Below are 110,956 nucleotides of genomic sequence, written 5' to 3'. Positions count from 1 at the left end.
GCCAGCGCCTCGCCTTCCACTTCCTCGGCCACGATCAGCAGCGGCTTGCCGGCCTTGGCGACGGCTTCCAGCACCGGCAGCAGCTCGCGGACGTTGGAGACCTTCTTGTCGTGGATCAGGATGTACGGATCGTCCAGCTCGACCTGCTGGCTCTGCTGGTTGTTGATGAAGTACGGCGACAGGTAGCCGCGATCGAACTGCATGCCTTCGACCACGTCCAGCTCGTTCTCCAGGCCCGAGCCTTCCTCGACCGTGATCACGCCTTCCTTGCCGACCTTCTTCATCGCGGTGGCGATGATGTCGCCGATGTTGGTGTCGGAGTTCGCCGAGATGGTACCGACCTGGGCGATTTCCTTGTCGTTCGCGGTGGGGTTGGAGAGCTTCTTCAGCTCGCCGACGGCGGCGATGACCGCCTTGTCGATGCCGCGCTTCAGATCCATCGGGTTCATGCCGGCGGCGACCGCCTTGAGGCCTTCCTGGATGAACGCCTGCGCCAGCACGGTGGCGGTGGTGGTGCCGTCACCGGCGACGTCGGAGGTCTTGGAGGCGGCTTCCTTGACGATCTGCGCGCCGAGGTTCTCGTACTTGTCGGCCAGCTCGATCTCCTTGGCGACGGACACGCCGTCCTTGGTGATCGTGGGGGCGCCGAAGCTCTTCTCGAGCACGACGTTGCGGCCCTTCGGGCCGAGCGTGACCTTGACGGCATTGGCGAGCGTGTTCACGCCCTTGAGGATGCGCGAGCGGGCGTCTTCGCCGAAGCGGACTTCTTTAGCGGCCATAAATTTTTCCTTGAAAAATTTTGAAATAAGTAAAGGGGTTTTGCAGCGGATCACCGAACCGTACGGTGTGCGCGCTTCAACGCGCTCGACCCGGCCCGGCCAAAGGCGTCAGCCCTCGATCACCGCCACGATGTCGTCTTCCTTCAGGAAGACCAGCTCTTCGCCGTCGATCTTGATTTCCTGCCCAGCGTACTTGCCGAACAGCACCACGTCGCCGGCCTTCAGCGACATCGGGCGCACCTTGCCGTCGCTCATGATCAGGCCGGTGCCGGCAGCGACGACCTTGCCGCGGGTCGGCTTCTCGGTGGCGCTGTCGGGGATGACGATGCCGCCGGCGGAGACGCGCTCTTCTTCGAGACGCTTGACGATGACGCGGTCGTGCAACGGACGCAGTGTGCTCATGGATGACTCCAGCTGTTACAAGTGGTTGATGGGCAAGTCTTTCAAGATCCGGGCCTGCGATCTTGTTAGCACTCGGAGTGAATGAGTGCCAATTTTACGTGTCTGCGACGCCGCTGCAAGAGCTGCGTGACCCGGGATGGATAAGCTAATTGGGCGGGCGGCTGCGACTTTCAAGAGTGATCGGCGAAATCGACCTGCAACCGGGGTAGGCTTGACGGATGACCCGGCCTGCAGCGCCCAACGCCGTCCTGCTCTGCTATTGCGCCTGCCCCGACACGGCCAGCGCGCAGGCGATCGCCGGAGCGTTGGTGGACGAACGGCTGGCCGCCTGCGTGAACCGCCTGCCCGGGGTCGTCTCGACCTATCGCTGGCAGGGCCGCGTGGCCACCGAGGGCGAGGAGCTGCTGCTGATCAAGACCACCGCCGCGCGCTTCGACGCGCTGAAGGCGCGGCTGCTCGAACTGCACCCGTACGAGTTGCCCGAGCTGGTCGCGGTGCCGGTGCAGCGCGGCCACGCGGCCTATCTGGACTGGGTGCGCGCTGCGACCGGCGAGGCGCCGCAAGACTGCTGACAGCCCTTGTCAGTGGCGCCTGAGCACACTGGATGTCCCCGCCCTGCCGCCCCTCGAGATGAAGAAGATCGACTATGCCGTGCTGCTCTCGCTAGGCGCCCTGTGGGGCGGCTCGTTCCTGTTCATGCGGATGGGCGCCGGCGCCTTCGGCGCGCTGCCGCTGGCCGGATTGCGCGCGATCGGCGCGGCGCTGTGCTTCCTGCCGCTGCTGGCCTCGCGCACGCGGCTCGCCGAATGGCGCGCACACTGGAGGCCGATCGCGGTGGTCGGGCTGACCAATTCGGCGCTGCCGTTCGTGCTGTTCACCTTCGCCACGCGCAGCCTGCCGGCGGGCCTGGCCTCGATCATCGACGGCATGACGCCGATGTTCGCCGCCCTGATCGGCTGGCTGTGGCTGGGCCAGCGACTGGATGCCTGGCGCAGCGCCGGGCTGGCGATCGGCTTCGCCGGCGTGGTCTGGCTGGCCGAGGGCAGCCTCGCACTGGGGCCGGGCGCGGGCATGGCGTTGCTCGCCTGCGTCGCCGCCACCATGCTGTACGGCTACGCCGTGCACTACACGCACCTGCGGCTGGCCGGGGTGACGCCGCTGGTGGTGACGGTCGGCAGCCACATGGTCGCCGCACTCCTGCTGCTGCCGACGACGCTGCTGGCGTGGCCGGCGCAGGCCCCACCGCTGCAGGCATGGCTGGCGGCCGCAGGGCTGGCCGTGCTGTGCACCGCGCTGGCCTACGTGCTGTTCTTCTGGGTGCTGGCGCGGGTCGGCGCGACGCGGATCATGGTGATCCCCTACCTGATCCCGGCGTTCGGCGTGCTGTGGGGCGCCCTGCTGCTCCACGAGCCGGTGAGCGCCCGCATGCTTGGCGGCTGCGCGGTGATCCTGCTGGGTACCGCGCTCACCACCGGGCTGGTCCGTGGGCGCCGCGCCGCGCCGCCATTGGCCGCCGGGGAGGCATAAGGCCGCAACAAACGGCGTCCCCTTGCGCATGCTCCATAATGTCTTTCCCACCGTAGTACCACTTGAACCCGGAACCACGATGCCTTCGATCACCGGCCGTCTGGCCGCCCGCCTTCCCGCCCTGGCCGTGCTGCTGCTCGGCCTGCTGTGGGCCGTGCCCGCGCCGGCGCAGGACACGGAAAACCTGCTGCCGGTGACCGAGGCGTACAAGCTCAGCGCCGACGCCGCCACACCCGGCGTGCTGAAGCTGCACTGGACCATCGCGCCGGACTACTACCTCTACCGCGGCCGCATGAAGTTCAAGGGCGGCGACGGCGTCACCCTCGGCGAGGCGCAGCTGCCGGACGGCGAGAAGCACCACGACGAATACCTCGGCGACGTGGAGACCTATCACCACGGCGTCGACGCCAGCATCCCGTACACCGTCGCCGCCGGCACCACGCGGCTCACGCTGAGCGTGCAGTACCAGGGCTGCCACGAGGTCGACCCGAAGATCTGCTACCCGCCGCATACCGAGCACCTCGACCTGCCGCTACCCACCGCTGCCGGCGCTGCGGCCACGCCAGCTGCCGGCAGCGCATTGGGCGCAGCACTCGACCGGCTCGGCAGCAATGCGGGCGCAGCCATGACCGGCGCGCCGCTGCCGGCCGAGCAGGCGTTCCGCTTCGAGGCGCTGGCGCAAGGTCCCAAACAGCTGTTGCTGCGCTGGACGATGCCGAAGGGCTACTACCTGTACCGCGACCAGACCACGCTGAAGCTCGCCGACGCCGCTGGCCTCGCGCTGAAGCCCGCCTGGCCGGCCGGCACTGCGCATCATGACGAACACTACGGCGACGTCACCGTGTACTTCGACCAGGTCGAGCTGCCGGTGACGCTGGAAGGCGACCTGGCCGGCCGCAAGCAGCTCGCGCTGCAGGCGAGCTTCCAGGGCTGCCAGGACGGCGGCCTGTGCTATCCGCTGATGACGCGCGCAGTGCAGATCGACCTGAACGGCGGTGCGCCGGCCACCGCGGTGGCGGTGCCAGAACGCCCGCCAGGCGATCTTGCCGACGGCCCGCTGCGGGTCAGCCTGCTCGCCGCACTGCTGTTGGCGCTCGGCGGCGGCCTGGTGCTGAACCTGATGCCGTGCGTGCTGCCGGTGCTGTCGATCAAGGCGGTCAGCGTACTGGAGAGCGGCGGGAACCGCGCCACCGCCCGCCGCCACGCATTGTTCTACACCGCCGGCGTGCTGTGCAGCTTTGCCGCGCTGGGGCTGGGCATCCTCGCCCTGCGCGCGGCCGGCCACGCGCTGGGCTGGGGCTCGCAGCTGCAGCAGCCGCTGCTGGTCGGCGCGTTGGCCTGCGTGATGCTGGCGGTGGGCCTGTCGATGTCCGGCGTGGTGCAGTTCGGCGCCTCGCTGGGCAACACCGGCGCGGTGCTGGCGTCGCGCTCCGGCCCGGCCGGCGACTTCTTCACCGGCGTGCTGGCGGTGGTGGTGGCCAGCCCGTGCACCGCGCCGTTCATGGGCAGCGCGCTGGCGTATGCGTTCGCCGCGCCGATGCTGTCGGCGCTGCTGGTGTTCCTGATGCTGGGCGTCGGGCTGGCGCTGCCGTTCCTGGCGGTCGGCTTCGTGCCCGCATTGGCGCGCCTGCTGCCGAAGCCCGGCCGCTGGATGGAAACGCTGAAGCAGGTGCTGGCCTTCCCGATGTACCTCACCGCCGCCTGGCTGGTGTGGGTGCTGGCCAACCAGCGCGGCGCCGATGCGGTCGGCCTGGTGTTGGTGGCGATGGTGCTGCTGGCGATGACGCTGTGGTGGTTCGAGCGCAGCCGCTCGCGCGGCGCGGCCAGCAAGATCGCCGTGGCGGTGCTGGCAGTCGCCACCCTGGTGCCGATGTACCTGCTCGCCCACGTGCCGCCGCCGTCGAGCACGGCCACGGCGGAGGACGGCGTAGTCGCCTACAGCCCGCAGAAACTCGCCGAATTGCGCGCAGCCGGCACCCCGGTCTTCGTCGACATGACCGCCGACTGGTGCGTCACCTGCAAGGCGAACGAGCACGCGGTACTGGGCACGCAGGCGTTCCGCGACCTGCTCCAGCGCACCGGCGCGGTCTACATGAAGGGCGACTGGACCGACGTCAACCCGACCATCAGCGCGTTCCTGCAGCAATACCACTCGCCCGGCGTGCCGCTGTACGTGGTGTTCCCGAAAGACGGCGGCCCCGGCAGGCGACTCTCCACCGTGCTGACCCGCTCGCTGGTCGAGCGGGCGCTGACCGAAGCGGCGCACTGATGCTCGGTCGCGGCAACTGGCTGATCCTCGGCCTGGCCATGCTGCTCGCCGCACTGGGCGGCTACCTGCAACACCGCCAGCGGCCTGCCGGGACGCCGCCGACTCTGCTCGGCCAGCCGTTGCCGCCGCTGGTGCTGCCCGACCTCGACGGCAAACCGCATCGGCTGGACGATTACCGCGGGCACCGCCTGCTGCTCAATTTCTGGGCCAGCTGGTGCGCACCCTGCCTGCGCGAGATGCCGGCGCTGGCCGAGGCCCAGGCCAAGTTCGGCGAACAGGAGGCGATCGTGATTGGAATCGCGATGGATGAGCCGGCGCACGTTCGCGCCTTTTTGGCCGCACATGTGGTGGATTACCCGATCTTGATCGGCGACATGGGCCCGCCAAGCACGTCGCTGAAACTCGGCAATACGCAGCAGGTGCTGCCATATAGCGTATTGATCGACACCGATGGGCGCATCTTGGCCACGCATGCCGGCCCGCTGTCGGCGGCGCAGCTGGCGCACTGGCTGGCACCGGCATCCACCGGGCGTTGACATACGCTCACGGATGGAAACCCGGCGCTTCTCCGCCAAACATCGTCGATCTGCAGCGAACTGGACAAGATTCCCGACTGCGCGCACACTGCGCCGGGTTCCGGGAGCTCCGGACGCTGGCCGGACGATGCCGTGGCGAAAATCCTGGTCCTGCACGGACCCAACCTCAACCTGCTGGGTGCACGCGAGCCGCACATCTACGGCCGCGAGACACTGGCCGAGATCAACCAGCAGCTGGCCGAGCGTGCGCGCGCGGCCGGGCACGAGCTGGCCTGGTTCCAGTCCAACGCCGAGCACGAGCTGGTCGGGCGCATCCATCAGGGCCGCGACGACGGCACCGCGATCGTCCTGTGCAATGCCGGTGCGTTCACCCACACCAGCATCGCCTTGCGCGACGCGTTCGCCGCGGCGGCGATGCCGTTCATCGAGCTGCACCTGTCGAATGTGTTCGCCCGCGAGCCGTTTCGCCACCACTCCTACCTGTCCGACATCGCACTCGGTGTGATTTGCGGCTTCGGCGGCGACAGCTACCGGCTGGCACTGGACGCGGCGTTGCAGCGGCTGCAGGCAAGCCCCGCCCCCTGACCGAACCCGGCCGCACGGCCCACCCCATTCACTCCCGGCCACCGCAGCGGTGGCCTGACTGACCAAAGGCTGATCCGATGGATTTGCGCAAAATCAAGAAGCTGATCGACTTGCTCGAGGAATCCAACCTCGCCGAACTGGAAATCAAGGAGGGTGAGGAGGTCGTGCGCCTGTCGCGCGTGCCGAAGAATGCCGCGCCAGTCGCCGCCGCACCGACCGTCGCGCCGATCGCGGTGGCCGCCGCCCCGGTCGCCGCTGCCGCGGCAGCAGCCGAGGCTCCGCCGGCGAACGCGCTGCCCGCCGGCCACGTGGTGAAGGCGCCGATGGTCGGCACCTTCTACGCCTCGGCCACCCCCGGCACGCCGGCCTTCGTCAAGGTCGGCCAGCAGGTCAAGGCCGGCGAGACGCTGGGCATCATCGAGGCGATGAAGATGTTCAACCAGATCGAGGCCGACGTGGCCGGCACCGTGCAGGCGATCCTGGTCGAGAACGGCCAGCCGGTGGAATTCGACGAACCCATGTTCGTGATTGCCTGAGGCCGCCCGGATGCTCGAGAAGGTCGTCATCGCCAACCGCGGCGAAATCGCGCTGCGCGTATTGCGCGCCTGCCACAGTCTGGGCATCAAGACCGTGGCGGTGCACTCCACCGTGGACCGCAACCTGAAGCACGTCGGCCTCGCCGACGAATCGATCTGCATCGGCCCCGGGCCGTCGGTCGACAGCTACCTCAACATCCCGCGGATCATCGCGGCGGCCGAGATCACCGACGCCCAGGCGATCCACCCTGGCTACGGCTTCCTGTCCGAGCGCGCCGACTTCGCCGAACAGGTGGAGCAGTCCGGCTTCGTCTTCATCGGCCCGACCGCCGAGGTGATCCGCCTGATGGGCGACAAGGTCGAGGCGATCCGCGCGATGAAGGCGGCCGGCGTGCCGTGCGTACCCGGCTCCGGCGGCCCGCTCGGCGAGGACGTCGACGCCAACATCAAGATCGCCCGCGAGATCGGCTACCCGGTGATCATCAAGGCCGCCGGCGGCGGCGGCGGCCGCGGCATGCGCGTGGTGCGCACCGAGGCCCATCTGGGCAATTCCATCGTGATGACCAAGCAGGAGGCCAAGGCGGCCTTCGGCAACGACCAGGTGTACATGGAGAAATTCCTGGAGAATCCGCGCCACGTGGAGGTCCAGGTACTGGCCGACGGCCAGGGCAACGCGATCCACCTGGGCGAGCGCGACTGCTCGATGCAGCGCCGTCACCAGAAGGTGGTGGAAGAAGCGCCGGCGCCGGGCATCACGCCCGAGCAGCGCGCGGCGATCGGCAAGGTCTGCGTCGACGCCTGCCTGCGCATCGGCTACCGCGGCGCCGGCACCTTCGAGTTCCTGTTCGAGAACGGCCGCTTCTACTTCATCGAGATGAACACCCGCATCCAGGTCGAGCACCCGGTGACCGAGTTCATCACCGGCGTGGATCTGGTGCGCGAGCAGCTCTTGATCGCCGGCGGCGAGAAGCTGTCGATCCGCCAGGAGGACATCAAGATCACCGGCCACGCGATCGAGTGCCGCATCAACGCCGAGGATCCGGACACGTTCCTGCCCAGCCCCGGCACGGTGAAGCGCTTCGAGGCGCCCGGCGGCCCCGGCGTGCGGGTGGACACGCATCTCTACGACGGCTACCGCATCCCGCCGAACTACGACTCGATGATCGGCAAGCTGATCGTGCACGGCCCCGACCGCGACACCGCGATCGCGCGCATGCGCCTGGCACTGGCCGAGACGGTGATCGAGGGCGTCAAGTGCAACATCCCGCTGCAGCAGCGGATCATGGCCGACGTCGGCTTCCAGCACGGCGGGCAGAACATCCACTACCTCGAAAAGCGGATGGCCGAGCAGAAAGAGAAAGCCGCCGCCGGCACCTGACCTCTCTGTGGGAGCGCACCCTTTGCGCGATGCTCTTCCATCGCGCACAGAGTGCGCTCCCACGGCCTATCGAATACGCCTCATGCCATTCCTCGAACTCTCCCTGGTCGTTCGCACCGAACAGCAGCCCCGCGCGGAAGAAGCGCTGGACGACCTCGGCGCGCTGTCGATCACGCTGCGCGACGCCGACGCGGAGACGCCGGACGAGCAAGCGATCTTCGAGCCCGGCGTGGGCGAACTGCCGCTGTGGCCGACGATCACGCTGAACGCGCTGTTCGACGAACACGCCGACCGGCGCGGCCTCGCCGCCGCGCTGGGCGAACTGCTGCCGTGGCTCGAACCCGACCAGCTGAACTTCGCCGAGCTCGCCGACCAGGACTGGGAGCGCGCGTGGATGGACCAGTTCAAGCCGATGCCGTTCGGTCGGCGGCTGTGGATCTATCCGTGGAACATCGAGCCACCCATCGATGACGAGCGCGTCGTCGTGCGGCTCGACCCGGGCCTGGCTTTCGGCAGCGGCACCCACCCGACCACCGCGCTGTGCCTGGAATGGCTGGACGGCCTGGACCTCGCCGGCAAGACCCTCACCGACTACGGCTGCGGCTCCGGCATCCTGGCGATCGCCGCGCTGAAGCTCGGCGCGGCCAGTGCGGTCGGCGTCGACAACGACCCGCAGGCGCTCATCGCCTCACGCGACAACGCCGAGCGCAACGGCGTGGCCGAGCGCCTCGCGCTGTTCCTGCCAGAGGATCACGTGGTCGAGGCCGCGGACGTGTTCATCGCCAACATCCTCGCCGGCCCGCTCGGCACATTGGCGCCCCGCTTTGCTGCCGCCGCGAAGCCCGGCGCACCGTTCGCCATCTCCGGCATCCTCGCCGGCCAGCAGGACGAACTGCTGGCGCGCTATGCCGAGTGGTTCGACGAACTGCACGTGGACACGCGCGGGGACTGGGTGCGCATCAGCGGTCGGCGCCGCGGCTGAGCGCGCGCGCCGGCTCCCGCTGCCGGGGTCGCGGCGACTTCAGGCAGGCCCTGAAGCCGCCGCGACCACCCTGCTAAGCTTGCCGCGTATCGATCCGCAACGGCCCGCATGTATACCCAGTGTCCCGAATGCCTGTCCGTGTTTTCGCTCGACGCGCAGACGCTGGCGCAGGCGCACGGCCACGTCGTGTGCGGGCACTGCGAAGCCGGCTTCGACAGTCTCGCCACACTCGCCGAGCAGCTCCCGCCGGAGCCCTTTGTCGAGCTGCCGCTCAACCAGCCCGCGCTGCAGCCGCCACGGCTCGACCTGGTGGTCTATCGCCCGCGCCCCGGCCCGCCGGCAGTCGTCGCCGACGAGATGGTCGTGGCCGCCGCACCGCGGCCGCCCGTCGGGGATTTTTCGCAACTGGTCTTCGCCCCGCGTTTCGCCCGCGAGCCGCGCACGCACCAGCACGAACGGGCGGCCCGACGCAACCGGCGGCAGCCGCGCTCGTCCGGCGAGCGACACTGGCCGTGGATCACGGCATGCCTGTTGCTCACCCTGCTGCTGGCCGTCCAGCTGGCCTGGGCCGAGCGCGACGAACTGATCCGCCAGCCGCTCGTGAACCACTGGCTGCGCGGCAGCTGTGCCATGCTCGGCTGCGAACTGCCGCTGGTCGCCGCGCCGCAGCAGTTGCGCCTGCTGGCCAGCAACGTGCAGGCCCATCCCAGCGTCGCCGGTGCGCTGATGATCAGCGCCAGCGTGCGCAACGACGCCGGCTTCGCCCAGCCCTGGCCGGTGCTGGCGATCACCTTGTCGAATGCCCAGGGCCAGCGCATCGCGATGCGCCGGTTGCAGCCGGCGGAGTACCTGGACGACGCCGCGGTCCTGCGCCACGGCCTGGCGCCCGGCGGCAGCGCCGTGCTGCTGCTGGAGGTGGAAGATCCGGGCGACAACGCGGTGGCGTTCGAGATCGGTTTCGAATAATGGCGCCTGCGGTACTTAAAATTGTCGGCTCGCGCGGGTAGACTCGACCCCTCGCGCCGACATGTCCGACGGCATGCGATAGACGCCGCGACGCGCAAGACCAGCCATAACCATGAGCAGCGACCGATGCAGTCGCCGCTTCGCACGTGAGGGAAAATGTCCGTGAATGCCGTAAGACTGCCTGCTGCCGAGGCCGCGAAACAGGCCTCGTTGCAGGGCACGGGTTCGCCTGGCGCCAGCCTTCAGGGGCAGAGTGCGCTGAGCGAATGCGTCACCCGCATGGTGCGCCGCTACCTTGCCGACATCGGCGACACCGAATGCGCCGAAGGACTGCACGCGCTGGTGCTGCACGAAGTCGAAGTGCCGCTGCTGCGCGAGGTGCTGGCGTTCCACGACGGCAACCAGAGCCGCGCCGCCGGCGCGCTCGGCATCAACCGCGCCACCTTGCGCAAGAAGCTGGCTGCGCACGGCCTGTTGTAACCCGCCCGAAGCCGCCCATCATCCGGACGGCTATAATGAGCGGCTTTCCCCTCCTGGTAACCCGCTCATGTCCGCCCCCCAGCTCGTCCCGGTTCGTCGCGCCCTGCTCAGTGTCTCCGACAAGACCGGGCTGATCGAGCTGGGCCGACGCCTCGCCGCGAAGGGCATCGAGCTGCTTTCCACCGGCGGCAGCGCGAAGGCGTTGCGCGAAGCCGGCATCGCGGTCACCGAGGTCAGCGACCTCACCGGTTTTCCCGAGATCATGGACGGCCGCGTGAAGACGCTGCACCCGAAGGTGCATGGCGGCCTGCTCGGCCGCCGCGGCACCGACGACCAGGTGATGGCCGGACTCGGCATCGTGCCGATCGACCTGCTGGTGCTGAACCTGTACCCGTTCGAGGCGACCGTGGCCAAGCCCGATTGCACGCTGGAGCAGGCGATCGAGAACATCGACATCGGTGGCCCGGCGATGCTGCGCTCGGCGGCGAAGAACTGGAACGACGTGGGCGTGCTGACCTCGCCGGATCAGTACGAGAACGCCCTGGCCGAGATCGAAAGCCAGGGCGGCCTCACCCGCGCCACCCGCTTCAAGCTGGCGGTGGCCGCATTCAACAACGTGTCCAGCTACGACGGCGCGATCAGCGACTACCTGTCCGGGTTGGAACTCAACGATGCGCAGGACGCCATCGCCGGCCATGCCGCGTTCCCCGGCCAGGTCAACGGCCGCTTCGTGAAGCTGCTGGACCTGCGCTACGGCGAGAACCCGCACCAGCAGGCCGCGTTCTATCGCGACCTGTATCCGGCGCCGGGCACGCTGGCCACCTTCCGTCAGCTGCAGGGCAAGGAGCTGTCGTTCAACAACATCGCCGATGCCGATGCGGCATGGGAGTGCGTGCGCAGCTTCGTCAAGCCGGCCTGCGTGATCGTCAAGCACGCCAACCCCTGCGGCGTGGCGGTGAGCATGGACGGCATCGGCAAGGCGTATGAGCTCGCCTTCCAGACCGATCCCACCTCCGCCTTCGGCGGCATCATCGCGTTCAACCGCGAGGTGGACGGTGCCACCGCGAAAGCGATCGTCGAGCGCCAGTTCGTCGAGGTGGTGCTGGCGCCGGCCTACGCGGACGACGCGCTGAAGGCGTTCCACAAGAAGGGCAACGTGCGCGTGCTGGCGATCCCGCTGCCGGCCGACGGCGACCTGCGCACCGCCCACCCCGGCATGCACTCCAAGCGCGTGGGTTCGGGCCTGCTGCTGCAGAGCGCCGACACCGGCATGATCGCCGCGGCGGACCTGAAGGTCGTCACCCGCAAGGCGCCCACCGAGGCGCAGATCCACGACCTGATCTTCGCCTGGAAGGTGGCCAAATTCGTCAAGTCCAACGCGATCGTCTACGCGAAGGATCGCCAGACCATCGGCATCGGCGCCGGCCAGATGAGCCGCGTCTACAGCGCGAAGATCGCCGGCATCAAGGCCGCCGACGAGAAGCTCGACGTGCGCGGCTCGGTGATGGCCAGCGACGCGTTCTTCCCGTTCCGCGACGGCATCGACGCCGCCGCCGCGGCGGGCATCAGCGCGGTGATCCAGCCCGGCGGCTCGATGCGCGACGCCGAGGTGATCGCCGCCGCTGACGAGCACGGCATGGCGATGGTGTTCACCGGCATGCGCCACTTCCGCCACTGATATCGCGCGCCCCCAATGCAGGAGCCCGCCCGCGGGCGATGCCGTTGCTTTTGCGGATCCCGGCTTTCAGGGCATCGCCCACGAGCGGACTCCTACACGCCCCGTAGAAGTCGTGCGTGCCAGCATCGGATCCAGTCCGGGGAAACGGCCATGCGCTACGAGCTCTACTACTGGACCGGCATCCAGGGCCGCGGCGAGTTCGTGCGGCTGGCGCTGGAAGACGCCGGCGCCAGCTACGTCGATGTGGCCCGCGAGGAGGGCGACGACGCCATCGTGCGCTACCTCGACGGCGTGCACGAGGGTGCGCTGCCGTTCGCGCCGCCGTTCCTCAAGGCCGGCCGCCTGCTGATCGCGCAGACCGCAAACATCCTGCAGTATCTTGGCCCGCCGCTCGGCCTGGTGCCGGAAAGCGAGAGTCGGCGGCTGTACGCCCACCAGCTGCAGCTGACCATCGCCGACCTGGTCGCCGAGGTGCACGACTCGCATCACCCGATCGCCAGCAGCCTGTACTACGAGGACCAGCGCGTCGAGGCGCGCCGTCGCGCGGCTGACCTGCGCGAAACACGGCTGCCGAAATACCTGGACTATTTCGAGCAGGTGCTGGAACGCGGCGGCGGCGAGCATGCCCTGCATGGGCACTCCTACGTCGACCTTTCGCTGTTCCAGCTGATCAGCGGGCTGGAATATGCGTACCCGCGCGCCATGCAACGCCTCGCGCACAAGCTGCCGCTGCTGCAGGCGTTGAAACAGCGGGTGGCCGGGCGGCCACGCCTGGCGGCCTACCTGGCGTCGCCGCGACGGGTGCCGTTCAACGAAAACGGCATCTTCCGCCACTATCCGGAACTGGACGACCCGGCGTAGACGGGGCCGGGGTCGCGCGGCGACGGCTCAGTGGCCGCCGTCGGCCGGAGGCGTCCCGCTCGAACCCTCCGCCGGCGGCCGGCTCTTGCCCCACTCCAGCACCTTGTACATCACCGGCCCTACCGGCTTCATGCCGTGCTCGTCGACCAGCCGGCCCTGCGGATCGACCATGTAGGTCTGCGCGATGCCGCTCTTGGGGGTGATCACCACCATGTAGACGCGGCCGTTGCGGCGGTATTCCTGGATGCTGTTGTCGCCTTCCTGGCGGATCCGTACTTCCGGCGGCGCCTGGTCCCGGCCAGCCTGCACGCTGCCTTCGTCGTGCATCGCCGGCAGCGTCTGCGGCTTCAGGTTCAGCGACTGGGCGGACGGCGACGTCGCCGCACGGGTCGCGCGATGTCCGGCCGCCGGCTTGGCGGGTGGTCGCGCCGGCGACTCCACGGTCCGCACGCCCGGGTCGTCGATCCCGGGCGGCGGCGGCACGCTCGCCGATGGGGCGGACTGCGCCAGTGCGCTCGACGTGAACAGGACGCTGGCGGCAACCAGCAAGGCAGCGGTTTTCATGGCGGCAACCTCGTTCGGGGAACGCAGCATAACAGCGCCCTCGCCGGCCGTTCGTGAAGCGCGGCGTTTCGCCGTGCATGCGAGAATGCCGCATGCCCAAACTCATCCTGATCGACGGCTCCTCCTACCTGTACCGCGCGTTCCACGCGCTGCCGCCGCTTTCCAACGCCCGCGGCGAGGCCACCGGTGCGCTGTTCGGCGTGGTCAACATGCTGCGCGCCACGCTGAAGGCGAAGCCGGACTACCTGGCCTTCGTCAGCGATGCCCCGGGCCCCACCTTCCGCGACGCGCTGTACGCCCAGTACAAGGCGAACCGCCCGCCGATGCCGGACGACCTGCGCTCCCAGGTCGAGCCGATGCTGGCGATCGTGGCCGCGCTGGGTTTCCCGATCCTGCGCGTGGGGGGGGTCGAAGCCGACGACGTGATCGGCACGCTGGCCCTGCAGGCACAGGCGCAGGGCATCGAAGTGGAGGTTTCCACCAGCGACAAGGACATGGCCCAGCTGGTCGGTTCGCACGTCACCTTGGTCAACACCATGAGCAACACGGTGCTGGACAGCGCCGGCGTGATGGAAAAATTCGGCGTGATGCCGGCGCAGATCATCGACTTCCTCGCACTCACCGGCGACGCCATCGACAACATCCCCGGCGTGCCCAAGTGCGGCCCGAAGACCGCCGCCAGGTGGCTGGGCGAATACGGCTCGCTGGACGGCGTAATCGCACATGCCGACCGCATCGGCGGCAAGATCGGCGAAAGCCTGCGCGCCACGCTGCCGCAGCTGCCGCTGTCGCGCCAGCTGGCGACGATCAAGACCGACGTGCCGCTGGAGTTCGGCCCCACCGACCTGGCCCGGCGCGAGGCCGACGTCGAACAGCTGCGCGAGCTGTACACCCGCTACGAGTTCAAGGCGGCACTGAAGGAGCTGGATTCCGCGGCGGAACCAGCAGGAGCGCACCCTGTGCACGACGCTCTTCGCGCCGAACAGCATCAGAGCCATCGCGTACAGGGTGCGCTCCTGCAGACGGAATTTTCCGGCCCCGGCGAATACGAGCTGGTCACCACGCAGGCACGGTTCGACGCCTGGCTGGAAGAATTGCGCGGCGCCGAGCTGATCGCGTTCGACACCGAGACCACCAGCCTCGATGCGATGCGCGCGGACATCGTGGGCCTGAGCTTCGCGGTGGAGCCGGGCCGGGCCTGCTACCTCCCGCTCGGCCACGACTATCCCGGCGTGCCGCCGCAGCTCGACCGCGACGACGTGCTGCGCGCGCTCAAACCGATCTTCGAGGACGCCACGCGGCCCAAGCTGGGTCAGCACGCGAAGTACGACATCAACATCCTGTCGCACTACGGCATCGCGGTGCAGGGGCTGAAGCACGACTCGATGCTGGAATCCTACGTGTGGAACGCCACCGCCACGCGCCACGACATGGACTCGCTGGCGAAGAAGTACCTCGGCTACGACACGGTGAAGTACGAGGACGTCGCCGGCAAGGGCGCCCGGCAGATCTCGTTCTCGCAGGTGGACCTGGACACCGCCTGCCGCTACGCCGCCGAGGACGCCGACGTCACCCTGCGCCTGCACCACGCGCTGTGGCCGAAGCTGGAGAGCGTGCCCGCGCTGCGCCGCGTGTACGAGGAGATCGAGATCCCGCTGGTGCCGGTGCTGGCCGAGATGGAACGCCGCGGCGTGCTGATCGACGGCGACGAGCTGCGCCGGCAGAGCCAGCAGCTGGGCAGGCGCATGCTGGAACTGCAGCAGCAGTCGTATGCGCTGGCCGGGCGCGAGTTCAACCTCGATTCGCCCAAGCAGCTGCAGGCGGTGCTGTTCGACGAACTGCACCTCGAAGCGAAACTGAAGACGCCGACCGGCCAGCCGTCCACCAACGAGGAAGCGCTGGAAGCGATCGCCGACACCCACGAACTGCCGCGGCTGATCCTCGACTACCGCGGCCTGGCCAAGCTGCGCAGCACGTACACCGACAAGCTCTCCGCCATCGTCAACCCGCGCACCGGCCGCGTACACACCAGCTACCACCAGGGTTCGGTGGCCACCGGGCGGATTTCTTCGTCCGATCCGAACCTGCAGAACATCCCGGTGCGCACCGAGGAAGGTCGGCGCATCCGCCAGGCCTTCATCGCGCCGCCGGGATGGCGGGTGATGGCGGCGGATTACTCACAGATCGAGTTGCGCATCATGGCCCACCTGTCCGGCGACGAGGGCCTGCTCAAGGCCTTCCGCGAGGGCGGCGACGTGCACCGCGCCACCGCCGCCGAGGTGTTCGGCCTGAAACCGGAAGAGGTCAGCGCCAACCAGCGCCGCGCCGCCAAGGCGATCAACTTCGGCCTGATGTACGGCATGAGCGCATTCGGCCTGGCGCGCCAGCTCGGCGTGGACCGCGCCGAGGCCGGCGACTACATGGCGCGCTACTTCGCCCGTTACCCCGGCGTGCACGCGTTCATGGAAGCGACCCGTGAACGCGCCCACCACGACGGCTACGTGGAGACCATCTTCGGCCGCCGGCTGTACCTGGAGAACCTCAACGCGCGCAACCAGGCACTGCGCCAGGGCGCCGAACGCGCCGCGGTGAACGCGCCGATGCAGGGCAGCGCCGCCGACATCATCAAGCGCGCGATGATCGCCGTGGCGGCGTGGCTGAAAGACCGCGACGATGCCCACATGCTGATGCAGGTGCACGACGAACTGGTGTTCGAGGTGCGCGCCGACGCGGTCGACACGGTGCGCACGGCGGTGGTCGCGCGAATGTCCGGCGCGGCGGAACTGGCGGTGCCGCTGCTGGTCGACGTGGGCGTGGGTGCGAACTGGGACGAGGCGCATTGAGATCGTCGGCCGACGGTCGCCTTCTTACGCAACAACGACTTGGCCGTTAAGGTTTCATGAGCATGAACCGCTCATGAATTTCTTCGGAAACCCTGCAACTTTTTCGGCAAATCACGCACTAACTTCACGGATGCACGCAACGGCATCCGCGGCGAGTCCACCTCCCTGGGCCGCCACAGGCGCGAACCTCTCCCCTGGGTCTTCGCGCCTGCCCCCGCCCCGGAGGCTCCCCCTAGCCTCCGGGGCTTTTTTTGCCCGCGATCCGTGCGGCTTGTACATCCCATGCACGGCGGCACCGGGCATACTCGCCCCACATCCATCACGGGGAACACCATGCGCGCAGGCCTGATCATTGTTGGCATCATCCTCGTCGCCGCCGGCATCTGGGTGGTGGCGGGCCATGCCTCCTACCAGGATACCGACACCCTGCTGCAGGTCGGCTCGGCCAGGATCACCGCCACCCACGAGAAGGGCGTACCGCAATGGATCGGCATTGCCGGCATCGTGGTCGGCGCGCTGCTGGCGGTCGGCGGCTTCCTGCAGAAGCGCTGAGCCGCACCGCTGCCACCCCGAAAACCGCCGCCGCCGCGGCGGTTTTTGTTGGCGCCCACTACAATGGGCGCGATGGATGTCTCGTACCTGATCGACCCGCTCAACGCCGCCCAACGCGAAGCCGTCTGCGCCCCGCCCGGCCATTACCTGGTACTGGCCGGCGCCGGCTCCGGCAAGACCCGCGTGCTCACCCACCGCATCGGCTGGCTGACCCAGGCCGAGCGGGTACCGCCGTGGGCGATCCTCGCCGTCACCTTCACCAACAAGGCCGCCGGCGAGATGCGTGCGCGGCTGGAGGCGCTGATTCCCGGCGGTACCCAAGGCCTCACCGTCGGCACCTTCCACGGCATCGCGCACCGGCTGCTGCGGCGACACTGGCGCGAGGCCGGCTTGCCGGAGGCGTTCCAGATCCTCGACGCCGACGACCAGCTGCGACTGGTCAAGCGCGTGATCGCCGGACTGGGCCTGGACGACGCGAAGTATCCGCCGCGCCAGGCCTGCTGGCAGATCAACCAGTGGAAGGACGAGGGCAAGCGGCCGGACGGCATCGAGCACCGCGACCATCCGGTCACGCACACTTTCGTGCGCATCTACCAGGCCTACGAGGACGCCTGCCGCCGCGCCGGCCTGGTCGACTTCGGCGAGCTGCTGCTGCGCGCGCACGAGCTGTGGCTGAAGCATCCGGCCGTGCTGGAGCATTACCAGCAGCGCTGGCGGCACCTGCTGATCGACGAATTCCAGGACACCAACACGCTGCAGTACGCGTGGATCCGCGTGCTCGCCGGCGCCACCGGGAAAGTCTTCGCGGTCGGCGACGACGACCAGTCGATCTACGGCTGGCGCGGCGCCAAGGTCGAGAACATGGCGCAGTTCCTGCGCGACTTCCCCGGCGCGCACACGATCAAGCTGGAACAGAACTACCGCTCCACCTCGACCATCCTGAAGGCCGCCAACAGCGTGATCCAGCGCAACGGCAGCCGCCTCGGCAAGCAGTTGTGGACGGCCGGCGACGACGGCGAACGCATCGCGCTGTACGCCGCCTACAACGAGCAGGACGAGGCGCGCTTCGTGGTGGAGCGCATCCGCGAGTACATCGACGAGCAGGGCCAGGCGAAGGACTGCGCGATCCTGTACCGCTCGAATGCGCAGTCGCGCAATTTCGAGGAACAGCTGGCCCAGCGCAACATCAAGTATCGCGTCTACGGCGGCCAGCGCTTCTTCGAGCGCGCCGAAGTCAAGGACGCGCTGGCCTACCTGCGGCTCACCGCCAATCGCCACGACGACACCGCGTTCGAGCGCGCGGTGAACACGCCGCCGCGCGGCATCGGCGAGCGCACGCTGGACGTGCTGCGCCGCCGCGCCCGCGGCGAGAACACCTCGCTGTGGGAAGCTGCACTCGGCGAACTGGCCGGCGGCAGCGAGCTGGCCGGCCGCGCGAAGAACGCGGTGAAGGCGTTCCTCGGCATGATCGACGCCATGGCCCATGCTTTCCAGCCGTCCACGCCCAATGGCGAAAAGGACGCGCTCACCCTGGCCGAACAGATCGACCACGCGATCACCCACACCGGCCTGCGCGATTTCTATGAGAAAGATTCGCGCGGCAACGCCGAGTCGCGGGTGGAGAACCTGGACGAGCTGATCAACGTGGCCAGCCGCTTCGAGCGCACCGCCGAGGACATCGACGCGGGGCTCGGCGAACTCTCCGCGTTCCTGTCGCATGCCACCCTGGAAGCGGGCGAGAACCAGGGCGAGGCGTGGGACGACTGCGTGCAGCTGATGACGCTGCACTCGGCCAAGGGGCTGGAATTTCCGGTGGTGTTCCTGGTCGGCATGGAGGAAGGCCTGTTCCCCAGCCAGCGCTCGGTCGACGACGAAGGCCGGCTGGAAGAGGAACGCCGGCTCGCCTACGTCGGCATCACCCGCGCCCGCGAGAAACTCATCGTCACCCACGCCGAATCGCGCCGCATGCACGGCACCGAGATGCTGGCGCGGCCATCGCGCTTCCTCGGCGAAATGCCCGCCGAGCTGATCGACGAGGTGCGCCCGCGCGTGCACGTCACCCGCCCGCTGTACACCGGCCGGCCGCACGAGGTCGCGCCGTCGCTGGAGGAAGCGCTGCCGGTGAAACTCGGCCAGCGCGTCAGCCACCCCAGCTTCGGCGAAGGCGTGGTGATCAGCGCCGAAGGCAGCGGCGCGCACACGCGGCTGCAGGTGAACTTCGAAGGCGCCGGCAGCAAGTGGCTGGTGGCCGCCTACGCGAACCTCACGCCGCTGTAGCCGTCAGCCGCGCTTCGCCGCGAGCTGCTGCAGCACCCGCACGACCGCATCGGCCACCGCTTGCGGCCGGTCCAGCTCGATGTCGTGCGAGGTATCGGCCACCTTGCGCAGTTCACCGCGGGTCGAACTCGCCACGATGCGCTGCTGGGTCGCATCGCGCGCTGCCTCCAGCGACTTGCGCATGCCCGCCGGCGCGTCGGCATAGGTGCCCGCGGCCTGCAGCACCACCAGCGGGATGTCGCCGTGCGATTCGCTCGCCGGCACCGGCGGCGCGAACACCGACACGTTCTGCGCCAGCTCCGAACGCAGGGTGTGCCAGAACGCCGGCTGCAGCTTGTGCGCGTGATTGGCCGCCGCCACGGCGGGGCTTTCCCATGGCGCCGGCGCGCCGATGCACGGCGCCAGCGCCGGTACCGGTTTGGCCAGGGCGCCCCGCTCGGCGCCCTGCTCGCAGCTGGCGATGAACGCATCGCGCTGCCGGTTCAGCGTCGCATCATCCTTCAGCCACGGCGCCGGCATGAAACGGCCCAGGTCCTGCGCGGGCGGATCGACCAGCACCATGCCGGCGACCTCGCCGGCATACTCGCTGGCGTAGCGGCGCACGATGTTGCTGCCCAGCGAATGCCCCACCAGCACCAGCGGCGCCTGCAGGCCTACCGCGCGGATCAGCGCGTGCAGGTCGGCCACGTCGGCGTCGAGACCGCGCGGCAGCGGGCCAGCGTCGCTGAAACCGTAACCCGCGCGGTCGTAGGAACACACCCGCGCGTGCGCCGCCAGCAGCGGCTGTACGCGGAACCAGCTCTGCGAGTCGGCATGCGAGCCGGACTCCAGCAATACCGTCACCGGCCCGCTGCCGCTGCAGCGCAGGTCGAGATGGCGTTTCTGGCCGATGGCGACACGCTGGCCCGGCCTGGCGTAGTTGTCTGGCGTGGTCGGCGGCGCGGACGACTCGGCCATGGCGGAAGTAGCTATCAACAGGCCGGCCAGGAAGACCGTGCCCAGGCGTCCGATCCGTACGTGTTCCATGCGCTGCTCCGGTGGAGGTCGGGCATGGGACCGGCATGGCGGATGGAAGTTCGCGGTCCTTACGGCGGCAGTGCTGCCTGCGGCCCGCGACGGTTCGAGCTCCCGACAGCCGAGCAAGGGTCGGCATCCCTCATGGGAATCACGCGAAACCAAGCATCTCGCTTACTCACGCATCCGCGGCACCCCATGCTCGTCGCGCTCCTCCAACGCGATGGCAGTGGTGTCGATCACGCCACTGGCCTGGCCTGACGGTGGGCGCACGGTTTCACCGCGCATCATGGCAAACGCGTTGCGATAGCAGCGCTGCGACTGTTCGGCATCGCCTTGTCCGGCCGAGGCGTCGCCGAGTGTTTCCCACGCACCGGCACTCGGCGCCAGGGCGAGCGAGCGCTGCAGGTACTGCCGCGCCTTGCCCCACAGCTTCAGCCGCACGCACATGCGGCCGAGCGTGAGCAGCAGGGTGGCGTCGTTCGGGTGCGCGTCGAGCCAGCCTTCGGCACGGCGCAGGCGCGCCTCGACGTCGTCGCCGGCCAGGGTGCCGTAGGTTTCGATCAAGAGCGGCGACCATTCCCGGCGCAGCGCGGATTCCACTTCGTCCATCGCCGGCAGGGTCAGGCCGAACGTGGCGGCGCGACGGGCGTAGGCGTCGATCACCGCGGGCACGCGGCGCTGCGTCTTCGGCAGTTGCGACCACAAGGTGTTGAGGCCGGCGCCATCCGCAGCGGCGTTGAGGGTGGCAACCAGCACCTGCACTTCCAGCGCGGCATAGGCGCGGTTGCCCAGCGCACCGCTCTTCTGCAGGGGCGCCAGGCCCTCGCGCGCGCGCCGGACATCGCCGCTCGCCAGCGCCGCCTGCACCAACTCGCGCCAGCCGCCCGGGGTCAGCGTGCCCTTGTCCGATTCAGGCGCGAGCAGCGCCAACGCCTCGGCCGGCCGGCCCTCGCGGCGCAGCACGCGGGCACGCAGCACGCGGGCCGCCTGCGGTGCGGATTGCGCGGCCTGGTTCAAGGCTTCCAGCGCGCGGCCATGCTCGCCGCGGCGCGCGGCGGCCTCGGCCGCGGCCAGCAGGGCCGGGCCGCGCAGGCTGTCCAGCCGCGCGGCGCGGTTGAGGTCGCGCTCGGCGTCGCCATGGCGGCCTTCCATCAGGGCGATCAGGCCGGCGCCCAGACGCTGCTGGCTCAGCCGCCGATGCCGCCGCGAGAACGCGCCGAACGGCCAGCGTGCCAGTCGCCACAATACCGTGATCAACGCCCACGCCAGCAGCAGGATGACCAGCGCCGCGACCACCGTGGTCTCCACCCGCCAGCCGCGCAGGCGCAGCAGCACGTAGCCCGGATCCTCGGCCACCCAGTGCCAGCCGAACGCGGCCAGCGCGGCGGCGACGACCAGCAGGCCGATGGCGTACCACAGCCTCATGGCCGGGCTCCGCCGCTCGGCGCGGAGCCGCCCGGGGCGGGACTGAGCGCGTGCACCGCGCGCAGGTTGCGCAGTTCGCCCAGCGCGGCGCCCAGTTGCACCGGCGCGTTCGCCGGCAACTGGCTGGCGAGCTGCCGCAAGGCCTCACGTGCCTGCTGCACCGCTGGCGCGTGGCCGTCGAACTGGCTGGCCAGCGCGGCATCGACGCGCTGCAACGCGGCCGCATAGCCCTTGGCGTCATGAGCCAGCAACGCGGCCTGCGCCTGCGCCAGGTCGAGCGCGGCCAGTTCGCGCGCGAAGCGCGCATCGGCGACCGCCAGCGGCGCGCCGTCGTCGCGCTGCACGCTGACCACGCCGGTGAGCGCGCGGCGGATGCGCGACCAGGCGTCGGTGGCCTCGGTCGCGCCGCTGTCGAGCGGCTTCAGCGGCAGCGTGGCGAGTGCCCCGCGCAGCGCCACCAGCTGCTGCAGCGCACCGGCCTGGCTGGCCGGCTGGCTCTTCACCAGCGCCTCGCGCTCGGCGTTGACGCTCTGGCGCAGGCTGCTGAACGCGCCGTCGTTGACCGCGGCCAGGGTCTGATCGGCCAGCGCATACGCCGCGGCGGCACCCTGCGCGTCATGGAACAGCGTGTAGCGTTCGCCGGCCATGCGCAGCAGCGATTCGGCCTCGCCCAGCAGCATGCCGTCGCGGCCGCTCAGGCTCTTCTCGGCGAGCTTGGCCACCGCGTCCTCGAGATGACGCGTGCGCTCGGCCTGGCCGAGCAGCTCCTCGCGCAGCGAACGGTTGACCTGGGCCGCGTCGTCCAGCCGCTGGTTCAGGCTGCCGCGCTGGTCATCCAGCGCGGTCAGCGCGGTTTCCAGCGTGGCCACGCGCTGCTGCAGGCTGGCGACGTTCCGCTGCTCGGCGGCACCGCCTTGCGCCTGCTGCCACTGGCGCCAGCCGACGTAGCCGGCGGCTGCCACCGCGACCAGCGCCAGCAGCACCGCCAGCGCCACGCTGCCGCCGCCGCGACGCGGCGCGGGTCGCGCCGGAGCCGCACGGGAGGCGCGCATGGGTGGATCGACCGGCAGCGCGCCGGTGGCGGCGGGATCGGGACGGGCGCCCTCGGGCGCGGCGGACGCGTTCGGCTGGTCGACGTTGCTCATGCGCGCATGCTAGCAGCGAGTACCGGCGCGTTCGTAGCACGCCGGCGTGAACGGCTCAGCCCGCGCGGGCCGCCGCGTCGAGCAGATCGGCGGAAAGCGCCGAGGCAGCCGGCACGATGCGGGCGAAGCCGGCCGCGCGCGCCGCCGTCGCCAGCCGCTCGCTGCTGGCCACCGCGATCGCCGCGCACAGCCGCGTCCACGCCGCCGCCGGCAGCGACTGCTGCAGGTTGTGCAGCGCCTCGGCGCTGGACAGCAGCACCCGCGCCGAACTCGGCAACCGCAGCAACGCCTCGACATGACGCCGGTCCAGCCGCGGCGGCAGCCGCCGGTAGACATGCACTTCCTGCAATTGCGCGCCGCGTGCGGCGAGCTGTTCGCGCAGCACGCCGCGGCCGCCGGGCGCGCCGATCAGCGCCACCCGGCGACCGTGCAGTTCGCGCAATCCGGGATGGTCGAGCAGGCCCTCGCTGTCCTGCCGCGGCGGCGCCATCGGCGCGGCGATGCCGTGCCGGCGCAAGGCCCGCGCGGTGCCCTGGCCCACCGCCAGCACCGCGGCCTTGGTCCGCAGCGGCAACAAGGCGGCGGCGTGGCGCACCGCGGCCGGACTGGTGAAGACGATCAGCTCCGCCGCCAGCGCCACGCGCAGGCCATGGCGCGCGGCCACGGTATCCGCCACGCTGCGCAGGCTCAGGCCCGGCAGCAGCAGCGGCGCGCCGCCGAGCGCGCGCACCCGGCGCGCCAGCGCCGACGCGGTGCCGACCGGGCGGGTGATCACCACGGTGCGGCCGCGCAGGTTCGGCTGGTCTCGGGAGGGTTGTCGCTGCATCTGCGCATCGCGTCCGGCCACTGTCATGGCCCCAGTGTAGCGGCGGCCCTACACTGTCTGGCTTTCCTTTCCCAGGAACCGCCGACCACGTGAGCACCACCGACGACGCCACGCTGCACGCGCAGCAGCTGATCCGCTTCATCCGCGACGAAATCCCGCTGGCCCGGGCGATGGACCTGCAACTGGCCGATTGCAGCGACGGCCGCCTGAGTCTGCGCGCGCCCCTGGCGCCGAACGTCAACGACAAGGGCTGCGCGTTCGGCGGCAGCCTGGTCAGCCTGATGACGCTGAGCGGCTGGGCGCTGGTGGAGCTGGCGCTGCGCCGGCGCAGCCTCGACTGCGACGTGTTCGTCGCCGAGTCGAGCGTGCGCTACCTGGTTCCGCTGTGGCAGGACTTCCGCAGCGAGGCACGACTGGCGGCCGAGGCCGACTGGGCCACGTTCTTCAGCACACTCGAGGCTCGCGGCAAGGCGCGCATCGGCGTCGATTGCGTGGTCCCCGACCAGCACGGCGCGCCGGCCTGCACCCTGAGCGCGCGCTTCGTCGCCAAGCGCCGCGGCTGAAGTGGCGCGCGCCCGCTTGAGGCAGAATGGGCAGGTATCCATCGGGGAGGAGTCATCCATGCGCCGCATCCTGAGCATTCTCGTCGTGCTGTCCGTGCTGCTGCTGGCCGGCTGCGCCACCAAGGCCCGCAGCGACGCGTTGACCACCACGCTGAAGGCCTACGGCAGCACGCTGCGCTGGGGCGATTTCCAGAGCGCGGCGCAATTCATCGATCCGGCGGTGCGCGCCGCCCACCCGTTGACCCCGCTGCAGCTGGCGCGCTACCGGCAGGTGCGGGTGAGCGAGTACGACGACGGCGCCGGCCCGGTGCCGAGCGGCGACTTCGACGTGCAGCAGACCGTGCTGATCAACCTGGTCAATGTCCACACCCAGTCCGAGCGCAGCGTGGTCGATCACCAGAGCTGGCACTACGACGAGAAGGCCAAGCACTGGTGGCTGACCAGCGGCCTGCCGGACATCACCCAGGACTGAGCCGCGCACACCGCGACATATCCGTATAATCGCCGGTTTACCCGAACTGGTGCGGCCAAGGCACCTGTGGACTGACGATGAACGATTTCCTGCACAAGCTGCCCGAATTTGTCGGCAACCATGCCGCCTTGTCGGCCCTGTTCGTGATCCTGCTGCTGGCGCTGATCGTGATCCAGGTGAGCACGCTGTTCAGCAAGATCAAGGAGCTCAGCCCGGCCGGGCTGACCCTGCTGATCAACCGCGAGAACCCGCTGCTGATCGACCTGTCGGCGATCGCCGAGTTCGAGAAGATGCACGTGCCCGGCGCCCGCCACGTGGCGACGAGCCAGTTCGACCCCGAACACAAGGACCTGGCCAAGGCGAAGGAACTGCCGGTGGTGGTGATGGACAAGGACGGCCGCGGCCATTCGCTGAAGGCGTCGCAGCGCCTGGTCAAGGCCGGCTTCGGCAAGGTCTACACGCTGGGCGGCGGCGTGCTGGCCTGGCACGCGGCGCAATTGCCGGTGGCCAAGGGCAACAAGTAGGCACGCACCCGCTCTTAATCAGTAATCGTGGATGCCGGCGCGCCCGGCGATGATCGCCGCCAGCACGTCCGGCGCGTACTCGAACGAGTCGTAGTACAGCCGCTCCTCCGGCAGCCCGGCGGCGAGGAACCCGGGATGCGCGGCGTCGATCATCGCCGGCGGGCCGCTCATGTAGAGGTCGTGGCCGGCGAGGTCGGGCTGGTCCGCCAGCACCGCCTCGTGCACCAGCCCCGTGCGCAGGCCTTCGGCCAGTGCGGGGTGGGAGACCACCGCATGGAACGCCAGGTTCGGCACCTCGCGCGTCCATTGCTCGGCCAGTGCGCGCAGGTACAGGTCGGCCGCGCTGCGCGCGCCCCAGTACAGCCGCATCGGCCGGCGTGTGCCCAGCGCGATGAAGTGCTCGACGATCGCCTTGACCGGGGCGAAGCCGGTGCCGCCGGCCATGAAGATCATCGGCCGCTCGGAATCCTCGCGCGGCACGAAGGTGCCCAACGGCCCCTCCACGCGCAGGCGGTCGCCGACCCCGAGCACGTCGTTGACCCACGAGGTGAAGCCGCCACCGGCGACGTGGCGCACGTGCAGTTCGATCGAACCGTCCCGCTGCGGGCCGTTGGCGATCGAGAACGGCCGGCGCCGCCCGTCCTCCAGCAGCACGTCCAGGTACTGCCCCGGCAGTCGCCGCAGTCGGCGTTCGCCGCGATCCGGCTGCAGGCGCAGGCCGATCACGTCCGCCGCCAGCCGCCACTTGTCGGCCACCACCACGCCGAGCTGGCGCCGCGCGATGTCCTCCACCGAGGCCACCTCACGCGCCTCCAGCAGCAGGTCGCCGCACGGCACCGCCTGGCACGGCAGCACCGCGTGATGCGCCAGCGCGCCGGCATCCAGCGCCAGCGGCGGATTGCGCGGATACTCGCAGCGCCCTTCCAGCAGGGTCGCCTTGCAGCTGCCGCAGACGCCGGCGCGACAGGAATACGGCAATGCCACGCCCGCGCGCTGCGCCGCTTCCAGCACGGTCTCGCCGATGGCCACGGGGAACTGGCGGCCGGAGGATTTCAGGGTAACGATGGGCACCGGGTGCATTGTCGCGGCGAACGCGGCAGACAACAATGCGGACCCGCTTTACGGGAATCAACGATGAGCCTCTGGAAACAACCCACCGACCTGGCCCGCCTCAACGGCTGGAGCGCCAACACGCTGATGGAGGCGCTGGGCATCCGCATCACCGCGGTCGGCGACGACTGGCTGCAAGGCTGCATGCCGGTGGACGCGCGCACCCACCAGCCCTACGGCCTGCTGCACGGCGGCGCCTCGGTGGCACTGGCCGAGACCCTGGGCAGCACCGCAGCGATGCTCACGCTGGACCCGGCGAAGGAACTGGCGGTGGGCCTGGACATCAACGCCAACCATGTGCGCGGCGTGCGCGAGGGCAGCGTCACCGGCACCGCGAAGGCGCTGCACATCGGCCGCACCACCCAGGTGTGGGAGATCCGCATCGAGAGCGAGCAGGGCGCGCTGGTGTGCATCGCGCGCCTGACCATGGCGGTGATCCCGGCGCGCGGCATGGGCGTGCGTTGAACGCCGCGCCGTACGCCAGCCTCACCCCCGACCTGGTGCTCGACGCGGTGAGCGCCTGCGGGCTGTGGCCGGACGGCCGGCTGCTGGCGCTGAACAGCTACGAGAACCGGGTGTGGCAGGTGGGTCTGGAACGTGATGGATTGGAGCCGGCCACCCCGGTGATCGCGAAGTTCTACCGGCCCGGCCGCTGGAGCGACGCGGCGATCGTCGAGGAGCACGCGTTCACCCAGGAACTGGCCGACGCCGAGCTGCCGGTGGTGGCGCCGCTCGCCTTCGATGGCCGCACCCTGCTGCACCACGGCGGCTTCCGCTACGCGTTGACGCCGCGTCGCGGCGGCCGCGCGCCGGAGCTGGAAGCGATTGATCAACTGCAGTGGCTGGGCCGGCTGATCGCGCGCCTGCACCTGATCGGCGCGCGTGCGCCGTTCGTCCATCGCGGCAGGCTCGACCGCGACACGATGGTGCAGCAGCCGATGCTTGCGGTGCTCGCCTCGTCGCTGTTGCCGACCGCGCTGCAGACGAACTACCGCGCCGCCGCGACGCGGCTGGACGAAGCGATCGCTGCCCGGCTGGAAGCGCTCGGCCCGCTGCGCCAGCTGCGCCTGCACGGCGACTGCCATCCGGGCAACGTGCTGTGGACCGACGCCGGCCCGCACTTCGTCGATTTCGATGATGCGCGCAGCGGCCCCGCCGTGCAGGATCTGTGGATGCTCGCCAACGACGAGCGCGCGCTGGACGCCGTGCTCGAGGGCTACCGGCAGTTCCGCGATTTCGACGACGGCGAGCTGGCGCTGATCCCGGCACTGCGCGCGATGCGCCAGCTGCACTACGCCGGCTGGATCGCCGCGCGCTGGCACGACCCGGCCTTCCCCGCCGCGTTCCCGTTCGCCGCCGAACCGCGCTGGTGGGAACAGCACGTCGCCGACCTGCACGAACTGGCCGACGCGCTGGCCTGAAGACCCGCCGCGGCAGGCGGCCGCAAGAACTTTCTTCCGCGCACGCAAGCAGGCATGCTTGGCCGGATACCCTCGACCGAGCATTCCATGAAGCGATCCAAGACCGCCGCCCTGCTGCTGATGAGCACGGCCCCGCTGCTGCTGACCGCCTGCGACCGCAACCAGTCGCGCGAAGGCCTGTACACCTCGGTCGAGGCCTGCGTGGCGCAGACCAACGACAGCAACACCTGCCAGCAGGCATTCGCCAAGGCGCAGCAGGACGCGGTGGCCACCGCGCCGCGCTTCGCCAACCGCGAGGCATGCGAAGCCAGCTACGGCAAGGAAAAGTGCGCCGAACGCAATGACGGCGCCAGCCATTCGTTCTTCGGCCCGCTGATGACCGGCTTCTTCCTGTCGCAGATGATGCGCAACGGCGTGGCCGCGAACGGCTTCAACAGCGCACCGGCGTTCCGCGACAGCAACGGCGGCTGGCAGCGCCCGGCCACCGGCACCGGCGGCGTCTACCGCGGCGGCGCCGGTACCGCGATGGTGCCGGTCAACGCCACACCGAACCGCGCGGTCACGGTCAGCCGTTCCGGCTTCGGCACGTCCGGCAGCAGCCGCAGTTTCGGCGGCTGATGCGCCGCGTCGCCACGGCCGCGCGCCCCGACTGGCGCGCCAAGGCCGCCGAGTGCGGCTTCGGCTTCCACACCATCGACGATGCACCGTACTGGGACGAATCGGCGTACTACGCGTTCACCCTGCGCGAGATCGAGGATGACCTCGAAGCGCCCAGCGAAGAGCTGCACGCGATGGCGCTGGACCTGGTGGATCGCATCGTCGGCAGCGAACGGCACATGCAGCAGCTGGCGATCCCCGAGCCGTACCGCGACTGGATCGCGCAGAGCTGGCGCCGGCGCGACCCGCACCTGTACGGCCGCCTGGATTTCGCCTACGACGGCAGCGGCCCGGCCAAACTCTACGAGCTGAACTACGACACGCCGACCTCGCTGTTCGAGGCCGCGTTCTTCCAGTGGCAGTGGCTGGAGGACCAGCTCGCACGCGGCCAGCTTCCGGCCGGCAGCGACCAGTTCAACTCGATCCAGGAGTCGCTGGTGGAGGCGTTCGGCACGATCGCGCGGCGCATCACGCGGCCGTTCCACTTCGCCGCCGTGCGCGACTCGGCCGAGGACCAGGGCACCGTGGCCTACCTGCGCGACTGCGCGCTGCAGGCCGGCATCGACGGCGCCCTGCTGGCGATCGAGGACATCGGCCTCTCCGAGGACGGTCGCTTCACCGACCTCGACGACCACGTGATCGGCTGCCTGTTCAAGCTGTACCCGCTGGAAGACCTGTTCCGCGAATCGTTCGGCAGTTACCTGCCGCGTGCCGGGTTGCAGCTGATCGAGCCGCCGTGGAAGGCGCTGCTGAGCAACAAGGGCATCCTGCCGCTGCTGTGGGAAGCGCACCCGGGCCACCCGAACCTGCTGCCGGCCGAGTTCGACACCGGCGGCGAGCTGCCGCGCGGCTGGGTGCGCAAGCCGCTGCACTCGCGCGAGGGCGCCAACATCGCGATGCATCTGGCCGACGGCCGCGAGCTTGCCACCGGCGGCCCTTACGGCGGCCCGTGCATCCGCCAGGCCTGCCATCCGCTGAGCGCCTTCGACGGCCACCATCCGCTGGTCGGCAGCTGGCTGGTCGGCGAGCGCGCCTGCGGCATCGGCCTGCGCGAGGACAGCACGCTGGTGACCCAGGACAGCGCCCGCTTCGTGCCGCACGCGATCGTGGAGGAAGCGCGCGGCGTGCTGATCGCCTGAGCGCCCACGTGCCCACGGCCCCCGGCGCGGGGTATCCGGAGAGTTCGGACAGGCTCTAAGCTTGCGTCTTTGTTCCGCACAAGGCCCCGCATGCGCACCCTCCTGTTCCGCCTGATCGGCGTCCTCGAAATCGCCGGCGGCTTCTACGGCGTGGCGGCGATGCTGCGCCATCTGCTGCCATTCGGCGCGCACGACAGCCTGGTCGCGCTGCTCGGCCTGGCGCTGTACGGTTTCGTGCTGGCCGCCGGCATCCAGCTGGTCGCCGGCAGCGAGCACGGCGTGCGCCTGTCGCGCTGGGCACAGCTGCTGCAGCTGCCGTTGATCGCGCTGCCGGTGTTCAGCTACGGCCTGCACTGTGGCGCCTTCGTCAACGTGTTCGCCACGCTGCAGGCCGCGCCGCGGCTGGGCCTGGACTGGTACTTCGGCAGCCAGGGCTTCGTGCTCGCGGTCGCCGGCCCGTCGGTGTCGCGCCTGGGCATCAACCTGCTCGCGCTGCTCTCCTGGCTGGTCCTGCGCCTGCGCTGACGCTATCTGCTCGCTCCCCTGCGACTGAAGGAAGTCCCTTTGGGGCAACGCAGGAGAGGGGCGGGGCGGGGGGCTCCTGATCTTCCCCGCCGGCCCGAGCCGCCCTTCCCGCCCCCTGCCTCGCGGGAGAGGCGCAGGGCAGCAGCTATCATGTGCGGATGAATACGCCTGCCGCGCTGCCCATCGTCCGCCTGAAATCCGATCGCAGTCCCGGTCATCCGTGGGTGTGGTCGGCACAAGTGCACAAGCCGGAGGCGAAGCTGCCGCCGGGCAGCGTGGTCGAGGTGCAGGACGCCAAGGGCCGCTTCGTCGGCCGCGCGTTCTGGAACGGCCACGCGCGCATCGCGCTGCGCCTGCTCGACACGCATCCGGACGCCGGCATCGATGCCGACTGGATCGCCGCGCGGATCGCCCGCGCCGTGCAGCTGCGCCGCGACTGGCTGCAGCTCGACGCCGTCAGCGATGCCTGGCGCGTGGTGCACAGCGAGGGCGATGGGCTGTCCGGCCTGATCGTCGACCGCTACGCCGGCATCCTGGTGATCGAATACTTCGCCGCCGGCATGTGGCGTTTCCGCGAGGCGATCCACGCCGCCCTGCTGACGCACTTCCCCGGCGCGCAGCTGTACTGGTTCGCCGAGTCGCACGTGCAGAAGCAGGAGTCGTTCGACTGCCGCAGCCCCGACGTGCCCGCGTCGTTCGAGGTGCACGAGCACGGCCTGCGCTTCCACGCCGCGCCGGGCTCCGGCCACAAGACCGGCTTCTTTGCCGACCAGCGCGACAACCGCAAGCGCTTCGCCGAACTGGCGAAGGGCCGCCGCGTGCTCGACCTGTGCTGCAACGCCGGCGGCTTTGCCGTGCACGCGATGGCGGCCGGCGCGCGCGAAGCGGTCGGCGTGGATCTGGATGCGGGCATCCTCGAAGTCGCCCGTGCCAACGCCGCCGCCAACGGCGTCGAGGTCAGCTTCGAGCAGTCCGACATCTTCGACTGGGTGCGCGCGGCGGTGGCGCGCGGCGAGCGCTACGACGCGGTGATCCTCGACCCGGCCAAGCTCACCCGCGACCGCAGCAAGGTGATGGACGCGCTGAAGAAGTACTTCGCGATGAACCGCATGGCGCTGGACATCATCCCGCCCGGCGGCCTGCTGCTGACCTGCTCGTGCACCGGCCTGGTCGGCGAAGGCGAATTCCTGGAGATGCTGCGCCGGGTGGCGCTCAACGCCGGCCGCGAAATCCAGGCGCTGGAAGTGCGCGGTGCCGGCGCCGACCACCCGTTCCGCACCGACGTGCCGGAAGGGCGTTACCTGAAGGCGGTGTTCTGCCGGGTGGATTGAATCCGCACCGCGACAGATATCCCGACAGTTTCATCGAGGGATCAGATACACGCCAGACCATGCGGATCCGCACACTTCTCATCACGGTTGCAGCATGCATACCTCTTTACTTCGGTGCGGGGGCAAGTTTGTTGCGGTTCGGGCTTGAGCCATTGGTGCTGCAACACGTTGATCCCTCAGCGCATCCGAATGCACCACAGTTCCTGCGCATCAGCGATGACGACGGCAATGCCATGTTGGTCCGACGCTACGGAGCTGCAAGGGTGGGTTGCGTCGTTTTCTTTCCCGGCCAGCACGGCATCATTCCCGCATACGAGCAGAATCTTTTCCCTGCATTTTCTGCCCAAGGCATCGGCGTTCTGGCCGTCGCCTATCCGGGGCAGAATGGTGCTCCCGGCAAACCTCATCTGTCCGAGATTCTGGAACTCGCCACTCGGGTAACTGCTTATGCCAAAGCCACTTGCCCGCATCACCGAGTCGTGGTCTATGGCCGCTCCCTGGGTTCCATGGTCGCCGCTTACGCCGCCGGAAAGTCTCATCCCACCGGGCTCATCCTTGAGAGCGCGGCACCCTCGTTCTCATCGGCGATACGCCTCAGGCTAAACGCACGGTGGTATCTGGCGCCCCTGGCTCGGTTGCCGGTATCAAAGCTCGTTGCACATGACTATTCGCTCGCTGAGGCACTATCGAGCATGCACGATGTGCCGGCCGTCGTATTCCAGGGCACAGCGGATAGCGAGACTCCGCTCTCGACTTTGCGAGCTGCGGGCGTGCCCGGCAACCTGCGACTTGTCGTGGTTCCAGGCGGGGCGCACTCAACCACAGGCCTTCTGGCACGGGATCGGATCGTACAAACGGCCTTAGCCATGTTTCAGGCAGAACACACCTGACACAATCAAGTGGATGCGCCTGCGGCACACCGCATGTTTCAGGTGGTGCGCGGCAGGCGCCCGCGCAGCGACGCCGCGTCGAACGGTCCGGATTGCGCGATCAACTCGCGCGCGGCATCCACCTGGTCCCATACGTTCCACAACAGCACGCCGCGCACGCGGCCGGCTTCGAGGTAATACACCACGCCCTCGCGATTCGGCTCGCGCCAGTCCTCGACCACCTCCAGTCGCGTATCCAGCAGGCCGACTGCTTCATAGCCGAGATCGAACAGGTCGGAATAGAAGAACGGCAGCGTGGTGTACGCCTCCTCGACACCGGCCATCGCGCGGCCGGCGAGCCGGCCCATGCTGACCGCCGCATCTTCATGCTCGACGCGAAGACGTCGATCCAGCGCCGCGCTGCGGAAATTCGCCACGTCGCCGGCGGCCCAGATGTCCGCATCGCTGCTGCGCAGGTGGCCGTCGACCACGATGCCGTTGTCGACGGTGAGGCCGGCCTGTTCGGCCAGCGCGGTGTCGGGCGTCACGCCGAGGCCGGCCACCACCGCTTCCACCCGCAACACCTCGCCGTCGGACAGTTCCAGTTCCACGCCGCCGTCGGTCTTGCTGCCGCCGATCACCTTGATGCCACTGCGCACATCCACGCCGTGGCTGCGGTAGTAGTCGTCGAGGTAGCTGCTCAGCCCGTCCGGATAACGCCCGGCACCGATCGCCGGGCCGGGAAACAGCATCGTCACCTTGCAACCCACGCTGCTCAACGACGCCGCCAGCTCGCTGCCGATGAAGCCGCCGCCGACCACGGCAATGTAGGCACCGGGCTTGGCATAGCGGCGCAGCGCCTGGTAATCGTCCAGCGTGCGGAAATGGATCACCCGCTCGCCGCCATCGAACGGCAGCCGCCGCGGGGTCGCGCCGGTGGCCAGCAACAGGCGGCGGTAACGGTAGCTGTCGCCGTAGTCATCGCGCGCGATGCGCGCCACCCGGTCCAGCGACTCGATGCGGCGGCCCAGGTGCAAGGTCGCGCCGCCTTGCGCGGTGGCTAGGTCGATGTCGGCCACCGACTTGTCGCCCTTCCACAGCGCCTTGGACAGCGGCGGCCGCTGATACGGCGGCGGTGCCTCGGCGCCGACGACGCCGACGTTCGCCGTGGCATCGACCTCGCGGATCGCCTTGGCAGCCGCATCGGCGGCCATGCCGCCGCCGATGATCAGGTAATCGTGAACATGTTCCATGACGCTCTCCCAGGCCGACGTATCGGCCCATGATGCACCGCTCTGGCAGCGGCAGCGTGAAATCCGGACGCAGCCGATGAGACGGCTCGACGTACACTGGATGCATCGACCCGGGAAAACGTTCCATGCCGCTCAACGTACACTGAGCTGAATCACTGTCGGGAACACGCCATAGCCATGCCCCTGAGCATCTTTTCTTTACCAGCTACGTCAGCCTTCGTCACCGGCCTGGCGGTCGGTATGGGCATCGTCTATCTGGTGCTCCGGACTCGATTTGCAAAAACCGAAGATGCGTTGCGGCGGGAAAAGGAAGCATTATCGGCACAACTTACACGAGTCGAGGTTGACGCCCATCGCGTCCCAGTGCTGGAGCAGCAGTTACGTGAAGCCAACGACGATCTCGCCACAAGGCGGGAAACAATCGCAGGCCTTGCAAGCCGGATAGAGGCCAGCGAAAAACAACATGCGAGCACACAGGCGCGGCTCGAAGCGCTAAACCGAAGCTACGAGGAGCTTGGCGTCAAGAGATCAACATTGGCTGAGAGCCATGCACGATTGGAACAACAGATCGAGTCAGCCAAGCAACGCGAGATCGAAACGGGCAAATTGCTGAGCGACACTAAGGAAGCCATGGCCAAGGAATTCAAGCTGCTGGCCGGCACGCTGCTGGAGGAAAAGGGCGCGAAACTTGGTGAACAACAAAAGGAAACATTGGCGTCGCTGCTTACACCCTTCAGCGAAACGCTCAAGGACTTCAAGTCGAAAGTAGAGCAATCACGGGAAGCTGATCTGACCGCACGTGAGGGCTTGATTGCACAGATTCGCCACCTGACCGAACTCAACCAGGACATCGGCACCAAGGCGCAGTCATTGACAGACGCCCTGCGTGGCGAAAGCAAAACCCGGGGCATCTGGGGCGAACAAGTCTTGCTGAAGTTGCTCGAACTCGCCGGGCTGCGCGAAGGTGTTAACTTCCGCGCGCAGGCTAGTCACCGCGAGGAAGGTTCCAACGCAAGGCTGGTTCCTGACGTGGTACTGGATCTGCCACAAGATCGCGCCATCATCATCGACTCCAAGGTGTCATTGGTGGCCTATGAGCGCTATGGAGCGGCCCAGGACGACGATGCACGCACGCGGGCGCTGAAGGATCATTGCGATTCCATCAAGCGACACATCAAGGACCTATCGGACAAGAACTACCCCAAGCTCTACAACCTCAAGAGCGTGGATTTCACGCTGTTGTTTGTCCCCATCGAGAGCGCTCTCATGCTTGCCAGCGAAGCCGAGTCGGAGCTGGCCCAATACGCGCTGGAACGCCACATCGCGCTTGTTTCTCCCAATACGCTTTTTACGGTATTGCGTACGGTCGAGTACATCTGGCGCCTGGAAAAAACCACGCAAAACATGGAGAAAATCGTCAAGCGCGGCACGCTGATGTACGACGCCGCAAGGAAGTTTGGCGAACATATTGTGGTCATCAACGACAGCTTGGCCAAGGCCACCGCGGCGGCTCAGGATGCAGAAAAGGCGCTGAACGATCCCAGCCGTGGTTTGGTTCGCCAAGCAGAAAATCTGCGGGCGCTAGGCATCAAGCCCAAGAAAGGCATGCCCGGAAGGCTGTCTGTTGGTGGCGCAAGCGATAGCTTCACTGATCCTTCTGACCCACAGGCTCTCATGGTACCGACGCCGGATGACGATGAAAATGCACTCGGAATCGACAGCGACGACGAATAGCCCGTAGGGGCGCACTTCCAGATCAAGTCCAGGGGTACGCTCTTACAAAGGAAACCACTGCCACGCAGACGCGATATGACGCGGACGCTAAACTGGCCAGTCCGCACACCCCGAGGTATCCACATGAGCGAGCAGCGCAACCCGAACGACGTCAGCCAGGAACAGGCCGAAGAGGCCGTGCGCACGCTGCTGCGCTGGGCCGGCGAAGACCCGGCGCGCGAAGGTCTGCTGGATACGCCCAAGCGGGTGGTCAAGGCCTATCGCGACTGGTTCGCCGGCTACGACTCCGATCCGGGCGACTACCTGCGCCGCACCTTCAAGGAGGTGAACGGCTACGACGAGATGGTGGTGCTGCGCGACATCGAGTTCGAGAGCCACTGCGAGCACCACATGGCGCCGATCATCGGCCGCGCCCACGTCGGCTACCTGCCGACCAACCGCGTGGTCGGCATCAGCAAGCTGGCCCGCGTGGTGGACGGCTTCGCGCGCCGCTTCCAGGTGCAGGAGAAGCTCACCGCGCAGATCGCCCAGTGCATCCAGGAAACCCTGCAGCCGGCCGGCGTGGCGGTGGTGATCGACGCCAGCCACGAATGCATGACCACCCGCGGCGTGCACAAGCGCGGCGTGTCGATGGTGACCAGCCAGATGCTCGGCACCTTCCGCGACGATGCGCGCACCCGCGCGGAGTTCCTGCAGTTCATCGGCATCCACGGCGGCCACCGCTGAACGTGCGGCTGGCTGCTGCCGCGGCGCTGCTGCTGGCATCGATGGCGGCGCTGGCCCAGGACACCCGGGCGGCTTATCTGCAGATGTTCGACCGCGACGGCGATGGCCGGGTCAGCGAAGCCGAGTACCTGGCGTACATGGGCCGCGGCTTCCAGGCGATGGACCGCAACGGCGACGGCATGCTCGAAACCGCCGAATTGCCGGGTGGCCGCGGCCCGCCGATCACGCTCATGGAATACCAGGACAACCTGCGCCGGCAGTTCCACAAGCTCGACCGCAAACGCGACGGCTTCCTCGACGCCCGCGAACTGACCGCGCCGCCACGTTGACACCCCTGGAAAAGACACAGGAGCGCACCCTGTACGCGATGCGCTTCATCACGTGACGGAAAGCATCGCGCACAGGGTGCGCTCCTGCACAGGCCTCTGGCCGGGGGACAAGCTGCGCGTCAGGCGGAAATCGCCAGCTTCTCCGAGCGGTACAGCTGCGCAGTCGCCAGCACCGCGAGGAGTGCCGCCGCCAGCGTGCCGGCGAAGCACAGGCCGAGTTGCGCGGCGCTGACGCCGTCGCCGCGAAGCAGCTGCATGATGCCGAGGTTCTGGCCCAAGAGCGGCACCGCGTACATCCACGCCTGTGCCTTGATCGGCATGAACGACAGCAGCAGGCTGGGAATGATCGGCACCAGCATCAGCAGCGAGATATAGGTCTGCGCCTCGCGGTAGCTCTTGGCGAACGCCGCCACCATCGACTGCAGCGCGGCCAGCAGCAGCACCAGCGGCAGCATCAGCAGCAGCACGCAGGTCGCGAAATGCAGCCCGAGATCCAGCTCCATGCCGATCTTGCCGGCCGGAATGAACTGCCCCACCACGGCGAACGCGAGCAGGGTGATCAGCAGGCTGGCGACGGAGAACGCACAGATCGCCGCCAGCTTGCCGCACAGGATCTTCCAGCGCGCCACCGGGTTGGCGAACAGCGGCTCCAGCGATTGCCGCTCGCGCTCGCCGGCGGTCAGGTCGATCGCCAGGTACATGCCGCCCATGAAGATGGTGATGACGAAAAAGTACGGCAGCATCGCGAACATCAGCACCGCGCGCGACTGCGGCGTGGCCTGGTCGCGCCGGGCCACCTGCAGCGGCCAGGCCGTGCCCGGCGACATGCCGCGCGCGACCAGCCGCATCGCGCCCTGCTGGCGCGCGTAGCTTTCGACCAGCTGGCTGACCCGCTCCACCGAGCTGTTCGCCTCGCGCTGCGAGGAGTCGTAGAACAGCTCCACCTGCACCGGCTCGCCGCGGCGCCAGGCCTTGCCGTAGTCGGCGCCGATGCGCAGCACCACGTCGGCGTCCTGCTGGCGCACGGCCCGGGCGGGGTCGGCCACCGGCGCGCCCGGCACCACGCCGCCGGCCTTCAGCGCGTCGAGCAGGTTCGGCGCGTACTCGGCGCCGATCACCGGCACCGACAGTGGCTTCTCGGCCTTGTCCAGTTCGCGGTTCAGGGTGAGGTTGATCAGCATCACGAACAGCAGCGGCCCCAGCAGCGGGCCGGTGAGGAACGCGCTCATCAGGGTGCGGCGGTCGCGCAGGTTCTCGGTCACTTCCTTCAGGAACACGCTGAGGAAGGCGCCGCCGCGCCGGGCTTTCGACGGGTTCGTACTCATGCCGCCAGTCCCTCTTCGCTGCCGATGATTTTCACGAAGGCGTCCTCCAGGTTGGATTCGCCGGTCTGCGCGCGCAGCGCGTCCGGCGATTCGTCGGCCACCACGCGGCCGTGCGCGATCACCACGATGCGGTCGCACAGCGCGGCGACCTCCTGCATGATGTGGCTGGAGAACAGCACGCAGCGGCCCTCGTCCTTCAACCGCCGCATGAACTGGCGCAACGCGCGGGTGGCCATCACGTCGAGGCCGTTGGTCGGCTCGTCGAGGATCACGTTGCGCGGATCGTGCACCAGCGCGCGGGCGATCGCGGTCTTCACCCGCTGGCCCTGCGAGAAGCCCTCGGTGCGCCGGTCGGCGATGTCGTCCATCTCCAGCGCCTTCACCAGCGCCTCGCGCCGGCTCGCCAGCAGCTCCTCCGGCAGGCCGTGCAGGCGGCCGAAGTAGTCGATGTTCTCGCGTGCGCTGAGCCGCTTGTACAGGCCGCGCGCATCCGGCAGCACGCCGAGCCGACGGCGCACGCCCAGCGGATCGACGGCCGCGTCGATGCCGTCCACCAGCACCTGGCCGCGGTCGGGCGTCATCAGCGTATAGAGCATGCGCAGCGTGGTGGTCTTGCCGGCGCCGTTGGGGCCGAGCAGGCCGGTGATCTCGCCGTCGCGGGCGCTGAAGCTGACGCCGTCGACGGCTTTCACCGTGCCGAACGCCTTGTGCAAATCCCTTACCTCGATCATGGCCGCTCCTTAAGGGGTTGAACCGTTGAAGTCGATGAAGATCGGCGTGGGCTGCAGCCGGTCCAGGCAGCTCGCGTCCAGCGTCCTGGGGTCGAGCTTCTCGACGAAACGCTGGATCAGCTGCGGCGTGCAGCCGGCCGCCATCACGTTGTGCGCCTGGCCCTTGAGCGTCAGCACGCGCGCGTTCGGCAGGCCTTTCGCCACCGCCTCGGCGTAGCGCGGCGGGGTCACCGGATCGTACTGGCCAGCCAGCAGCAGCACCGGCTTGTCGGTCTTCAGCGGCGCATGGAAATCGGCCGGCCGCGTACCCTTGGGCCACACCGAGCAGACCGCCTTCAGCGCATCGACCATGCGCGTGCCCAGGATGGTCTGCGCATCCTGCGGGCGCGTCGTCAGCAGGTCGGCATCCTCGCTGCAGATGACCGAGTACTGCATGCCGCTGCCCATCAGTTCGGACAGCTCGCCGGACAGCAGCTTGGCCTGGCCCAGCAGCGGGCCGACGTCGCCGCGGGCGGCCGCGTCGATCGACAGCGGCAGCAAGGCGGCGGTGGCCGGCGTATAGGCGAACATGCGCACGACGCTGGCCAGCGAGTCCTCGTCCAGCATCCGCTTCACCGTCTGGTAGCTCTGCGGGTCGCGAAAGCTGACCTGGTGCGGGTTGGCGCGCAGCGCATCACGCAACTGGTACAAGGTCTGGTCCGGGTCGCCGAACTGCTTCTTGCAGGCCGGCTCGGCGGTGCAGCGGGCGAACTGCGCCTTCAGTGCGTCGTCCAGGTTGCGCGCGAAATCCTCGCCCAGCGCCAGCGCGTTCGGCACCGCGCTGTCCAGCACCACGCTGCGCACCGCGTCCGGGAAGCGCCTGAGGTACTGCTGCGCCATCCGCGTGCCGTACGACACGCCGAGCAGGTCGAGCGGCGGCGCGCCGAGCGCCTGGCGCACGTCCTCCAGGTCCTGCGCGGCGACCGTGGTGGTGTAGTAGCGCGGATCGGCGTGACCGGCCAGCTGCTTCAGGCACTCGGCGGCGGCGGCGCGCAGCTTGCCGGCGTCGAACGTGCTGTCGTCGGCGGGCGTCGCCGCCTCCGCGGACGCCTTGCAGTCCAGCGCATTCGAGCCGCCGGTGCCGCGCTGGTCCAGCAGCAGCACGTGGCGATGCGCCAGCAGCGGCTTGAGCACCGACGCCACCAGGCCGGCCGAGTCGGTCGCCGCCTGGCCGGGGCCGCCGGCGAGGAAGGCCAGCATGTCCGGGCTGGCCACCTGCGCGCGCGAGCGCAGCACCGCCAGCTTCAGCCTGATCGTGCGGCTGTGCGGATCGGCGCGGTTCTCCGGCACCGGAAATTCGGCGCACCACGCCGCCGTGCTGAGCCCGCTGTTCGGCTGCGCCAGTTCGCATGCCGCCAGGGTGACGGCACCCAGTTGCCAGGTGGCCGGCCTGGCCGGCGTCACCTTCACGGCGACAGCCGGCGAAGCCGCGCTCGCGGCTGCCGGCGGCCCCTGATCCTTGTTCTGTTCGCGATGCCGAGCGCTCTGGCTGGCCATGAAGATCGCCACCGCGATGGCGACCGCCGCACCGATGCGTGCTCCGGGTTTCATGCTCACCTGCTGCTCCCTGGGTCAAAAATCGATTCAATCGGACGTCCAAACAATTTCGCGATCCTGAACGCCAGCGGCAGGCTGGGGTCGTACTTGCCGGTTTCGATCGCGTTGACGGTCTGCCGCGACACATCCAGTTGCTCGGCCAGATCGGCCTGCGACCAGCCGTGCTCGCCGCGCAGTTCGCGCATGCGGTTATTCATGGCGGCGGTAGCCCCAGACGACCAGCAGCATGGCGAGGCCGAACGTCACGAACAGGCACGGCATCGCCCGGATCGCCACTGCCCCGCCGCGCACCTGCGAACCGACATCCGCCAACAGCAGCAAGCCCGACAACACGATCAACACCACGCAGGCCAGCATCGCCGGGAGGAATTCGCACAGGTAGCGTTTATGGACGGTACGCATGGCGGGCTCCCGTGGTGGCGGCGAGCAAGGACTCAGGCGTCACGGGGCGGCGCGCCAGCGGCGCGGCGGCGGCGCCAATGGAGGATGCCCTGCACCAGCACGACCAGCACCGCCGCTGCCGCCATGCCCACGAACATCCCGGTGTCGAAGGCGTCCTGACGGCGCCAGGCAAGCCACCCCAGCACGGCAACCAGGCCGGCGACCAGCAACAGGCGCCAGCGCAGCGCCATGCCGGCATCGTCGCCGGCGCAGGTCGGTTCGTTGCCGTAGTGGCGCACCACCCACCATCGCGCCACTTGATAGCCGACCACCATGAGCGGAAATACCCAGAGCAGGATCGAGCCATCCAGCGGCACGACGCCCGCCGCCGCCAGGAAGCCGCCGACCAGGCTGGCCACGCCCACGACGGCCGTGGATGCCCCCAGCGCGATCAGGTGCGTGCGCTGCTCCAGCTCGTCGCCGTGCCGCACCCGCTGCGCCATCTGCCAGATCACGTAGGACACCGGCAGCGTCGGCAGCAGTGCCAGCACGACCCGCAGCGGCAGGCTGGCGGTGCCGCGAACGAGCGGCCACGCCAGCAGCAGCACCACGACATACAGCACCATCGCCAGCGCCACCCGGCGCCGGTAACGCCCTTCGGTAAAACGCGCCATGTCGCCGTCCTCACCAGTGATTCCAGATGACCGCCGGCACCCCTGCGCGCCTGGCGATCCGCCGCCGCCATGTCAAGCGAGCTTGACAATTGCAGGTTAGACAACCTTCCCGGCAAATGTCAAGGACGCTTTACAAGACGGCCCCAGCCGGTGCGCAAACGGTCGCGAAATGTGAAAACGGGATGATGACTGCGTATCGAATAAGTGACATAGTTCGCAGTTTGAAGTGCCGATTTTTGTCAGGGAAGACTGACAAAACATGCGAAACCCTTGCCCAGCCTCAAATCCCGCCTTCCCGCGAGCGGCCTGGTGTCTGACGTAACCGTTTACATGCTGATATTGGCATGCCGCTTGCTTATGGCCCTGCGCCAGTTCCTCAAATCCACCCGGAGAGAATCGTCATGATGTTCAAGAAAACCCTGCTTGCCGCCGCCGTATTCGCTCTGGGCGGTTTTGTCTTCCCCGCCGGTGCCGCCACCAATCCGGCCACCAGCACCTTCCAGGTCAAGCTGAAGATCAACAAGGCCTGCACCGTTTCCACGGGCGCCGCGCTGGACTTCGGCAGCACCGACGCCAACTCGACCGGCGACCTCACCACGTCCGCCAGCAATATCAACGTCACCTGCTCGAAGAAGACCGCCTACAGCGTCGACCTGACGCCGACTTCCAACAGCGCTGACGGCACAGGTTCCATGAAGGGCGGCATCGTTGGCAACACCGACACCATCGCCTACGCGCTGTATCAGGACAGCGGCGACACCACCGCCTGGGGCAACGGCGCCAACACGCTGAGCGCCACCAACGGCCTCGTCGTCGGCAACGGCACGGCGCAGAACTACACCGTTTACGGCAAGGTGCTGGGCACCAACCTGAACGTCCAGCCCGATACCTACACCGACACCGTCACTGTCAGCGTGGCTTACTGAGTCGATGATCAATCGCCCGCTGTGCAGGCTGCTGCTGTGCGCCGGCCTGGCCTTGGTCGGTGCCGGCGCGTGGGCCAGTGGCCTGCAGGTTGCGCCGGTTTCGCTGACCTTGCAGCCCGCGCAGCATGCCGACGGACTGTGGCTCAGCAATACCGGCACCGACCAGATACACGCGCAGGTGCGCGTGTATCGCTGGACACAGGTCAATGGTACGGACCAGCTGGCGCCCTCGCAGGAGCTGGTGATCAGTCCACCGATGCTTGGTATTCAGCCGGGCGGCCGGCAGCTGATCCGGGTGATCCGGATCGGTGCGCCGCCCTCCGGCAACGGCGCCGTGGAAGCTGCCTATCGTCTGGCCATCGATGAACTGCCGGTGCACACACCGGGCAAGCGCGGCTTGCAGTTCGTATTGCATTATTCGGTGCCGGTGTTCGTCGAGCCCCAGGGCGAGGCGGCCGCAACGGTCAACTTGCGCTGGCAGCTGCAGCGTGATGGCGACCGCATGACACTGGTGGTGTCCAACACCGGCACCGGCCACGCGCAGCTGGCCGAACTCATCTACGTAAGTGACAAGGGCAAGCGCACGACCATCGCCGGCGGCCTGCTGGGCTATGTCCTTCCCGGCGCCACCATGCGCTGGCCGCTCAAGCAGCCGGCTTCGCTCTTCGCTGAAAACGGCACGTTGGAGGCAGCGATCAATGGCGCGCAGGCCACGCAAACGCTCCCGCTGGCCGATCGCGCTCGCTGAGTCGCTACTGCTGCCCTGCCTGCTGGCCATCGCCACGCGCGCGACGGCGGCAGACGCGGCCCGCAGCAGCCCCGACAGCGTGGACGGCTCGGCCCTGGCGGCCGATCCGGTAGGTGCGATGGCCACCATCGACGCCACCGATCTGTACCTCGACCTGATCATCAACGGCACCGAGCGGGGGCTGGTGCATCTCGGCTACCGCGACGGCACGCTGTGGGCCACGCGGGCGACGCTGCAGCAGCTGGGTTTCATGCTGCCGACGGACAGCCCCGATCCCGTCCGCCTGGACAGCTTGCCGGGCGTACAGGTGCGCTACGACGCTGAACAGCAGTCCGCGACCTTGACCGTGCCGCTAAAGCTGTTGCATCTGTCCACCAGCGTGCTCAACGCACAGAGCGCCTCGGTTCCCCACGCCAACGCCTCGCCCGGCGCGCTGCTCAACTACGACATCTACGCCACGCGCGACACCCAGGGAGGTGCCAGCGCGAGCGCGTACACGGAACTGCGTGTGTTCGGCGGCGCCGGCACGCTGAGCAGCACCGGGCTTTCGCAGACCAGCCGTACCAGTGGCGACTGGCATGGCCGCTCGGTTCGCCTGGATACGACCTGGAGCATGTCGTTCCCCGAACGGATGCTCACCATGGATGTGGGCGACACGCTGACCGGCGCCACCGCGTGGTCGCGTCCGACTCGCATCGGCGGCGTGCAGTTCGGCACCAACTTCGCGCTGCAGCCCTATCGCGTCACCGCGCCGCTGCCGCAATTCCTCGGCCAGGCCACGCTGCCCTCGCAGGTGGAGCTCTACGTCAACGGCATGAAGCAGTACAGCGGCCAGGTGCCGGTCGGCCCGTTCCAGCTCAACGCGGTACCGGGCATCAGCGGCGCCGGCAATGCCCAGCTGGTGTTGACTGACGCGCTGGGCCGCGTCTCCACGGTGGACTTCTCGCTGTACAACACCCAGCAGCTGCTGCAGAAAGGGCTGACCGACTGGTCGGTCGGGTTTGGCTTCGTGCGCGAGGATTACGGCCTGCGGTCGTTCTCGTACAGCCGCGACCCGATGGCCAGCGGCAGCTGGCGCCTCGGCCTCACCGACCAGTTCACCGCCAGCGCCCACGCCGAGGTCACGCAAGGCTTGGCCAACGCCGGCGTCGGCGGCGATTGGCTGCTCGGCCATGCAGGCATCGTGTCCGGCTCGATGGCACGCAGCCAGCATGACGGGCTCGACGGCTCGCAGCTGAGTCTCGGCTATCAGTGGATCAACAGCCGCTTCAACTTCGGCGTGCAGGGCACCCGCAGCAGCAGCGGCTACCGCGACGTGGCCGCGCTGTACGGCAGTCCGTCGCCGCGGTTGAGCGCCAGCGCGCAGGCCGGCATGAGCACCGATGGTTTCGGCAACTTCGGCGTCAGCTATGTGCACCTGCGCTACCTGGAACAGACCAGCCGCTACGCCAGCGGCTATTGGTACAAGTCGCTCGGTCGCAGCGCTTCGATCAGCCTGAACCTCAACCAGAACCTGGACGTGTCGCGCGACCGCAGCGTCTTCCTGAGCTTCAGCCTGACCTTCGATGCGCGGACCTACATGAGCGCCGGCGTGCAGCGTCAAGGCAATCGCAACCTGTTCGATGCCAGCATTTCCCGCTCGCTGCCCACCGACGGCGGGTTCGGCTGGCGCACACAAACGCAACAGGGCGACGGCAGCCATGGCGGCCTGGCCGAACTGGATTACCTGGGCCGCTACGGTCAGGCGCAGGCCGGTCTCGTGAACTTCGGCGGGAGCAGCAGCGCCTACGCCGGCGCCAGCGGCGCGCTGGTGCTGATGGACGGCCACGCGTTCGCTGCGCGCAGCATCTACAACGGCTTCGCGCTGGTCTCCACCGATGGCATCCCCGACGTGCCAGTGAAGCTGGAGAACAATCTGGTCGGCCATACCGACCGGCATGGCCTGCTGCTGGTGACACCGCTCAATGCGTACCAGAACAACAAGCTCAGCATCGACCCGATGCAGTTGCCGGCCGACGTGCGCATCGGCCACGTGGACACCAACGCCACGCCCGTCGACCGCGCCGGCACCCTGGTGAGCTTCGGCATCACCCCGGTGCGCGCTGCCTCGGTGCTGCTGCGCGACGACGCGGGCAAGCCGCTGCCGCTGGGCAGCCAGGTGCGCCTGCGCGGCCAGGCCGGCGACCCGGCGCTGGTCGGCTTCGATGGCGCGGTATACCTGGACACGCTGGACAAGCACAACGTGCTGGAGGTCAGCTTGCCCGAAGGCGGCACCTGCAACACCGGATTCGACTATCGCAGGCAGGGTGACGGCATCCCGCAGATCGGGCCGCTTACCTGCACCAAGAAGGGGGCGCCATGAACCGTCGCATCCATATCTGCCTGTGGCTGGGCGTGCTGTTCGTCGCCTGCCAGTGGCTGGCTCCCGCCAGCATGGCGCCATTGCGCACCGCACAGGCCAGCGTGCCCGGCATCACTTGCGCGGCGATCACGACCAGCATCAATTTCGGCAACGCCGACCCGACCGCCGGACTTACCTACTATTGGAACTTCAACAGCGACGTCAACCTGAATACCACGGGTTTCCTGACCTACTACTGCACGAACGCCTCATCGGCTCCGCAAAACATCGACGTGTGCATAAGCATCGGCAATCCCGGGGGTTCCAGTCAGCGATCCATGAGCGGACCGAAAAACGGCTCGCTCGATTATCAGCTCTACAAAGATGCCGGCAATACCCAAGCCTGGGGCAGCAAGTACAACACGCCAGGCAAATGGGGCACGCCTTACATCGGCACCGTGGCAGTGCCTGCCAATGGCACATCAGCTCCCATCACGCTACCGATCTACGCCGCCATCGACAGTAGCCAAGGCATCAGCTGGACAACGAACAAGACCGGCCCATACAGCGCCACTTACGGCAACGGCGACGTAGCCTTCGACACGGGACCGGCGAACACTGGCTGCAACAACGCTTCGGGTGGAGGCACCATCAGCGGTTTTCAGGTATTGGCCAACCTGGTTCCGACTTGCCAAGTCGCCACCAATCCCCTGGATTTCGGCGGACTCGACGGTGACCCCAGCAATGCAACCGCCACCACCACGCTTACGGTCAGTTGCGTGAGCGAGACCGGCTATCGCGTCGGCCTGGACAATGGCAAGAATTGGGATGGCACCACCCGGCGCATGCGCGGTGGCCCCACGCACAGCGACTACGTTCCGTACCAGCTGTACCGCGGAAACTGCAGTACGGAGTGGGGTAATACCGACGGCACCGATACGCAAACCGGCACCCAGCCGTCGCAGATGTTTACCGTGTGCGGCAAGATTCCGCCCGGTCAAGGCTCTGCGACGCCTGGCGACTATTTCGACGCCGTCACGGTGTACGTTTACTACTGACGGATACTCGGCAAATCTCATTCGCGCTCGTCAATAGACCACGCGTACCACCGCCGTATCCTCGTAATCGCCCAACGGGACCTTCTGCCCAGCGGGCACCGAGCCCGAAACGGCCAGGTGAATTGCCGTGGGGCCAAGCCCCTTGACATGGATCGCCTCGCCAGCCGGCCAGAGGTTGCCGTTGGCGCGCAGTTCGTAAGCCATGCGGACGCCGGACTGGCTGCGCATGGTGCGGTCGCCCTCGAGATAGACGGCTGCGGGCGTACCCCGCGCACACGTCACATCAATGGAGCCAGGCGATGCCGTGCCTGTGGCCGCACCGCCAGTGGTGTAAGGCGCCAGGGTCAGCGGCTGGGTTTGCACGCTGCACGAGGCCACCACGGTCACCGAGATCCGGAAACTGGCCGTAGCTTGACCAGCGACGGAAGGAAACGAGACCAGGGCGATGACTGCCATAAAAGCGGAAAGCAGCATCGGGACGAGCGCCGACCCGCCGGCCTGTCCTCCGCGACCGAATGCGCGATGGATGGCTTCCCGGCAAAGGCGACGCCCCGCCCACAAACCGACTGACCATTTCATTCCGTTCACCTCTCCAGGTGCCCCGGCCATGACGGGGTTCCTTGAGTGGCTTTCGGCGCGCTCCGCCCGAGCTTTACCGGCTTGAGCCCGCCGACGCCGGAAAACGTGACGGGCGTCACGTTAATGGCGGGTCGGGGCCGAACTACGCCGCAGCCACCTGTCGAGCCGTCGATTTACCCCTACCCGCGTGAGCTGCGCGTGAGATGACGCGCGCGGGAAACACCGTCATCGGCCCGCCCCTCATGGCGTGAGGCGTGGCCAGATGTCATATCGGCGCGGAAGCGGCCAGCTTTATCAGCGCGAGGAAACGTACTTCTCGCGGCGGATCTGCGGCACCGGCAGGCCGAACTCCTTCAACGTGTTGAAGGCGGCGTCGACCATGTTCGGGTTGCCGCACAGGTAGGCGATGTCGCGCTCGGCATGCGGGGCCAGTTCGGTCAGCACGTTCTGCACGTAGCCGTAGCGATCGGTGGGGCGGGGCAGCGCGCGGGCCTCGCGGCTGAGGCAGGCATGGAAGGCGAAGCCGGGGTGGGTGCCGGCGAACGCCTCGAACTCCTCGCCGTAGAGCAGCTCGCCCTCGTTGCGCGCGCCGTACAGCAGCACCACGTCGCGGCCGCCCTGCGCCAGCAGCTTCTCGATCTGCGGCAGCATGGCGCGGTAGGGGGTGACGCCGGTGCCGGTGGCCAGCAGCAGGTAGCGCGGGTGGGTGTCGGCCTCCTGCAGGCAGAAGCGGCCGTAAGGGCCGCTGGCATCGATCACCCCGCCGACCGGCAGCTCGCCGAGCAGCTTGGTGGCGGCGCCGCCGTCGACGTAGCTCACCGCGATCTCGATGCGCCCGACGGTCACGGACGCGCCCGGCGAGCTGCCGTCGCCGGTGGTGGCGATCGAATAGCTGCGCTTGGTTGCCGTGCCGTCGTCGTAGTGGAAATGCACCTGCAGGAACTGCCCGGGCTGGAACACCAATGGCTGGCCGTCGACGCGCTCGAACACCATGTGGCGCACCGCGGGCGCGAGCATGCGGCTGTCGACGAGACGGAGCTGGAAGTGGTCGGCCATGGGGCGGGTTCCGGAAACGGTGTGTGCCGTCCGGCAGGGCCGGACGACGGGACGTAGCCCGCTATAATAAGGGCTAACCCCCTCGGTGCAGCCCATGTCCCCGCAGTCTCAAGATAAGGCCCCGGCGCTTGTCGTCGACAACCTGCGCAAGACCTACGGCAACGGCGTCGAGGCGCTGAAGGGCATCAGCCTGACCGTGCAGCCCGGCGACTTTTTCGCCCTGCTCGGCCCCAACGGCGCCGGCAAGTCCACCCTGATCGGCATCCTGTCCTCGCTGGTGAACTCCACTTCCGGCGACGCGCGGGTATTCGGCATCTCGGTGAACCGGCAGCGCAGCGAGGCGATGCGGCTGATCGGACTGGTGCCGCAGGAGATCAACTTCAACCAGTTCGAGAAGCCGTTCGACATCTGCGTGAACGAGGCGGGCTTCTACGGCATCCCGCGCAAGATCGCCGCCGAGCGCGCGGAGAAATACCTGAAGGAGCTGCGCCTGTGGGACAAGGCGCAGATGCAGGCACGCACGCTGTCCGGCGGCATGAAGCGGCGGCTGATGATCGCCCGCGCGATGATGAACGAGCCCAGGCTGCTGATCCTCGACGAGCCCACCGCTGGCGTCGACATCGAGATCCGCCGCTCGATGTGGCAGTTCGTCAGCGCCATCAACGCGGCCGGCACCACGGTGATCCTGACCACGCATTACCTGGAGGAGGCCGAGTCGTTGTGCCGCAACATCGCGATCATCGACCACGGCACGATCATCGAGAACACCAGCATGAAGCGCCTGCTGGCGACGCTGGACGTGGAAACCTTCGTGCTGGACGTGACCACCATCCCGGCCGAGCTGCCGAGCATTCCCAACGTCACCCTGCGCCGCCGCGACGACCACACGCTGGAGGCCGAGATGGCCCGCTCGCACGACCTCAATTCGCTGTTCGCGACGCTGTCCGCGCACGGCATCGCAGTGACCTCGATGCGCAACAAGACCAACCGGCTGGAGGAGCTGTTCGTGCGGCTGGTGGAGAACGGCCGGCACGAACCGGGCCGGGAGCGCGCCGCATGAGCCGCAACGCCGCCGCCAACCTGGTCGCCCTCAACACTCTCGTGCGCCGCGAGATCGTGCGCATCATGCGCATCTGGACGCAGACGCTGATCCCGCCGGCGATCACCATGACGCTGTACTTCGTGATCTTCGGCAAGCTGATCGGCAGCCGCATCGGCAGCATCCAGGGCGGTTTCAGCTACATGCAGTACATCGTGCCGGGACTGGTGATGATGAGCATCATCACCAACAGCTACGGCAACATCTCCAGCTCGTTCTTCGGCGCCAAGTTCAGCCGCGCGGTGGAAGAAATGCTGGTGTCGCCGATGCCGAACTGGGTGATCCTCACCGGCTACGTGGCCGGCGCGGTGGTGCGCGGCCTGGTGGTCGGCGTGCTGGTGCTGGTCATCGCGCTGTTCTTCACCGACCTGCACGTGATGCACCCGCTGATCACGTTCGCCTCGGTACTGCTGGGCGCCACCATCTTTTCGCTGGCCGGCTTCGTCAACGCGGTGTACGCGAAGAAGTTCGACGACATCGCGCTGGTGCCTACCTTCATCCTCACTCCGCTGACCTACCTCGGCGGCGTGTTCTATTCCGTCACGATGCTGGGCGAGCCGTGGCAGGCGATCTCGCGCGCCAACCCGATCCTGTACATGGTCAACGCGTTCCGCTACGGCGTGCTCGGCATCAGCGACGTGCACGTGGGCTGGGCCTTCGTGGTGATGCTCGGCTTCGTGGCGGCGCTTACCGTGTTCGCGCTGCAGCTGCTCAAGCGCGGCGTGGGGCTGCGCTCCTGAAAAAGCTGCAGGGGCGCACCCTGTGCGCGACGCTCTTGCATGACGTGACGAAGAGCCATCGCGCACAGGGTGCACCCCTGCATCGAAGGTGGAAATGCGCGTCAACAAATACATCAGCGAAACCGGCCTGTGCTCGCGCCGCGAGGCGGACGAGCTGCTGCTGGCCGGGCGCGTCAGCATCAACGGCGCGGTAGTCACCACCGGTGCCAAGGCGCTGGACGGCGACGAGGTGCGCGTGGACGGCGAGATCGTCAAGGCGCGCATGCTGGCCGCCACGCCGGCGGCGAAGAAGGCCGTCTACATCGCGCTGAACAAACCGGTCGGGATCACCTGCACCACCGATCCGGGCGTGTCCGGCAACATCGTGGACTTCGTCGACCACCCGCAGCGGATCTTCCCGGTCGGCCGGCTCGACAAGGATTCCGAAGGGCTGATCCTGCTGACCAGCAACGGCGACATCGTCAACGAGATCCTGCGCGCGGAAAACCACCACGAGAAGGAATACCTGGTCGGCGTGAACAAGGCGGTCACCGACGAATTCCTGGCCGGCATGGCCAAGGGCGTGCGCATCCACGGCCAGATGACCCGACCCTGCCGCACCCGCCGCATCGCCAGGTTCGGCTTCTCGATCGTGCTGACCCAGGGCCTGAACCGGCAGATCCGCCTGATGGCTGCCGCGTTCGGCTACCGGGTCACGCAATTGCGCCGCGTGCGCATCGTCAACGTGAAGCTCGGCCACCTCAAGGTCGGCCAGTGGCGCAACCTCACCGAGGCCGAGTTGAAGGGGCTGTTGCCCGGGCGCACTCAATGGTGATTCTCGCCTCCCCCTGCTTGCAGGGGGAGGCTGGGAGGGGGTGAGGCTCTTGCTGCAAATCACCCCACCCCAACCCTCCCCTGCAAGCAGGGGAGGGAGTGGCACCGGCAAGCCTCAGGCGGCGGGCAGGCTCTGCAAATCCCAGCGCGGCCGCACTTGCACGGTCTCGTCCTGACGCTGGCCGCTGGCCAGGCGGATCGCGCCGGCCAGCGCGATCATCGCGCCGTTGTCGGTGCAGAAGTCCAGCCGCGGGAAATACACCCGGAAACCATCCTTTTCGCCGGCTTTGGCCAGCTCGCTGCGCAGGTGGCGGTTCGCACCCACGCCGCCGGCAATCACCAGCCGCTGCGTGCCGGTGGCCTCCAGCGCGCGACGGCACTTGATGACCAGCGTGTCGACGATCGCCTCCTCGAATGCGCGGGCGACGTCGGCGCGGGTCTGCTCGCCTTGATCCGACTTCTGCCAGGCCAGCAGCACCTGGGTCTTCAGGCCGGAGAAGCTGAAATCCAGCCCCGGCCGGTCGGTCATCGGGCGGGAGAAGCGGAACGCGCCGGCCATGCCCTGCGCGGCCAGCTTCGCCAGCGCCGGGCCGCCGGGGTAGGGCAGACCCATCAGCTTGGCGGTCTTGTCGAACGCCTCGCCGGCGGCGTCGTCCAGGGTGTCGCCCAGGATCGTGTAGCGGCCGATCGCCTTGACCTCGACCAGCATCGAGTGACCGCCGGAAACCAGCAGGGCCACGAACGGCGGCTCCGGCGGATCGGCCTCCAGCAGCGGCGCCAGCAGGTGGCCTTCCATGTGGTGCACCCCGATCGCCGGCACGCCCAGCGCCCAGGCCAGCGCGCGCCCGACCGAGGCCCCCACCAGCAGGGCGCCGACCAGGCCGGGGCCGGCGGTGTAGGCCACCCCGCCCAGGTCGCGCACGCCCAAGCCGGCCTGGGCCAGCGCCTCGCGGATCAGCGGCAGCAGCTTGCGCACGTGGTCGCGGCTGGCCAGTTCCGGCACCACCCCGCCGTAGTCGGCGTGCAGCTTGATCTGGCTGTACAGGGTGTGCGCCAGCAGGCCGCGGCCCGGCGCGTCCGGCTCCCAGCGCAGCAGCGCCACCCCGGTCTCGTCGCAGGAGGTCTCGATGCCCAGCACGGGCTTTGAAAGTTCGTCAGTTTCCACGGTATACTTCGCGGCTCGCCCTGTTCAACAGTCCCGTCATCGGGGCAGATTACCACTCGGAGTTTCCATGCCCAACGTAAAAGTTCGCGAGAACGAGCCGTTCGAGATCGCACTGCGTCGTTTCAAGCGTACCTGCGAGAAGGCCGGCGTGCTGGCTGAAACGCGCAAGCGCGAGTTCTACGAAAAGCCGACCCAGGAGCGCAAGCGCAAGCGTGCCGCCGCGGTGAAGCGCCACCTGCGCCGGCTGTCGCGCGACGTCTCGCGCAAGGTCCGCCTGTACTGAGTTTCCGCTCGCCGTTCATCGGCGGGCCGCCCGCGTCTTCACGCGGCGCATGCAGGAAACACGGTCGGCGCGGGTTCTCGCAGCCGCCGCAAGCACTCCGGATTCGACCTCGGCCGGTGTTGTCCCCAGGACAACGCCGGCTTTGTCGTTTCCGTAGAATGACCCACCCGATCCCGAGGCTCCCGCCATGACGCTCAAGCAGCAGATCACCGAAGACATGAAGACCGCCATGCGCGGCGGCGACAAGCAGCGGCTGGGCGTGATCCGGCTGATGCTGGCGGCGATCAAGCAGCGCGAAGTGGACGAGCGCATCGAGCTGGACGACGCGCAGCTGCTCGGCGTGCTGGAGAAGATGCTGAAGCAGCGCAAGGACTCGGTCAGCCAGTACGCCGCCGCCGGCCGCGAGGACCTGGCCGACGTGGAACGCGCCGAGATGACGGTGATCGAGGGCTATCTGCCGGCCAAGCTCGGCGACGCCGAGATCGATGCCCTGATCAGCGCCGCGATCGCCGACACCGGCGCCAGCTCGCCGCGCGACATGGGCAAGGTGGTGGCCGCGGTGAAGGAAAAGGCCGCCGGCCGCGCCGACATGGGCGTGGTCTCGGGCAAGATCAAGGCGCGCCTGGCCGGCTGAGCGTGCCGGCCACCAGCAGCAACCCCAGCAGCACCAGCACGCCGGCGACCACCGCCAGCGCGATGCAATGGCGACGCCGGCGCAACCGCTGCCAGTTCGCCACGTCGAGGAAATAGCGGCCCTCGCCCGGGCAACGCAGCACCGCAAGGACGACCAGCCGGTGCCAGGCCATGCCCGGTTTCAGTTCCAGCTGCTGCGCCGTGCAGGCGGTTGCCGCGGTAGTGGCGGCGGCCCGCTCGAACGCGCGCACAATCGCGCGCTGCCTCAGCATCATCACCGTACTGATCACCATGATTCGTCACTCCCGGCGCCGGCCTGGAAGCTTGCCGCGCCGCGCCCGCACTGGCAAGGCGCCATGCATCGCGTTCACGCCCGTCCCGCTACAACAGCCTGACTCGCGGCTCCCGCCGCACGGGCGATCGTCGCTGCAGGAGAAACGCATGCTGAAGTGGGCCATCATCTTCGCCATCATTTCGCTGGTCACCGGCTGGCTCGGTTTCGGCGGTGTCGCCGGCGTGACCGCCACCATCGCCAAGGTGCTGTTCGCGTGCTTCGTGATCCTGTTCCTGCTGGCCGTGCTGGCGCTGATCGGCGTGATCAGCCTGTTCTAGGCTTGCTCGCCGCCCTGCCTGCGACATTTCGCCTCAGCCCAGCGCAATCCGCCCGAGCCTCCCCGGCGGCGACCGACTAGACTAGGCGGTCTATGCGCGGCCTGATTCCCGACAGCTTCATCGACGAACTGCTTGCCCGCGTCGACATCGTCGACGTGATCGAGCGGCGCGTGCCGCTGAAGAAGGCCGGGCGCGAGTGGACCGCGTGCTGCCCGTTCCACAACGAGCGTACGCCGTCGTTCTATGTCAGCCCGGCCAAGCAGTTCTTCCACTGCTTCGGCTGCGGTGCACACGGCAGCGCGGTGAAGTTCCTGATGGACTACGAGCGGCTGGAGTTTCCGGACGCGGTGGAGGAACTGGCGCAGACGGTGGGCCTGACCGTGCCGCGCGAGGGCGGCCGCGAGGCGGCGCCGCGCGAGGACAAGACCGACCTTTACGCGCTGCTCGACGCCGCCGCGGCCTGGTACGAGGGCGAGCTGCCGCGCAATGCCGACGCCCAGGCGTACTGCAGGAAGCGCGGGCTGGACGCGGAGACGATCCGGCGCTTCCGCCTCGGCTGGGCGCCGGCCGGCTACGACGGTGTGATCAAGGCGCTGGGCAACACGCCGCGGCGGATGGAGCTGCTGAACGAGGCCGGCATGGTCGCCTCGAGCGAGCGCGGCAGCAAGTACGACCGTTTCCGCGAACGGCTGATGTTTCCGATCCTCGATCGCCGCGGCCGCGTCATCGCGTTCGGCGGGCGGATTATCGAACGGTCCGGCGAGGGATCGCCGGCGCCTGATGCTCGCACGCAGGACGCGCGCAAAAGCGACGGCCCCAAGTACCTCAACTCGCCGGAAACCCCGCTGTTCCACAAGGGCCGCGAGCTGTTCGCGCTGTGGCAGGTGAAGCAGGCCAACCCGACGCTGGCTCGCATCGTGGTGGTCGAGGGCTATATGGACGTGATCGCACTGCACCAGGCCGGGCTGCCGATTGCGGTAGCCACGCTGGGCACGGCGACCACGCCCGAGCACACCGAGGTGCTGTTCCGCGCCGCGCCGGACGTGGTGTTCTGCTTCGATGGCGACCGCGCCGGCCGCGCGGCGGCGTGGAAGGCACTGGAATCCGCGCTGCCGCGGCTGCGCGACGGCCGCCAGGCGTACTTCCTGTTCCTGCCCGACGGCGAGGATCCGGATTCGCTGGTGCGCAAGGAAGGCAAGGCCGGCTTCGAGCAACGCATCAGGGACGCGATGCCGCTGTCGGACTATTTCTTCAATGAACTGTCGCACGACGTCGACATGGCCAGCCTCGACGGCCGCGCCCGGCTGGCCGAGCGCGCGCGCCCGCTGATCGCGAAACTGCCCGACGGCGCGTTCCGCGACCTGATGGCGCAGGAGCTGGAGAAGCGCAGCGGTGCCCGCGCGGTGCTGCAGGCCGACCCCGCCGCCCACCGCGCCATGCAGCGACCCACGGCAGTGCAGCGCAGCCTGGTGCGCAGCGCGATCTCGCTGCTGCTGGCGCAGCCGGGCATGGCCGACCAGGTGGAGAAGCCCTACCGCTTCCTGCGCCTGGACAAGCCCGGCGTGGAACTGCTGGCCGAACTGCTCGACCTCGCACGCGCGCGTCCCGGCATCAACTCCGCGATGCTGGTGGAGCACTTCGCCGAGCGGCCGGAATACCCTTCGCTGCAGAAGCTGATGGCGGCGCTGGCGGTGGGCGAGCTGGAGGCGCAGCGCAGCGAATTCTTCGATGCGCTGGCGCGGATGGAAGACCAGGCCATCACCCAGCGCCGCGATGCACTCACCGCGAAGAGCCGCGAGGCGGCGCTGGACCCCTCCGAGAAGACGGAGTTGCGCGAGCTGCTGGCTGCCCGCGTGCGGCCGCCGGTGGCCTCGGCCTGACCGCGATGATGTGCCGCCTGCCCGCCCGCCCTGCACCGGCCGCCGGATTCCATCCGGCTGCGGGATCCTGCCGGGCTGCGGCCGGGCAGGATCCGCACCAAGCGCAAGGACACTGATGGATCTGCTGCAGCAACTGGTGACGATCTTCGCCGAGAACGGCTACGTGGCCGTGTTCATCGCGCTGATGATCTGCGGTGCCGGCCTGCCGCTGCCGGAAGACATCACCCTGGTCGCCGGCGGCGTGATCGCCGGGCTCGGCTACGCGAACGTGCACGTGATGTTCGCACTGACCATGTTCGGCGTGCTGCTGGGCGACTGCGCCATCTTCCTGCTCGGCCACCACTACGGCGCACGCATCCTGCAATGGCGCTTCGTGGCGCGCGTGCTGACCCCGTCGCGCTACGTCAAGGTGCAGGAGAAGTTCGACCACTACGGCAACCGCATGTTGTTCTTCGCGCGCTTCCTGCCCGGCATGCGCACCACCGTCTACCTCACCGCCGGCACCACCCACCGGGTGTCGTTCCTACGCTTTCTGCTGATCGACACCATGGCGGCGCTGATCAGCGTGCCGTTCTGGGTCTACCTGGGCTACTTCGGCGCCAACAACCACGAGTGGCTGGTGAAATGGATGCACCGTGGCCAGAGCAGCCTGTGGGTGCTGATCGGGCTGCTGCTGCTGACCGTACTGGTGCTGTGGTGGAAGCATCGGCGGCGCACGCGCTGCGGGCTGGATTGAGCGGTTCCACATGTCGCCGCGCCGCGTCCGTCCGGACAAGTTCACCCTCGCCTTGCTCGCCACCGTGGCGCTGGCCTCGCTGCTGCCCTGCCGCGACGGCACCGCGCAGGTCTTCGACGCGATCACCGATGCGGCGATCGCGTTGCTGTTCTTCCTGCACGGCGCCAAGCTGCCGCGCGCGGCGATCATGCAGGGGCTGACCCACTGGCGACTGCACCTGACCGTATTCGCCGGCACCTTCGTACTGTTCCCGCTGCTGGGGCTGGCGCTGCGGCCGCTCGGACAGGTGCTGCTGACGCCGGAGCTGTACCTCGGCGTGCTGTTCGTCTGCACGCTGCCGTCCACCGTGCAGTCGTCGATCGCGTTCACCTCGATCGCCGGCGGCAACGTCTCCGCCGCGGTGGTCAGCGCGTCGATGTCGAACCTCATCGGCATCGTGCTGACCCCGCTGCTGGTCGGCCTGCTGCTGGCCAGCCACGGCGGCGGCGCCTCGTGGCGGGGCGTGCTGGACATCATGCTGCAACTGCTGCTGCCGTTTGCGCTCGGCCATGCCGCGCGACGCTGGATCGGCGGCTGGGTCGACCGCCACAAGCCGCTGCTCGGCTACACCGACCAGGGCACGATCCTGCTGGTGGTGTACACCGCGTTCAGCGCCGCTGTGGTCGGCGGCCTGTGGCGCGACACGCCGGTCTCGGCGCTGCTCGCCACCCTGGCGATGTGCGCGCTGCTGCTGGCGCTGGTGATGCCGACGCTGAGCTGGGCCGCGCGCCGGCTCGGCTTTTCGCGCGAGGACGAGATCACCATCGTGTTCTGCGGCTCCAAGAAGAGCATGGCCAGCGGCATCCCGATGGCGAAAATCCTGTTCGCCGGCCAGCTCGGCGGCCTCGGCGCGCTGGTGCTGCCGCTGATGATCTTCCACCAGTTGCAGCTGATGGTGTGCGCGGTGGTGGCGCAGCGCTACGCCACGCGGGCGGCGGTGACGGATGACACGCTGGAAGCGGACTGACGCCGGCGCCGCTCGCCCGGCCGTCAGGAGTCGCCCGGCGCGTAGTTGAAGCCGAAGGTGAGCCAGTGCCCGTCGCGGTCGTGGCCGGCGAGCAGCTCGAAGCTGAGACCGCGCGCAAACGACCGCCGCAGCCCGGCCTGAGCCGTGCCACCGGCGCCGCGCGCGGCATAGAGCTCGGCGAGGCCGCTCCAGTGCGCTCCCAGTGCGTACTGCATGCCCACGCCGCCGCCCGGCCACGGCGGCCCGCCGCGTGCGGTGTTCCAGCTCATGTTGACGTGCACGGTCCAGGACGGATCCAGCGGCAGGCTGACGACGAGGTTGGCCGTGCCCGCCGCCAGGCGGTGATCGGAGCGGCGCCAGCTGCCGCCCAGCGAAACGGCGACGCCCGGGGTGGCTTCGTCCATGTCGCGCAGCGTGCGCTTGAGGCCAGCGCTCAGCCACGGCCCCGACGGCGCCCCGGCGTTGGCGCTGCCGCCCAGGCTGTACTCCACCCCGCCCAGGCCGCAGGCCGGCACGGCCGTGGCCTCGCCACCGCCGCGCAAGCGCAGCCAGGATTCGAGCTGGCAGCGGCCATCCGGCAGGGTGCCGGCGTCATCTACCAGCAGACTGGTTCCCGCCCGCGCCGCACACGGCGACAGCAGCATGGCAGCCACCACGAATGACACGGCAAGGCGGCGCATGGTCGCTGCTCCCGGCCATGGTCACAGCCAGCGGCCGTAGCGGCGGATGTACACCAGCTTCATCAGCTGGGTCAGCACGCCGTAGGTGAGCCCGGTCAGCGCCACCCAGCCGAAGAACGCCGGCGGCAGCGCTACCATGCCGATCTTGGCGCCCAGCCCGGTGAACGGCACAAACAGGCCGATCAGGATGACCGCGGTGGTCAGCGCCAGCACCGGGGCCGAGGCGATGCTCTGCAGGAACGGGATCCGGCGCGTGCGGATCATGTGCACGATCAGCGTCTGCGTCAGCAGGCTCTCGATGAACCAGCCGGACTGGAAGAACGGCTGGTGCGCCATCGAGTTCGCGCCGAACACGTGCCACAGCAGCAGGAACGTGGTGATGTCGAAGATCGAGCTGACCGGGCCGATCCACACCATGAAGCGGCCGATATCGCTGGCGTCCCACTTGCGCGGCTTGCGCAGGTACTCGTCGTCCATGCGGTCGAACGGGATCGACAGCTGCGAGATGTCGTACAGCAGGTTCAGCACCAGGATCTGCAGCGGCAGCATCGGCAGGAACGGCAGGAACGCGCTCGCCACCAGCACCGAGAACATGTTGCCGAAGTTCGAGCTGGCGGTCATCTTGATGTACTTGATGATGTTGCCGAAGGTGATGCGGCCCTCGATCACGCCCTCCTCCAGCACCATCAGGTTCTTTTCGAGCAGGATGATGTCGGCCGATTCTTTGGCGATGTCGGTGGCGGTATCCACCGAGATGCCCACGTCCGCCTCGCGCAGCGCCGGCGCGTCGTTGATGCCGTCGCCGAGGAAGCCCACCGTGTGGCCCTGGCGCTGCAGCGACTTCACCACGCGCGCCTTCTGCAGCGGCGACATCTTGGCGAACACGGTGGTGCGCTTGACCAGCTCGTCCAGCGCCGCATCGTCCAGCGGCTCGATCTGCCGGCCCTGCGCCGAATGCTCCACGTCCAGCCCCACTTCGCGGCAGATCTTGCGCGTCACCGCCTCGTTGTCGCCGGTGATCACCTTCACCTGCACGCCATGGTGATGCAGCGCGGCGATCGCGGTGGCCGCCGAATCCTTCGGCGGATCGAGGAAGGCCAGGCAACCCACCGCGGTCAGCCCGCTCTCGTCGGCGACGCCGTACGGACGCCCGGCCGGCGGCTGCTGCTTCACCGCCACCACCAGCACGCGCAGGCCGTCCTCATTGAGCCCGCGCGTCATCTCCTTGATCTCGTCGCGCTGCGCGTCGGTCATCGGCACGATCTGGTCGCCGGTCTTCGCCCAGGTGCAGATCGACAGCATCTCCTCCACCGCGCCCTTGCACACGATCAGGTCGTGGCCGTCGCCGTTGCCGAGCACGACGGACATGCGCCGGCGCTGGAAGTCGAACGGGATCTCGTCGACGATGCGGTAGTGCGCCGCGGCCGGCTCCAGGTCGCGATGCGCCAGCACCGCCTTGTCCATCAGGTTCTTCAGGCCGGTCTGGAAGCGGCTGTTGAGGTAGCCGTATTCCAGCGCCTCGTCGGACTCCTCGCCGTGCAGGTCGAGATGCCGCTCCAGCACGATCTTGTCCAGCGTCAAGGTGCCGGTCTTGTCGGTGCACAGCACGTCCATCGCGCCGAAGTTCTGGATCGCGTTGAGCCGCTTCACCACCACCTTGCGCCGGGACATCGCCAGCGCGCCCTTGGCCAGGTTCGCGGTGACGATCAGCGGCAGCATCTCCGGGGTGAGGCCGACCGCCACCGACAGCGCGAACATGAACGCCTGCAGCCAGTCGTGCTTGTCGAAGCCGTTGATCAGGAACACCACCGGCACCATCACCGCCATGAAGCGGATCAGCAGCCAGCTGACGCTGTTCACGCCGCGGTCGAAGCTGGTCTGCACGCGCTGGCCCACGATGCTGTGCGCCAGCGAGCCGAGATAGCTGCGCGGGCCGGTCGCCACCGCCACCGCGGTGGCGGTGCCGCTGACCACGTTGGTGCCCATGTAGCAGATCGTCGGCAGGTCCAGCGGATTGGCGTGGTCCGCCTCGGCCGCGCCGTGCGCTCCCGGCGCGGCCTTCTCCACCGGCAACGACTCGCCGGTGAGGATCGCCTGGCTGATGAACAGGTCCTTCGCATGCAGCAGGCGCAGGTCGGCGGGCACCATGTCGCCCGCGGCCAGGTGCACGATGTCGCCGGCGACCAGCTCGCCCACCGGCACCTCGATGCGCTCGCTGTGGCCGTCGGAGGCGCGCCGCGTCACCGTGGCGGTGTTGCGCACCATCGCCTTCAGCTTCTCCGCCGCCTTCGAGGAGCGGTACTCCTGAGTGAAGCTCAGCAGCACGCTGATGCCCACCATCGCCGCAATGATGATCGGCCCGGACAGGTCATCCGGCGTGGCGAACATCTGCACCACCGCCAGCACCAGCAGCACGATGATGAACGGGTTCTTGAACGCACGCAGCAATTGCCGCGACCAGTGCGGCGGCTTCTCGTACGAAACCTCGTTGATGCCGTCGCGATGCAGCCGCGCCTCGATCTGTTCCTCGTCGAGACCGGCCGGGGTGGTCTCCAGCGACGCCAGCAGTTCGCTGTTCGCGCGGAATGCCTCCTGCGCCACCGCCACGTGCAAGGGTGCCGACGCACCCCTGTCGGCCGCCCTCGGCAGGGCACCCTGGATGGATTGCTTGATCATGACCCGCTTCCGTGAATTCGCCGATGCCTGCCGCCGATGCGAGTCCGCGGAATCAATCCGCCAACTTCGCCGGCGCCGGTGTGCCTGGCCGCGCATGCGGCCGGAACGGTTCCGCCACTGGCGGAGGCCATCCCTTGCATGACGTCATGGCGACCATCAGCGACTGGATACCAGTGCGAGATGGCCGGAGGATGGCAGCGCGTCGCCGCGGGCCTTCGTTGCCGCCGACGTGCGGCCGCCGGCGTCGGCGCGGCGGTGCAGTTCGACCACGTTGCTGCCGGCCGACCGCTCCAGCGGGGCGGGCACGGTGATGGTGTAGGTGGCGCGCACGGCCTCGCGGCGGCCAGCCAGCAGCCGGCGCAGCATGCGCAGCAAAACGGAATCGCGAAGGAGCTTCATAGCCCATCTCCTCGTTACGGCGCCCGCGGCGCCGGAGGAGGTGGGCCGGTCTTCCCTAGTCGAGGAAAGCGCCGGCCGACCGCAGGCGGTCGCCGCAGATCATCAGCTTGTTATGCAATGCCGGCACCCGATGCGAGCGGATGTCGACGTTGCGACTAGGGTAAACGTCCATATGCCTTGGTTAGTCAGGACAGGGAGCCGGCCGGCGCGAGCGCGCCGGATGGCGCGCGCATTGTTGTGCTGCAGCAGCGTGCTGTCAATGCCTGCGGCGACGAAAGTTCGCACGATCGCTGCTCAGCCGAACGGCACCGGCGGCGGGCCGGAAGGCACCAGCGGCGGCAGCAGCCAGTGGTCGACCAGCAGGAACGCGAACAGTGCCATCAGGTAGACGATGGAGTAGCTGAACACCTTCATCGCGTACAGCTCATCCGGCGGGTTAAGCAGGCGCACCGCGTAATACAGGAACGCGCCGCCCAGCACCGCGGCGCCACCCAGGTAGACCAGGCCGCTCATCCCGGTCAGCACCGGCAGCAGGGTCACCAGCACCAGCAGCACGGTGTAGAACAGGATGTGCCAGCGGGTGAACACCACGCCGTGGGTCACCGGCAGCATCGGCACCTGCGCGCGCGAGTAGTCGTCGCGGCGGAAGATCGCCAGCGCCCAGAAGTGCGGCGGCGTCCACACGAAGATGATCAGGCACAGCTGCAGCGCGTACGGGTGCAGCGCGCCGGTGACCGCGGTCCAGCCCAGCACCGGCGGGATCGCGCCCGCGAGGCCGCCGATCACGATGTTCTGCGGCGAGGCGCGCTTGAGGAACGCGGTATAGATCACCGCATAACCGATCAGCCCGGCAAAGGTCAGCACCGCGGTCAGCGTGTTGACCCACAGCACCAGCACCAGCATCGAGGCGATGCCTAGCGCCAGCGCGAACACGAACACCTGGCGCGCGTTGAGATGCCCGGTGGCCAGCGGCCGGTGCGCCGTGCGCACCATCACCTTGTCGATGCGCTGGTCGATCAGCTGGTTGAACGCGGCCGCCGAGGACGAGGCCAGCCAGATGCCCAGCGTGCCGAACACCAGCGCGCGCCACGGCGGCATGCCGGGCACAGCGAGGAACATGCCGATCACCGCGCAGAACACCAGCAAGGCGACGATGCGCGGTTTGGTCAACAGCAGGTACTCGTGAAGAACGCTCATTTCAGTGCCGCCCCAACGACAGGAACATCGATTCGTCATGCCGCCGCTGCGTGCGCGCCAGCGTGGCCAGCAGGGTGGTCAGCAGCAGCGCCGCCACACCATTGTGCGCGGTCGCCACCGCCAGCGGCAGACCGAAGTACACGTTGCTGATACCCAGCAGCACCTGGCCCGCCAGCGCCAGCGCGATCGCCAGGCCCAGCGCGCGCAGGCCATGCCGCGCCGTGCGGACCGCCAGCCAGCCGAGGTAGCAGAACACCACCAGCGCGCCGATGCGGTGCGCGATCTGGATCGCGCTGCGCGCGGCCATGTCGAGCACGCCGCCCTCGTAGTTCACGCCGATCCCGCGCCACAGCACGAAGCCCTCGCGAAAATCGGTGGGCGGCGCCCACTGGCCGAGACACTCGGGGAACGAGCCCGGGCCGTAGCCGCAGGCCAGCGCGGCGTAGTTCGCCGAGGTCCAGCCGCCCAGCGCGATCTGGCACAGCAGCAACATGATGCCGATCGCCACCAGCCGGCGCAGGTCGGCAAGACCGTCGTCCGGCGCCGCCACGCCGGCGAAACGCAGCGCGGCGTAGGCCAGCAGCGCGAACGTGCTCATGCCACCGAGCAGGTGGCCCATCACCACCACCGGCTTGAGCAGCAAGGTCACCGTCCACATGCCGAGCATCGCCTGGAAGATGATCACCGCCAGCGCCAGCACGCAGATCTTCCACGCGCCGGGCCGCGGCAGCCGGAGCGCGGCGAGCAGCGGCAGCACGATCGCACAGGCCGCCAGCAGCGACGACCACAAGTGTTCGCCGCGCATGTACAGGCCCACCCCGAGCGCCGCGAACACGGCGCCGCCGACCACCGCCAGCAACGTGCCGCGCCGGCGCCAGCCGGCGATCAGCGCCAGCAGCAGCACCAGCACGCCGAGCGTGCCGGCGAGGAAGCGGTGCACCTGCTCGCGCCAGGCCTTGTGCGCCTCGTACGGGCGATCCGGGAACGCCGCGTCGGCATGCGCCACCGCCTGCGCATGCTGCGGCCAGGTCACCTGGCCGTAGCAGGTCGGCCAGTCCGGGCAGGACAGGCCGGCGTTGGACAGCCGCACGAACGCACCGAACATCACCAGCCCGAACGCGAACACCGCCGCGAACAGGGCCAGCCAGCGCAACACCCGCGGCGCATGCGACGACATCACTTGATCACCTTCTGCAGGTCCTTGCGCAAGCCGTTCGGATCGAAGCCGACGCGATACAGCGACAACGCGGTGCCGTTGGACTCCACCAGCAGCGCGCTCACGCTGTCCGGCGCGTCCGGCCGAAACCCGGCCAGCTTGCCGTCGACGTCGGTGCCAAGCTGCCAGTAGTTGCGCATGCCGTCGCGCGCATCGTCCACGGGCGGCGCACCCAGATAGAGCAGGCGCAGGCGCGACTGGTTGCGGTTCAGCGTGACCCGCGCCGCGGCCATGTTGGTCAACGTAGCCAGGCAGCGCGCGGCGCAGCCGGGGCCGGCCAGCGCCACCAGGGTCAGCCGCGGCTGGCTGTCGCGCCAGGCGTAGGGCTGGCCATTCGCCAGCTGCACGCGCAACTGCTCGTCGACAAAATTGCGCTGCGGCAGGATTGGTTCGCCGTTGCCCTTGGTGCCGGGCTGCCAGCCGCTCCAGCTGAGCAGGCCGGCGGCGATCATCGGCGCGACGAACGCCAGCACGATCAGCAGCAGGAAGAGTCGGCTCTTGCGCACGGCGGCGGGATCGGCAGCTTTCATGGGACGTCGTCAACCTTCGCGGAATCGGATTTGTGTGGTTTGCGCTTGCGATGCACGACCAGCAGGATCACCACCGCCGCCAGCGCAAAGGTGAACCACTGGAACGCGTAGGCGCGGTGCCGCGCTGGCGGCATCGAGGAAAAATCGAGGTTGCGCTCGCGCTCGTAGATCGCCGCCGGATCGGGATCCAGCGCCAGCACGCGCGGATACAGCCCCCGCCCGAGGTCGGCAGCGACCTGCGCGGGGTCCAGGAAGATCGAGCTCTTCGGCCACTGCGTCTGCCGCGCCAGCGCATTGCCGCCCATCTCGAAACCGACCGGCGGCGGCGGCACGTACAGCCCCTGCAGGCTCACCTTGCCCGTCGGCAGCGGCGGCACCTGAGGCGACTTGTCGCTGCCGTTGCCGGGCAGGAAACCAAGGTCGACCAGCAGCAGCGGCGAGTGGCCGTCCAGCGCCAGCGGCGCGTACACCTGCACGCCGCCGCGGCGGTCGTGCTTCGGGTTGTCCAGCAGGTATACGCGGTCGGCCAGGTAGTGGCCGTCGACCTTCACCCGCGGAAAGCCGTCCGCCGGCGGCGTGTCGGCGACCCCGGCAAAGTCCTGCAGCGGCGCCGCGGCGGCCGCGGCATACCGTCGCAGAAGGTCGTCCTTGAAGTCGGCGCGATGCAGCTGCCAGACGCCCAGGCGCACGAACAGCAGCGCTCCGGCCACGGTCAGCAGCAGCGCCCACCATGACGGACGACGGAATCCGCTCACGCCGGGCGCCTGCCGGCGGCCGCTATACTCGTCATGTCGAACTGGATCGGATCAATCACGTGGAAACCATCTATAAAATTGCGCTGGTCGTGGTGCTGCTGGTGGTGATCTTCAGCCTCGGCCAGGCGCTGTACTTCATGATGACCGACAAGGACGACGACAAGCGCACCGTGTGGGCGCTGACCCGTCGCATCGGCCTGTCGCTGCTGTTCATCGCCATGGTCGCATTCGGCATCTGGATGGGCTGGCTGCACCCGCACGACGTCGGCCAGTGATTGTAACCGCCACGACACACTGACTGTTCGCCGCCAAAAGAAGAAGCCCGCCATCCGGCGGGCTTCTTCTTATCTGAACTTGACCGGAGCAACGCCTTCTTTTGAATAGTCCGGCCATGGATGGCCGGTTCTTGGTCTTCGCTCTCCGCGACAGGACGTCGCGTGAAGTCCTGCCTTTTTGAAGAGTCCGGCCACGGACGGCCGGTTCTTGACCTTCGCCGTCCGCGACAGGATGTCGCGTCAAAGTATGTAGACGAACATGAACAGGCCCAGCCAGACCACGTCGACGAAGTGCCAGTACCACGCCACGGCCTCGAAGCCGAAGTGGTGCTCCTTGTTGAAGTGACCCTTCAGCACGCGCAGCCAGATCACCGCCAGCATGATCGTGCCCAGCGTCACATGCAGGCCGTGGAAACCGGTGAGCAGGAAGAAGGTCGAGCCGTAGACGCCGCTGTGCAGGGTCAGGTTCAGTTCCTTGTACGCCTCGATGTACTCGTGTGCCTGGAAGTACAGGAAGGTGGCGCCCAGCAGCACGGTCAGGCCCAGGAACAGCAGGATCTTGCCGCGGTGGCCGGCGCGCAGCGCATGGTGCGCGATGGTCACGGTGACGCTGGAGGTGAGCAGGATCAGCGTGTTCAGCAACGGCAGCCCCCACGCCGGCACGGTGCGGAACGCGCCGCCGGCCTGTTCCGGGCCGTTGCCGCCATTGGCGCCCCAGGCCGCGGTGTAGTCGCTCCACAGGAACTCGTGGGTCAGCACGCCGTGGCCGTGGCCGCCGAGCCACGGCACCGAGAACATGCGCACGTAGAACAACGCACCGAAGAACGCGCCGAAGAACATCACCTCGGAGAAGATGAACCACATCATGCCCATGCGGAACGAGGTGTCCACCTGGCGGTTGTAGCTGCCGGCCAGCGACTCGTTGATCACCGAGCGGAACCAGCCGAAGAACATGCCGAGCACGCCGAGCACGCCGATGGTCAGTACGGACTTGCCGAAGCCGCTCTCGCCGGGATCCGCGTTCAACCAGTGCGCGGCACCGAACACGGTGGTGAACATGACCACTGCGGCCACGAACGGCCAGTAGCTCTTGGTCGGAACGAAGTAAGCGTCGTGTTGCTGACCCATGGTGTAACCCCGTGGATTTTCTCTTGATGACTTTGCCCCGTCGCAGCGACCGGGGAACTGCACGCCGGTCGTCGAACCCGGCCGGTGGAAGGACACGTGGAACGCGCGGAATGCTATTTCATCAGCAGAATCTGCAGGAACGTCGACAGGTAGACCGCCAGTGCGGCCACGGCAAGTATCGTGACCGTGCGCCGCACGCCGCGACGGGCTTTCCCGTCCGGCTGGGCCGTTGCCGCATGAATCGTCTGCTGCGCCATGTCAGTTTGCTCCCGGGAACATGCCGGCTGCGCGGCCGGCATGCTGGATGGACGGTCAATCGTTGACGTGGCCGTGGGCCAGTTCATCGTCGTTGATCACCGGCGGCACTTCGAAGGTATGGTGCGGCGCCGGCGAGGGGATGGTCCACTCCAGGCCCTTGGCCCCTTCCCATACGCGGTCGGTGGCCTTCTTCTTCGAGAAGAACACGCAGTGGATCAGCACGCCCACGAAGATCAGCTGGGTGGCGCCGAACAGGAAGCCGCCGATCGAGCTGATCATGTTGAAGTTGGCGAACGCCACGTTGTAGTCGGGGATGCGGCGCGGCATGCCGGCCAGGCCCAGGAAGTGCTGTGGGAAGAACAGCACGTTGACCCAGATCACGCTGTTCCAGAAGTGCACCTTGCCCCAGAACTCGTTGTACATGTTGCCGGTCCACTTCGGCATCCAGTAGTACGCGGCGCCGATGATCGCGAACAGCGCACCGGTGACCAGCACGTAGTGGAAATGCGCCACGATGAAGTAGGTGTCGTGATACTGGAAGTCGGCCGGCACCAGCGCCATCATCAGGCCGGAGAAGCCGCCGATGGTGAACAGGATGATGAACGCGATGGCGAACAGCATCGGCGTCTCGAACGTCATCGAGCCGCCCCACATGGTGGCCACCCAGTTGAACACCTTCACGCCGGTCGGCACCGAGATCAGCATGGTGGCGTACATGAAGAAGACTTCGGCGCCCAGCGGCAGGCCCACCGCGAACATGTGGTGCGCCCACACGATGAACGACAGGAACGCGATGCAGGCAATCGCGAACACCATCGCCTTGTAGCCGAAGATCGGCTTGCGCGCGAAGGTCGGCACGATCTCCGAGATGATCCCGAACGCGGGCAGGATCATGATGTAGACCTCGGGGTGGCCGAAGAACCAGAAGATGTGCTGGTACAGCACCGGGTCGCCGCCGCCGCCGGGGTTGAAGAAGTTGGTGCCGAAGTACTTGTCGGTGAGCAGCATGGTCACCGCGCCGGCCAGCGCCGGCATCACCGCGATCAGCAGGAAGGCGGTGATCAGCCAGCTCCACACGAACACCGGCATCTTCATCAGGTCCATGCCGGGCGCGCGCATGTTGAGGATGGTGGCGATGATGTTGATCGCGCCCATGATCGAGCTGATGCCCATCAGGTGGATCGCGAACACCGCATAGGCCAGCGAACCGCTCTGCAACGACAGCGGCGGGTACATGGTCCAGCCGCCGGCCGGGCCGCCACCGGGCAGGAACAGGGTGGACAGCAGCAGCACGAACGCGAACGGCAGGATCCAGAACGACAGGTTGTTCATGCGCGGCAGCGCCATGTCCGGCGCGCCGACCATCAGCGGGATCATCCAGTTGCCGAGGCCCACGAAGGCCGGCATGATCGCGCCGAAAATCATCACCAGCGCGTGCATCGCCGTCATTTCGTTGAAGAAATACGGCTGCATCAGCTGCATGCCCGGCTTGAACAGCTCGGCGCGGATCAGCATGGCGAAACTGCCGCCGATGAACAGCATCGTCAGCGAGAAAATCAGATACAGCGTGCCGATGTCCTTGTGGTTGGTGGACATGCACCAGCGCTGGAAGAAACCTTTCGGCGCGCCGTGGTGATCGTCGTGCTGATCATGGGTGGCTGCGTAGGACATGGCCTTGCACCTCTAACCTGAAAATGGAATGCGACTGCAAAAAAACCTGTGCCGGACGGGCGGCAAACGGCCTCAGCCCTGCTTGCCGGCGACCGGGGCGGCGACCTGCGCGGTTTGCGGCGCGGCGGACTGCGCCTCCTGCCCGGCCAGCCACTTGGCGAAATCGGCCTTCGACTTCACCACCACCACGATCGGCATGAAGCCGTGGTCCTGGCCGCACAATTCGGCGCACTGGCCGCGATAGGTGCCCGGCGTGGTGAAGTTGGCCCACGCCGCATTGATGATTCCGGGGATCGCGTCGATCTTCCAACCCGTCGCCGGCACCCACCAGGAGTGGATCACGTCGCCGCTGGTGATCACGAAGCGGATCTTGGTGTCCACCGGCACCACCAGCGGCTTGTCGACGTCGAGCAGGTAGGTGTTCTCGTCGCCGACCCTGACCGCGTACGGATCCATGCCCGAACCGAGCTGGCGGGTCTGGTCGCTGCGCGTATCCAGTTTGGACATGAAGCCGACCTTGTCGATCGACTTGCCCAGGTAGTCGACATAGTCGTAGCGCCACTTCCACTGGTAGCCGGTGACCTTGACGGTCATCTGCGAACCGGTGGTGTCGGCCCAGGTGGTCAGCCCGCTGGTGGCCAGATAGGCCAGGGTGATCAGGATCAGCACCGGGATGGTGGTCCAGACCACCTCCACGGTGGTGTTGTGCGACCACTTCTCGGCCACCGCGCCGCGCGATTTGCGGAAGCGGAACATGGCGATGAACATCGCGCTGAACACCAGCACGCCGATCACCGTGCACACGGCCAGCGCCACGTTGTTCAGGTGGTACGGCACCGACGACCAGGTACTCGCGCCGCGCTGCAGGTTCAGCTGCCACGGACCGGGGGCGGCTAGCGCCACGCTGCCGAACGAGGCAAGGGCCAGAGCCGCCGCTGCCGTGAATGATCGCCTGATGCCGCCAGATGTCATGTCTTGCACCTTTGTTGAACCTACTTGCGTGGCTGTCCGTTGAAGTCGGCCAGCAACACCATGAGTTTCTTCGACAGCGCGGTGCGTTCCTGTTCCGCCAGGAAAGCGCCGATCTCCAGCTCGCGTCCATGCGACGACAGCAACAACCGCTGACGCCCGCTGCCCGGCTCCAGCAGCACGCGCACCCAGTACGACGGGAAACGCGTGCAGCGCCGGCCCGGCAGGGATTGCACCTCCAGCGACTCGGCGTCGAGGGTGATGCGCTCGCTGCGATCGCCGGCCCGCCAGGCCACGCGCAAGGCAATGGCCATGGCAACGGATTCCATCAGGGCAAACAGCGGAGCGAACACATTCCCCTGCCACGCCACCAGTCCAGCCGTCATCAGCACCAGCGCCGCCAGAACCACGATCAGCCGACGCAGACCGCGCCGGCTGAGCGTGCGGTTGGGCTTGAGCCACATCGTCACGCGGGGCAAGCCGGCGGTAGCTGGTCGAAGCACGATCATGGAGATCCGGCGTGCCTGGAACGCCGGAATGATAGGCCGCGGCGGCGCAACGGGCAACAATGTCGCACCGGCTTGACCTGGATCAAGGAATCGTGTTGCGTTGAACGGTTGCACCCCGGCGACGGCTTCGGCTCCCGCGCATTGCACGGCACGCGTACAATTCCGCGTTCTCCTCCGCCTCCGCGCATCCCAGCGACAAGCCCGTGACCCAAGCCATTCTCCACCCCGAACTCCCCGCCGACGGCACGCCGACCCGCGCGCGCATCACCGCCGCCTGGCTGCGCGACGAGACCGAAGCGGTCAACGACCTGCTGACCCAGGCCACCCTGCCGCCAGCCGAGCGCGAGCAGGTGATCGACGTCGCCGCCGGCCTGGTCACCCGCGTGCGGGCACGTGCGAAGGACCAGAGCGCGGTCGAGTCCTTCATGCGCCAGTACGACCTGTCTTCCGAGGAAGGCGTGCTGCTGATGTGCGTGGCCGAGGCGCTGCTGCGCATCCCGGACAAGGCCACCGCCGACAAGCTGATCCGCGACAAGCTCGGCGAGGCGGACTGGAAGAAGCACCTGGGCCAGAGCGAATCGCTGTTCGTCAACGCCTCGACCTGGGGGTTGATGCTCACCGGCCGCCTGGTGAACCTCGCCGAGGACACCCGCCATGATTTCACCGGCGCGCTGAAGCGGCTGGTCGGCCGCGCCGGCGAGCCGGCGATCCGCCTGGCGGTGCGCCAGGCGATGCGCATCATGGGCCACCAGTTCGTGATGGGCCGCAGCATCGACGAGGCGCTGGACCGCTGCGCGAAGAAGGAATACGCGGTCTACCGCTACTCCTACGACATGCTGGGCGAGTCCGCGCTCACCGCCGAGACCGCCGAGCGCTACCAGGAAGACTACCGCCGCGCGATCGCCCGCATCGGCGCGCGCGGCCCGTTCGCCAACCACACCGATGCGCCCTCGATCTCGGTGAAGCTGTCCGCGCTGCACCCACGCTACGAGGTGGCCAAGCGCGAAGACGCACGCCGCATGCTGACCGCGAAACTGCTGGAGCTGTCGCAGCTGGCGATGCAGCGGGGCATCGCGCTGTCGGTCGACGCCGAGGAGGCCGACCGGCTCGAACTCTCGCTGGACATCCTCGGCGACGTCTTCGCGCACCCCTCGCTGGAAGGCTGGAACGGCCTCGGCATCGTGGTGCAGGCGTACTCCAAGCGCACCCCGTTCGTGATCGACTGGCTGGTCGAGACCGCGCGCGCTGCCGGCCGCCGCTGGTACGTGCGCCTGGTCAAGGGTGCCTACTGGGATGCCGAGATCAAGCGCGCGCAGGAACAGGGCCTGGCCGGCTACCCGCTGTACACGCGCAAGCCGAACACCGACGTGTCCTACCTGGCCTGCGCGCGCAAGCTGTTCGACGCCGGGGTCGAGCTGATCTATCCGCAGTTCGCCACCCACAACGCACACTCGATCGCCGCCGTGCACCACATCGCGCGCGGCCGCCCGTTCGAGTTCCAGCGCCTGCACGGCATGGGCACCGACCTGTACGCCGAGGTGATCGGCCCGCAGAACCTGAACGTGCCGTGCCGCGTGTACGCGCCGGTCGGCACCCACGAGGACCTGCTGCCGTACCTGGTGCGCCGCCTGCTGGAAAACGGCGCCAACACCAGCTTCGTCAACCGCGTGGTGGACGAGACCCTGCCGGTGCGCGAGCTGGTCGCCGACCCGTGCGAAACGGTGCGCCGCTTCGCGTCCATTCCCCACCCGCGCATCCCCTTGCCGGTCAACCTCTATGGCGAACTGCGGAAGAATTCCATGGGCATCAACTTCTCCAACGACAACGAACTGAAGGCCCTCGCCGAGGCCGTCGCCGCCAAGGCCGGCCCGTGGACCGCCGAACCGCTGGTGCCCGGCGCCAAGGGCAACGGCCCGACCGTGCCGGTGACCAACCCGGCCGACCGCCGCCAGGCCGTGGGCAGCTACGTCAGCGCCGACGCCGCGCTGGTGGACCAGGCGCTGGCCAACGCCGTCGCCGCCCAGCCCGGCTGGGATCGCCTGCCCGCGGCCAGCCGCGCCGCGATTCTCGAACACGCGGCGGAGCAGCTCGAAGCACGCCGCGCCGAGTTCATCGCGCTGTGCGTGCGCGAGGCCGGCAAGAGCCTGCCCGACGCGATCGCCGAGGTCCGCGAGGCCGCCGACTTCCTGCGCTACTACGCGACGATGGCGCGCCGCCTGTTCGGCCAGCCCGAGCAGCTGCCCGGCCCCACCGGCGAGAGCAATCAATTGTTCCTCAACGGCCGCGGCGTGTTCGTCTGCATCAGCCCGTGGAACTTCCCGCTGGCGATCTTCCTGGGCCAGGTCAGCGCTGCGCTGGCCGCCGGCAACAGCGTGATCGCCAAGCCGGCCGAGCAGACCAGCCTGATCGGCTACGCCGCGGTGAAGCTGCTGCACGAGGCCGGCGTGCCGCTCGACGTGCTGCAGTACCTGCCCGGCGACGGCGCCGTGGTCGGCGCCGCGCTCACTCGCGATCCGCGCGTGGCCGGCGTGGCCTTCACCGGTTCCACCGAAACCGCCTGGGCGATCAACCGTACGCTCGCCGCACGCAATGCGCCGATCGCCGCGCTGGTGGCCGAGACCGGCGGGCAGAATGCGATGATCGCCGACTCCTCCGCGCTGCCCGAGCAGATCGTCAAGGACGTGATCGCCTCCGCCTTCCAGTCCGCCGGCCAGCGCTGCTCGGCCGCGCGCGTGCTGTTCGTGCAGGAGGACATCGCCGACAAGGTGATCGGCATGCTGGCCGGCGCGATGGCCGAGCTGAAGGTCGGCGACCCCGGCCAGCTGTCCACCGACGTGGGCCCGGTGATCGACGAAGACGCGAAGCAGATCCTGGTCGAGCACGCCGCGCGCATGGACAAGGAGGCGAAGAAGATCGCCGAAGCGAAGCTCGACGCCGAGGTCGCCGCCCACGGCACCTTCTTCGCCCCGCGCGCCTACGAAATCCCCGCGCTGGCCACGCTGACCCGCGAAGTGTTCGGCCCGGTGCTGCACATCGTGCGCTGGAAGGGCAGCGAACTGGCCCAGGTGGTCGAGCAGATCAACGCCACCGGCTACGGCCTCACCCTGGGCGTGCACAGCCGCATCGACGACACCGTGGAATACATCCGCAGCCACGCCCGCGTCGGCAACTGCTACGTCAACCGCAACCAGATCGGCGCGGTGGTCGGTGTGCAGCCGTTCGGCGGCGAAAGCCTCTCCGGCACCGGCCCCAAGGCCGGCGGCCCGCACTACCTCTTACGCTTCGCCGGCGAACGCACGCTCACCATCAACACCACCGCCGCCGGCGGCAACGCGTCGCTGCTGACCATCGGGGAGTAGGCGCCGGGGCTCGGAAAACCCGCACCTTCCCCCTCGCTCCCAAGCCCGGTTTGGGCGAAGCTGGCGTGCGTGGGCGCTCCGGCATTGCCATGGTGCCGATGCAGCGAGTACGTTGCATGCCATGGCACGGAGCGTTGGCATGCCGCACGTTAAAGAGAACTGACCGGATTTACTCGCCGGATGGACGACTCCTGAGCGAAACGCCATGCACGACGCCACGCACACCGATCTTGCCGGCATGCTGCAGCGCCTGCGCGATGCGCAGGCGCGCGAGCCGATGCCTGACTGGCCCCGCCGCGCGCAACGCCTGCGCCAACTGGAGAAGATGCTGCTGGAGCAGCGCGCGGCGTTCGCCACGGCGATCGACGCCGACTTCGGCCAGCGCCCGCGGGAGGAAACCGATCTGCTGGAGATCTTCCCCAGTCTGTCGGCGGTCCGCCACGCGCTCGCGCATGGCCGGCGCTGGATGAAGCCGCGGCGGCGCCTGGCCGACTGGCTGTTCCTGCCCGCACGCACCGAACTGCGACCGCAGCCACGCGGCGTGGTCGGCATCATCGTGCCGTGGAACTACCCGCTGTACCTGGCGGTCGGCCCGCTGGTCGACGCGCTGGCCGCCGGCAACCGCGCGATGCTGAAGATGAGCGAGTTCACGCCGCGCTTCTCGGCGCTGTTCGCCGAACAGGCGACGAAGTACTTCCAGCCCGACGAAGTGGTCGTGGTGAACGGCGACGCCAACGTGGCGCAGGCGTTTGCCGCGCTGCCGTTCGACCACCTGCTGTTCACCGGCTCCACCGCGGTCGGCCACCACGTGATGCGCGCGGCCGCGGCCAACCTCACCCCGGTGACGCTGGAGCTGGGCGGCAAGTCGCCGGCGATCATCGGCCCGGGCGCACGCTTCGAGCACGCGGTGGAGCGCATCGTGTTCGGCAAACTGGTCAATGCCGGGCAGACCTGCATCGCGCCGGACTACGTGCTGCTGCCGCGCGCGCGCGTGGCAGAGTTCATCGCGCTGGCCGGCAAGGCGGTGGCGCGGATGTACCCGCAGCTGGAGCGAAGCACGCAGTACGCCAGCATCGTCTCCGACCGCCAGTACCAGCGCCTCACGGCGCTGCGCGACGGCGCGCTGGCGGCCGGCGCAAGTGCGTACGCGCTGGGCGAGGCGGCGGAAGATCCCGCGCGCCGGCTGCTGCCGCCGCAGCTGCTGACCGAGGTCGACGACGGCATGGCGGTGATGCGCGGGGAGATCTTCGGCCCGCTGCTGCCGCTGCTGCCCTACGACACGCTGGACGAGGCGATCGCCCGCGTCGCCGCCCGCCCGCATCCACTGGCGCTGTACCTGTTCGAGACGGATCGCGCCCTGATCGAGCGCGTGCTGGCGCAGACCCACGCCGGCGGCGTCACGCTCAACGACACGCTGTACCACATCGCGCAGCACGGCCTGCCGTTCGGCGGTGTCGGCGCCTCCGGCATGGGCGGCTACCATGGCGAGGCCGGCTTCCGTACGTTCTCGCATTTGAAGCCGGTATTCCGCCAGGCGCGCTGGAATGGCACCGGGCTGCTCAACCCGCCGTACGGCGCGCGCTTCCGGCGCATGCTCGACCTGCTGCTGCGCCGCGGCTGACCTTCCCCCGCACACAAAAAAACCTCCCCGCCGCGGCGGGGAGGTTTCATCTGCACGGTTACCGCATGTCGGGCGTCAGAACTTGTACATCGCCGACAGGCTCAGCAGGTTGCCGTAGTCGTCGAAGTTGCCGGTCAGCGTGTCGCCGGTGCTACTGGTGATGTTGACGTGCGCGTTGTTGACGAAGATGTGCGCATACGAGGCGTTGATCTCGAAGTGCTCGCTGGCCTTGTAGCCGATGCCGACGGTGGCCATCTTGCGGGTCGAGTCCGGCACGCGCGGGCTGCGCGTAGCCAGGTAGGTCGGGCTGCTGTCGACCGCGATGCCGCCACGCAGGGTCAGCTTGTCGTTGAGGTAGTAGTCGCCGCCGATCGAGGCGTAGATGGTGTTGCGCCAGTTGTACTTCTCGCTGGTCGAAGGCTGCGCGTTGCCGTAGTTCACGGTCAGGTTCTTGAACACATCCCACTTGGTCCAGGCCACGTCGGCGCCGAAGCCGAACTTCTCCGCCTGGTGCCAGTAGCTCGCGCTGACCACCGCGGGGGTGGTGAAGTCGGCGGTACCGGTGGTGTGGGAGAACGGCGGAATCGAGCTGGCCAGCGCCGGGTTGGCGAGCAGCAGGTCGTAGCCAGGCGTGGTGGTGAAGTTGCCGGTACCTTCCAGCCGGTGGCTGATCTTGGAGCGGTAGTTCAGCGCCAGCTTGTCGTTCGCGGTCAGCTTCCAGTAGCCACCCAGCTGCCAGCCGTAGCCCCAGTCGTCGCCCTTGATGCGGGCATAGCCGTCCACGCCCGGCGGCGTCACCGCCGCTACGCCGGGAATGGCTTGGGCAGTCTGCTGGGCGGCAGCTTGCAGCTGCTGTGCAAGCTGCAGTTGCCCGGCTTGAGCCGCTGCGGCAGCCTGCTGTGCATAAGACTGAGCCTGGGTAGCAAGGCCCCGCTGGATGCCCAGGCCCACGGCATTGAAGTTGATCGCACTGGTCAGCTCGGCGCTGGTCTTCTGCGCGATGAAGCTGGCGCCGAGACTGAAGTTGTCGGTGACGTCGAACGACGCCGACAGCGTGGCATCGAGCGACTGGAACTTGGACTTGATGCCGTGGTAGCGGCCGACCCAGTCCCTGTCGTATTCGGTCTGGAAGCCGAACGGCACCGAGAAGCCGGCGCCCACATGCACGCGGTCGCTGACCTGGGTGGCGAAGAACAGTGCCGGCACCGGCAAGGTGGTGCCGGCGTCGCCGCCGTTGCCGCCACTGATCGGGCGGCCCAGCACGTCATGCGCGCTGCCATCGAACTTGGCGCTGAAATTGATGGCGGTGACATCGGCCTGCAGGTAGGTGCCCTTCAACTCGGACATCGCGGCCGGGTTGTTGACCACCACCGAGGCGTCGCCGCCGGCGGTGGCGGAGCCCGCATAGGCGCGGCCCAGGCCTTTGGCGCTGTTCTCCTTGAGCTGGAACGCACTGGCATCCGCGCTCGCAGGCGCGACCAGGGCGCCCACAACCGCAATGCTCAGCGCGGCGAGCGCCAGTGGACGGGCGGTGCCCGTGAGGGAACGGAAAGACGTGTGCATCGCTAGCTCCTGCATGTTGTTGGTGCAGCTCGGGGTAATCTTCGGTATGCCGGGCGGAAGAACAGATTCATACGTGCGTTTGAACTTCCTGCGCTGAACTTTGCCCTCTTGCACAAGGTGTTGCAAGTGCGGTCGCAACAAATAACTAACGACCGCATTTCACTCGAACCGGCACACTCGGAAGCCGGTTCACCGGCAGGCGCTGTTACGCTCGCCTCCCCCGCGCCCCCTCTGCCCACACGGTGCTGCCATGCAATGTTTCGTCTATGCCAGCCTGCGCAAGATCGACAGCTACCTGTGGCTGGCGCAGCGTGATGCGTTCGAGACGCTGCCCGAGCCGCTGGTATTGCTGCTGGGCGAACTGCGTTTCGTGATGGAGGTGCAGCTGGACGAGCAGCGCAAGCTGCCGATCGAGGATGCCGCGCAGGTGCTCGAACACCTGCGCGCACAAGGCTGGCACCTGCAGTTGCCGCCGCAGGAAACCCTGGCTGCCGCCAATCACCCCGCCTATACCCATTCGCCGCGGGATGATCGGGACGAGTGAATCGCGCATCATCGGGCTCGCGTTAACACTTGGTTACCGCCTGCACCGCCAACGATTTCTATACTGTCTCCATGACCCAGCCCAAATCGCGCCGCCGTCCGCCCCTCCTGCACGCCCTGGCCTGGTTCATCCCCGGATGGTTCGCGGTGGCCGTCGCCGGGCTGGTCACCCACCCGCTGACCCTGGTTCCGCTGCTGCTGGCGAACGCGCTGACCATGGCGGCGATCTGCCATGCGATCGGCTTCGACCCCGAGCCGCGCTTCGGTCGCACCGTGCTGCGCCGTGGCGCCGCACACCTGGTGATGTTCACCGGCTACACCGTGCTGGTGTTCGTGCTGGTCGCCTGGCCGATGCTGCAGCTGACCCACCAACCCAGCCTCAGCGCCGCGCTGGTGCTGGCCGCGGCGCTGGTACTGGCGCTGGTCGCGCTGTGGCGGCTGTGGCCGGCGTTCGGCCTGGTGTTCGTGTGGGACGACGCCTACCCGAGCCAGCGCGACGGCTCGTGGATCTTCACCGCCACCCTGCGCAGCATCGCGTTCGGCCGCCACCTGTCGCGCGAAGAGCGCTTCTTCAGCCACTTCCTGCCGGCCGCGTTCGCGCTGCTGGTGCTGGCGTTCGGCGCGATCGCGCTGACCGGCCTGTACGGCGTGCTGCCGCCGGAGCCGCGCGTCGCCGCGCTGGCGATCTACGGCGTGCTGCTGCTGCCGCTGGGCTGCCTGGTGATCGCCAACCGCACGCTGCGCGCGCTGCTGTGCGAACGCCAGCAGCCGCGCCGCCGCGGCGACCACGACCCGCACGCCGCCACCGCGCCGCGCCTGGTGCTGAGCGAGCAGGAACGCACCGCCGGCACGCCGGAGCAGGCCGCCGCGCTGCTGGCCGCCACCCGCGACGGCGACATCGAGCGCGCGCTGGCGCTGGTCGAGGCCGACGCCGATCCCGACACCGCGCCGCCCGGCGACGACCGCGACCAGCGTCCGGTGCTGATGCTGGCCGCCCTGCTGCCCGACACCCGCCTGCTGCGCGCGCTGATCGCCAAGGGCGCCGACGTCAACCGCGCCAGCGGCGGCATCACCGCGCTGCTGGCCGCCACCCGCGACAGCTGGCACGGCCGCGCCGAGGCGGTGCTGACCCTGCTTGCCAACGGCGCCAGCCCGCTGGTCACCGACGCCGAGGGCAACACGCCGCTGCACGGCGCCGTGCTCAGTGCCGACGCCGGCGTCGCCGCGATGCTGCTGGACGCGGCCGCACCGATCAACGCCTTGAACAAGGCCGGCGTCAGCCCGCTGGCCACCGCCTGCCGCGCCGCCAACTGGCCGCTGGTGAAATTCCTGCTGGAACGCGGTGCCAGGCCGGCCCCGGCCGACGGCGAGCCGGCGCTGGTGGCCGCCGCCGGCATCGCGGATGACGATGCCGAAGGGGTGAAGCTGCTGCTCAAGCATCGCGCCGCGGTCAACGCGGTCGATGCGCGGCACCGGCATGCACTGCTCGCCGCTGCGGCCGAAGGCCACGAACAGATCGCCCGTGCGCTGTGCGCCGCCGGCGCCGACGTCAACCTGGTCGACCGTCATGGCAGCAGCGCCCTGATGGAAGCCGCGCGCGCCGGCGCCGGCGGCATCGTGCAACGGCTGGCCGAGGCGCAGGCCGATGCCGGCCTGCGCGACGGCCACGGCCGCGACGCGCTGACCCTGGCCTGCCAGTCGCCGCGTGCGCACGCCGACACCGTGCGCGCACTGCTGGCGCTGGGCGCCGAACCGAAGGCCGCCGGCGGCGACGGCCGCAGTGCGCTCGATCATGCCGCCGGCGCCGGGCGCTGGGACCTGGTTGCCCTACTCGACCCCGACACGCCGCTGCCGGCCAGCCTCAGCCAGGACGTGCTGGGCGAAGGCAGCGACACCCCCGCGCATCTGCTGGACGCGCTGCGCTTCGGCCACTGGGCGATCGTCTCCGGCTTCGTCGAGCGCGTGCGCGACTGGCCGCAGACGGAGCTGGCCCGGCTATATCTGGAACTGGCCGCGCCGGGCCTGGGCGCGGCGCGCCGCTGGCTGCTCGACCACGGCCTGGATGCCGAGGCGCGGCTGGAAGCGCCGCGCATCGACGACGCCGAAACTGCCGACGCGCCGAGCCTGCCGCCGCTGGGCCAGCGTCTGTTCGACGCCTTGCTGCCGCAGTTGCCGGATGCCACCGAGGCGCTGGACGACCTGCTGCAGGCCGGCGCCAGCCCGGCCGGTGCCGGCCTGCTGGCGCAGGCGCTGGCGCATTCGAACGGGGCCGCCGAGGGCGCCGCACTGCCGCTCAGCCTGCTCGAACGCGGCGCCGACCCGTTCGGCGCGGACGCCCACGGGCGCACCCCGCTGCAGCTGGCCGTGGTCAACGGGCAGTTGCCGCTGCTGCAGGCCCTGCTGGCACGCGGCGGCGATCCGAACACGCGCGACCGCGACGGCCGCACGCCGCTGTTCGCCGCACTGGAACACGGCGCGCAGGCGCTGCCGCTGGTGCGCGCGCTGATTGCGCACGGCGCGAATCCCGAGGCGACCGACGCCAACGGCGAGACCCCGCTGGGCCTGGCACTGGAGCACCCGGCGGTGGAACGCTGGCTGGACTGGCGCGACTGGCCGCGGCCGAACCGCGCGCTGCGCGCCGACGACCTGCCCGCCGTCGCCAGGGCCGGCGCGCTGGCCAGCGTGCAGCGCCTGCTGGAACTGGGCTTCGCGGTGGACACCCGCGACAGCCAGGATGCCACCGCGCTGCTGCATGCGTGCGGTGCCGGCCATCGCGACATCGCCGCCTGCCTGCTCGACGCCGGTGCCGATCCGTCGCTGGCCGCACGCAGCGGCGTGACCCCGCTGGCCGCCGCCGTCGCCGCGCGCCGCGAGACCCTGGTTGCGCTGCTGCTGCAACATGAAGTCGCGGTCGACCAGCGCCTGCCGAACCAGGCCACCGCCTTGATGGTGGCCGCGGCCATGGGTTATCCGGACATCGCCGAACAACTGCTGGACGCCGGCGCCGACGTCAACGCGGTCGACGACGCCGGCCGCAGCGCGCTGCACGCCGCCGCCCAGTTCGGCTTCGAACACAACGACAGCCTGCGCGCACGGCGCCTGTTCGATGGCCTGCTCAAGCGCGGCGCCGACATCAACCATGCGGACAACGAAGGCAAGACGCCGCTGCTGCTGCTGCTCGGTGCACAGCTGCGCCCGGGCAGCGAATGCGACGCCACCCATATCGGCGCACTGGTGCCGCTGCTGCTGGAGGCCGGCGCCAGGGCGGAACACGCCGACCAGCGCGGCGTCACCGCGCTGCATGCCTGCGCCATGCACGCACTGCTGCCGCCGGCACGCGTGCTGCTGTCGCGCGGCGCCGACCGCAACGCGGCCGATGCGTTCGGGCGCACCGCCGCCGACGTGGCGCGGCAGCTGGGCTACGTCGACATCGCCCACGAACTGGCCGCACGCAGCAGCGCGATCCCCAGCGTGCGGCAGACCCTGCGCCAGCCGGCGCAGCCGTCGGATTAGGGACGCCCCAGAAGCGCCGGTCTATTCCTCTTCCTCGCTGGTCAGCGGCGTGCCCGCATCGCGCTGGCGTTCGCGTTCCGCGCTGCGCTCGGCATCCGCCTCGAACAATCGTTGCAGGTCGATCATCGCCTCGCGCGTGCTCTGGATCAGCTTGGTCTCGTCGTCGTAGACCAGCGCCTGCTTCTTCAGCAGTTCCTCGTCGTAGCGACGGAAACGCTCGACCCGGTCGGCCGCCAGCTCGTGCGGCAGGCCCAGCGCCTCCAGCGTCTTGCGGGTCATCTTGAGGCTGGAGTGGAAGGTCTCGCGGACCGGTTCCTCGACGCCCATGTCCATCAGCCGGAACACGTGCTGGCGGTTGCGCGCGCGGGCGATGATCTTCAGGTGCGGGTACTGCCGCCGCACCAGCCGCGCGGTGCGCAGGTTCGCTTCCGGATCGTCGGTGGCCAGCACGAACACCTCGGCCTTGTCGGCCCGCGCCGCGCGCAGCAGTTCCGGCCGCGCCGGATCGCCGAAGAACAGGTTGACGCTGCCGAAGCGGCGCGACTGGTCCACCTGGTCGGCCGAATGCTCCAGCGCCACGAACGGGATGTTCTGCGCGCGCAGCACGCGGGCGATGATCTGGCCGACCCGGCCGAAGCCGGCAATGATCACCCGCGGCGTGTCGGCCTCGATCGTGTCGAACTCGCGCGGCGGCTTGTTCGGCCTCACGTTCAGCGCCTTCGCCGCCAGCACCACCAGCAGCGGAGTCAGCGCCATCGACAAGGTGATCGCCAGCACCAGCGCGTCGCGCTGGACCACGCCGATCAGCCGTTGTTCGGCGGCCTGGCGCAGCACCACGAAGGCGAACTCGCCGCCGCAGGCCAGCAGCACCACCAGGCGCAGCGTGTCGGAGCGGTTGAGCCCGCCCAGCAGCCGCCCCAGCGGCCACAGCAGCATGCTCTTCAGCAGCAGCAAGGCGCCGACCAGGCCGAACATCAGCCCGGGTCGGTGCAACAGCAGCGACAGGTCCATCGACATGCCGACGCTGATGAAGAACAACCCCAGCAACAGGCCCTTGAACGGCTCGATGTTCGATTCCAGTTCGTGCCGGTATTCCGAATCGGCCAGCAGCATGCCGGCCAGGAACGCGCCCAGGGTGGCCGACACGCCGGCCATCTCCATCAGCAGCGCCACGCCCATCACCACCAGCAGCGCGGTGGCGGTGAACACTTCCACCGAATCGGCCTTCGCCACGAAGCGGAACACCGGGCGCAACAGGTAGCGGCCGCCGACGATCACCGCCACGATCACGCCGATCGTGCGCAGCACCGCGAGCAGGTTGAAATCCTGCGCGGTGGAGGAAGCCAGCAGCGGCACCGCGGCGATCAGCGGGATCGCCGCCAGGTCCTGGAACAGCAGGATCGAGAACACCTGGCGGCCGTAGGCCGAACCGGCCTCCTTGCGCTCGGCCAGGATCTGCAGGCCGAACGCGGTGGACGACAGCGCCAGGCTGCCGCCCACGATCGCCGCGCCCTTGCCGGTGAGGCCGAACAGGAAATAGCCGGCCGCCGCGATCGCCACGCTGGTCGAGAGCACCTGCAGCAGGCCGGTGCCGAACACCGAGCGGCGCATCACCCACAGGCGTTGCGGCGACAATTCCAGGCCGATCACGAACAGCATCAGCTCGACGCCGAACTCGGAGATCGTGGCGACCCCTTCAGTGTCGTTGACCAGACCCAGCAACTGCGGCCCGATCGCCACGCCGGCGATCAGGTAGCCGAGCACCGCACCCAGCCGGAAGCGCTTGGTCAGCGGCACCGCGATCACCGCAGCGAGCAGGAACACCACCGCGGTCTGCAGGAAATGATGGCTGTCCACGCGCTGGGCAACTCCGGTCGGCGATGCCCGATTATTCCACGCGACGGATGACCACACGGCATCCCCGCAGCGTTTCCATGACGCGGTTGCCGGAAAAGATCAGGCCCGCACGTGGCGGGCCTGATCCTGATGCAAGGGCGGCGCGCCGCTTACGGTTTCGGCGCGTCCTTCAGCCCGCGGTTCTCCAGCATCGGCTCGATCTCCGGGTCGTGGCCGCGCCAGTCGCGGTACATCTTCGCCAGCTCCTCGGTGTTGCCGCGCGACAGCACCATCGCGCGGAAGCGGTCGCCGTTCTCGCGGGTCAGGCCGCCGTGTTCCTTGAAGCCGATGAAGGCGTCGTCGGCCAGCATCTGCGTCCACAGGTAGGCGTAGTAGCCGGCGGCGTAGCCGTTGCCCCAGATGTGCTGGAAGTAGCTGGAGCGGTAGCGCGGCGGCACGTAGCTGAGGTCGATGCCGTCCTTCTTCAGCGCGGCGGCCTCGAACTGGTCGGCGTCCTGCAGCGGCGCGTCGGCGCCGAGCATGTGCCAGTTCATGTCGAGCAGGGCGGCGGCGACCAGCTCGGTCATGTCGTAGCCCTTGTTGAACTTGCCGGCCTTCTTCATCTTGTCGACCAGCGCCTGCGGCATCGGCTCACCGGTCTGGTAGTTTTTCGCGTAGTGGGCGAACACCTTGGGGTCGGTGGCCCAGTGCTCGTTGAACTGCGAGGGGAACTCGACGAAGTCGCGCGCGGTGTTGGTGCCGGACAGGGTCGGGTACTGCTCGTCGGCGAAGATGCCGTGCAGTGCATGGCCGAACTCGTGGAACATGGTGGTCACGTCGTCGAACGACAGCAGCGCCGGCTGCCCGGCGGCCGGTTTGCTGAAGTTGCACACGTTGAAGATCACCGGCTTGCTGCCGAGCAGTTTCGACTGCGTGACCAGGTTGTCCATCCAGGCGCCGCCGCCCTTGTTGTCGCGCTTGAAGTAGTCGGTGTAGAACAGCGCCAGCGACTTGCCGTCCTTGTCGAACACCTCGAATACGCGCATGTCCGGCTGGTACACCGGGATGTCGTGGCGCTCCTTGAAGGTCAGCCCGTACAGCTGGTTGGCGGCGTAGAACACGCCGTTCTGCAGCACGTTGTCCAGCTCGAAGTACGGCTTGATCTGGTTCTCGTCGAGATCGAACTTCGCCTTGCGCACCTGCTCGGCGTAGAAGTTCCAGTCCCACGGCGCCAGCTTGAAATCGCCGTGCTGCTGGTCGATCACGGCCTGGATGTCGCCTGCCTCGGTCTTCGCGCGCGCGGTGACCGCGGGCACCAGATCCTGCATGAACTTCAGCGCCGTTTCCGGCGTCTTCGCCATCTGGTCGTCGAGCTTCCACGCGGCGTAGTCGGGATAACCGAGCAGCTTCGCCTGCTCCGCGCGGATCTGCGCCAGCCGCTCGATGGTCTTGCGGGTGTCGTTCGCGTCGCCCCGCTCGGCACGGGTCCACGAGGCCTCGAACAGCGCCTGGCGGGTGGCGCGGTCGGTGAGATCCTGCAGCTCCGGCTGCTGGGTGGTGTTCTGCAAGGTCAGCACGTACTTGCCGTCCTGCTTGCGCTCCTTGCCGGCCTGCGCGGCGGCGGCCAGCTCGGCGTCGGACAGGCCGGCCAGCTGCGCCTTGTCGGCGATCACCGGCGCGGCGTCCTTGGTGGCGGCCAGCAGCTTGTTGGTGAAGGCGGTGCTCAGCGTGGACTCTTCCTTGTTGAGGTCTTTCAGCTTCGCCTTGTCGGCATCGGAGAGCTTGGCGCCGGCGTGCACGAAGTTCTTGTAGACCACCTCGACCAGGCGCGCGGATTCCGGATCGAGCTTGAGCGTGTCGCGCTGGTCGTAAATCGTCTGCACGCGCTGGAACAGCTTGCCGTCAAGGTGGATCGCGTCCTCGTGCGCGGCCAGCTTCGGCGCTTCCTGATCCTGCACCTTCTGCAGCGTGTCGTTGGTGTTGGCGCCGGTGACGGCGTTGAATGCCGCCATCACCCGGTGCAGCATCGCACCGGATTTCTCCATCGCCACGAAGGTGTTCTCGAACGTGGGCGCGGCCGGGTCGTTGGCGATCTTCTCGATCTCCGTCAGCTGCTGGCGCATGCCTTCCTCGATCGCCGGCTGGTAATCGGCGTCCTTGATCTTGTCGAACGGCGGCGCCTGGAACGGCAGCGTGCTGGCGCTGTAGAACGGGTTGCTGGTCATGGCGGTGGTGCTGCTGGCGGCGGCGACCGAGGCGGCCGGCGCGGGTGGGTTAGCGGCCTCGTTCGGCTGCTGCGAGCAGGCAGCCAGGGCCATCGTGGTGGCGATCACAATCGTGCGCAGACGAAGCATCCGGTTTCCCCAGGTTGAGAGGTACCCGTCAGCGGGTACGGCAAGTCATGGCCGCCGACTGTAGCGGCAGCGCGGGCAGTTTTCCAAACCGCGCGGGGAATCGGCTTCAGGCCGCGCGCAGGTCGCGCAGTTGCCACGCCGCGCCGATCAGCAGGTACAAGCGGTGGCGCACCACGCTCATCGGCAGGTCGGTGATGAGGTCCACGTCGGTGCGCAGGTCGGCGACCTGCGCCTGCACCTGCGCCGCCGGATCGGTCGCACCGAGACTGGCGTCGACCGCGTCGGGGTCGGGCTGCGCCGCGCGCCAGCGCCGGAACAGGGTGTCGTCGCGCAGCGCCTGCTGCAGCGCCGCGGCAAAGTCGTTCGGGCCGGCGCCATCCCAGGCGAAACGCGGATCGTCACCGCGCGCATGGGCCAGGTCGGCGATCGAGAGGTAATAGTGGTTGCGGGCCATGACGTCTCCGGACTTCGGGCAGGTACTTATCCCAGCACGCCGCACGTGAAGTTCAGTCCAACGCCGCCACCGCCGCGCGCAGATAGCCGGCAGCCCGCACCGGCGCCACGCCGTGCGGCAGCACGCCCAGGCACGGCGCCGGCAGCAGTTCGCACAGCGTGGCCAGGTTCTCCTCCGGCGCGTCCATCGCCGGGTCGACGCGGTTGCCGATCCAGCCGAGCAGGCGGCAGCCGTCGGCCACGATCGCGCGCGCGCTGAGCAGGGCATGGCTGAGGCAGCCCAGCCGCAGGCCCACCACCAGGATCACCGGCAGCTGCCACTGCTTCGCAATATCCGAGGCGAACAGCCCCGGCGCCAGCGGCACCAGCCAGCCGCCGACGCCCTCGACCACCACCGTGCCGTGCGCCGCCTGCAACCGCCCGAACGCCTCGCGCAACGGCGCCAGGGTGATCGTCACGCCGTCGTGCGCCGCCGCCAGGTGCGGCGACAGCGGCTCGCGCAGCGCCACCGGGTTGAGCTGCGCGTACGGCAGCTCCACGCCGCCGGCGGCCAGCAGCGCCAGCGCGTCGTCGTTGCGCAGGCCGTCGGGCGTTTCCGCGCAACCGCTGGCCACCGGCTTCATGCCGCAGGCGTCGCGGCCGGCCGCGCGCAACGCGTGCAGCAGGGTGCAGGCCGCGTGGGTCTTGCCGATGCCGGTGTCGGTGCCGGCGATGAACACCGCGCGGCTCATGCGCGACGCTCCTTCGTTGTCCGCCAGCCCGTTTCTACGTTGTGCATCCGTGTTTCCTCCGTGGTCGAGCCGGGCGCGATGGTCGGCGCCGCTGCGCCGGCGTGGCAAGCATGACGTATGGCATACGCCGGCGCGGCACTTAGGAATTTCTTAGGAAATCCGCAGCGAAGTTTTAGGAAACGCGCGCGGCGCGCCTGCCTAGACTGACCATTCCCGACGCGTTGCATCGTGCAGCGCCGTCGTTCCCCCCATCCCATCACGGCAGGCCATCATGCACCACTTATCCCCCCGATCCGTCGCGGCCGCGTCCGCGCCCGTGCGCTACAACATGTACGGCTTCATCCACAAGGCGCTGCGCGCCTTCATGGCCGATACCCTGCTGCGGCTGGGCCGCATGGACCTCGCCGACGAGCGCGAGGTCGACGCCACGCTGCGGCAGGCGCGCGAGCTGCTCGGCTTCTGCCGGGTGCACCTGGACGACGAGAACCGCTTCGTGCACCCGGCGCTGGAAGCGTGCGAGCCGGGCTCGGCGGCACGCATCGCCGGCGAGCACGTGCATCACGAGGGAGACATTGCGCTGCTGCTCGAGCAGGTCGACGCGCTGGAGCAGCGGCGCGTCGACGCCGCCGCCGGCGAGGCCGCCAACAACCTCTACCGCTGGTTCGCGCTGTTCGTCGGCGAGAACTTCCAGCACATGGACTACGAGGAGCGTGAGCACAACGCGGTGCTGTGGGCGCACTACAGCGACGCCGAGCTGCTGGCGATCGAAGGCGCGCTGGTCGCCTCGTTGCCGCCGCAGGCCAGTGCGCTCGGGTTGCGCTGGATGCTGCCCTCGCTCAGCCACGCCGAGCGCCTGCAGCTGCTGGGCGGCATCCGCGCCAACGCCCCCGACCACGTGTTCGGCGGCGCGCTGGCGCTGGCCCGCGCCCACCTGGACGAACACGACTGGCGCAAGTTGTCCGCCGCGCTGGCGCTGCCGGCGGCACAGGCCGCCTAGGGCCGCGTGCCGGCGGGCACATCGACCAGCTGCAGCGGCCGCTCCACGCACAGGCGGAAGCGGCCGCGCCCGGTCTTCTCGATGCGCACGCAGGCCCCGCGTTCGAGCAGCCGCCGCTGCAGCAGGATCAGCCGCGCCTCCAGGTTGTCGCTGATGTCCGGCAGGCGGAGGCGCGGGTCGAGCCGCAGCTCGCGGTTGGCGAAGCTGCTGCGGCCGGCCTCGTGGTCGCGCAGCAGGGTCCACAGGATCGCGCCGGCCACGCCCTTGATCAGGTAGTCGTCGCCGAAGAACACGCTGTCGTTCTCGGCGTAGTGGCGCACCGTCACCGGCGGCCCGGCGACGCGGCGGCGACGCTCCTGCGCCGGCAGCGGCTCGGCCGTGCCCTCGGCGGCGTCGCGGAACAGGTTGATCGCCAGGCCGAGCTGCGCGGCCAGGGTGACCAGCGCGTCCTCGTCGTCGTAGCCGAAGCGCAGGTCCTGCGGGCTTTCCACATACAGCACGCCGAGCAGGCGGCGGCCGGCGCCGATCGGCACCGCCAGCTGGCTGCGCGATTCGGCCAGGCCCGGCGGCGGGATTTCGGTTTCCAGCCGGTCGGCCTCGCCGCCCTGCGCCACCGCCTCGCGGATCGCGCGGCCGTAGGCGTACTCGCTGGTCATGTGCGCGATGCGGATCGGCGTGCCCTCGCGCGCCGCCACGCCGATCACGCCCTCGCCCAGCGGGATCTCCGAGCCGACGCCGGACTGCTCGTAGCCGCAACTGGCCAGCGTGAACAGCTTGCGCCCGCCGCCGTCGAGCAGCAGCACCATCGCATGGCGCACGTCGAAGTCCTCGCGCAGCGAGGCGAGCATGGCCTCCAGCAGGCTTTCCAGGTCGGCCGCCGCGGCCAGCCGCTGCGCGGCGTGCCGCGTCGCCGCCAGCAGGTTGCGCCGCGGCGGCGCGGGCGGCAGCGGCCGGCCCGGCACCTGCTCGATCGCCTGCACGCGATAGACGTCCGAACCCTTCAGGCGGAACACCCCGCCCATGCCGACGTGCGAGGCGATCCCCGCCAGCTTGGCGCGCATGCGTTCGAACAGCGGTCCCTCGGTCTCGGTGCGCAGGTAGTGCAGCGACAGCCGGTACATCGTCGCGGTCTGCGGGTGGATCAGCAGCAGCCGCGCCTGCGGGTTGGCCAGGATGTTCTGCCGGGTCTTGTTGAAGAACTGGAACGACAGCGCCAGGTGGCTGCCGTCGAGGTACTCGATCTGCGACAGGTAGGCCACGTTTGGCGTGCCGTCCGGCGCGCAGGTGGCCATCACGCCGGGGATGCTGCCGTCGAAGCATTCGCGGATCGCGTCCAGGTTCATGGCGCCGGCTCCAGCGGGCGGCCTGCGTCGGGGCCGGGCGTCTGTACGAACGCCGCCACGGGAGTGAACGCCACCACGCTCAGCGTGTCGTCGTCGCCGGCCAGCAGCGCCCGCGCCAGCGCCTCGCTGATGCCGATGCCGCCCAGCTCGGCCACCAACGCCGCGCGGTACGCCGCCGCCCGCGCGGCATCCGCCGGGCGCGCCCGCGCGATGCTGGCGTCGTCGCCCTTGAGCTGCAGCGAGCGGTGCGTGCTGGGGCTGGTGAACACCACCGCGAGGCGCCCGTTGCGGCGCAGGTCGTCGAACAGCGCCTGCGCCTGGCTGGCCTGCACGAACAGCTGCACCCGGCGGCGATCGCGGCTGACCCGGCAGCCCTGCGCGCGCACCAGCTCCGGCATGTTGGCGGCGTTGCGCGAAGCCACGATGATCGACGCCGCGCCCTCGACGAAGCGGACGTGTTCGGCATCGAGCACTACAGTGGGCGGGTGGGCCGGCATGCGCTGTCCTCAGGCCGTCCGGCCACGGCGCCGCAAGCGCGCGCCGGGCGGCACGATCCGCCACCGCGGGGCCGGCACGAAGACGCCGCCCGCGCAGATGCCCAGCCGCCCCGCCTCGATCGCCTCGCCTTGCTCGGTCGGACCCATCCGGCTCTCCCCTGCATCGGTGCGCGCATAATACGGGCTTTGCTGCAGGACACGCCGCATGTTCGAACTGAAAACCCACGCCTACGCCAGCAAGCGCGAGCACTACGACGACCTGGTGCGGCAGGCGCGCGGCATCCTCGCCGGCGAGCGTGACCTGATCGCGAACGCGGCGAACTTCGGCGCGCTGGTCTACCACAGCCTGCCCCAGCTGAACTGGGCCGGCTTCTACCTGTACGACGGCACCGAGCTGGTGGTCGGCCCGTTCCAGGGCAAGCCGGCGTGCATCCGCATCGCGCTCGGCCGCGGCGTCTGCGGCACCGCCGCGCAGACCCGCCAGACCCAGCTGGTGCGCGACGTCAACGCGTTCGACGGGCACATCGCCTGCGACGCCGCCTCGCAATCGGAAATCGTGGTGCCGCTGCTGAAGGCCGACGGCAGCCTGCTCGGCGTGTGGGACGTGGACAGCCCGGTCACCGACCGCTTCGACGACGACGACCGCGCTGGCATGGAAGCGCTGTGCGCGGTGTTCATGGCGTCGGTGGACGGCTGACGCGAGACGAATCGATGGCCTCGGGCCAAGGAACCTTGACCCACGATCATTCGTGGGATATGGACAGGTAGTGACTGATTTTCCCTTGGCGGACACGAGGGGAAGTACTGCTTCACTGGCACCTCAATATCAGCAGGGAGCACGACATGCATAAGCTTTGCAAGGTAGTCATGGGCGTGGCGTTCATCGGCTTGGCATCCGGTGTTATTGCCGCCGAGCAATCATCACTCCCCAAACAGTTCACCACCACGTCCAGTACCGGGACTCAGCAAGTTGCGGTACGCAGCGACGGAACGATCGAAGCACAGAACGCGGAACCCGGCCTGACCACCCACATCACCATTCGGGTGGTTGGGCACGCGGCGATTATCCAGACTGATGACGGCATTTCGACGACGACCAAGGTCGTCGATCTCGACGCCAACACTGCTTGGCTGAAGTCGCATCCTGATCTGGCACTCAAGATCCAAAATGCGCGGACGTGGTTGATGCAGCACAGAAAGTCCACCCATGCGCCGCTGATGGCAGCACTCGGCGGCACTTGTTCTACAGAACTGCAGCGCTTGCTGGATGCTGCCGACGCTGCAGTAGCGGCATGCTCTGGGGGCGGTGGCTTGATGTGCGCTATCGCCGTGGGCGAATACGGCAAAGCAAAAGATGCCTACGACAACTGCATGAAGGTTATCTCACCCCCACGCCAGGAATAACCACAGGGCGAGTTTCATAGCGGCGAACGGGCCGGCAGCAACACTGTCGGCCCGTTTGTTCGTGCGATGCGCCACGGCGCACGCGCCCTGTCCGCTACGGTCGGCGTGACTTCGGTGCAGCCGCCAGCCCGCGACCACCCGGCCGGGACTCACGCTTCACGCGGCTGCCGCAGCAGCGCCGCCACCGCCTGCCGCGCCTCGTCCACGCCGGTGCCGGCGGTGGAGGAGAACACCTGCGCGGTGGCGTGCAGGCCGTCGGGAAAGCTCTTGCGCATCGCCGCCAGTGCCTGCGCGGCCTGGTTGCGCGAGAGCTTGTCGGCCTTGGTCAGCAGCAGGTGGCAGGGCAGGCCGCTGGCGAAGCAGAAGTCCAGCATCATCCGGTCGAACTCCTTCAGCGGATGGCGGATGTCGGCGATCAGCACCACGCCGCGCAGGCTGCGCCGCTGGTGCAGGTAGCGGTCGATTTCCTGCTTCCAGTGCTCGCGCATCTCCAGCGGCACCTTGGCGTAGCCGTAGCCCGGCAGGTCGATCAGCCGCCAGTCGGATACGTGCTGGCCATCGACGGTGACGGATGCTCGCGCCGGCACGTCCCGCAGCGGCGGCAGGCTGAACGCCACCATCTGCTGGGTGCGGCCAGGCGTCTTCGAGGTGCGCGCCAGGCCCTTGTGCCCGGTCAGCGCATTCAGTGCGCTGGACTTGCCGGCGTTCGAACGTCCGGCGAACGCCACCTCGGCACCCTCGTCGGCGGGAAGCTGATCGACGCGATGGGCGGCGAGCACGAACTGCGCGCCTTGCAGGGGATTGGACCTGCCTTGCAGGGGATTGGACATGGGGATGGTTTGACCAAGCTATGGTGGCACAGGGATAATTCCGAGGTTTCTGCCTGTGGCTGGCCGCATGGCCGCCATCCCTGGCAGTGTTCGCAAGTCTCTCGGGAGTCAAGTGTATGAGTTTTCGGTCTGCTGGTTTTCGACCCACGGTTCTCGGGTCTGCCCTGGCCCTCGTGCTGGCACTGTCCGCCAGCGCCGTGATGGCACAAGACGCCAAACCGGAGACTGCCACGCCAGCCGCCGTCAGCACCGCGGCAACGCCTGCAGGCGCAGCCACTGCCGCCGCGCCTGCACCGGCGGCCACCGCAGCTGCGGCCAAGCCGGGTGACGCCACCGCCGGCCAAGCCAAGGCCGCCGTCTGCGGCGCCTGCCACGGCATGGACGGCAATTCGACGAACGCGCAGTTCCCGAAGCTGGCCGGCCAGAGCGAGCAGTACATCGTGCGCCAGCTGACCAGCTTCAAGGCGGCCAAGCGGCAGAACCCGATCATGATGGGCATGGCCGCGCCGCTGTCCGAGCAGGACATGCACGACCTCGGTGCCTACTTCGCCAGCAAGACCGCGCTGCCCGGCGTGGCCGACCAGGCGCTGGTGGAACGCGGCCAGACGCTGTTCCGCCAGGGCGACGCCGCGCGCGGCATCCCGGCCTGCATGGCCTGCCACAGCATCGACGGCCGCGGCAATCCGGGCGCGATCTACCCGCAGCTGGCCAGCCAGCACGCGCAGTACATCGAGGCCACGCTGAAGGCCTGGCACGACGGCACCACCTGGGGCGACGACGCCCGCGCACAGGTCATGCCCGCGATCGCCAAGCAGCTGAGCGCCGACGACATCGCCGCGCTGGCCAGCTACATCGAGGGCTTGCACAGCGCCGACAGCCAGCCGGCCAGCGCGCCCTGATCGAACCCGCGCCGACCGAAGTGTCGGCGCAGTCGTCTTGCGTCCCGCCTTTTCGAGGTCCGCCATGCTGAAGCGTCTGCCATTCCTGTGTGCCGCCCTGCTCGCGCTCGCCGCCTGCAGCCATGACCGCGACAGCGGCAGCACGGCGACGGCGCCGGTCGCCAGCAGCAGCGCCGAAGCCGCCGCGCCGGCCAGCCCCGCCACCAGCACCGCACCGGCAGCGGCCGGCAGCGCGGCGCCCGCCAGCACCGGCACGGCCGCCGCGCTCACCCCCGGCGAACCCGCGCCGGCCGCGAGCGCCCCGGCCGTGGCCGCGGTGCCGTTCGTCGACAACGGCAAGTGGGTCGAGGGCAAGCACTACTTCCTGATCGATCCGGCGCAGCCGACCAGCCACCCCGGCAAGATCGAGGTGACCGAGGTGTTCTCCTACGGCTGCCCGGCCTGCAATGGCTTCCATGCCACCGTCGACCAGATCGCCAAGAGCCTGCCGCCGAACGCGGTGATGAACTACCTGGCCGCCTCGTTCCGCCCGGACGAGAACTGGCCGATGTACCAGCGCGCGTTCTACGCGGCGCAGGCGCTGGACCTGGTCGGCAAGACCCACGACGCGATGTTCGACGCGGTATGGAAGAGCGGCGAGCTGTCCACCTACAACCTGAAGGCCAGCGGGCTGAAGCCGCACGAGGCGTGGCCGACGATCGAGGACGCGGCGAAGTTCTATGCCAAGTACGGCGTCGATCCGAAGGAGTTCGTCGGCGTCGCCAACTCGTTCACGGTCAACACCCGGATGAAGCGTGCCGACGACCTGATGAAGGCCTACGGGGTGGACAGCACGCCGACCATGATCGTCAACGGCAAGTACCGCTTCACGGCCAGTTCCGCCGGTGGCTACGCGCAGTCGATCGAGCTGACCCAGTGGCTGGTCGCCAAGGAAGCCGCCGGCAAGTAGGCGGTTCGGTTAATCTGACCCGTACGGCGGCCCCACCGCCAACCCGCGAAGAGAGACCCCATGTTCAAGCGATTCGCCCACCCGCGCCTGCTCACCCTGCTCGTCGGCCTGTTGCTGGCCAGTGCCTGCACCGCGCAGTCCGGCGCGCCGGCACCGTATACCGAGGGTACCGAGTACGTCACCCTGCCCGCTCCGCACCAGCGCTACAGCAGCGAGGGCAAGGTGGAAGTGGTTGAGGTGTTCTCCTACGGCTGCATCCATTGCGCGCAGTTCGCGCCGACTGCCGAGAAGCTGCGCCAGCAGCTGCCGGCCGGCGTGGCATTCAAGCTGGTGCCGGCGCCGTTCAGCGCCGAGTGGCTGCCGTATGCGCGTGCGTACTACGCGGCAAAGCAGCTGGGCGTGGTCGAGCGCACTCATCTGAAGCTGTTCGACGCCAAGTTCGCCCAGCATTACCCGGTCAACTCGCTGGACGAACTGGCCGACTTCTACGCCCACGAAGGCGTCGACCGCGCCGCCTTCATGCGCCTGGCCACCTCGGCGGAGGCCACCGCGAAGCTGAAGGAAGATCTCGCGCTGATCCAGCGCTGGCAGGTGGACGGCACCCCGACCATCGTGGTCAACGGCAAGTACCGCGTGATCACCATGCACTCGTTCGACGAGATGGTTGCGGTGACGCAATGGCTGGTCAAGCGCGAGCTGGCCGGCAAGTAGGCGACGGCCGCGGCGCCGGGCGACCCGACTGGCGCGCTGTTCATCTGCGGTGGATCATGCTGGGCGGCGTACCCGGCGCGTGAGCATGACCCATGAACATGGCCGCCGGCATCCCCTTCCCGTGTAGTGTGTTGCCATGAGCCGCGCCGCCACTCCCCAAGCCGCCCCCGTCGAGCGCCGCCTGCGTCTGCTGAGCTGCAATATCCTGGCCGGCGCCAGCGTGCAGCGCTACCGCCAGTACGTCACCCGCAGCCTCAACGCGCTGCTGCCGGGGCGCAGCAAGATGGACAACCTCGACCGCCTGGCCGAGGTGCTGGCGCAGTTCGACGTGATCGGCCTGCAGGAGGCCGATGCCGGCAGCCTGCGTTCGGGCTTCCTCAACCAGACCCGCTACCTCGCCGAGACCGCCGGCCTGCCGTTCTGGAGCCACCAGCCGAACCGCGCGATGGCCCGGCTGGCGCACTCGGCGAACGGCCTGATCAGCCGGCTGGAGCCGCACACGGTGCTGGATTACCCGCTGCCCAGCCGGATCCCCGGCCGCGGCGCGCTGCTGGCCCAGTTCGGCGAAGGCGACAACGCGCTGGCGGTGATGATCGCGCACCTCTCGCTGAGCGCACCGGCGCGCGCGCGCCAGCTCGGCTTCATCGCCGAACTGCTGCAGGATTTCCCGCACGCGGTGCTGATGGGCGACCTCAACGCCGAGCCCGGCAGCAGCGAGATGCAGCAGCTGTTCGCCAAGTCCACCCTGCAGCCGCCGGCGCAACCGACGCCGACCTTCCCCAGCTGGAAGCCGCGGCGCGCGCTGGACCACATCCTCACCTCGCCGGCGATCCGGCTGGAGAAGACCTGGGCGCTGCCGCAGGCGTTCTCCGACCACCTGCCGCTGGCGGCCGAAATCAGCCTGCCGGCGACCGTCGGCGGCAAGGCCCCGCCGGGCCGCGCACAATGACCGCGCCGGCATGGCGAAGGGCCTGGCCGTGGCTGGCCCTGCTGCTGGTGGCGCTGCTGGCGACATGGCTGCGCTATGGCGTGGTCGAATCCAGCGCGATCGGCCAGCTGTGCAGCGCCGACGGCCCGTGGTGGTGCCGCTGGCGGCAAGCGCTGGTGCTCGGGTTTCTGCACGACGTCTACGGCATCGCGGCGCTCGCCGCCACCGCGCTGGCGCTGCTGCGCCGGCATGCCTGGCTGGCCTGGCTGGCCGCCGCGCTCGGCATTCTCGCGCTGCAGCTGTACTGCTTCGAGAGCGGCGCGCTGGCGCTACTGGTCGGCAGCCTGCGTCTGCTGCGGCTGCAGGCGCCGCGCGCGGTGCCACTCGACCAGCACCGGCAAGGCCAGCAGCAGGTTCATCCCCAGCCATAGCCACGCCACCGCGGTGAGCCCGGCTTCCTGCAGCAGCACGACCGCGGCCAGCAAGGGCAGCCACGGCGCGAGGAAGCGCTCCTCCGGCAGCGGCAGCGCCGGCGCGTGACGCTCGCCCAGCCAGCCGAGCAGCGCGTAGCCCAGGCACGGCAGCCAGAACAGGCCCAGCGGGAAATCCCGGTAGCGGCCGTCGACTGCCAGCAGCAGGCCGTAATAGGCCAGCGCAAACAGCCAGCCGGCGCGCAGCCAGCGCGGCGGTGCGGCGGACGCGGTCGTGCCGGCCAGCCGCGCGGCGATCCGGCGCGCCAGCCGCAACGCGGTGAACAGGGCCAGTGCGCAGGCAGCGAGCGACACCACCCACTCCCAGCCGTCGCGGCAGGCGTACAGCATCTGCCGGAATTGCCACGCCAGCGCGCCGCCGCTGGCCATGCCGGCCAGCGCCAGCGCCAGAGAGCCGCGCCGGCGTCGCTGGCGGCCGCCGGCCAGCACGAACAGCGCGACGCCGGCCGCGCCGGCGAGCCAGCCGAGCCACCAGCGCGGCTCCTCGATCACCGGCCCCTGCATGGCGAACTTCGGCCGCGCCTGCGCGTCGAAGATGCCCCAGTAACCGCCGGCGGTGCCTTCCTGCGCGCGTTTCCACGGCTGGTCGAACGCCTCGATCACGTTGTACGGCATGTGCACGGTGGCCGCGTAGCGCAGGAACTCGCGCAGGTAGCGCGCCTCGTTGACCACGCTGGCGCTGGCCGCCTGGCGCGGCCGTCCGGCGCTGGGCCAGCCGGTCTCGCCGATCATCACGCGACGGCCGGGAAACGCCTGCTGCACTTTCGCGTACACCGTCGCCACATGCTGCACCGCGCGCTCGGGCGGCACCGGCTGGTCTTCCCAGTACGGCAGGATGTGGATGGTGAGGTAGTCCACCGAGCCGGCCAGCTCGGGATGGCGCAGCCAGAATTCCCACACGTCGGCATAGGTCACCGGCACGTGGACCGCCGCGCGCACCTCGCGCAGGTAGCCGGCCAGTTGCGCCGAAGTCAGCTCGCCGCGCAGCAGCACCTCGTTGCCCACGATCACCCCGCGCAGCACCTGCGGGTACTTGTTCGCGGTGGCGATGCCCAGCGCGACCTGTTGCGCATTCGCCTTAGCGTCGCCGCTCAGCCAGATGCCCAGCAACACTTTCATGCCGTAGCGCCCGGCGATCGCGGGCACCGCGCTGAGGCCTTGCCCCTGCGAGTACGTGCGCACGCAGTCGAAGCGCTGCGACAACGCGCGCAGGTCCGCGTCGATGCGCTCGGGGCTGATGTAGGCGTTCGCATCCAGCGGCGTCTCGCCGGCCTGGCGAAACGGCGCGTAGGAGACGCAGGCGATCCGTGCCGATGGCGCCTCCGGCAACGCCACCGGCCGGCCGATCGCCCACCACCAGGCCGCCCCGGCCAACGCCGCCAGCAGCAGCGCCAGCCACGCCGGCCAGACACGACGAAAGTCAGGCGGAGCTGCTGGCGACATGCCGATCCCGTGAAGGTGTGGAAACCAAGCGTGTCAGCTTAGCAGGCGCGCCGGCACACCCTCACCGCCGCGCGACAAGCGGTTCAGGCGCATCGACTACACTGCCCGTGATCCACCGCAGGAGCCTCCATGTCCGTCTTCCTCTCGCCGCGGCGCATCCTGCTCACCGGGCTGCTGCTCGCCGGCTGGCTGCTGACGAGCGTGCCGGCGCGAGCCGCCGCCCCCGACGCCGCCCAGCGCGCGGCCTTCCGGCAGGCCTATGCCGCCGCCCAGCAAGGCGGCGATGGCTGGCGGCAGCTGGCGGCCAACCTGCACGACTACCCGCTGTACCCGTACCTGCCGGCGGCGGCCCTGCAGCACGACATCCAGCAGCTCGACCGCGCCAGCGTGGAGGCGTACCTGGCGCAATACCCGGACTGGATCCCCGCCGCCGACCTGCGCCGCGCGTTCCTGCGGGAGCTGGCGCGGCGGCAGGACTGGAGCACGTTCCTCGCGCTGTACCAGAGCGGCCTCGGCGACACGCTCGCCTGCGACGCGCTGCAGGCGCGGCTGGCCGGCGGCGGCACGCTGGAGTTCGAGCGCGACCTCGCCGCGCTGTGGGCCAAGCCAAGCCTGCCCGACGCCTGCGACCCGGTGCTCGCCGCCGCGCACACGCAGGGCCTGTTGACCGAGGCGCGACTGTGGACGCGGATCGACCGCGCCGCCGACGCCGGCCAGGCCGGCACCATCGCCAGCCTGGCCGGTTGGCTCGCCGAACCCGGCCGCGCCAGCGCGCTGCAGCTGGCGCTGGCACTGCGCGATCCGGCCGCCGCGCTGGACGCCGCGCGCAGCTGGCCCGACCAGCCGCGCCAGCGCCAGGCCGCCACGCTGGCGCTGACCCGCCAGGCCCGGCGCGATGTCGACGCCGCCGACGCCGCCTGGCAGCAACTGCAGTCCCGCTTCAGCTTCAGCGAGGCGCAGCGCAACCAGATCCTGCAGGCGCTGGCGCTGTACCACGCCACCGATTTCGACGACGGCGCGCTGGCCCGGCTGATCGCCCTGCCTGCCGCCGCGCAGACCGACGGCACCCGCGAATGGCGGGTGCGCGTGGCGCTGGCGCAGCAGGACTGGAGTGCGGTGCTGGCCGGCCTCGACGCGATGCCCGCCGATCAGCGGCAGGACAGCGAATGGCAGTATTTCCGCGGCCGCGCGCTGGCCGCGCTGGGCCGTGACGACGAAGCCCGCCCGCTGTTCGAGGCCCAGGCCGACAAGCCCACCTTCTTCGGCTTCCTGTCCGCCGACCGGCTCGACCGGCCGTACGCGATCTGTCCGTTGACCCTGGCCGACGACCCGCAACGCGAACAGGCCCTGCTGGCCAACCCCGGCCTGTTGCGTGCGTTCGAGTTGTATGCGGTGGATCTGCCCAAGTTCGCCCGGCGCGAGTGGGCGCGCGCCTTGCAGGACGCCGACCCGGATACCCAGCGGGTCGCCGCCGACATGGCCAACCGCCGCGGCTGGTACGACCGCGCCGTGTTCACCCTGAGCAGCGGCGACGCCCTGCGGCTGTACGACCTGCGCTTCCCGCTGGCCAGCCAGGACGGCCTGGTGCCGCAGGCCGGGCAAGCCGGGATCGAGCCGGCCTGGGCCTACGGCATCCTGCGCGCGGAAAGCGCCTGGATGAGCGATGCCCAATCCGGTGCCGACGCGCGCGGCCTGATGCAGCTGCTGCCGGCCACCGCCGCGCTGGTGGCGAAGCGCAACGGGCTCGACTGGGGCGGCGGCGACACGCTGTACGACCCGGCCACCAACATCGCGCTGGGCACGCGCTACCTGGCGCAGATGGCCGCACGCTTCAACGGCTCGCCGTGGCTGGCCAGCGCCGCCTACAACGCCGGCCCGAACAAGGTCGAGCAGTGGCTGGCCACGCGCGGCATGCTGGCGCCGGACCTGTTCGTCGCCACCATCCCGTACCGGGAAACCCGCGAGTACGTGGCGCGGGTGATGGCTTTCAGCGTGATCTACGATTGGCGCCTGAGCGGCGACACGGTGGTGCCGCTGGCCACCCGCATGAGTCCGATCGGCCAGCCGTATGCCGTGCCGACTGCCGCGACAGCGCGCCGGGCAGTCGACTGTCCCGCCGAGGCGGCGTCGGCAGCGGCCGTCGCCGGCAGCGTCTCGCCCTGAAGCTCCATCGAGGAAATCCCATGGCCGCACAGCAACTCGTCATCCTCGGCGGCACCGGTTTCGTCGGCAGCCGCCTGGTGCCGCGACTGGCCGCCGACGGCCACCGCATCATGCTGCTCAGCCGCAACCGCGAGCAGCACCGCGAACTCGGCGTGCTGCCCACGGTCAGCGTGCGCAACGCCGACATCCACGACGACGACGTGCTGCGCCGGCAGCTGGCCGGCGCCGACGCGGTGATCAACCTGGTCGGCATCCTCAACCCGCACGGCCGCGACGGCTTCCAGCGGGTGCACGTGGAACTTGCCCGCCGGCTGATCGCCGCCTGCCACGCCAGCGGCGTGGGCCGCCTGCACCAGATGAGCTCGCTGAAGGCCGGCCAGGGCCTGTCGCAGTACCTGAAGAGTCGCGGCGAGGCCGAGGCGCTGGTCAAGGCCTCCGCGCTGGACTGGACGATCTACCAGCCCAGCGTGATCTTCGGCCCCGGCGACGGCCTGGTCAGCCGCTTCGCCAAGCTGCTGCGACAGATGCCGGTGCTGCCGCTGGCACGCGCGAAGGCGCGGATGGCGCCCACCTGGGTCGGCGACGTGGCCGAGGCGATCGCCCGCTGCGTCGACCACGCGAAGCTGGGTCAACGGCGCAGCTTCGAGCTGTACGGTCCCGAGGTGCTCACGCTGGGCGAGATCGTGCGCAAGATCCGCGCTGCCGCCGGCCTGCGCACGCCGGTCGTGGCACTGCCCGACAGCCTCGGCCGGCTGCAGGCGCAGTTCGCCGAGCTGCTGCCCGGCAAGCCGTTTTCGCTGGACAACTTCCGCTCGCTGCGCACCGATTCGGTCGGCAAGGTGGACGGCTACGCCGCGCTCGGCATCGTGCCGCAGCCGTTCACGCCGTGGCTGCCGGTGCTGCTCGGCGAACCGCCGCGGCAACGCCGGCTGGCCGCGGCGCGTTCGCCGCAACGTTGAACAGCGCGCGGATCAGCGCGCGCCCAGCAACAGCCGCAGGCGATCCAGCTCGGCGCCGTAGCGCGCGGCCAGCGCCGGTTCGCGCGGCCAGGGCTGGCGCCCGCGCAGTGCCGTGCGCGCCTGCGCCGGCCCGTGCCGGAAGCCCGCCAGGCAGGCCGGGTCGACCTCCAGCCCGCAGAACGCCAGCAACCGCTGCACCTGCGCCTCGGGCTCGGCCAGCAGCGCCTCGTAGTCGTGCTCGAGGTAGCGCTGCGGGAACAGCCGCTGCCAATGCCGGCCGAGCCGCTCGTGGTCGCGCCAGTAGCTGGCGATGTCGTCCAGGTCGTAGCTGAAATCGTGGCCGCTGGCGAACAGCTGGCGGTAGCAGGCGAAGCAGGTTTCCAGCGCATCGCGCCGGCAATGCACCACCCGCGCGCCGGGCAGCATCGCCAGCGCCACGCCGGCCACGCGCCAGTTCAGCCGGTATGCATCGACGAAGCGCGGCCGGCCGCGGCACACGGGCGCGGTACGCGCCAGGTAGTCCCGGCCCAGCCGCGCCCAGTCCGCCGGCGTGGCCGCACCGATCCACTGCAGCAGCGGTCGTCCGCGCCGCGCCGACTCCTCGCCGATCACCCGCTGCAGGTCGGGCGACTCGTCGACGCCGCCCACGTACGGGTGGGCGGCAAGGATCTGCCCGGTCAATGCGGCGCCGGCGTGCGGCAGCGCCATGAGGAAGATCACCTGCTCGCCGAGTGCGGCATCCGCGGCCCCGGCCAGCGGTTCGGCGAATGCGGCGAGCATGGCGTCGACGTGCGCGCACATGCTTGCCGCGTTCCAGTTCAGCTGCCGGTGCCGCCACCCGTTGGCCTTGCGCAAGGCGCGGAAGGCCGCGCGGTAATCGGCCTGGTCTTCCAGCGCGCGGGCCAGCGCGAAGCCGAGCTGGATGCGCGCGCGCGGCGTCGGCTGCGGCGCCTGCAGCACCTGCTGCAGACGGGCCACGTCGTCGCTGCTGAAGCGCTCGGCGTCCAGCGCGGCCAGGCCGCTCCAGGCCTCCGGCTGGCCGGGCTCACGCCGCAGCACCTCGCGATAGTTCGCGGCCGCCTGCACCTCGGCACCGAGGTCGGCCTGCGCCGAAGCCAGCAGCAGCCGCGCCGCCAGGTGCCCCGGGTCGACATCCAGTGCGCGGTGCAGCGCGGTGATTGCCCCGGCCGGGCGGCCCAGCAGCTGGAACATCCGGCCCCGGTTGAACCATGCCGGAGCGAAGTCGGGCGCCAGTTCACAGGCCCGCTGCAGCGCCGACAACGCGGCCTCGTTCTCGCCGCTGGACTGCAGCGCAACACCCAGGCTGATATGCAGCACGGCATCGCGCGGATCCTTCGCCAGCGCCTCGCGCAGGATCGCCACCGCCTGCGCGTGCTCGCCGCGCAACTGCTGCAGCTGGGCCGACAGGCGCAACGCCTCCGTGCTCTCCGGCGCCAGCGCCAGCGCCGCGGCCAGCGCCGCCGCGGCGCGCTCCAGCTCGCCGCCGGTCATCGCATCACCTGCCTCGCCAAGCAGCCGCACCACCTCCGGCGACAGGCCCGCGACGCGGTCGCGCAGCAGCGGATGAACCTGACTTGCCACCATCGTCGATGGGCCCCTTGCCTGCCGCCGGTCTCGGCTTGCCAGCTTACGTGAGCGGGGCGGCGGCATAAAGCTGCGGACCCTTCCATCTGAACGCAACGAAAACAGCCGCCCGGCCACCACCGCAAGAGGGTCATCCGGCGAATGCGTCTGGCGTTGCTTCCTGCATTGCCCTGCCGGAATCGCCACGTGCCCAACACACTTTGCCGCCTCGCACCCATGCTTGGCCTGTTGTTGACCATGCCGCCCGCGCTGGCCGGCGCCGGACAGACGCCACCGGACCGGCTGCCCGCCTCCCGCGCCATCGCGGGCGAACTCGCCCCCGGCGACATCGCCTGGTTGCGCCGCGACGGCTTCGGCCTGGACAGCGCCACCCTGGCGCGCTACCGCCAGCTGGGCCGCGTGCGCTTCCTCGACGAGCAGCTGGCCGGCGACGACCGCCTGCCGCCCGCGGTCGCCGCGCAGATCCGGGCGCTGCCGCTGCTGGCCACGCCGCTGACCGAGCTGCTGGCCGACTTCCGCGCACGGCAGCAGCAGTACAAGGACACCCCGGCCGGCCCGGCCAAGGACGCGGCCAAGCAGGCACTCGGCCAGTACCGTCGCGAACTGGTGCAGCAGGCCGCGCAGGCCGAGCTGCTGCACGCGATCCGCGGCGGCAACCAGCTGAAGGAGCAGCTGGTGTGGTTCTGGCTCAACCACTTCAGCGTGTACGCCGGCAAGGGCCCGGTGCGCGTGTTTGCCGCCGACTACGAGGAGAACGTGATCCGCCCGCACGCGCTGGGCAAGTTCCGCGACCTGGTGATGGCCACGCTGCAGAGTCCGGCCATGCTGGCGTTCCTCGACAACGCGCGCAACGCCCGCGACCGGACCAACGAGAACTACGCGCGCGAGCTGATGGAGCTGCACACGCTGGGCGTGGGCGCCGGTTACAGCCAGGCCGACGTGCAGCAGCTGATGCGCGTGCTCACCGGCGCCGGCCTGCAACTGCAGCCGCCGCGGCGCCTTGCGCGCCGCGGCCGCGAGCGGCTCGGCGTGGTGCGCGGCGGCCTGTTCGTGTTCAATCCGAATCGGCACGACTTCGGCGACAAGACCTTCCTCGGCCACACCATCGAAGGCCGCGGCTACGCCGAGATTGGCCAGGCGGTGGACCTGATCGTGCGCCAGCCCGCCTGCGCGCACTTCATCTCGCAGCGGCTGGCCGAGTACTTCGTCGCCGACCGGCCTCCGCCCGCGCTGGTGGACGCGATGGCCGACACCTTCCGGCGCAGCGACGGCGACATCGCGGCAGTGCTGCGCACCATGCTGCTGTCGACGGAGGCCGCCGCGCCGGACCCGCGCAAGTTCAAGGACCCGATGCGCTTCGTGGTCTCGTCGCTGCGCCTGGCCTACGACGGCCAGCCGGTGCCGAACACCGCGCCGCTGGCGAACTGGCTGCAGCAGATGGGCGAGCCGCTGTACGGCCGCGTCACCCCGGACGGCTGGCCGCTGGACTCGGCCAGCTGGACCGGCTCGGGCCAGCTGGGCAAGCGCTTCGACTTCGCCGGTGTGATCGGCAGCGGCCGCAACCGGCTGTTCGCCGCCGAGGGCGGCGGCGCATCGCCCGAGCCAGCCGGACCGCCCGCGCTGCGCGACTCGGCGCTGTACCGCGACGCCATCGCGCCGCGACTGTCCGAGGCCACCCGCCACGCGCTGGCCCAGGCGAAGTCGCCAGCGGAATGGAACACCTTCCTGTTGTCCTCGCCCGACTTCAACTACCGCTGAGGCCTGCCATGAACCGCCGCGAATTCCTGCTCGCCGCCGCCGGCGCCACCGCCGCGGCCACGCTGTCGTGCTCCGGCCGGCTGTTCGCCGCGCCCGCGGACTCACCGCGCTTCCTGCTGGTGTTCCTGCGCGGCGGCTACGACTGCAACAACCTGCTGGTGCCCTGCGCCAGCGATTTCTACTACGAGTCCCGCCCCACGCTCGCCATCGCCAAACCCGACGCCAACAATCCCGACAGCGCGGTGGCGCTGGACGCGGACTGGGGCCTCAACCCGGTGCTGCACGACACACTGCTGCCGCTGTGGCAGAAGAAGCAGCTCGCTTTCATCCCGTTCGCCGGCACCGACGACCTCTCGCGCAGCCACTTCGAGACCCAGGACCACATCGAGCGCGGCCAGCCGCAGGGCCACGCCGGCGACTACCGCTCCGGCTTCCTCGCGCGGCTGTCCGGCCTGCTCGCCGGGGTGCCGCCGATCGCCTTCACCAGCAACCTGCCGCTCGCCTTCCAGGGCGCCGGGCGCGACATCCCCAACATCTCGCTGAAGGCCGAGCCCAAGGCGCACTTCGACGAACGCCAGGCGGCGATCCTCTCCGGCATGTACCGGGACACCCCGCTGGCCCGGGCCAGCGCCGACGGCCTGGCCCTGCCGCGCAGCATCTCCGCCGACCTGCGCGAGGAGATGCTGGCGGCCAGCCGCGGCGCGCCCGGCGCGCGCAGCTTCGCCGCCGAGACGCGGCGCATCGCCGCCCTGATGCGCGACGAATACCGGCTCGGCTTCGTCGACGTGGGCGGCTGGGACACCCACGTCAACCAGGGCAGCACCCAGGGTGACCTGGCCAACAACCTGAAGAACCTCGGCGAAGGCCTCGCCGCCTACGCCGACACCTTGGGCGACGCCTGGCACGACACCACCGTAGTGGTGCTCTCCGAGTTCGGCCGCACCTTCCGCGAGAACGGCGACCGCGGCACCGACCACGGCCACGGCACCGTGCACTGGGTGCTGGGCGGCAGGGTCGCCGGCGGCCGCATCGTCGGCGAACAGCTCGCGGTGAACCGGCAGAACCTGCTGCAGGACCGCGACTACCGCGTGCTCAACGACTGCCGCGACGTGCTGGGCGGGCTGTTCGCGCGGCTGTGGGGGCTATCCGTCAATCAGCTGCAGACGGTGTTCCCGCAGGCGCGGCCGCACGACCTGCGGCTGCTGTGACGGGTAGACTGCAGCGACCTCGGGCGGCACGGCGGACCAGCCATGTCAAAACTTCGCGTGCAGAGCTTTGCGCTTTCCATCGACGGCTACGGCGCCGGGCCGGGCCAGGACCTCGAGCACCCGCTCGGCGTCGGCGGCCCGGAACTGATGGAATGGTTCTTCCCCACCCGGCTGTGGCGGCGCATGCAGGGCCAGGACGGCGGCGAGACCGGCGTCGACAACGACCTCGCCGAGCAGGGTTTCGCCGGCATCGGCGCGTGGATCCTCGGGCGCAACATGTTCGGCCCCGTGCGCGGCCCCTGGCCGGACGAGAGCTGGCAAGGCTGGTGGGGCGACGAGCCGCCGTACCACACGCCGGTGTTCGTGCTCACCCACCACCCGCGCCCCAGCCTGCGCATGGCCGGCGGCACCGAGTTCCATTTCGTCACCGAAGGCATCGAGGCCGCGCTTCGGCAGGCTCGCGCCGCTGCCGGAGGCCTCGACGTGCGCCTCGGCGGCGGCGTAGCTACGGTGCGCGAATACCTGCGCGCCGGCCTGATCGACGAACTGCACCTGGCCCTGCGGCCCGTACTGCTAGGTACCGGCGAACACCTGCTTGGCGGCCTCGACCTGCCCGCGCTGGGCTACGCCTGCACCCGGCAGGTGATAGGCGAACGCGCCTGCCACGTCTTCCTGCACAAGCGCGCATGAAGATCATCGCCATGCCCCCCAGCCTCCTCGGCTCCGCCTGCACGTCCCGCTGGTACACCGTGGTGCCGTTGACCGTGGTAATGGCGCCATCGGCATCGTAGCCCCATGTGGTGTTCCAAGTGCCCGACGGGGTGGCCAGACGGTTGCTCGTGGCTGCCATGGAATAAGTGATCGCTTAATTCCCTCCGTCCCTGAGGTTTCCCCACGTTTTCATGCTGTCACAGCCATCTGATCGAGCAGCGCCGGAGATGGCTTTCGTATCTGTTCCATGAGTTCGTCGAGCCTGACGTTTGACCATCGTCGCACCAGCGCCTCACGGCCAAGTCGCATGATCGAGTACAGCCGTCGCTTCGATCGAAAGGGTGCCAACCATTGGTCGATACCTGCCGTTTCGCACGCCATGCCGACCAGCCAACTGGCGAACGCCGCCATCGTATGGAGCAGCAGCAACACTTCGATGCGCTTGCCCTTGCGAGTCAAACTGTCCTCAAAGGCGTGGCCGTAGCGGTGTGATTTCAAGTCGTGGAAGGACAGTTCAATCTGCGTGCGCCGGGCATACAGCGCCACCATTTGTCGGGCGCTCAGGTGCCTCCGTGCAGGCGAAGCGATGAGAAGCCATGGCTCGCGTTCGCGGGCCGCGTTCTCTTGGCTCTTCTTGGTGCGTGACGGCATGCCCTGACGGTTGCGTTGTCTGCGTCCCTTCGGTGGTCTGGCATGCACCACCACGCGACAGCACCAGGGCTTGGCACGCACCGTATCCATCAGCCCCAAGTCGCGCGGTGCGGCGACGGCCAGCTCGTAGAGCGCTCGGCACGGCACCCATGCATCCGGCGTATCCACTGCATCAGTGGGCTTCACCAGCGTGCGGTGGCGCAGCCGTCCCAGCCAGTGCCAGCCCATTGCTTCGACAGCGCGAAACCATGGCGCGCGAAAGCCAGCATCGGTCACCAGAATCGGCCGCACATCCTGGGGAATCAGCGCCGCCAATCGCTGCAGAAATCGTTTCTCTGCCGCTGGCGAACCTTGTTGTCCATCGGGAAATACCATGTCCAGTATCGTCAGGGTCCGCCCGCCGACGGGAACCGCCGCGCGCAACAGATGCCAGCACCGATCCGCTTTCAGGTCACACCAGTCCAGCACGATGACCGGATGCGGGCCGCGCAATAACCAGCGCGCCATGGCTCCGTGCACGTGTTCACGCTCAGCGTGCAGATGTCGATTACCCAGCAGTCGATCCAGTGCCTTCAGCGGCGCGCGGATGCGCTCCGCACCGGGCCACCCGCGGGCGACATCAATCAGGGTTAGACGACGGCCATGGATCAATGCTTCCACGGCACGCAACAGCACGCGACGGCGCAGTGCATGCATCGGCTGCAGTGCATCGCCCAGGCACTTTTGCAATACTTTGGTGGCGTGCATGGTGTGGTCTCCTCTGGCTTCGTAACCCGTGAGGATTGACCGCATCATGCGCGCACTGTTCCTTCAACCAGCATGCAACGTGTTGATTGAACGAGAAGATTCGTGGGGAAACCTCAGCTTCCGGCCCCTTATCCGAGGTTTCACAAGGCACGACCCCGAGGCCCTCGTTCGTTTGTGCTCTACGACCACGTCAATGATGGCAAGCTTTTTCGCTGCGCGCTGGAAGGTTTCAGTTTGCAGATGAATCTCGGGGCGCCTCATGTTGTCAATCAAACCTTGGTACTGCGTGACGACATCGCTCCGCTGATTGAGCGCTACTTCGATGAGCATCCGAATGCTGCGTCGCGACATCATCACGCAGGAGTAGATGCGGAGGCATTACGTTGGGCCTGCACGGAGGGCATGCGGTGTTCGGCGTAACCCCCGTAAGCTCCGTATGGTGGTGAGCCAACTTCGGCTCCTCCATTTAACGAAACAGCTGTAACAAGCCCCAACTCACCAACAGGGTGAAATAGCCACAGAGCCGCCAGAAGCTCGCTTCGAGTAGCGGCTCGTTGGTCATCTCTGAGGAAGGGCTGAAATGGTCTACAAAGAAATCGGGAAAGATCAGCAAGGTTGCCGCGAGCAGCGGCATAAGCAGGACATAAAAGACTCCACCGCCTCGACCCGCATACAAGCTGATATCGGAGGACGCAGCGACCCCCAGGCTAGGAACCCAGTGATGCATATGGCAACCCATCCACAGCCATATCAACACAACGACACCACCAATCACGCGATGAACCATGTGATTTCCAAATCCTCTCGTAAACCATGGTATAGATCTTACTTAGGAGAGATGCGTGCTCATACTCATAGGGTTCCGAATTCCTAAGTCATCACGGCGATCAATGAAAGGACATTGATAATGATATGCAAAAGCACTGCGGGCAGCAGAGAAGATGTTCGCTTTACCAAGTAACCAAGTACCAGACCAAGCACAATCAGATAGGGCAATCGCACCAAATCGAGGTGTATCACTGCAAATAGTAGTGCTTGGCCGATCAACGCACCCCAAGTCGGTAACCTCTCTAACAAGGCCGTAAACAGCATGCCTCGAAAGAACATCTCCTCGATAACTGGCGCCAAAATCCCTATACAAAGCACGATTAGTGCAGGCCCAAGAATGCCGATCTGACTGGCGACTTGTCTTAAGCTCCACACTTCCCACTGCAGTGGATCAATACCATCATTGCCTTGACTTAAATCGGCGCCAAAAAATCTGAGGCACCATTCCCAAAGGTTCAAGCTGACTGGCGCTACCAAAAAATGCAAAACAAGATAGGCCACAGCAACGATAACTAATACCGATGGGATCGAAAGACTGGGACGTCTAATCCCGATGGATTTCCACGTCACACCACCCGCCAATACAAGACCGAGCACCGCCAAGCCGAGGCCGACTTTAGAAAAGAAATCGTCTACATAAAAGTGCCAAAACGCTCCAACCCAGTCTTCGACAATTACGGGATCAGGGTGAATCCGCCACCCGATGTTCCAACCGAAAAATAAGATCGTTGCGGCCGCTGCTAGAAATTGACCGCCCAATAAGGCAGCTCCGAAGCGTTTCGCAGCGATGAGGGGGACACTATACTTGTCATTGAATCTATAGGTGAAGACAGACAGAGCGACAATAGCGAGCCCAAAGAACAACAGACGGTATGGCCACGGCCGCAGTATTTGTGCCAGAAGCGTCCACGATGACATGCCAGTCATACACTGGCCTGCAATGCAGAGAACCACAGACACAGCACCAACCGAAAGGCGCCATCAGTCGAATCTACAAGGGCTTCAGGCGGCAGGCTCATGGGCATTTTCCAAGCCGCTTCATCAAATAGGCCTTCCATGCTTCGGCAAAAGTGGGGTACTGCGACCAATTCATGTCCCCAAACAATTTTGGATAAATGTGTGTGCCGCCTTCGGGTGCCGTAAAGGCGTTGTAGTCCTGCTGCGCCAACGTTTGTATTCCCGAACTGATCGCCACCGCGCCTTGCCCGAGTGCGCCTCCGATATCCGAAACCGCTCCTGCACTGTCAGGAAGGACGGCTGCTCCTGCGAGATTCGTGGCGCCTTGAACAGCGTTCTCCTTCTGTTCCTTGCTAGTATCCTGCAAGCCAAAAGGATCGATGTTGCTGAGCGGATTATTGCCGACATAGGCATAGGTGTTGATTCCCCCTGCCAACCCGATCGGATCGCTCTCGACGTAGCGCCCGATGTAAGGATTGTAGTCCCGCGCACCGTTCTGCCACATCCCGCTCTCGAGGTCATGGTACTGGCCGGGAAACCCGAGATTGAAGGTGCGCCACACATTGGTCGTGACCTGATTTGTGAAGGGAAGGCCCTGCGCCTGCCACACGATGGCTTGACTGTTCGAGTTGGTCACCGCCATCGGCCGTCCCGTCTGATCGGCATGCACCGGATACTTCCCGCCATTGACAATCGCCGTCACCAGCCGCCCGTTCAACCACACGTAATCCATCCACGTCCCGCTCTGGTTCTCAGCCAGCAACGTCCCGCTTCGATCGGGCGCAAAATACGTGGTGACCCCCGACGCACTCATCTTGCGCAACCGCTGGCCTTCCGGACCGATCACATAGCTCGTCCCGTTCGCGTTGACCAGACGGTGGAACGGGTCGTACTGGTACACCGTGGTACCGTTGGCCGTCGTGATGGCGCCCTCGGCATCGTAGCCCCATGTGGTATTCCAAGTGCCCGACAGGGTGGCCAGACGGTTGCTCGTGGCTGCCATGGAATAAGTGGTCGTGTTGCCGTTGACCACCTGGTGGGTGCGGTTACCGGCGGCATCGTAGGTGTAACTCTCGTTGTCAGCGCCGGAGGTTTCCGTGGTGAGATGGCTCATCGCATCGTAGCCAATAGTCTCGGTCATCGAACCATCGAGTCCGTTGGTGATCTGTGTGATCCGGTCCGCGGCATCGTAAGTGAAAGCCAGATTCTGCACGCCAGGCACGTTGATGCTACCCAGCCGGCCATCGCTGTCGTAGACCAGTGTGTTGGTCAGCCCATTGCTGGAGGTCCACGACGCCATCGCCGTACCACCGGGCCGGTAGGTCACCGCACTGACCGCGCTGGCCGAGGTGCCACCCACCGTGACGGTGACGCCCGACACCGCCCCGTTGATGTAGCTGTACGCGGCGCTGTTGCCGTCGGGGTACACCACGCTCGCCACATGGCCCACGCTGTCGTAGCCGTAGCCCAACGCATAACTGGTGCCGCCGATCGAGAAGCCGCGACCCGTGATCCAGCCTTCCGGCGTGTAGGTGTACGACGTGGTGCTGTTGGCATCGCTCACACTGCATGGCCGGCCGATACCGTGCGTGCAGCTGTCATAGGCGGTGCTCTGCGTCAAGCCACCGGCACTGACGCTGGTGGGACGATTGAGCGTGTCATAGCCATAGATCGTCTGCACGCCATCGGCCCGCGTCATGCTATAGCGACGTCCGTAGGCGTCGTAGGCGAAGGTCGTGGTGCCGGTGTCCGGACTGGACTGGCTCCAGAGTTGCCCGAGACCGTCGTAAGCGTACGTGGTGACCAAGCCCCGGGGATCGGTGACCGTGATGACATGGCCGGCGAGGTCGTACGTGTACTTCGTGACGCCGGCGTTCGGGTCGGTCGACTGGGTCACACGATTCAGCGCATCGTATTGATACGTGATGGCATGACCGAGCGCATCGGTCACCGACACTACATTGTCGTTCTTGTCGTAGGCATACGTGAGGGTTTGCCCGTGCATGCCATGCTTCTGGTACATGCGACCCAGCCCGTCGTAGCTCGCCGTCGCCTCGACACCGATGTCGCCACCTCTCGCAACAATACGCGTGACGACATCGCCGTTGGCATCGTAAGAAAAGCTTTCGGTGGATGTGCCATCCTTGTCGTTGTGCGTGACGCTGGTGACCTGCATATAGGCATTGCGGGTGATGCCGGACACCGAATTGTCGGGAGCCGTTACGCCAGCGGGCAGCCCGAATCCGTCATAGGTGTAGGTCCACGTCGCCGCCACGCCGTTGGGATGCCGGACAATGCTGGCCACCCGGCCACGCGCATCGTAGGTGTAATTGGTCACATCACCGTTAGGGCCGCTGATCTGGCCGGGACGGCCCAGCAGACTGTAACTGCTATACGTCGTGGTATGCCCCAGCCCGTCGGCGACCGTGGCTAGATTGCCGAGAGTGTCGTACGTGTAAACGTCCGTGTTGCTTCCGTTCAACGAGGGGTGAGTCACAGAACGAGTTTTGAGCATGCCGTTGGCGTAATACGTATAGGCATAGGTGGTCGTCAGCGCCGGCTGCGTTCCGACCGTCGTTAGGTTCTTCAGCGCCTGCGCGGCCAGCCTGTTGTTGCTGTCGTAGGCGAAGTCGGTTTCGGATAGCCCCTCAATCTTGATCGACAGCGGCCGGTCCATGCCTGCCGTGGTATCCCACGTAAAATCCGTTATGCGCTGTGATGCCGTTCCTGCTGCCTCGGTCTTCTTCTGCAGCAAGCCAGTGGCCGCGTAGACGTACTGGGTGGTATTGCCGTTGTTGTCGGCGGAGGTCGCCAGGTTGCCGTTGGCGTCGTAGGTGTTCTGGGCAAACGAAGCGTCGCAATGCAAGGCAGCATTGCCCGTCCCCGTCACCGACAGCAACAACTGGCTGCCGTTGTACTGATACACCGCGATATGCCCCAGAGGATTGGTCACCGTCGCCGTCGGGCCTATGCCGTTGCCGCCGTAAACGATCGTGGTTTTCTGGGTGCCATCGGCCATGCTGGATAAGTTGGCGCGGCCGGCGCCGTCGTAGGTGGTGACGTCGTGGGCCACGCCGTTGTAGTCGACCTCGGTCATTTGAGCCACGACACCGGTCGTAGTGTTGTCCGGCAGATATTTGTACGCCACGGTGGTGCTAGGCGAACCAGGGAGCGTTTCGGAGCTGACGACACCGAGGTGACTGACGGGGTTCGTGAAGGAATCCCATACCCCGACGGTCGACTGGTAGACATACACGCCACCGGCGGGATCAGTCACATTGATCTGCTTGGCCGACCCATAGGTTCCGCCCGATCCAGCGACCAAGGCGACCTTGAATGACGTTCCATTGGTGTGCGTAACGACAGTGGTGTTGCCGTCGGGATGGGTCAGCGTCCAGCCGATGCCCGAAGGGTCTTTGATCGAAAGCAGATTGCCCTGGCTGTCGAAGGTCAGCACCTGGGCGTCCTCGTCGCGCAAGGTGTAGGTGCTGTTGCCATTGTTCGTCAACGTGGCGGTACCCACGGGAGAAAAGGGCCCGGGATTCGGGGCTCCGTTCGTCGTCCCGAAGAAGGCCGTCGTGGATACGAAATTCAGACTGGATCCATCGGGTCGTGTAAAGGTNACNGGCCCGCAACGAATGGGACGATCCGGATTACCTCCCGTACTCTGGTAGTAACAGATGACATCCAGTTCGTAATCCAGATTGGTGGTCCACGTTCCCACGTTTGTCGTGCATGGAGCGTTGGATCCAGCGCAGGAAAAACGGGAGTTGTAATACCTTTCGAAGGTCAGACCCATTTCGCCGGGCTCGGCGAAATCGGTGACTTTTTCTATTTTGCTACCTGAACTGGTATCGATGGGGTCGGAGGCAGTGACTACGCTTGTTGTGGTTGTTTTATCGCAGGGCAATTTCGGGTTCTTGCTGTTGTTCTGGTTGACGGTACTTTGCGTGTCCTGATTAGCGACGACGCTCAGCC

Annotated in this window: 106 protein-coding genes and 1 pseudogene (1 of these 107 cut by a window edge); 60 read left to right on the top strand and 47 right to left on the bottom strand. The window is 68.3% G+C overall.

Features of this window, described 5'->3' with window-relative positions:
* Positions 1 to 779, bottom strand: the beginning of a protein-coding gene (groL, locus tag RHOOR87_RS0109525; protein ID WP_007514159.1) for a chaperonin GroEL. The gene continues 871 nt to the left of window position 1, outside the view; the window shows 779 of its 1,650 coding nt (coding positions 1-779); the start codon lies at positions 777 to 779; the stop codon falls past the left edge of the window.
* A 108-nt stretch (positions 780 to 887) separates the two neighbouring features.
* A complete protein-coding gene (locus RHOOR87_RS0109520; RefSeq protein ID WP_007514157.1) occupies positions 888 to 1,181 on the bottom strand; it encodes a co-chaperone GroES in 294 nt (97 codons plus the stop codon).
* 218 nt (positions 1,182 to 1,399) lie between these two features.
* Here RHOOR87_RS0109520 and cutA point away from each other — a divergent pair, with 218 nt between their 5' ends.
* From cutA to RHOOR87_RS0109460, 12 genes are all read left to right on the top strand, one after another.
* Positions 1,400 to 1,753 carry a divalent-cation tolerance protein CutA gene (cutA, locus tag RHOOR87_RS0109515; RefSeq protein WP_007514154.1) on the top strand — a complete coding sequence of 118 codons (354 nt, stop codon included), beginning with the start codon at positions 1,400 to 1,402 and terminating at the stop codon, positions 1,751 to 1,753.
* A gap of 58 nt (positions 1,754 to 1,811) precedes the next feature.
* The gene (locus tag RHOOR87_RS0109510; protein ID WP_027484877.1) at positions 1,812 to 2,708 is read left to right on the top strand and encodes a DMT family transporter; all 897 of its coding nucleotides are present in this window, start codon (positions 1,812 to 1,814) and stop codon (positions 2,706 to 2,708) included.
* A 79-nt stretch (positions 2,709 to 2,787) separates the two neighbouring features.
* Positions 2,788 to 4,977, top strand: a complete 2,190-nt coding sequence (locus RHOOR87_RS0109505; protein ID WP_027484876.1) for a protein-disulfide reductase DsbD — start codon at positions 2,788 to 2,790, stop codon at positions 4,975 to 4,977.
* Positions 4,977 to 5,513 carry a TlpA disulfide reductase family protein gene (locus tag RHOOR87_RS0109500; protein ID WP_027484875.1) on the top strand — a complete coding sequence of 179 codons (537 nt, stop codon included), beginning with the start codon at positions 4,977 to 4,979 and terminating at the stop codon, positions 5,511 to 5,513. Before RHOOR87_RS0109505 ends, RHOOR87_RS0109500 begins: the two co-directional genes overlap by 1 nt.
* Positions 5,514 to 5,645: 132 nt before the next feature.
* On the top strand, positions 5,646 to 6,098 hold the full coding sequence (gene aroQ / locus RHOOR87_RS0109495; protein WP_007514145.1) for a type II 3-dehydroquinate dehydratase: 453 nt from the start codon (positions 5,646 to 5,648) through the stop codon (positions 6,096 to 6,098).
* A 77-nt stretch (positions 6,099 to 6,175) separates the two neighbouring features.
* Complete coding sequence (gene accB, locus RHOOR87_RS0109490) at positions 6,176 to 6,634, top strand: acetyl-CoA carboxylase biotin carboxyl carrier protein (RefSeq protein ID WP_015446611.1); 459 nt, start codon at positions 6,176 to 6,178, stop codon at positions 6,632 to 6,634.
* A 10-nt stretch (positions 6,635 to 6,644) separates the two neighbouring features.
* Positions 6,645 to 8,012: an acetyl-CoA carboxylase biotin carboxylase subunit gene (accC, locus tag RHOOR87_RS0109485; protein WP_007514140.1), complete on the top strand. Its 1,368-nt coding sequence runs from the start codon at positions 6,645 to 6,647 to the stop codon at positions 8,010 to 8,012.
* A gap of 82 nt (positions 8,013 to 8,094) precedes the next feature.
* The gene (prmA, locus tag RHOOR87_RS0109480; protein ID WP_015446610.1) at positions 8,095 to 8,994 is read left to right on the top strand and encodes a 50S ribosomal protein L11 methyltransferase; all 900 of its coding nucleotides are present in this window, start codon (positions 8,095 to 8,097) and stop codon (positions 8,992 to 8,994) included.
* A 108-nt stretch (positions 8,995 to 9,102) separates the two neighbouring features.
* A complete protein-coding gene (locus RHOOR87_RS0109475) occupies positions 9,103 to 9,960 on the top strand; it encodes a zinc-ribbon and DUF3426 domain-containing protein (RefSeq protein WP_015446609.1) in 858 nt (285 codons plus the stop codon).
* A gap of 162 nt (positions 9,961 to 10,122) precedes the next feature.
* The gene (locus RHOOR87_RS20745) at positions 10,123 to 10,440 is read left to right on the top strand and encodes a helix-turn-helix domain-containing protein (RefSeq protein WP_231378311.1); all 318 of its coding nucleotides are present in this window, start codon (positions 10,123 to 10,125) and stop codon (positions 10,438 to 10,440) included.
* Positions 10,441 to 10,507: 67 nt separating this feature from the next.
* Positions 10,508 to 12,118: a bifunctional phosphoribosylaminoimidazolecarboxamide formyltransferase/IMP cyclohydrolase gene (gene purH, locus RHOOR87_RS0109465; protein WP_015446607.1), complete on the top strand. Its 1,611-nt coding sequence runs from the start codon at positions 10,508 to 10,510 to the stop codon at positions 12,116 to 12,118.
* A 150-nt stretch (positions 12,119 to 12,268) separates the two neighbouring features.
* Positions 12,269 to 12,979, top strand: a complete 711-nt coding sequence (locus RHOOR87_RS0109460) for a glutathione S-transferase (RefSeq protein WP_007514129.1) — start codon at positions 12,269 to 12,271, stop codon at positions 12,977 to 12,979.
* A gap of 27 nt (positions 12,980 to 13,006) precedes the next feature.
* Here the strand turns inward: RHOOR87_RS0109460 and RHOOR87_RS20620 are convergent, their stop codons facing one another.
* Entirely contained in the window at positions 13,007 to 13,543 is a 537-nt protein-coding gene (locus RHOOR87_RS20620; protein ID WP_015446606.1) for a DUF2782 domain-containing protein, read from the bottom strand.
* Between the two features lie 92 nt (positions 13,544 to 13,635).
* Here RHOOR87_RS20620 and polA point away from each other — a divergent pair, with 92 nt between their 5' ends.
* The 3 genes from polA to uvrD all read left to right on the top strand — a co-directional run bounded on the left by polA (position 13,636) and on the right by uvrD (position 19,215).
* Positions 13,636 to 16,386 (top strand): DNA polymerase I, encoded by a 2,751-nt coding sequence (polA, locus tag RHOOR87_RS0109450; RefSeq protein WP_027484873.1) that lies wholly within the window; start codon positions 13,636 to 13,638, stop codon positions 16,384 to 16,386.
* 333 nt (positions 16,387 to 16,719) lie between these two features.
* Positions 16,720 to 16,938, top strand: a complete 219-nt coding sequence (locus RHOOR87_RS0109445) for a hypothetical protein (protein WP_007514121.1) — start codon at positions 16,720 to 16,722, stop codon at positions 16,936 to 16,938.
* A 72-nt stretch (positions 16,939 to 17,010) separates the two neighbouring features.
* Positions 17,011 to 19,215 (top strand): DNA helicase II, encoded by a 2,205-nt coding sequence (gene uvrD, locus RHOOR87_RS0109440; protein ID WP_027484872.1) that lies wholly within the window; start codon positions 17,011 to 17,013, stop codon positions 19,213 to 19,215.
* Between the two features lie 3 nt (positions 19,216 to 19,218).
* Here the strand turns inward: uvrD and RHOOR87_RS0109435 are convergent, their stop codons facing one another.
* The 4 genes from RHOOR87_RS0109435 to RHOOR87_RS0109420 all read right to left on the bottom strand — a co-directional run bounded on the left by RHOOR87_RS0109435 (position 19,219) and on the right by RHOOR87_RS0109420 (position 23,628).
* Entirely contained in the window at positions 19,219 to 20,241 is a 1,023-nt protein-coding gene (locus tag RHOOR87_RS0109435; RefSeq protein ID WP_007514115.1) for an alpha/beta hydrolase, read from the bottom strand.
* Positions 20,242 to 20,403: 162 nt separating this feature from the next.
* Positions 20,404 to 21,657 (bottom strand): heme biosynthesis HemY N-terminal domain-containing protein, encoded by a 1,254-nt coding sequence (locus RHOOR87_RS0109430; RefSeq protein ID WP_027484871.1) that lies wholly within the window; start codon positions 21,655 to 21,657, stop codon positions 20,404 to 20,406.
* On the bottom strand, positions 21,654 to 22,802 hold the full coding sequence (locus tag RHOOR87_RS0109425; RefSeq protein WP_027484870.1) for a uroporphyrinogen-III C-methyltransferase: 1,149 nt from the start codon (positions 22,800 to 22,802) through the stop codon (positions 21,654 to 21,656). The genes RHOOR87_RS0109430 and RHOOR87_RS0109425 overlap by 4 nt, the downstream gene beginning before the upstream one ends.
* Positions 22,803 to 22,857: 55 nt before the next feature.
* The gene (locus tag RHOOR87_RS0109420; protein WP_027484869.1) at positions 22,858 to 23,628 is read right to left on the bottom strand and encodes a uroporphyrinogen-III synthase; all 771 of its coding nucleotides are present in this window, start codon (positions 23,626 to 23,628) and stop codon (positions 22,858 to 22,860) included.
* An 89-nt stretch (positions 23,629 to 23,717) separates the two neighbouring features.
* On the opposite strand from RHOOR87_RS0109420, the gene RHOOR87_RS0109415 reads away from it, so the two are divergent.
* The 3 genes from RHOOR87_RS0109415 (at position 23,718) to RHOOR87_RS0109405 (ending at position 25,187) form a co-directional block, all read left to right on the top strand.
* On the top strand, positions 23,718 to 24,191 hold the full coding sequence (locus RHOOR87_RS0109415; protein WP_027484868.1) for a YiiD C-terminal domain-containing protein: 474 nt from the start codon (positions 23,718 to 23,720) through the stop codon (positions 24,189 to 24,191).
* A 58-nt stretch (positions 24,192 to 24,249) separates the two neighbouring features.
* Entirely contained in the window at positions 24,250 to 24,663 is a 414-nt protein-coding gene (locus tag RHOOR87_RS0109410; RefSeq protein WP_027484867.1) for a hypothetical protein, read from the top strand.
* A 77-nt stretch (positions 24,664 to 24,740) separates the two neighbouring features.
* Positions 24,741 to 25,187 carry a rhodanese-like domain-containing protein gene (locus tag RHOOR87_RS0109405; protein WP_027484866.1) on the top strand — a complete coding sequence of 149 codons (447 nt, stop codon included), beginning with the start codon at positions 24,741 to 24,743 and terminating at the stop codon, positions 25,185 to 25,187.
* 18 nt (positions 25,188 to 25,205) lie between these two features.
* Here RHOOR87_RS0109405 and RHOOR87_RS0109400 read toward each other — a convergent pair whose 3' ends face one another.
* The gene (locus RHOOR87_RS0109400) at positions 25,206 to 26,267 is read right to left on the bottom strand and encodes a 2Fe-2S iron-sulfur cluster-binding protein (protein ID WP_027484865.1); all 1,062 of its coding nucleotides are present in this window, start codon (positions 26,265 to 26,267) and stop codon (positions 25,206 to 25,208) included.
* A gap of 54 nt (positions 26,268 to 26,321) precedes the next feature.
* On the opposite strand from RHOOR87_RS0109400, the gene RHOOR87_RS0109395 reads away from it, so the two are divergent.
* The 7 genes from RHOOR87_RS0109395 to RHOOR87_RS19820 all read left to right on the top strand — a co-directional run bounded on the left by RHOOR87_RS0109395 (position 26,322) and on the right by RHOOR87_RS19820 (position 32,260).
* Positions 26,322 to 26,762, top strand: coding sequence for a hotdog fold thioesterase (locus RHOOR87_RS0109395; protein WP_007513975.1), 441 nt, complete (start codon positions 26,322 to 26,324; stop codon positions 26,760 to 26,762).
* Positions 26,759 to 27,718 (top strand): serine/threonine protein kinase, encoded by a 960-nt coding sequence (locus tag RHOOR87_RS0109390; protein WP_007513977.1) that lies wholly within the window; start codon positions 26,759 to 26,761, stop codon positions 27,716 to 27,718. The genes RHOOR87_RS0109395 and RHOOR87_RS0109390 overlap by 4 nt, the downstream gene beginning before the upstream one ends.
* A gap of 87 nt (positions 27,719 to 27,805) precedes the next feature.
* Positions 27,806 to 28,336 (top strand): DUF1190 domain-containing protein, encoded by a 531-nt coding sequence (locus RHOOR87_RS0109385; protein WP_027484864.1) that lies wholly within the window; start codon positions 27,806 to 27,808, stop codon positions 28,334 to 28,336.
* On the top strand, positions 28,336 to 29,514 hold the full coding sequence (locus RHOOR87_RS0109380) for a glutathionylspermidine synthase family protein (protein ID WP_027484863.1): 1,179 nt from the start codon (positions 28,336 to 28,338) through the stop codon (positions 29,512 to 29,514). The genes RHOOR87_RS0109385 and RHOOR87_RS0109380 overlap by 1 nt, the downstream gene beginning before the upstream one ends.
* A 90-nt stretch (positions 29,515 to 29,604) precedes the next feature.
* Positions 29,605 to 30,039, top strand: coding sequence for a hypothetical protein (locus tag RHOOR87_RS0109375; protein ID WP_027484862.1), 435 nt, complete (start codon positions 29,605 to 29,607; stop codon positions 30,037 to 30,039).
* A gap of 158 nt (positions 30,040 to 30,197) precedes the next feature.
* The gene (locus tag RHOOR87_RS0109370; RefSeq protein ID WP_007513986.1) at positions 30,198 to 31,370 is read left to right on the top strand and encodes a class I SAM-dependent rRNA methyltransferase; all 1,173 of its coding nucleotides are present in this window, start codon (positions 30,198 to 30,200) and stop codon (positions 31,368 to 31,370) included.
* Positions 31,367 to 32,260: an alpha/beta hydrolase gene (locus RHOOR87_RS19820; protein WP_231381755.1), complete on the top strand. Its 894-nt coding sequence runs from the start codon at positions 31,367 to 31,369 to the stop codon at positions 32,258 to 32,260. Before RHOOR87_RS0109370 ends, RHOOR87_RS19820 begins: the two co-directional genes overlap by 4 nt.
* Before the next feature lie 38 nt (positions 32,261 to 32,298).
* Here RHOOR87_RS19820 and RHOOR87_RS0109360 read toward each other — a convergent pair whose 3' ends face one another.
* Positions 32,299 to 33,492 (bottom strand): FAD-dependent oxidoreductase, encoded by a 1,194-nt coding sequence (locus RHOOR87_RS0109360; protein ID WP_007513991.1) that lies wholly within the window; start codon positions 33,490 to 33,492, stop codon positions 32,299 to 32,301.
* Between the two features lie 177 nt (positions 33,493 to 33,669).
* On the opposite strand from RHOOR87_RS0109360, the gene rmuC reads away from it, so the two are divergent.
* The 3 genes from rmuC (at position 33,670) to RHOOR87_RS0109345 (ending at position 36,281) form a co-directional block, all read left to right on the top strand.
* Entirely contained in the window at positions 33,670 to 35,226 is a 1,557-nt protein-coding gene (gene rmuC, locus RHOOR87_RS19135) for a DNA recombination protein RmuC (protein ID WP_081491662.1), read from the top strand.
* A gap of 123 nt (positions 35,227 to 35,349) precedes the next feature.
* Entirely contained in the window at positions 35,350 to 35,952 is a 603-nt protein-coding gene (gene folE, locus RHOOR87_RS0109350; protein WP_007513996.1) for a GTP cyclohydrolase I FolE, read from the top strand.
* Between the two features lie 2 nt (positions 35,953 to 35,954).
* Complete coding sequence (locus RHOOR87_RS0109345; protein WP_007513998.1) at positions 35,955 to 36,281, top strand: EF-hand domain-containing protein; 327 nt, start codon at positions 35,955 to 35,957, stop codon at positions 36,279 to 36,281.
* 119 nt (positions 36,282 to 36,400) lie between these two features.
* Here the strand turns inward: RHOOR87_RS0109345 and RHOOR87_RS0109340 are convergent, their stop codons facing one another.
* From RHOOR87_RS0109340 to RHOOR87_RS0109315, 6 genes are read right to left on the bottom strand one after another with little or no spacing between them, the layout of a single operon-like run.
* On the bottom strand, positions 36,401 to 37,606 hold the full coding sequence (locus RHOOR87_RS0109340) for an ABC transporter permease (protein ID WP_007514000.1): 1,206 nt from the start codon (positions 37,604 to 37,606) through the stop codon (positions 36,401 to 36,403).
* Positions 37,603 to 38,337: an ATP-binding cassette domain-containing protein gene (locus RHOOR87_RS0109335; protein ID WP_007514002.1), complete on the bottom strand. Its 735-nt coding sequence runs from the start codon at positions 38,335 to 38,337 to the stop codon at positions 37,603 to 37,605. Before RHOOR87_RS0109335 ends, RHOOR87_RS0109340 begins: the two co-directional genes overlap by 4 nt.
* Before the next feature lie 9 nt (positions 38,338 to 38,346).
* Positions 38,347 to 39,927, bottom strand: coding sequence for an alpha/beta hydrolase (locus tag RHOOR87_RS0109330; RefSeq protein ID WP_027484861.1), 1,581 nt, complete (start codon positions 39,925 to 39,927; stop codon positions 38,347 to 38,349).
* Between the two features lie 2 nt (positions 39,928 to 39,929).
* The gene (locus RHOOR87_RS0109325) at positions 39,930 to 40,130 is read right to left on the bottom strand and encodes a helix-turn-helix transcriptional regulator (RefSeq protein WP_027484860.1); all 201 of its coding nucleotides are present in this window, start codon (positions 40,128 to 40,130) and stop codon (positions 39,930 to 39,932) included.
* Positions 40,123 to 40,335 (bottom strand): hypothetical protein, encoded by a 213-nt coding sequence (locus RHOOR87_RS0109320; RefSeq protein ID WP_007514010.1) that lies wholly within the window; start codon positions 40,333 to 40,335, stop codon positions 40,123 to 40,125. The genes RHOOR87_RS0109325 and RHOOR87_RS0109320 overlap by 8 nt, the downstream gene beginning before the upstream one ends.
* Positions 40,336 to 40,367: 32 nt before the next feature.
* The gene (locus RHOOR87_RS0109315; protein ID WP_007514012.1) at positions 40,368 to 40,988 is read right to left on the bottom strand and encodes a hypothetical protein; all 621 of its coding nucleotides are present in this window, start codon (positions 40,986 to 40,988) and stop codon (positions 40,368 to 40,370) included.
* 401 nt (positions 40,989 to 41,389) lie between these two features.
* On the opposite strand from RHOOR87_RS0109315, the gene RHOOR87_RS0109310 reads away from it, so the two are divergent.
* The 4 genes from RHOOR87_RS0109310 to RHOOR87_RS0109295 are packed head-to-tail and all read left to right on the top strand — an operon-like array spanning position 41,390 to position 46,061.
* On the top strand, positions 41,390 to 41,914 hold the full coding sequence (locus tag RHOOR87_RS0109310) for a spore coat U domain-containing protein (protein WP_007514014.1): 525 nt from the start codon (positions 41,390 to 41,392) through the stop codon (positions 41,912 to 41,914).
* 4 nt (positions 41,915 to 41,918) lie between these two features.
* Positions 41,919 to 42,662 (top strand): molecular chaperone, encoded by a 744-nt coding sequence (locus RHOOR87_RS0109305; RefSeq protein WP_007514016.1) that lies wholly within the window; start codon positions 41,919 to 41,921, stop codon positions 42,660 to 42,662.
* Positions 42,613 to 45,024, top strand: a complete 2,412-nt coding sequence (locus RHOOR87_RS0109300) for a fimbria/pilus outer membrane usher protein (protein ID WP_007514018.1) — start codon at positions 42,613 to 42,615, stop codon at positions 45,022 to 45,024. Before RHOOR87_RS0109305 ends, RHOOR87_RS0109300 begins: the two co-directional genes overlap by 50 nt.
* A complete protein-coding gene (locus tag RHOOR87_RS0109295) occupies positions 45,021 to 46,061 on the top strand; it encodes a spore coat U domain-containing protein (protein WP_007514021.1) in 1,041 nt (346 codons plus the stop codon). The genes RHOOR87_RS0109300 and RHOOR87_RS0109295 overlap by 4 nt, the downstream gene beginning before the upstream one ends.
* Positions 46,062 to 46,091: 30 nt before the next feature.
* Here the strand turns inward: RHOOR87_RS0109295 and RHOOR87_RS0109290 are convergent, their stop codons facing one another.
* Together RHOOR87_RS0109290 and RHOOR87_RS0109285 are read right to left on the bottom strand one after the other, a co-directional pair.
* Positions 46,092 to 46,640 (bottom strand): spore coat protein U domain-containing protein, encoded by a 549-nt coding sequence (locus RHOOR87_RS0109290; protein WP_231381754.1) that lies wholly within the window; start codon positions 46,638 to 46,640, stop codon positions 46,092 to 46,094.
* Positions 46,641 to 46,934: 294 nt separating this feature from the next.
* Positions 46,935 to 47,696, bottom strand: coding sequence for an FAD-binding oxidoreductase (locus RHOOR87_RS0109285; RefSeq protein WP_027484858.1), 762 nt, complete (start codon positions 47,694 to 47,696; stop codon positions 46,935 to 46,937).
* Positions 47,697 to 47,790: 94 nt separating this feature from the next.
* Between RHOOR87_RS0109285 and RHOOR87_RS0109280 the strand changes: the two genes are divergently transcribed.
* From RHOOR87_RS0109280 to RHOOR87_RS0109270, 3 genes are all read left to right on the top strand, one after another.
* Positions 47,791 to 48,756 carry an ABC transporter ATP-binding protein gene (locus tag RHOOR87_RS0109280; protein WP_015446572.1) on the top strand — a complete coding sequence of 322 codons (966 nt, stop codon included), beginning with the start codon at positions 47,791 to 47,793 and terminating at the stop codon, positions 48,754 to 48,756.
* On the top strand, positions 48,753 to 49,535 hold the full coding sequence (locus tag RHOOR87_RS0109275) for an ABC transporter permease (RefSeq protein ID WP_015446571.1): 783 nt from the start codon (positions 48,753 to 48,755) through the stop codon (positions 49,533 to 49,535). The genes RHOOR87_RS0109280 and RHOOR87_RS0109275 overlap by 4 nt, the downstream gene beginning before the upstream one ends.
* A gap of 94 nt (positions 49,536 to 49,629) precedes the next feature.
* Positions 49,630 to 50,349 carry a pseudouridine synthase gene (locus tag RHOOR87_RS0109270; RefSeq protein WP_015446570.1) on the top strand — a complete coding sequence of 240 codons (720 nt, stop codon included), beginning with the start codon at positions 49,630 to 49,632 and terminating at the stop codon, positions 50,347 to 50,349.
* Between the two features lie 114 nt (positions 50,350 to 50,463).
* Here RHOOR87_RS0109270 and tsaD read toward each other — a convergent pair whose 3' ends face one another.
* Positions 50,464 to 51,513: a tRNA (adenosine(37)-N6)-threonylcarbamoyltransferase complex transferase subunit TsaD gene (tsaD, locus tag RHOOR87_RS0109265; RefSeq protein WP_015446569.1), complete on the bottom strand. Its 1,050-nt coding sequence runs from the start codon at positions 51,511 to 51,513 to the stop codon at positions 50,464 to 50,466.
* 67 nt (positions 51,514 to 51,580) lie between these two features.
* Here tsaD and rpsU point away from each other — a divergent pair, with 67 nt between their 5' ends.
* Entirely contained in the window at positions 51,581 to 51,796 is a 216-nt protein-coding gene (gene rpsU, locus RHOOR87_RS0109260; RefSeq protein ID WP_007081639.1) for a 30S ribosomal protein S21, read from the top strand.
* A 187-nt stretch (positions 51,797 to 51,983) separates the two neighbouring features.
* Positions 51,984 to 52,430 carry a GatB/YqeY domain-containing protein gene (locus RHOOR87_RS0109255; RefSeq protein WP_015446568.1) on the top strand — a complete coding sequence of 149 codons (447 nt, stop codon included), beginning with the start codon at positions 51,984 to 51,986 and terminating at the stop codon, positions 52,428 to 52,430.
* On the opposite strand, the gene RHOOR87_RS0109250 is transcribed toward RHOOR87_RS0109255, so the two are convergent.
* Entirely contained in the window at positions 52,408 to 52,722 is a 315-nt protein-coding gene (locus RHOOR87_RS0109250; RefSeq protein ID WP_007514044.1) for a hypothetical protein, read from the bottom strand. The genes RHOOR87_RS0109255 and RHOOR87_RS0109250 overlap by 23 nt on opposite strands.
* A gap of 148 nt (positions 52,723 to 52,870) precedes the next feature.
* On the opposite strand from RHOOR87_RS0109250, the gene RHOOR87_RS19815 reads away from it, so the two are divergent.
* The 4 genes from RHOOR87_RS19815 (at position 52,871) to RHOOR87_RS0109230 (ending at position 56,663) form a co-directional block, all read left to right on the top strand.
* Positions 52,871 to 53,041: a DUF1328 domain-containing protein gene (locus tag RHOOR87_RS19815; RefSeq protein ID WP_007514046.1), complete on the top strand. Its 171-nt coding sequence runs from the start codon at positions 52,871 to 52,873 to the stop codon at positions 53,039 to 53,041.
* A gap of 92 nt (positions 53,042 to 53,133) precedes the next feature.
* A complete protein-coding gene (gene dnaG / locus RHOOR87_RS0109240) occupies positions 53,134 to 54,921 on the top strand; it encodes a DNA primase (protein WP_027484857.1) in 1,788 nt (595 codons plus the stop codon).
* A 115-nt stretch (positions 54,922 to 55,036) separates the two neighbouring features.
* Positions 55,037 to 55,657, top strand: a complete 621-nt coding sequence (locus RHOOR87_RS0109235; protein WP_007514049.1) for a DedA family protein — start codon at positions 55,037 to 55,039, stop codon at positions 55,655 to 55,657.
* Positions 55,658 to 55,667: 10 nt separating this feature from the next.
* Positions 55,668 to 56,663: a bile acid:sodium symporter family protein gene (locus RHOOR87_RS0109230; RefSeq protein WP_007514050.1), complete on the top strand. Its 996-nt coding sequence runs from the start codon at positions 55,668 to 55,670 to the stop codon at positions 56,661 to 56,663.
* 23 nt (positions 56,664 to 56,686) lie between these two features.
* Here RHOOR87_RS0109230 and RHOOR87_RS0109225 read toward each other — a convergent pair whose 3' ends face one another.
* The 7 genes from RHOOR87_RS0109225 to RHOOR87_RS0109195 form a co-directional block, all read right to left on the bottom strand.
* A complete protein-coding gene (locus tag RHOOR87_RS0109225; RefSeq protein WP_007514051.1) occupies positions 56,687 to 57,343 on the bottom strand; it encodes a hypothetical protein in 657 nt (218 codons plus the stop codon).
* Positions 57,344 to 57,364: 21 nt separating this feature from the next.
* Positions 57,365 to 60,019, bottom strand: a complete 2,655-nt coding sequence (gene mgtA, locus RHOOR87_RS0109220) for a magnesium-translocating P-type ATPase (RefSeq protein WP_027484856.1) — start codon at positions 60,017 to 60,019, stop codon at positions 57,365 to 57,367.
* Between the two features lie 156 nt (positions 60,020 to 60,175).
* Positions 60,176 to 60,418 (bottom strand): hypothetical protein, encoded by a 243-nt coding sequence (locus tag RHOOR87_RS0109215; RefSeq protein ID WP_007514053.1) that lies wholly within the window; start codon positions 60,416 to 60,418, stop codon positions 60,176 to 60,178.
* Positions 60,419 to 60,712: 294 nt separating this feature from the next.
* Positions 60,713 to 61,615 (bottom strand): heme o synthase, encoded by a 903-nt coding sequence (gene cyoE, locus RHOOR87_RS0109210; protein ID WP_015446565.1) that lies wholly within the window; start codon positions 61,613 to 61,615, stop codon positions 60,713 to 60,715.
* A gap of 1 nt (position 61,616) precedes the next feature.
* Positions 61,617 to 62,792, bottom strand: a complete 1,176-nt coding sequence (locus tag RHOOR87_RS0109205) for a COX15/CtaA family protein (protein WP_015446564.1) — start codon at positions 62,790 to 62,792, stop codon at positions 61,617 to 61,619.
* The gene (locus RHOOR87_RS0109200) at positions 62,792 to 63,361 is read right to left on the bottom strand and encodes a hypothetical protein (protein WP_027484855.1); all 570 of its coding nucleotides are present in this window, start codon (positions 63,359 to 63,361) and stop codon (positions 62,792 to 62,794) included. Before RHOOR87_RS0109200 ends, RHOOR87_RS0109205 begins: the two co-directional genes overlap by 1 nt.
* On the bottom strand, positions 63,358 to 64,116 hold the full coding sequence (locus tag RHOOR87_RS0109195) for an SURF1 family protein (protein WP_027484854.1): 759 nt from the start codon (positions 64,114 to 64,116) through the stop codon (positions 63,358 to 63,360). The genes RHOOR87_RS0109200 and RHOOR87_RS0109195 overlap by 4 nt, the downstream gene beginning before the upstream one ends.
* Positions 64,117 to 64,175: 59 nt before the next feature.
* Here RHOOR87_RS0109195 and RHOOR87_RS0109190 point away from each other — a divergent pair, with 59 nt between their 5' ends.
* Complete coding sequence (locus tag RHOOR87_RS0109190; protein ID WP_007514059.1) at positions 64,176 to 64,391, top strand: twin transmembrane helix small protein; 216 nt, start codon at positions 64,176 to 64,178, stop codon at positions 64,389 to 64,391.
* Positions 64,392 to 64,631: 240 nt separating this feature from the next.
* Here RHOOR87_RS0109190 and RHOOR87_RS0109185 read toward each other — a convergent pair whose 3' ends face one another.
* The 5 genes from RHOOR87_RS0109185 to RHOOR87_RS0109165 form a co-directional block, all read right to left on the bottom strand.
* Positions 64,632 to 65,519 carry a cytochrome c oxidase subunit 3 gene (locus RHOOR87_RS0109185; protein ID WP_007514061.1) on the bottom strand — a complete coding sequence of 296 codons (888 nt, stop codon included), beginning with the start codon at positions 65,517 to 65,519 and terminating at the stop codon, positions 64,632 to 64,634.
* A gap of 113 nt (positions 65,520 to 65,632) precedes the next feature.
* The gene (locus tag RHOOR87_RS0109180; RefSeq protein ID WP_231381753.1) at positions 65,633 to 65,776 is read right to left on the bottom strand and encodes a hypothetical protein; all 144 of its coding nucleotides are present in this window, start codon (positions 65,774 to 65,776) and stop codon (positions 65,633 to 65,635) included.
* A 55-nt stretch (positions 65,777 to 65,831) separates the two neighbouring features.
* Positions 65,832 to 67,448, bottom strand: coding sequence for a cytochrome c oxidase subunit I (gene ctaD, locus RHOOR87_RS0109175; RefSeq protein ID WP_007514065.1), 1,617 nt, complete (start codon positions 67,446 to 67,448; stop codon positions 65,832 to 65,834).
* 72 nt (positions 67,449 to 67,520) lie between these two features.
* A complete protein-coding gene (coxB, locus tag RHOOR87_RS0109170) occupies positions 67,521 to 68,420 on the bottom strand; it encodes a cytochrome c oxidase subunit II (RefSeq protein ID WP_027484852.1) in 900 nt (299 codons plus the stop codon).
* Positions 68,421 to 68,440: 20 nt separating this feature from the next.
* Positions 68,441 to 68,881: a DUF2244 domain-containing protein gene (locus RHOOR87_RS0109165; RefSeq protein ID WP_007514071.1), complete on the bottom strand. Its 441-nt coding sequence runs from the start codon at positions 68,879 to 68,881 to the stop codon at positions 68,441 to 68,443.
* Positions 68,882 to 69,129: 248 nt separating this feature from the next.
* Here RHOOR87_RS0109165 and putA point away from each other — a divergent pair, with 248 nt between their 5' ends.
* Together putA and RHOOR87_RS0109155 are read left to right on the top strand one after the other, a co-directional pair.
* Positions 69,130 to 72,285 carry a bifunctional proline dehydrogenase/L-glutamate gamma-semialdehyde dehydrogenase PutA gene (putA, locus tag RHOOR87_RS0109160; RefSeq protein ID WP_027484851.1) on the top strand — a complete coding sequence of 1,052 codons (3,156 nt, stop codon included), beginning with the start codon at positions 69,130 to 69,132 and terminating at the stop codon, positions 72,283 to 72,285.
* Positions 72,286 to 72,490: 205 nt separating this feature from the next.
* Positions 72,491 to 73,906, top strand: coding sequence for a coniferyl aldehyde dehydrogenase (locus RHOOR87_RS0109155; RefSeq protein ID WP_027484850.1), 1,416 nt, complete (start codon positions 72,491 to 72,493; stop codon positions 73,904 to 73,906).
* Positions 73,907 to 73,981: 75 nt separating this feature from the next.
* Here the strand turns inward: RHOOR87_RS0109155 and RHOOR87_RS0109150 are convergent, their stop codons facing one another.
* The gene (locus tag RHOOR87_RS0109150) at positions 73,982 to 75,469 is read right to left on the bottom strand and encodes an outer membrane protein transport protein (protein WP_027484849.1); all 1,488 of its coding nucleotides are present in this window, start codon (positions 75,467 to 75,469) and stop codon (positions 73,982 to 73,984) included.
* Positions 75,470 to 75,719: 250 nt separating this feature from the next.
* Here RHOOR87_RS0109150 and RHOOR87_RS0109145 point away from each other — a divergent pair, with 250 nt between their 5' ends.
* Complete coding sequence (locus tag RHOOR87_RS0109145; protein WP_027484848.1) at positions 75,720 to 76,013, top strand: YcgL domain-containing protein; 294 nt, start codon at positions 75,720 to 75,722, stop codon at positions 76,011 to 76,013.
* 71 nt (positions 76,014 to 76,084) lie between these two features.
* The gene (locus RHOOR87_RS0109140; protein WP_027484847.1) at positions 76,085 to 79,525 is read left to right on the top strand and encodes an ankyrin repeat domain-containing protein; all 3,441 of its coding nucleotides are present in this window, start codon (positions 76,085 to 76,087) and stop codon (positions 79,523 to 79,525) included.
* Positions 79,526 to 79,546: 21 nt separating this feature from the next.
* Here RHOOR87_RS0109140 and RHOOR87_RS0109135 read toward each other — a convergent pair whose 3' ends face one another.
* The 4 genes from RHOOR87_RS0109135 to bioD all read right to left on the bottom strand — a co-directional run bounded on the left by RHOOR87_RS0109135 (position 79,547) and on the right by bioD (position 84,899).
* Positions 79,547 to 81,382 carry a monovalent cation:proton antiporter-2 (CPA2) family protein gene (locus tag RHOOR87_RS0109135; RefSeq protein WP_027484846.1) on the bottom strand — a complete coding sequence of 612 codons (1,836 nt, stop codon included), beginning with the start codon at positions 81,380 to 81,382 and terminating at the stop codon, positions 79,547 to 79,549.
* A 149-nt stretch (positions 81,383 to 81,531) separates the two neighbouring features.
* On the bottom strand, positions 81,532 to 83,715 hold the full coding sequence (dcp, locus tag RHOOR87_RS0109130; protein ID WP_027484845.1) for a peptidyl-dipeptidase Dcp: 2,184 nt from the start codon (positions 83,713 to 83,715) through the stop codon (positions 81,532 to 81,534).
* Positions 83,716 to 83,821: 106 nt separating this feature from the next.
* Complete coding sequence (locus tag RHOOR87_RS0109125) at positions 83,822 to 84,169, bottom strand: hypothetical protein (protein ID WP_027484844.1); 348 nt, start codon at positions 84,167 to 84,169, stop codon at positions 83,822 to 83,824.
* Between the two features lie 52 nt (positions 84,170 to 84,221).
* Entirely contained in the window at positions 84,222 to 84,899 is a 678-nt protein-coding gene (bioD, locus tag RHOOR87_RS0109120; protein ID WP_027484843.1) for a dethiobiotin synthase, read from the bottom strand.
* A 316-nt stretch (positions 84,900 to 85,215) separates the two neighbouring features.
* On the opposite strand from bioD, the gene RHOOR87_RS0109115 reads away from it, so the two are divergent.
* Positions 85,216 to 85,896: a hemerythrin domain-containing protein gene (locus tag RHOOR87_RS0109115; RefSeq protein ID WP_231381752.1), complete on the top strand. Its 681-nt coding sequence runs from the start codon at positions 85,216 to 85,218 to the stop codon at positions 85,894 to 85,896.
* Here the strand turns inward: RHOOR87_RS0109115 and RHOOR87_RS0109110 are convergent.
* The 3 genes from RHOOR87_RS0109110 to RHOOR87_RS20355 are packed head-to-tail and all read right to left on the bottom strand — an operon-like array spanning position 85,893 to position 87,883.
* The gene (locus RHOOR87_RS0109110) at positions 85,893 to 87,239 is read right to left on the bottom strand and encodes a GAF domain-containing protein (RefSeq protein ID WP_027484841.1); all 1,347 of its coding nucleotides are present in this window, start codon (positions 87,237 to 87,239) and stop codon (positions 85,893 to 85,895) included. The two genes, RHOOR87_RS0109115 and RHOOR87_RS0109110, sit on opposite strands and share 4 nt — an antisense overlap.
* Entirely contained in the window at positions 87,236 to 87,736 is a 501-nt protein-coding gene (locus RHOOR87_RS0109105) for a hypothetical protein (protein ID WP_027484840.1), read from the bottom strand. The genes RHOOR87_RS0109110 and RHOOR87_RS0109105 overlap by 4 nt, the downstream gene beginning before the upstream one ends.
* A gap of 9 nt (positions 87,737 to 87,745) precedes the next feature.
* Positions 87,746 to 87,883: a hypothetical protein gene (locus RHOOR87_RS20355; RefSeq protein WP_155950938.1), complete on the bottom strand. Its 138-nt coding sequence runs from the start codon at positions 87,881 to 87,883 to the stop codon at positions 87,746 to 87,748.
* 58 nt (positions 87,884 to 87,941) lie between these two features.
* Between RHOOR87_RS20355 and RHOOR87_RS0109095 the strand changes: the two genes are divergently transcribed.
* Both RHOOR87_RS0109095 and RHOOR87_RS0109090 read left to right on the top strand, forming a co-directional pair.
* Entirely contained in the window at positions 87,942 to 88,433 is a 492-nt protein-coding gene (locus RHOOR87_RS0109095; protein WP_027484839.1) for a GAF domain-containing protein, read from the top strand.
* Positions 88,434 to 88,579: 146 nt separating this feature from the next.
* Positions 88,580 to 89,140 (top strand): hypothetical protein, encoded by a 561-nt coding sequence (locus RHOOR87_RS0109090; RefSeq protein WP_007511018.1) that lies wholly within the window; start codon positions 88,580 to 88,582, stop codon positions 89,138 to 89,140.
* 149 nt (positions 89,141 to 89,289) lie between these two features.
* Here the strand turns inward: RHOOR87_RS0109090 and yihA are convergent, their stop codons facing one another.
* Positions 89,290 to 89,970 carry a ribosome biogenesis GTP-binding protein YihA/YsxC gene (gene yihA, locus RHOOR87_RS0109085; protein ID WP_015446543.1) on the bottom strand — a complete coding sequence of 227 codons (681 nt, stop codon included), beginning with the start codon at positions 89,968 to 89,970 and terminating at the stop codon, positions 89,290 to 89,292.
* Between the two features lie 116 nt (positions 89,971 to 90,086).
* On the opposite strand from yihA, the gene RHOOR87_RS0109080 reads away from it, so the two are divergent.
* The 5 genes from RHOOR87_RS0109080 (at position 90,087) to RHOOR87_RS19130 (ending at position 93,888) form a co-directional block, all read left to right on the top strand.
* Positions 90,087 to 90,869: a c-type cytochrome gene (locus RHOOR87_RS0109080; protein WP_027484838.1), complete on the top strand. Its 783-nt coding sequence runs from the start codon at positions 90,087 to 90,089 to the stop codon at positions 90,867 to 90,869.
* Positions 90,870 to 90,933: 64 nt separating this feature from the next.
* A complete protein-coding gene (locus RHOOR87_RS0109075; protein WP_027484837.1) occupies positions 90,934 to 91,818 on the top strand; it encodes a thiol:disulfide interchange protein DsbA/DsbL in 885 nt (294 codons plus the stop codon).
* Between the two features lie 60 nt (positions 91,819 to 91,878).
* Positions 91,879 to 92,529, top strand: coding sequence for a thiol:disulfide interchange protein DsbA/DsbL (locus RHOOR87_RS0109070; RefSeq protein WP_007515092.1), 651 nt, complete (start codon positions 91,879 to 91,881; stop codon positions 92,527 to 92,529).
* 136 nt (positions 92,530 to 92,665) lie between these two features.
* Positions 92,666 to 93,478 (top strand): endonuclease/exonuclease/phosphatase family protein, encoded by an 813-nt coding sequence (locus RHOOR87_RS0109065; protein WP_007515090.1) that lies wholly within the window; start codon positions 92,666 to 92,668, stop codon positions 93,476 to 93,478.
* Positions 93,475 to 93,888 (top strand): hypothetical protein, encoded by a 414-nt coding sequence (locus tag RHOOR87_RS19130; protein ID WP_043292950.1) that lies wholly within the window; start codon positions 93,475 to 93,477, stop codon positions 93,886 to 93,888. The genes RHOOR87_RS0109065 and RHOOR87_RS19130 overlap by 4 nt, the downstream gene beginning before the upstream one ends.
* Here RHOOR87_RS19130 and RHOOR87_RS0109055 read toward each other — a convergent pair.
* A complete protein-coding gene (locus RHOOR87_RS0109055) occupies positions 93,787 to 95,391 on the bottom strand; it encodes a glycoside hydrolase family 17 (protein ID WP_027484836.1) in 1,605 nt (534 codons plus the stop codon). The genes RHOOR87_RS19130 and RHOOR87_RS0109055 overlap by 102 nt on opposite strands.
* Before the next feature lie 129 nt (positions 95,392 to 95,520).
* On the opposite strand from RHOOR87_RS0109055, the gene RHOOR87_RS0109050 reads away from it, so the two are divergent.
* On the top strand, positions 95,521 to 97,554 hold the full coding sequence (locus tag RHOOR87_RS0109050; protein WP_007508909.1) for a transglycosylase SLT domain-containing protein: 2,034 nt from the start codon (positions 95,521 to 95,523) through the stop codon (positions 97,552 to 97,554).
* A 20-nt stretch (positions 97,555 to 97,574) separates the two neighbouring features.
* Positions 97,575 to 98,513, top strand: coding sequence for a complex I NDUFA9 subunit family protein (locus RHOOR87_RS0109045; protein ID WP_027484835.1), 939 nt, complete (start codon positions 97,575 to 97,577; stop codon positions 98,511 to 98,513).
* A gap of 12 nt (positions 98,514 to 98,525) precedes the next feature.
* On the opposite strand, the gene RHOOR87_RS0109040 is transcribed toward RHOOR87_RS0109045, so the two are convergent.
* The gene (locus RHOOR87_RS0109040; RefSeq protein WP_007508904.1) at positions 98,526 to 100,118 is read right to left on the bottom strand and encodes a sulfotransferase; all 1,593 of its coding nucleotides are present in this window, start codon (positions 100,116 to 100,118) and stop codon (positions 98,526 to 98,528) included.
* 186 nt (positions 100,119 to 100,304) lie between these two features.
* On the opposite strand from RHOOR87_RS0109040, the gene RHOOR87_RS0109035 reads away from it, so the two are divergent.
* The 3 genes from RHOOR87_RS0109035 to RHOOR87_RS0109025 are packed head-to-tail and all read left to right on the top strand — an operon-like array spanning position 100,305 to position 103,774.
* Positions 100,305 to 101,876 (top strand): DUF1800 domain-containing protein, encoded by a 1,572-nt coding sequence (locus tag RHOOR87_RS0109035; protein ID WP_231381751.1) that lies wholly within the window; start codon positions 100,305 to 100,307, stop codon positions 101,874 to 101,876.
* 8 nt (positions 101,877 to 101,884) lie between these two features.
* Entirely contained in the window at positions 101,885 to 103,084 is a 1,200-nt protein-coding gene (locus tag RHOOR87_RS0109030) for a DUF1501 domain-containing protein (protein ID WP_007508900.1), read from the top strand.
* 42 nt (positions 103,085 to 103,126) lie between these two features.
* Positions 103,127 to 103,774, top strand: a complete 648-nt coding sequence (locus RHOOR87_RS0109025) for a dihydrofolate reductase family protein (RefSeq protein ID WP_007508897.1) — start codon at positions 103,127 to 103,129, stop codon at positions 103,772 to 103,774.
* Positions 103,775 to 103,984: 210 nt separating this feature from the next.
* Here the strand turns inward: RHOOR87_RS0109025 and RHOOR87_RS0109015 are convergent, their stop codons facing one another.
* Complete coding sequence (locus RHOOR87_RS0109015) at positions 103,985 to 105,193, bottom strand: IS4 family transposase (protein WP_043292197.1); 1,209 nt, start codon at positions 105,191 to 105,193, stop codon at positions 103,985 to 103,987.
* Positions 105,194 to 105,367: 174 nt separating this feature from the next.
* Here RHOOR87_RS0109015 and RHOOR87_RS20350 point away from each other — a divergent pair, with 174 nt between their 5' ends.
* A complete protein-coding gene (locus tag RHOOR87_RS20350) occupies positions 105,368 to 105,613 on the top strand; it encodes a hypothetical protein (protein ID WP_155950937.1) in 246 nt (81 codons plus the stop codon).
* 46 nt (positions 105,614 to 105,659) lie between these two features.
* Here RHOOR87_RS20350 and RHOOR87_RS0109005 read toward each other — a convergent pair whose 3' ends face one another.
* The 4 genes and pseudogenes from RHOOR87_RS0109005 to RHOOR87_RS20740 all read right to left on the bottom strand — a co-directional run.
* Entirely contained in the window at positions 105,660 to 105,980 is a 321-nt protein-coding gene (locus RHOOR87_RS0109005; RefSeq protein WP_007508893.1) for a hypothetical protein, read from the bottom strand.
* An 83-nt stretch (positions 105,981 to 106,063) separates the two neighbouring features.
* Positions 106,064 to 106,939: a CPBP family intramembrane glutamic endopeptidase gene (locus RHOOR87_RS19810; RefSeq protein ID WP_157769689.1), complete on the bottom strand. Its 876-nt coding sequence runs from the start codon at positions 106,937 to 106,939 to the stop codon at positions 106,064 to 106,066.
* Positions 106,940 to 107,036: 97 nt separating this feature from the next.
* On the bottom strand, positions 107,037 to 110,501 hold the full coding sequence (locus tag RHOOR87_RS0108995; RefSeq protein WP_027484831.1) for an RHS repeat-associated core domain-containing protein: 3,465 nt from the start codon (positions 110,499 to 110,501) through the stop codon (positions 107,037 to 107,039).
* Between the two features lie 174 nt (positions 110,502 to 110,675).
* Positions 110,676 to 110,888: pseudogene (locus RHOOR87_RS20740) on the bottom strand (DUF6531 domain-containing protein); the annotation flags it as partial.
* Between the last annotated feature and the right edge of the window lie 68 nt (positions 110,889 to 110,956).

The sequence above is a fragment of the Rhodanobacter sp. OR87 genome, from assembly GCF_000473345.1.
Classification (GTDB): Bacteria; Pseudomonadota; Gammaproteobacteria; order Xanthomonadales; family Rhodanobacteraceae; genus Rhodanobacter; species Rhodanobacter denitrificans.
This window is presented reverse-complemented; position numbering and strand designations above follow the sequence as displayed.

Bases quoted from the DNA above. Each gene is read 5' to 3' on its own strand.
- RHOOR87_RS0109520 (WP_007514157.1), bottom strand. From the start codon at position 1,181: ATGAGCACACTGCGTCCGTTGCACGACCGCGTCATCGTCAAGCGTCTC.
- cutA (WP_007514154.1), top strand. From the start codon at position 1,400: ATGACCCGGCCTGCAGCGCCCAACGCCGTCCTGCTCTGCTATTGCGCC.
- RHOOR87_RS0109510 (WP_027484877.1), top strand. From the start codon at position 1,812: ATGAAGAAGATCGACTATGCCGTGCTGCTCTCGCTAGGCGCCCTGTGG.
- RHOOR87_RS0109505 (WP_027484876.1), top strand. From the start codon at position 2,788: ATGCCTTCGATCACCGGCCGTCTGGCCGCCCGCCTTCCCGCCCTGGCC.
- RHOOR87_RS0109500 (WP_027484875.1), top strand. From the start codon at position 4,977: ATGCTCGGTCGCGGCAACTGGCTGATCCTCGGCCTGGCCATGCTGCTC.
- accB (WP_015446611.1), top strand. From the start codon at position 6,176: ATGGATTTGCGCAAAATCAAGAAGCTGATCGACTTGCTCGAGGAATCC.
- accC (WP_007514140.1), top strand. From the start codon at position 6,645: ATGCTCGAGAAGGTCGTCATCGCCAACCGCGGCGAAATCGCGCTGCGC.
- prmA (WP_015446610.1), top strand. From the start codon at position 8,095: ATGCCATTCCTCGAACTCTCCCTGGTCGTTCGCACCGAACAGCAGCCC.
- RHOOR87_RS0109475 (WP_015446609.1), top strand. From the start codon at position 9,103: ATGTATACCCAGTGTCCCGAATGCCTGTCCGTGTTTTCGCTCGACGCG.
- purH (WP_015446607.1), top strand. From the start codon at position 10,508: ATGTCCGCCCCCCAGCTCGTCCCGGTTCGTCGCGCCCTGCTCAGTGTC.
- RHOOR87_RS0109460 (WP_007514129.1), top strand. From the start codon at position 12,269: ATGCGCTACGAGCTCTACTACTGGACCGGCATCCAGGGCCGCGGCGAG.
- RHOOR87_RS20620 (WP_015446606.1), bottom strand. From the start codon at position 13,543: ATGAAAACCGCTGCCTTGCTGGTTGCCGCCAGCGTCCTGTTCACGTCG.
- polA (WP_027484873.1), top strand. From the start codon at position 13,636: ATGCCCAAACTCATCCTGATCGACGGCTCCTCCTACCTGTACCGCGCG.
- RHOOR87_RS0109445 (WP_007514121.1), top strand. From the start codon at position 16,720: ATGCGCGCAGGCCTGATCATTGTTGGCATCATCCTCGTCGCCGCCGGC.
- uvrD (WP_027484872.1), top strand. From the start codon at position 17,011: ATGGATGTCTCGTACCTGATCGACCCGCTCAACGCCGCCCAACGCGAA.
- RHOOR87_RS0109435 (WP_007514115.1), bottom strand. From the start codon at position 20,241: ATGGAACACGTACGGATCGGACGCCTGGGCACGGTCTTCCTGGCCGGC.
- RHOOR87_RS0109430 (WP_027484871.1), bottom strand. From the start codon at position 21,657: ATGAGGCTGTGGTACGCCATCGGCCTGCTGGTCGTCGCCGCCGCGCTG.
- RHOOR87_RS0109425 (WP_027484870.1), bottom strand. From the start codon at position 22,802: ATGAGCAACGTCGACCAGCCGAACGCGTCCGCCGCGCCCGAGGGCGCC.
- RHOOR87_RS0109420 (WP_027484869.1), bottom strand. From the start codon at position 23,628: ATGCAGCGACAACCCTCCCGAGACCAGCCGAACCTGCGCGGCCGCACC.
- RHOOR87_RS0109410 (WP_027484867.1), top strand. From the start codon at position 24,250: ATGCGCCGCATCCTGAGCATTCTCGTCGTGCTGTCCGTGCTGCTGCTG.
- RHOOR87_RS0109405 (WP_027484866.1), top strand. From the start codon at position 24,741: ATGAACGATTTCCTGCACAAGCTGCCCGAATTTGTCGGCAACCATGCC.
- RHOOR87_RS0109400 (WP_027484865.1), bottom strand. From the start codon at position 26,267: ATGCACCCGGTGCCCATCGTTACCCTGAAATCCTCCGGCCGCCAGTTC.
- RHOOR87_RS0109395 (WP_007513975.1), top strand. From the start codon at position 26,322: ATGAGCCTCTGGAAACAACCCACCGACCTGGCCCGCCTCAACGGCTGG.
- RHOOR87_RS0109385 (WP_027484864.1), top strand. From the start codon at position 27,806: ATGAAGCGATCCAAGACCGCCGCCCTGCTGCTGATGAGCACGGCCCCG.
- RHOOR87_RS0109380 (WP_027484863.1), top strand. From the start codon at position 28,336: ATGCGCCGCGTCGCCACGGCCGCGCGCCCCGACTGGCGCGCCAAGGCC.
- RHOOR87_RS0109375 (WP_027484862.1), top strand. From the start codon at position 29,605: ATGCGCACCCTCCTGTTCCGCCTGATCGGCGTCCTCGAAATCGCCGGC.
- RHOOR87_RS0109370 (WP_007513986.1), top strand. From the start codon at position 30,198: ATGAATACGCCTGCCGCGCTGCCCATCGTCCGCCTGAAATCCGATCGC.
- RHOOR87_RS0109360 (WP_007513991.1), bottom strand. From the start codon at position 33,492: ATGGAACATGTTCACGATTACCTGATCATCGGCGGCGGCATGGCCGCC.
- rmuC (WP_081491662.1), top strand. From the start codon at position 33,670: ATGCCCCTGAGCATCTTTTCTTTACCAGCTACGTCAGCCTTCGTCACC.
- folE (WP_007513996.1), top strand. From the start codon at position 35,350: ATGAGCGAGCAGCGCAACCCGAACGACGTCAGCCAGGAACAGGCCGAA.
- RHOOR87_RS0109340 (WP_007514000.1), bottom strand. From the start codon at position 37,606: ATGAGTACGAACCCGTCGAAAGCCCGGCGCGGCGGCGCCTTCCTCAGC.
- RHOOR87_RS0109335 (WP_007514002.1), bottom strand. From the start codon at position 38,337: ATGATCGAGGTAAGGGATTTGCACAAGGCGTTCGGCACGGTGAAAGCC.
- RHOOR87_RS0109330 (WP_027484861.1), bottom strand. From the start codon at position 39,927: ATGAAACCCGGAGCACGCATCGGTGCGGCGGTCGCCATCGCGGTGGCG.
- RHOOR87_RS0109325 (WP_027484860.1), bottom strand. From the start codon at position 40,130: ATGAATAACCGCATGCGCGAACTGCGCGGCGAGCACGGCTGGTCGCAG.
- RHOOR87_RS0109320 (WP_007514010.1), bottom strand. From the start codon at position 40,335: ATGCGTACCGTCCATAAACGCTACCTGTGCGAATTCCTCCCGGCGATG.
- RHOOR87_RS0109315 (WP_007514012.1), bottom strand. From the start codon at position 40,988: ATGGCGCGTTTTACCGAAGGGCGTTACCGGCGCCGGGTGGCGCTGGCG.
- RHOOR87_RS0109310 (WP_007514014.1), top strand. From the start codon at position 41,390: ATGATGTTCAAGAAAACCCTGCTTGCCGCCGCCGTATTCGCTCTGGGC.
- RHOOR87_RS0109305 (WP_007514016.1), top strand. From the start codon at position 41,919: ATGATCAATCGCCCGCTGTGCAGGCTGCTGCTGTGCGCCGGCCTGGCC.
- RHOOR87_RS0109300 (WP_007514018.1), top strand. From the start codon at position 42,613: ATGGCGCGCAGGCCACGCAAACGCTCCCGCTGGCCGATCGCGCTCGCT.
- RHOOR87_RS0109295 (WP_007514021.1), top strand. From the start codon at position 45,021: ATGAACCGTCGCATCCATATCTGCCTGTGGCTGGGCGTGCTGTTCGTC.
- RHOOR87_RS0109290 (WP_231381754.1), bottom strand. From the start codon at position 46,640: ATGAAATGGTCAGTCGGTTTGTGGGCGGGGCGTCGCCTTTGCCGGGAA.
- RHOOR87_RS0109285 (WP_027484858.1), bottom strand. From the start codon at position 47,696: ATGGCCGACCACTTCCAGCTCCGTCTCGTCGACAGCCGCATGCTCGCG.
- RHOOR87_RS0109280 (WP_015446572.1), top strand. From the start codon at position 47,791: ATGTCCCCGCAGTCTCAAGATAAGGCCCCGGCGCTTGTCGTCGACAAC.
- RHOOR87_RS0109275 (WP_015446571.1), top strand. From the start codon at position 48,753: ATGAGCCGCAACGCCGCCGCCAACCTGGTCGCCCTCAACACTCTCGTG.
- RHOOR87_RS0109270 (WP_015446570.1), top strand. From the start codon at position 49,630: ATGCGCGTCAACAAATACATCAGCGAAACCGGCCTGTGCTCGCGCCGC.
- rpsU (WP_007081639.1), top strand. From the start codon at position 51,581: ATGCCCAACGTAAAAGTTCGCGAGAACGAGCCGTTCGAGATCGCACTG.
- RHOOR87_RS0109255 (WP_015446568.1), top strand. From the start codon at position 51,984: ATGACGCTCAAGCAGCAGATCACCGAAGACATGAAGACCGCCATGCGC.
- RHOOR87_RS0109250 (WP_007514044.1), bottom strand. From the start codon at position 52,722: ATGGTGATCAGTACGGTGATGATGCTGAGGCAGCGCGCGATTGTGCGC.
- RHOOR87_RS19815 (WP_007514046.1), top strand. From the start codon at position 52,871: ATGCTGAAGTGGGCCATCATCTTCGCCATCATTTCGCTGGTCACCGGC.
- dnaG (WP_027484857.1), top strand. From the start codon at position 53,134: ATGCGCGGCCTGATTCCCGACAGCTTCATCGACGAACTGCTTGCCCGC.
- RHOOR87_RS0109235 (WP_007514049.1), top strand. From the start codon at position 55,037: ATGGATCTGCTGCAGCAACTGGTGACGATCTTCGCCGAGAACGGCTAC.
- RHOOR87_RS0109230 (WP_007514050.1), top strand. From the start codon at position 55,668: ATGTCGCCGCGCCGCGTCCGTCCGGACAAGTTCACCCTCGCCTTGCTC.
- RHOOR87_RS0109225 (WP_007514051.1), bottom strand. From the start codon at position 57,343: ATGCGCCGCCTTGCCGTGTCATTCGTGGTGGCTGCCATGCTGCTGTCG.
- mgtA (WP_027484856.1), bottom strand. From the start codon at position 60,019: ATGATCAAGCAATCCATCCAGGGTGCCCTGCCGAGGGCGGCCGACAGG.
- RHOOR87_RS0109215 (WP_007514053.1), bottom strand. From the start codon at position 60,418: ATGAAGCTCCTTCGCGATTCCGTTTTGCTGCGCATGCTGCGCCGGCTG.
- cyoE (WP_015446565.1), bottom strand. From the start codon at position 61,615: ATGAGCGTTCTTCACGAGTACCTGCTGTTGACCAAACCGCGCATCGTC.
- RHOOR87_RS0109205 (WP_015446564.1), bottom strand. From the start codon at position 62,792: ATGTCGTCGCATGCGCCGCGGGTGTTGCGCTGGCTGGCCCTGTTCGCG.
- RHOOR87_RS0109200 (WP_027484855.1), bottom strand. From the start codon at position 63,361: ATGAAAGCTGCCGATCCCGCCGCCGTGCGCAAGAGCCGACTCTTCCTG.
- RHOOR87_RS0109185 (WP_007514061.1), bottom strand. From the start codon at position 65,519: ATGGGTCAGCAACACGACGCTTACTTCGTTCCGACCAAGAGCTACTGG.
- RHOOR87_RS0109180 (WP_231381753.1), bottom strand. From the start codon at position 65,776: ATGGCGCAGCAGACGATTCATGCGGCAACGGCCCAGCCGGACGGGAAA.
- ctaD (WP_007514065.1), bottom strand. From the start codon at position 67,448: ATGTCCTACGCAGCCACCCATGATCAGCACGACGATCACCACGGCGCG.
- coxB (WP_027484852.1), bottom strand. From the start codon at position 68,420: ATGACATCTGGCGGCATCAGGCGATCATTCACGGCAGCGGCGGCTCTG.
- RHOOR87_RS0109165 (WP_007514071.1), bottom strand. From the start codon at position 68,881: ATGTGGCTCAAGCCCAACCGCACGCTCAGCCGGCGCGGTCTGCGTCGG.
- RHOOR87_RS0109155 (WP_027484850.1), top strand. From the start codon at position 72,491: ATGCACGACGCCACGCACACCGATCTTGCCGGCATGCTGCAGCGCCTG.
- RHOOR87_RS0109150 (WP_027484849.1), bottom strand. From the start codon at position 75,469: ATGCACACGTCTTTCCGTTCCCTCACGGGCACCGCCCGTCCACTGGCG.
- RHOOR87_RS0109145 (WP_027484848.1), top strand. From the start codon at position 75,720: ATGCAATGTTTCGTCTATGCCAGCCTGCGCAAGATCGACAGCTACCTG.
- RHOOR87_RS0109140 (WP_027484847.1), top strand. From the start codon at position 76,085: ATGACCCAGCCCAAATCGCGCCGCCGTCCGCCCCTCCTGCACGCCCTG.
- dcp (WP_027484845.1), bottom strand. From the start codon at position 83,715: ATGCTTCGTCTGCGCACGATTGTGATCGCCACCACGATGGCCCTGGCT.
- RHOOR87_RS0109125 (WP_027484844.1), bottom strand. From the start codon at position 84,169: ATGGCCCGCAACCACTATTACCTCTCGATCGCCGACCTGGCCCATGCG.
- bioD (WP_027484843.1), bottom strand. From the start codon at position 84,899: ATGAGCCGCGCGGTGTTCATCGCCGGCACCGACACCGGCATCGGCAAG.
- RHOOR87_RS0109110 (WP_027484841.1), bottom strand. From the start codon at position 87,239: ATGAACCTGGACGCGATCCGCGAATGCTTCGACGGCAGCATCCCCGGC.
- RHOOR87_RS0109105 (WP_027484840.1), bottom strand. From the start codon at position 87,736: ATGCCGGCCCACCCGCCCACTGTAGTGCTCGATGCCGAACACGTCCGC.
- RHOOR87_RS20355 (WP_155950938.1), bottom strand. From the start codon at position 87,883: ATGGGTCCGACCGAGCAAGGCGAGGCGATCGAGGCGGGGCGGCTGGGC.
- RHOOR87_RS0109095 (WP_027484839.1), top strand. From the start codon at position 87,942: ATGTTCGAACTGAAAACCCACGCCTACGCCAGCAAGCGCGAGCACTAC.
- RHOOR87_RS0109090 (WP_007511018.1), top strand. From the start codon at position 88,580: ATGCATAAGCTTTGCAAGGTAGTCATGGGCGTGGCGTTCATCGGCTTG.
- yihA (WP_015446543.1), bottom strand. From the start codon at position 89,970: ATGTCCAATCCCCTGCAAGGCAGGTCCAATCCCCTGCAAGGCGCGCAG.
- RHOOR87_RS0109080 (WP_027484838.1), top strand. From the start codon at position 90,087: ATGAGTTTTCGGTCTGCTGGTTTTCGACCCACGGTTCTCGGGTCTGCC.
- RHOOR87_RS0109075 (WP_027484837.1), top strand. From the start codon at position 90,934: ATGCTGAAGCGTCTGCCATTCCTGTGTGCCGCCCTGCTCGCGCTCGCC.
- RHOOR87_RS0109070 (WP_007515092.1), top strand. From the start codon at position 91,879: ATGTTCAAGCGATTCGCCCACCCGCGCCTGCTCACCCTGCTCGTCGGC.
- RHOOR87_RS0109065 (WP_007515090.1), top strand. From the start codon at position 92,666: ATGAGCCGCGCCGCCACTCCCCAAGCCGCCCCCGTCGAGCGCCGCCTG.
- RHOOR87_RS19130 (WP_043292950.1), top strand. From the start codon at position 93,475: ATGACCGCGCCGGCATGGCGAAGGGCCTGGCCGTGGCTGGCCCTGCTG.
- RHOOR87_RS0109055 (WP_027484836.1), bottom strand. From the start codon at position 95,391: ATGTCGCCAGCAGCTCCGCCTGACTTTCGTCGTGTCTGGCCGGCGTGG.
- RHOOR87_RS0109050 (WP_007508909.1), top strand. From the start codon at position 95,521: ATGTCCGTCTTCCTCTCGCCGCGGCGCATCCTGCTCACCGGGCTGCTG.
- RHOOR87_RS0109045 (WP_027484835.1), top strand. From the start codon at position 97,575: ATGGCCGCACAGCAACTCGTCATCCTCGGCGGCACCGGTTTCGTCGGC.
- RHOOR87_RS0109040 (WP_007508904.1), bottom strand. From the start codon at position 100,118: ATGGTGGCAAGTCAGGTTCATCCGCTGCTGCGCGACCGCGTCGCGGGC.
- RHOOR87_RS0109030 (WP_007508900.1), top strand. From the start codon at position 101,885: ATGAACCGCCGCGAATTCCTGCTCGCCGCCGCCGGCGCCACCGCCGCG.
- RHOOR87_RS0109025 (WP_007508897.1), top strand. From the start codon at position 103,127: ATGTCAAAACTTCGCGTGCAGAGCTTTGCGCTTTCCATCGACGGCTAC.
- RHOOR87_RS0109015 (WP_043292197.1), bottom strand. From the start codon at position 105,193: ATGCACGCCACCAAAGTATTGCAAAAGTGCCTGGGCGATGCACTGCAG.
- RHOOR87_RS0109005 (WP_007508893.1), bottom strand. From the start codon at position 105,980: ATGGTTCATCGCGTGATTGGTGGTGTCGTTGTGTTGATATGGCTGTGG.
- RHOOR87_RS19810 (WP_157769689.1), bottom strand. From the start codon at position 106,939: ATGTCATCGTGGACGCTTCTGGCACAAATACTGCGGCCGTGGCCATAC.